The following is a 112,242-nucleotide window of genomic DNA, read 5'->3' on the forward strand; positions in this document are numbered from 1 at the left end:
CGCCGTTGAGCCAGTAGTTCGACCGGCAGTTGTCCGGCTCGACGATGGGGGTCAGACCGACCTGCGGCAGGAACTCGATGTAATGCGCGGCCAGCACGCGCTTTGCGGCGATGAAACCTTCCAGCTGCTCCAGCTGCGCACAGCCGAGGGCTGCGTTCAGGTTGGGCAGGCGATAGTTGTAGCCGACCTCGTCGTGGACGTATTCGTAAGGATGCGGCCGCTTGGCCGTCGTAGTCAAGTACTTGGCGCGCGTGCCGATACCTTCGTCCGCCAGGACCATGCCGCCGCCGCCGGTCGTGATCACCTTGTTGCCGTTGAAGCTCAGGGTGCCGATCAGGCCGAAGGTACCGGTGTGCCTACCCTTGTAGTAGCTGCCCAGCGACTCCGCGGCATCCTCGACTAGCGCAATACGCCAGCGCTGGCAGACATCCACCAGCCCATCCAAGTCAGCGGGGTGGCCGAAGGTGTGCATTGGCACGCAAGCGCGAATGACCTTAGCGTCAAGCGTGGTGCGGCACAAGCCATCGGAGTCGACACGCGCGTTATCAGCAAGCCAGGTTTCCAGGGCTTTTGCAGACAACCCCAGGGTCCGTTGTTCGACGTCAATGAACACAGGCTCTGCACCGCAGTAAGCGATAGCATTACAGGTAGCAACAAAGGTCAGCGCCTGCGTGATCACCAGATCGCCAGCCCTAACTCCTACTAGCTTCAGCGCAATGTGGAGCGCGGCCGTGCCGTTCATGGTCGCGACAGCGCTAGGGCTGCCAGTGTACGCACACATATCGCGTTCAAAACGGTCTACGAATTCACCCACGCTAGACACAAAGGTTGAGTCGATGGTCTGATTTACATACGCTCGCTCGTTGCCAGCGAATGTAGGAGCGTGTAGTGGAATGAATTCGTTGCTGCGATACTCATCGCGGACAAACTGAATCAATCGATTGAACATATTCGGTTCTTGGATCAAACGTTGTAGATGTCAGCCTTGTATTTCTTGAGATTGTCAGGATCTGTGAACCAGTCGATAGTAGCCTGCAGCCCTGCGCGAATATCGTAACTCGGCTTGAATCCTGTCAGGCCGTAGATTTTCGTGTTGTCACACCAGAGGCGAAAGACCTCAGATTTTTCAGGTCGAATACGCTGCTCATCGGTTAAGAACTCAACATCACTACCCATCAGTTCGCGGATTATCTCCAGCGTATCGCCAATAGATATTTCAAAGTTAGACCCAATGTTAACAATCTCACCGATCGCTTGATCACAACGGGCCAACTCGAGAAAACCACGGCAGGTGTCGAGCACGTAGTTAAAATCACGCGTCGGCGAGACATCGCCGAGCTTGATTTGCTTCTTGCCATTGGCGATTTGCGTGATGATGGTCGGTATTACTGCGCGCGCCGACTGACGCGGGCCATAAGTGTTGAACGGGCGCGCGATCGTCACCGGCAGGTCAAACGCGTTAAAGAAGCTCATCGCCATCGCATCGGCCCCGATCTTAGAGGCACTGTATGGTGACTGCGGCTGCAGCGGATGCTTCTCATCAATGGGGACATACTGGGCAGTTCCATAGACCTCGCTGGTAGAAGTATGGATCACGCGTTTGACACCATTATCCATCGACGCCTGACAGATATTGAGAGTACCTCGAATATTGGTTTCAACATAGCTATCGGGCGCAACATAGGAGTAAGGAATCGCAATCAGCGCACCGAGATGAAAAACCACATCCACATTTTTAGTGATTTGCTTGCAGTAATGAGGGTCGCGTATATCACCACTCACAACCTCAATGTCTTTCAGACACCCAACATCCTCCAACCAACCCCAGTAATTAAAAGAGTTATATTGAGTCAATGCCCTGACACTGCAACCATTCTCGACAAGATACTCCGTCAGATGTGAGCCAATAAAACCATCAGCACCAGTAACAAGAACATTCTTCATATCAAAGCCTATATTTCCTCAAAGTCAAGTATATCACAAAGTACATTGGGTAAAGGTAAAAATCCACATGATTGTAAAGACTCCCCCTCAAATGCGAGGTTATAGACAACAACATTAAGAATGACACCACCCACAAACCCAAATTAGATCTAAACCTTGCAAGGCCATAAATATACCCAACGATAAATGTATAAACAAAAATCAAAGGCAACCCAAAAATAAAATAAAAATTAAGGTATAAATCCGCTTCTACAGGCCATTGCTCTGTAGCTCTAATTTCCCATGCCCAAGGAAAATATTTATCCGTCAGCATATGATTCATATCATAATAAATATTTAAATCTTTAATGCCAATTGGACTCAAAAATTTATTGAACGGCAAAAAGAAAGTTTGCATAAAATTTGGATCAAAATCTTCCAAAAGAATCATTAGATTTCTTAATGCCGTAAAATAATTCAAAGCATATGGCAAAAATCCATCTACAGTCATCCAAGAAATATTTCTAAAATATAAGCCCAAAGCAAATATAGCCAATAAAATTACCGTATAAAAAATTGTTTTTATTTGAAAAAATTTCAAATCCCGAATCCAGGGAAGCACAGCCAATAGAAAAAAAATAGCAATCAATTGCTTACTTCCATGCACAGGTGAAGTTATTAACAGCCACAAAACAAAAATCAACAAAGATAGCTTAGACTTTTTCTTATACGCATAAAATCCAACTAACGCAGATAAAATAAATGTAAAAAAATGAGAAGCGACAACATACAGACCCGAACCTGCCCTATTCAGAAAAGCATCACCCGGAGCTTCCATCCAGTAAGATAATCCGCCGCTATTAAAAATAATAAGAAATACTGCGGAAGTTGATAATGCATAAAGAATATTTATTTTAATCCTCAAGCCAGCCAGAGAATCTCTCCCTTCTCCTGAATTCTGTAAATTTTTTAAGACACCCTCGCCCACGGACGCGCCAAAGACAGCTGTTACATGCGTCAAAAAAATCATCCCGTAAGCAATTTTATATTTGAAAGTCGAAAAATCATCTTGGGAATGAATATCAGCATACATTGGTGCAATGATGAAAAATATAAAATAATATCCATGAATTATGGAATTTGAAGAAATAAAATATTTAGGAGGAAATAATGCAAACACAAATAAAAACAAAACCGAATAAATAAATAGATAACTCCCCAATACCTCTCCAAGCAAGCCAATTAAGACCAGCCCCATCAATAATGCAACAATGTATTTAATAAAATACTCAAACATTTTTAAGCCGATTTATTATTTTTTCCGGAAAAGAAAATTTATAAATAATATATGCTACAAAATTCACAACAGCCATTGTTATGGCGATATACTCTAACGAAGAATTTTTTGCAGAATAAAAAACAAAAGCACACATCATCATGAAGTGCAGCCATGCACCGAATAGCAACGCAGAATCATTTTTATTTATATACATTTTCAATTTATATGGCTCTATAATAGCCATCCCTGCTCCAGCCAATATTAAATAAAATATTATTTTCAAACTCTGGAAATTTATTCTCTCACCATGGAAGAAAATAGCTAAAACGCAGAGAATTATCAACATTACTGAACTAATAGAAACTAGCAGAACCCAATAATATTTAAGTATCTTTCGCCACAATTTCTCGCATTCCTCATTATTTTCAATTGCAGCCAAGCGAATGCATTTCGGCCAGAGTGTCGCTCCTATTCCTAAACTAACAATTAGTCCCGGAATACTCGAAATTGTCAGATAAAAATAGAATTCTCCTATTTTTTCAAAATCAAAAAATCTTTCCAATATTAATTTATCAACAGCCGTCACCCCAGAAATACTTATGGCTACAAGAATGAATACTCGAGCCTTCACCAAAATATCTAAAAAATCAACAACAAGATTTTTAAAATCGATATTTTTAAATCCATCCCATATAATCCCAATTGAAGGCGATCCCATAAAAGAAGCAGCAAAAACAAAAAAACTCCAGAATATTAGTATGTTATATATATTTATACTAACAATACCAAGCTCTGCAAAAAAAATAAAAAAAATGACCCATCCCACATTTTTAACAAATAAAATCAATGATGCTTTAAAAGGTTCAAGGTTGATTATATAAAATCTATACAACTCAGTACTATAGTGCTCAAGAACTAATACAAGACAACCTAAGAACCAAAAATTCAACAGCAAATCATAATACAGCATCACCAACAATGGCAATATAAGAAAATATACCCCAATACTAGCAATACCATTAAGAAAATATAATTTAAACTTTTCTCTAAATGATAAGGAATGATATTTCCGCGCTATTACTTGATGTATTTCAAAACCGGCAATTTGTGTAAATAGTATTGCCAAAGTTGAAAATATAGCAAATTGACCCACAACTTCGGATTTATTCACATACCCCAAATATGCTACGAACAATATCTTTGCGGAAGCAGATCCTCCCCGCAGGAAGAAAGCCAATATTGTGGATCTATCCATAGTATGGAGTTTTCATCCAAATAAATTAAATTTTGGACAAATCTGCCACACAATTCATTACCCCGTGCAGAGTGGCCAATAAACTCAAACGATTACTCTTCAATCTCTCATCGTCCGCATTCACCATGACGTGTTCAAAGAACGCATCCACCTGGTCACGCAACGCGGCCAAGGTCTGCAGGCTGGCGGTGTAATCACCTGCGGCAAACTGTCGCTCGGCTTTCGGTGCCACCTGCTGCAGCGCGGCGTACAGATCTTTTTCAGCCTGCTCCACCAGCAGTGCGGCGTTCACCTGGGGTTGCACCGCTGCTTCCGCCTTCTTCAGGATGTTGCTCACGCGCTTGTTGGCCGCTGCCAATGCAGGCGCTTCGGGCAGCGCCGCAAACGCGCGCACGGCTTCCAGCCGCTTTTGCACATCGGACAGGCGCTGTGGGTGCAGCGCCAGCACGGCTTCGATTTCCTGGGCGCTGTAGCCTTGTTCGCGGAACATGTTTGCCAGGCGGTCGTAGACGAATTCGACCAGTTGGGGCGTAGCGTCGGTGATCTTGTCGCCAAAGGCCGGCAAGGTGCTGACCAGCAGCGTTTCCAGATCCAGCGCCAGGTCCTTTTCCACCAGCATGCGGATCACACCCAGCGCGTGGCGGCGCAGCGCAAAGGGATCGCGATCCCCCGTGGGCAGGTTGCCGATACCGAACATGCCCACCAGGGTTTCCAGCTTGTCGGCCAGCGCCACCACCACACCGACATCGCCGCGCGGCAGTTCATCGCCTGCAAAACGGGGCTTGTAGTGGTCTTCGATGGCATCGGCCACGGCCACATCCAGCTGATCGTTCAGGGCATAGTAGCGGCCCATGGTGCCTTGCAGCTCGGGAAACTCACCCACCATGTCGGTCACCAGATCGGTCTTGGCCAGCATGGCGGCCTGATCGGCCTGGCGGCCTAGTTCCGGGTTGCCCAGTTGCTGGGCAATGCTCTTGGCGATGGCACGCACGCGGGCGATACGTTCACCCTGGGTACCGAGCTTGTTGTGATAGACCACCTTGTCCAGCAGTTCGACACGGCTGGACAGGGTCTTCTTGCGGTCCTGGTCAAAGAAGAACTTGGCATCGGCCAGACGGGGGCGCACCACGCGCTCGTTGCCGCCGACGACGGCCGATGCATCCTGGGGCTGGATGTTGCTGACAATCAGGAACTGGTGGGTCAGCTTGCCGCTGGCATCCAGCAGCGGGAAGTACTTCTGGTTGGCCTTCATGGTCAAGATCAGGCATTCCTGGGGCACGGCCAGAAATTCCTTCTCGAATTCGCAGACCAGCACATTGGGGCGCTCGACCAAGGCCGTCACCTCGTCCAGCAGGGCTTCATCCTCAATGGGACGCACGCCACCCCCGATGCGCTCGGCTGCGGCCTGCAGTTGCCGGGCAATGTCTGCACGGCGCTCCGCAAAGCTGGCAATCACGGCGCCTTCTTCGCGCAGTTGCTCGGCATAGCTGTCGGCATTGCGGATCACCACCGGGTCCACGGCCGCTTCAAAACGGTGACCATGGGTGGCCGTACCGGCCGTCAGGCCCAGTGCCTTCACGCCGATTAGCACCTCGGTGCCATGCATCACCACCAGACCGTGGGCCGGGCGCACAAAGTGCACGCTGGTCCAGCCGTCCTGCAACTGGTAACGCATGACCTTGGGAATGGGCAGCTTGGCCAGCGCTTCGTCCAGCGCTTTCTGCACGCCATCGGTCAGCAGCACACCCTTGGCCGTGGATTCGTAGAACAGGGCTTCGGCCTTGCCTTCGCCCTGGCGCTTCAGACCAGCCACGGCGGAGTCGTCCGCGCCCAGCGCGCTCAGCTTCTTGAGCAGCGCGGGCGTGGGCTTGCCGTCAGCGTCCAGACCTACGGCCACAGGCATCAGCTTTTGCGAGACCGCCTTGTCGTCGGCCTGGGGCAGCACTTCGGTGATGTGGGCTGCCAACCGGCGGGGCGATGCATAGGCCGTCAGGCGCGATTCGGTCGACGCCAGCAGGCCCTGGGCCTTGAGCTGGTCAAACAGCACGGAGGCAAAAGCCTCCCCCAGCTTTTGCAGCGCCTTGGGCGGCAGCTCTTCGACAAACAGTTCAACCAGTAGATTCGATGCGTTCATGATGATTTGGATAGCCGATTCAGCGCACCAGATGGGCTTGATCGGCTGAAATTTCGTGTAAATGGACGGTCTGCGGTAGCGGCGGTTCAGGCGACCTTCTTGGCGGCCTGCTCTGCGGCCTTGGCCAGTTCGGCCAGCACTTCGTCGGCATGGGCCTTGGGCGCCATGGGGAAGCCCAGGCGCGCGCGGCTGTCCAGATAGCTCTTGCCCACCGCACGGGCCAGATTGCGGATACGGCCGATATAGGCGGCGCGCTCGGTCACGCTGATGGCGCCACGGGCGTCCAGCAGGTTGAAGGTGTGGGCCGCCTTGAGCACCTGCTCATAGGCAGGCAGCGCCAGTTGGGCGTCGATCAACTGGTTGGCTGTGCCTTCGTGCGCAGCAAAGGCGCTGAACAGAAACTCGGCATTCGAATGCTCGAAGTTGTAGGTGGATTGCTCCACTTCGTTCTGGTGGAACACGTCGCCATAACTCAGGCCATCGGTATAGACCAGGTCGTACACCGATTCCTTGCCCTGCAGGTACATGGCCAGACGTTCCAGACCGTAGGTGATCTCACCGGTGGCGGGCTTGCAGTCGATGCCGGCCACTTGCTGGAAGTAGGTGAACTGGGTCACTTCCATGCCATTGAGCCAGACTTCCCAGCCCAGCCCCCACGCGCCCAGGGTGGGGTTTTCCCAGTCGTCTTCGACAAAGCGGATGTCGTTCTTCTTCAAGTCAAAGCCCAGGGCTTCCAGCGAGCCCAGGTACAGCTCGAGGATGTTGTCGGGAGCGGGCTTGAGCACCACCTGAAACTGGTAGTAGTGCTGCAGACGGTTGGGATTCTCGCCATAGCGGCCATCCTTGGGCCGGCGGCTGGGCTGCACATAAGCGGCCTTCCAGGGCTCCGGACCGATGGCGCGCAAGAACGTGGCGGTGTGCGAGGTCCCGGCACCGACTTCCATGTCATAGGGCTGGAGCAATGCACAGCCATGGTCGGCCCAGTAGGACTGCAGTTTCAGAATGATTTGTTGGAAGGTCAGCATGACGGGCTATTCGGATCGGTGCAGACGACGGGCGACTACACCTTCTATCTATCGTTATGGAGGCAGGCGCCCCACCGCCGGGAACAAACCAGCGGCACGGCTACGCGCGCGAAAGGAGTGATTTTAGGCCTGCCACCCTGTATTTACGAAGCCAGGCCGGGCTACGGTGTTACACGGATGAGCGGCATGCACAAATTAGGAGCACACCATGCCCGTCCCTCTTGAATCTCCCAAATTAATCATTTTCAAAACCTTGTTACAGCCGCGCCAACAGCTACGCTTTTGATACTCGCAATCATCTCTGTCAACAGCCCGGGTTCTACAATGACCGTGCAATGGCTCACTTTCCCACCTGCCTGCGAGGTTTGGCATGAATCTGTTCAACATCATCAAAAACCAGCTGATTGAAATCATCGAGTGGACCGATGACTCGCGCGACACCCTGTCCTACCGCTGGCCGGATGAGGACAAGGAGATCAAGAACGGCGCCCAGTTGATCGTGCGCGAATCGCAGCAGGTGCAGTTTGTCTCTGCAGGCCAGTACGCCGACCTGTTCGGACCGGGCAAGCATGCCCTGACCACGCAGAACATCCCCATCCTCTCGACCATCCAGGGCTGGAAACATGGCTTCCAGTCGCCGTTCAAGTGCGATGTCTACTACCTCAACACACGCCTGTTCACCGGCAACAAATGGGGCACGTCCAACCCCGTCATGCTGCGTGACAAGGACTTTGGGGTGGTGCGCATCCGCGCCTTCGGCACGTATGACTTCCGCATCGTCCAGCCGGCCAAGTTCCTGAAAGAGGTGGCGGGCACGGACCAGAACTTCCGCCTGGACGAATTTGCCGACACCATGCGCTCGCGCATTGTCAGCATCTTCACCGAAGCCCTGGCCAAGGCCCAGGTGCCGGTACTCGACGTAGCCACCCGCTACAGCGACCTGGGCGATGCGCTGCTGCAGATCATCAACCCGGCCGTCACCGACAAGTACGGCTTGGAGATCACCAGCTTCATCCTGGAGAACGTGTCCGTGCCGCCCGAGGTGGAACAGGCCATCGACAAGCGCTCCAGCATGGGCGCCATCGGCAACTTGAATGACTATGTGAAATACCAGATGGGCCAGGCCATGGCCAGCGGCAGTGAAGGCACGGCGGCAGCCACCCTCCCCGCCACCATGGCCATGGGCTTCGGTATGGCGCAGGAGATGATGAAAAGCATGCAAGGCGGCACAGCGGGGGCGAACGGAGCTTCGGGGACAGGCGCTTCTTCTACAGACCCTTTCTCACCTGAAGCTGCACAGGCGGCGCGCACCCAGGCTGCACCCGCACCAGCGGCCATGCAGGTCTTCACCCCGGCCCAGGCTGCTCAGGTACTGGGGGTGGCAGAAGCCGATGTACTGGCCGAAATTCAGGCCGGTCACCTGAAAGCGCGCCAGATCGGCAGCCAGTGGCGCATCGGCCAGGCGGCGCTGGACGAGTTCCTGCGCGGGTAAGCAAAGCGCCTCCTGAGCGGTTTCGCCGCCCACCTCTCTGGCGCTTGCGCGCTCGAGAGAACAATGCCCTCGCTGCAGGGCAGCCCTTGCGCGGCGTCCTGGCGTGGGGGCATGCCAGCATCAAGGCCCATGTGCAATGCACTTGATATTTTTGAGCCGTGACCGAAAACGCAGCCCCCTCTTCTTCCAGCCATGCTCCCGCTGTGCCAGCAGTCCCGCCGTCCATGGTGCGCAAGCACCCCTGCCCGGAATGCGGTGGCAATCTGGAATGGAATGCCAAGGCCCAGGCACTCAAATGCCCATACTGCGGCACCACCGCGCCTTGGAGCGAAGCCACGCGCGAAGAGCTGGGCCGCTCCGTGGTGGAGCAGGACTTGGCCGAAGCCCTGCGCTACCCCGCCAGCGGCCGCGGCTGGGGCACCGATGAGCGCTATGAGGTGCAATGCCAGAACTGCCGTGCCATCTCGGTCTTCTTGAACAAGACCGCAGCCCAGCGCTGCGACTTCTGCGGCTCGCCGGCCATCGTGGCACACGAAGAGCGCAACGATGCCATCACGCCGCAGAGCATCCTGCCGTTCCAGATCAGCGACGGGCAGATCCGCGACCGCATCCGCCAGTGGTATGGCAGCCGCTGGTTCGCGCCCAGCACACTCAAAACCGCAGCGCTGACCGATACGCTGCACGGCATCTACCTGCCCTACTGGACCTTTGATGCCCATGCCGACGCCCAATGGCAGGCCGAGGCTGGTTACTACTATTACAGAACCGAAACCTACCGCGACACCGATGGCACGCAGCAAACCCGCGAGGTGCGCCATGTGCGCTGGGAATCGGCGTCCGGCCAGTTGCAGCATTTCTTCGACGACGCGCTGGTGCCCGGCACCGTCGGCGTGCAACCCGATTTGCTGCGCCAGGTGGAGCCGTTTCCGACCACCACCGACCTGAAGCCCTACACCCCGGAGTTTGTCCGCGGATGGACCGTGGAGCGCTACCAGGTCGACCTGTCCAAAGCCGCACAACTGAACGAACAGGACATGGATGCCCAGCTGCGCAGCCTGTGCGCCCGCCAGGTGCCGGGCGACACCATGCGCAATCTGCAGGTGCAGCGCCAATACACCGGCAGAACCTTCAAGCACACACTGGTGCCGGTATGGCTGGTGGGCTACACCTATGGCCGCACCACCTACCAGATCGTGGCCAATGGCTATACCGGCCAGATTGCCGGGGAGCGGCCTTACAGCTGGGTGAAGATCAGCTTCGCCGTGCTGTGCGCTGTACTGCTGTTGCTGATCGTGCTGGGCATGGCGCAGAACAGATGAATAAAAAAGAGCTGCCGTTGGCAGCTCTTTTTGGATAAAGCAATGGTGCTGTGCCTTATCCAAGGAAGGTATCCGCATCCTGCAGCAAAGGCTGCTTCAGGTCTTTTTCCGACAGCAGCCAATCCATCCCCAAATCCGGCCAGGCAATGCCAATCTGCGGGTCATTCCAGGCAATGCCCCGGTCCGACTCGGGCGCGTAGTAGTCCGTGGTCTTGTAGAGGAAGTCGGCCGATTCACTCAGCACCACAAAGCCATGGGCGAATCCGGGCGGAATCCAGAACTGCTTGTGGCTGTACTCCGTCAACTCCTCAGCCACCCATTTGCCAAAGGTCGCAGACCCCTGGCGAATGTCCACCGCCACATCCCACACAGAGCCACGCACCACACGCACCAGCTTGCCCTGGGCATGCGGAGGCAATTGGTAATGCAGGCCACGCAGCACCCCTTTGCGGCTACGGCTGTGGTTGTCCTGCACAAACTCGAAGCTGGTGCCAGTGGCGGCATTGAAAGCCTGCTGGTTGAAGCTTTCGTAGAAAAAACCGCGGGCATCCCCAAACACCTTGGGTTCGACCACCATCACATCCGGAATCGCGGTAGGCGTGGCTTTCATCGCACACCACCTTTGATGCATTGCATCAGATACTTACCATAGCCATTCTTGAGCAGCGGCTGCGCCAGCTTTTCCACCTGAGCGGCACCGATCCAGCCGGCACGGAAGGCAATCTCTTCGGGACAGGCCACTTTCAGCCCCTGTCGTTGCTCCAGGGTGGCAATGAACTGGCCGGCTTCGAGCAGGCTGTCGTGCGTGCCGGTATCCAGCCACGCATAGCCGCGGCCCATCAGTTGCACATTCAACTGAGCCTGCTCCAGATACAGGCGATTCAGGTCCGTGATTTCCAGCTCTCCGCGCGGTGAAGGCTGCAGCGACTTGGCCATTTCCACCACCTGGCTGTCATAGAAATACAGGCCGGTGACGGCATAGTTTGACTTTGGTCGGGCAGGCTTTTCCTCCAGCGACAGCACCTGGCCCTGGGGGTCAAATTCCGCCACGCCATAACGCTCCGGATCCTGCACATGGTAGGCAAACACCGTCGCCCCCGCCTGCTGGCTATCGGCATTTTTCAAGAGCCCCTGGAAATCATGGCCATAGAAAATGTTGTCTCCCAATACCAAGGCACTGGGAGCGCCGGCCAGGAATTCCTCACCAATCAGAAACGCCTGCGCCAGGCCATCGGGGGAAGGCTGCACCGCGTATTGCAATTGCAGGCCCCACTGGCTGCCATCACCCAGTAGCTGTTCAAAACGCGGCGTGTCCTGCGGCGTGCTGATGATCAGAATTTCACGAATACCAGCCAGCATCAGCGTACTGAGCGGGTAATAAATCATGGGCTTGTCGTAAATGGGCAGCAGCTGTTTGCTGATGGCCAGGGTGGCAGGGTGCAAACGGGTGCCGGAGCCACCCGCCAAAATAATGCCTTTGCGTGCAGATGTCATGGCGTTGAATAGCGGAATTACAAAATTTCATGCAGCATGCGCGTCACGCCCTGCTGCCAGGAGGGGAGCTGCAAGCCGAATGTGGCTTGCAGCTTGCGGGTGTCCAGCCTCGAGTTGTGCGGCCGCTGGGCAGGCGTCGGAAATGCGCTGCTGGGAACCGGGCGAACTTCCCTGGCCATGATCGACATCGCTGGCTGCACCTGCTGGGCTTGCTCAAGCACATAGCGGGCATAGGCATTCCAAGTGGTTTCGCCCTGCGCCACCAGATGGTACAGGCCCGCATCCTGCGGACAGCGCGCCACCTGCCGGATGGCATGGGCCGTCACATCGGCAATCAGGTCCGCTCCGGTGGGGGCTCCCCACTGGTCATCGATCACCGTCAGCGACTCCCGCTCCTGCGCCAGGCGCAGCATGGTCTTGACAAAATTGCCGCCACGCGCCGCATAGACCCAGCTGGTGCGAAAGATCAGGTGCCTGCCGCCGGAAGCCTGGATGCGCTGCTCGCCTTCCAGCTTGGTGTGGCCGTACACCGAGAGCGGCGCCACGGCATCGGTTTCCAGGCGTGGCTCGGTGCCACTGCCATCGAACACATAGTCGGTGCTGTAGTGCACCAGCAAAGCACCCAAGGCCTTTGCCTCCTGGGCCAGGACACCCGGCGCCAGGGCATTGAGCGTACGTGCCAGTTCGGGCTCGGACTCCGCCTTGTCCACCGCCGTGTGGGCAGCAGCATTGACGATCACATCGGGCCGCAGCTGGCGCACCGTCTGCACCAGGCCCTCCAGATGGCCCAGGTCGCCGCACAGCCCGTCCGCACCGAGCCGCCCCAGCGCCACCAGCTCCCCCAGCGGTGCCAGGCTGCGGTGCAGCTCCCAGCCCACCTGCCCCTCTTTGCCCAACAGCAAAATCTTCATGGTCACGCTACCGTGGCGGTGTACTGCTTTTGCACCCAGTCGCGGTAAGCGCCGGACTGCACATGGGCGACCCATTCCGGGTTGCTCAAATACCACTGCACCGTCTTGCGGATGCCGGTGTCGAAGGTTTCTGCCGGCTTCCAGCCCAACTCGCGCTCCAGCTTGCGGGCATCGATGGCGTAGCGGCGGTCATGTCCCGGGCGGTCGGTCACATAGGTGATCTGCTCGGCGTAGCCCTTGCCGTCGGCGCGCGGACGCAACTCGTCCAGCAGGGCGCATACGGTTTTGACAATGTCGATATTGGCCTGTTCGTTCCAGCCCCCCACGTTGTAGGTATCGCCCAGTTTGCCCGCCTCCAGCACGCGGCGGATGGCGCTGCAATGGTCGCGCACATACAGCCAGTCCCGCACCTGCATGCCGTCGCCGTAGACCGGCAGCGGCTTGCCGGCCAACGCATTGACGATCACCAGCGGAATCAACTTTTCGGGGAAATGCAGCGGGCCGTAGTTGTTGCTGCAGTTGGTGGTCAGCACCGGCAGGCCATAGGTGTGGTGCCAGGCACGCACCAGATGGTCGCTGGCGGCCTTGCTGGCCGAATACGGGCTGTTGGGCTCGTAATTGTGCTCTTCCGTGAAAGCGGGATCGGAGGGCGACAGCGTGCCGTAGACCTCGTCCGTCGACACATGCAGGAAGCGAAAATCCGATTTGGCGTTGCCCTGCAGCCCATTCCAGTACCCCCGCACGGCTTCCAGCAAGCGGAACGTGCCCACCACATTGGTCTGGATGAAGTCTTCCGGGCCATGGATGGAGCGGTCCACATGGCTTTCGGCTGCGAAGTTGATCACCGCACGCGGTTGGTGCTGGGCCAGCAACGCTTCCATGGCGGCGCTGTCCCCGATATCCGCCTGCACGAACACATGCCGTGCATCGTCTTGCACCGAGGCAAGGTTTTCCAAATTGCCGGCATAGGTCAACTTGTCCACATTGACCACCGGTTCCTGCTGGGTGACCAGCCAATCCAAAACAAAATTTGCGCCAATAAAGCCAGCGCCACCGGTGACAAGAATCATGGAAGGATTTTTTCTGAGAATGTGAGCCGATTATCCCACTGCACTCTCCGGCCCAGGTAAGCATCTTTTTCTGCCCCAAACTCCCTGGGAGGGGAATTTTCCCCTGCGGCGCATGAAGCCGCCGGCATTTCGCCCCGTCAGCCCCAGCGCCGTTGCGCCATCACCAGCAGGCCATCAAAAATCAGGTTGTCTAGCAGTTGGAAGGGGCGCGTCATGCTGGGGGCCATCTTCCAGCCGGCGCCCCCGGCCATGATGCAGGCAGGCTCCGCCCCGCAGTGCTGGGATAGATGCTGGTACATGCGCTCCACCGCCCCAGCAATGGCATAGGTCCCGCCGCTGGTCAGCGCATCGCTGGTGTTCTTGGGAAACAGCCTGACTTCGCCGGTCGGCACATGCAGACCCGCCGTCCCGCCTTCCAGCGCGCGCAGCATGATGCCGTGACCGGGGATGATCAAGCCACCCAGAAAGTTGCCTTCGGCATCCAGCGCATCCACTGTCACCGCCGTGCCCACCATCACCACAATCAGCGGCCTGGCCAGCCCTTGCTGCAGCATCTGGTGGCGCGCACCAATCATCGCCACCCACCGGTCGGCCCCCAGGCGCGAAGGATGGTCATAGCCATTGACCACGCCGGCTTCCTCCACCGATGGCACTACCCATTGCGGCTCCAGGGTCCAGCCCAGCATCAGCTCGATCTGGTCGTGCACGCGGCGCTTGGCGGTATCGCCTGCCACCACGCAGCCCAGCATGCGCGTGGGCGCTGGCAAGCCGGCCCAGCAGCCCTCGGCCAGGCGCTCGATATGTTCCAGAAACTCCGCGCCATGGGCCAGCAGCGCGGCCCCGGGGCGGTGATCGTCGTACATGGCCCACTTCAAGCGGGTGTTGCCGATGTCAATGGCCAGAAAAGTCATGCGGCGGATTATCTGTATTTTTGTTTCCCAACCGGACAACAACGTCTCATACAAGACACGCCACGCGGGCAATTGTCAACAAATGGAACAGCCGCCGGCCCCGTCTTGCCAAGAGCGGATTTGCCGCTACAGTGGGGCGGTTTTCTTCCCTGTCCACCACTTCAAGGAGTCAATCCATGGGACTTTTCAGTTTCATCAAGGAAGCCGGCGAAAAGCTGTTCGGCGGCAAGGATGCCAACGCAGCCACCCCAGCGGACGACCTGAATGCCAAGGCCGCGCAGGCCATTGCCACGTACATCAATGCCCAGAACCTGGGCGTGAGCAATCTGCAGGTCGCCTATGACGGCAGCCAGGGCAAGGTCACCGTGACCGGCGTGGCGCCCACCCAGGGGGCCAAGGAAAAAGTCACCCTGTGCTGCGGCAATGTTTCCAGTGTGACCACTGTGGACAACCAGATGTCCGTCACCAACCCCGAACCCGAAGCCCAGTACCACGACGTGGTGCGCGGCGACACGCTGTCGGCCATCGCCAAGAAATACTACGGCGATGCCAACAAGTACCCGGCGATTTTCGAAGCCAACAAGCCCATGCTGTCGCACCCCGACAAGATCTACCCCGGCCAGAAACTGCGCATTCCGGCCCTGTAAGCCCTGTGCCGCTGTCAAAAAGGCTCCCGCTAGGAGCCTTTTTTTTCATAGGTGCCTGGCGCTTCACTGGTGCCAGGGCAGGCCCTGCTTGCGCCAGCCGCTTTTCTGGCCACGCTGGTTGTGGGCGTCCAGATCACCTTCAAAGCCTTCGAGGATGTTGTAGGCCTCAATACCCAGCGCCGCCGCACGCTGTGCCGCTGCAACCGAGCGCACGCCGCTGCGGCACAGCAGCACGACCTTGCCACCGGGAGGTACCGCGGCGCGCAGCTGGGCATCAAAGTCGGGGTTGGGTTGCATGCCAGGCCATTGCTTGAGCGCCACGGGAATGGCTCCGGGCACCTGGCCCACCCAGGCGCGCTCGGCATCGGTGCGCACATCCACCAACACAGCCTGTCCGGTCTGTACCCATTGCCAGGCCAGAGGCGCAGGAATATCGCCGGCATAGCCCGCTGCGGGAGTGACCTGGAGATCGGTGGCGGAGGCTGTCATATGCGGTCCTGAAGCAAAAAATCCGTCAAATCATGCCAAGGCCATGTGCGGCCTGGCAGCGCTGGTGCGCATTGTGCGCGCTGCGGAGTTTGCTGCACAGCGCGCAGCACTGCCATCATGCGGGTTTCAGCCAGTTACCGGCCCAACCTGTGCAGAAAATGCGCGGCTGCCGTCCCCCGCTATTTGCCGGGGACTTCACTGTTCATCGACGCCACCCACTTGAAGGGGCGGCGCTTTCCAACCACCTGACGCCGCCGCTCAGGCCCACAACGGCGAAGCGTGCTCGCGCAGTTCGGCCCGCAGGGCCGCATAGTCGGGGGCGACCTCTGCCACTGTGGCCCAGAAGCGCGGACTGTGGTCCATCACCCGCAGGTGGGACAGCTCATGCACCACCACATAGTCCAGCACCGCCATGCGACAGTGCAGCAAGCGCCAGTTCAGCATGATGCTGCCGTCGCTCTTGGCGCTGCCCCAGCGCGTGCGCGCGTTGGACAGGCGCAGGCTGCGCCACTGCACCCCCAGTTGCGGGGCATAGTGGCGCAAGCGTTCGGTGAACAGGTTGCGCGCATGGCGCAACCACCAGGCGGCCACTGCAGCACGCACCTGGGCCGCGCTGGCGTCAGGTGCCATCGGCAGGTGCAGCGCCCAGGCACCTTCACTGACCGCCAGCAGGCTGCCGCCGCGCGGCGCGGCCAGGTGCAGGCGCAAGGTGATCTGGCCGCCCAGATAAGGCAGCACGGCGCCATCCGCCCAGGCGATGCGCTGGGCCTGCGCCTGTTCGGAACGTTCCCGCTGTTCCAGCAGCTTTTGCACAATCCAGTGCGCTTTCTCGTGGATGGCAGCGTCCAGCTGCTCCAGCGTAATCCAGCGCGGTGCGCGGATGGCCAAGCCTTCGGACCCCACCTGAAAACCAATGCTGCGGCGCGTAGCGCGCTCCAGCCGGTAGGCCACGCGGGTGCCGTCCCGCAACAGAATCTGGTGCGTGGCCGCAGGGTGCTGAAAGTCCTGCCCGCCCCACAGCAGCGCCTGGCCACCCGCCTGTGGCACCGGCGTGGCGACAGAAGCCAGTGCCTCTGGCGCCCGCTGGGCTTGCGTGAAAAAGCGGTGTGGCATGCGGCCTGCCGTGGACAGTGCGCGCGGCGGCTCAGTCCTGTGCGGATGCAGCAGGCATGGGCAGCGGGGCCGGAGCGGCCGGGTAGGCCTCCGGGTCCAGGCGGCGCATCTCGGCTTCAATCCAGGCCTGCACCTCGGCCATCAACTCTTCATGCTTGCGGCCGACCGTGGGAATGGGCTTGCCAATGGACACATCCACCACGCCCGGGGTCTTGACAAACGCCTTGCGCTGCCAGCATTTGGCCGACGTCACAGCCACTGGCACCACCGGCTTGCCGGCCATGATCGCCAGCCGTGTGGCTCCCGTCTTGTATTCCCCCACTTCGCCGCGCGCGATGCGGGTTCCCTCGGGGAACATAATGACCCACACGCCTTTTTCCAGCAGCCGCTTGCCTTGCTCCACCACCTTGTGGAAAGCGCGCGATCCATGCTTGCGGTCGATGTGGATCATGTCCAGGCTGCCGATGGACCAACCGAAGAACGGAATCTGCAGCAGTTCCTTCTTGAACACATAGGCCAGCGGCCGCGGCATGATGGCCGGCAACAGGAAAGTCTCGTAGGTTGACTGGTGCTTGGACAGCAGCACCACGCCTTCGGTGTCGCTGTCCGGTAGATGCTCCATGCCCTGCACGCGGTAGCGCACGCCGCAGAACCAGCCCGCCGCATCCACGCACAGTGCCAGCCAGGCACGGGCCACTTTCCAGCGCGCGTCGGGCGAGGCTCCGCACACCCGCAGCAGCAGGATGAGCAGGGTGTAGGGAATGACGGTGACGCACATGAACAACATGTGCAACAGGGAACGGAGAAAAGGCATGGATGTCAGAAACAATCGGTAGACACAGGCGTCAGACCCTAGAGGATAAGGCTTGCGCGGTTTTGCGTCAGACGGAAGGGGACGGTGCCGGCGCTTCGGTCGCCGCAGGGGCCAAAGCCTGGGCCAGTTCCGCCCAGCCAGCATAGTGCTGCACCGCCTGTGGCAGGGCCGGTGCCGGCATGGTGGCCACCCCACTGCCCTGCTCCACCCACACCAGGTGGGCGCCGATCGCCGCCCCGGCCTGCAAATGGGCATGGTCCTGACCAATCACCCAGATTTCATGCGGCTCGGCCCCATAGCGGACCGCAATCTGCTGCAGCAGACCCGGCGCGGGCTTGCGGCAGGCGCAGCCTTCATCCGGAGCATGGGGACAGAAGAACGCGGCCTCGACCCGTGCTCCGGCAGTGGCCAGCTCGCGCTGCATGCGCTGGTGCACGGCATTGAGTTCGTTCACATCGAAATTGCCCCGCCCCAACCCCGGCTGGTTGGTGGCGACCACCACATGCCAGCCAGCACGGTTGAGCTGGGCAATCGCGTCCAGCACTCCAGCCTGGGGCTGCCAATCCCGCGCGCCCACCACGGCGTCTTCCCCCTCGGGGTGAAGGGTGCCAATTCGGTCCAGGATCGCGAGCTTCATGGTGGATTCGGGCACAGCCCGCAGCGGTGGCAGACAAAACCGCCAGACCCGGCTTTGCGTGCAAAACCGGCCCGGCGCCTGCACGCATTCTAGGGCGCCATGCCCAGCGTGCAGACGCAACCGCCCGTGAGCACCCACCAATGATGCAGCGCAGCAACTATTCGCTCGCCGCAGCAGTGCCTCCCGCAGGGGAAGCGCCGCGTTTTGAGCAACATTCCAGCGCAACCTGCGCTTTTCCGGATTGCCAACGCCCGGGGTTTTGCGCTTGGCCCCGGCATTCGGTCGAATTTCAGGCCCCAGCCAGCGGCTTACCAACCGCTCCACACCTCTTCGGCCAGGCCAAACGCCGTGCTGGCCCCCGAACCGCTGGTCACCGCCACCACCCGCGTGGCGTCGTCAGGGGCCTTGACCAGGCAGGGCGCATCGAGCGACACCGGGTAGGTCCCCACCCAGCGCTCCACCACGTGGTCGCCTTCCAGGTGCAATGCTTCGCGCAGATGGCGCAGCATCAGCCTGTCCACCGCCTCGCTGGCAAAAGGCGACGGCGCCGGGCCGTAGTGGTGGGAGTCACCCACCACCAGTGAACCATCGGCGCTTTGCACGGCGATCAGGTGGATGCCATGCGCCAGGCTTTCGGCCTCGTCCCGCTCCAGCTCGGCACGCAGTGCCGCCGCTTCAGGCAGTGCGCTATAGCCTTCGTAGCGGACCAGGCTCAGGTCTCCCATGACCGAACCCTGCAGCGCAACACCGGCCTTCGGCTGCACCCTCAGCATCTGCAACTGGCACAGCTGCACCTGGTGCTCCGTCCAGGCGTCTGCAAACAAGCCTCCGGGATCGGCGTTGTTGCAAACCACCACACGCTCGGCGTGGTAGCTGCCGCGTGAGGTGGTGACGCGCGGCGTGGCCACTTGCGTCACGGTCTCGCTGAAGCGGAAATCCACCCCCAGCGCCTGCTGCAGCCACTGCGCCAGCATCGGAATGGCGGTGCGGGATTCCACACGCAGCTCGTGCGGACTGTAGAGCACCGATTGCAGTCCTTCGGTACGCAGCGCCGGGTGACGCTCGGCGGCCTGGGCCGGCGTGAGCAGCGCACAGTGCGTGGCCATGTCGGTGCGCATGAAGGCATCCAGCACGGCAGCGGCTGCCGGACGGCGTGCGGTCAGCCACAGGCCGGAGTGGACCACGTCGATCCCCGCCTTGGGCGCCACCTCGGCCCAGATGGCGCGTGAACGCAGCGCACGCTGCCAGTGGTCACCGGCACGCTGGCCGGTGATGGTGACAAAGCCGAAGTTGCGGATGGAGGCGCCCAGACAGGCACTGTCGCGCTCAATCACCAGCACGGACTTGCCGCGGACCGCCGCGGTATAGGCATGGGCCAGGCCGACGATACCGGCACCGACGACGATCAGATCGTAATTTTTCATAGCATGAACAGCCAAGAAAGGAAACAAAAGGCAAAGGAGCGCCCTGGCGCCACACCAGACGGCAGGGCACAGGGAAGTCCACGGGAGGAGAGAGGGAAATAGAAAGCGCGGTGCGGTCAGCGGTGGCGCCAGTGCTGGGTGCGTTGCTGTGTCCAGGCGTCCAGTGCGGCAATCAGCAGGCGCCCGACCGCCGCCGTGGCAAAGATCAGCGTGGCCATGGCGGCAGCGGGCGCAATGTCGCCGGCGTCGTCCATGGCCAGCACCGCCACCGAGGCCAGCGAGGTTTCGGGTGCATACAGAAAAACGACGGCCGATACCGTGGTCATGGCGTTCACAAAGAAGTAGCCTGCCACCTGCATCACGGCCGGCAGGCACACCGGCAGGTGCACGCGCCACAGCAAGGTCCAGAATGGCACCCCCATGGAATCGGCTACGCGCTCATATTCGGCATCCAGCTGCTGCAAGGCCGTGAGCTGGGTGATATGCGCCACCGAAAAGAAATGCGCCACCGAGCACAGCACCAGAATGCCGAGCGAGCCATACAGAAAGTGCAGCGGATTGCTGGCGGCATTGAAAAACAGGATGTAGCCCAGCCCCAGCGCCAGCCCTGGCACCGCCATCGGCAGCGTGGCCACGGCATGCAGCCACTGGCGCGCACGCGCCCACCCCGTGGGCTTGGCTACCAGATAGGCACTCAGAAAACTCAGGAGCGCCCCCACCACGGCGGTCGCCGCCGCCATCACCAGCGAATTGCCATAGCTGGCCCAGCCTCCGCCGTCCATCATGTCGAACTGGTAGTGCCTGAACCCCAGGCTCAGGTTGTAGGGCCAGAAGGTGACCAGCGAAGCCAGCACGGCCGTGCCCATCACCGCCAGCAGCCCCATGGCCACCAGGCTGCAGTACAGCAGCAACGCACGGTCCCGCAGCGCCGCAGGCTGAGGGACCAGCGGTGTGGCACGCACCGCCGTGGTGGCGGCCTGACGCGCGCGCAGGTGGCGTTCGGCAGCGAACGCCAGGCCGGCAGGCACCAGCAGCAGCATGGCAACCACCGCGCCCATGGACAGGTTGTGCTGGCCAATCACCTGCTTGTAGATGTCGGTGGCCAGCATGGGCGTGTTGCCCCCAATCACCTTGGGCACGCCAAAGTCCGTCACCACCAGCACAAACACCACGATCCAGGCAATCAGCATCCCGTAGCGGCTGGACGGCAGCGTGACCTGGCAGAAGCTGCGCCAGCGGCCCGCACCCAGCGTGGCGGCGGCCTCATACAGCCGCGCATCGCCTGACGCCAGCGTGGTGCACAGAATCATCAGTGCATGCGGAAACGTCCACAGCACCGAGCCCAGGATGATGCCGAAAGGCCCGTAGGCCGAGCCACCCAGCAACCAGCTTTTCAGCAGCCCCTGGGCGCCGAACAGGTAGATCAGACTGATGGCCATCAGCAGCGACGGCGCCAGCAGCGGCACCAGGGCGATGGCACGGAACAGCGCGGCCAGCGGCATGCAGCTGCGCACCACACCGTAGGCATAGCCATAGGCCAGCGCCACACACAGCGTGCTGCTGGTGGCCGAGATCCACAGGCTGTTGAACAGGGACTGCGCCACCCCCGGTGTTCGGGCATACGCCATGTACTGCGCCAGACCCGAGAACTGTCCGTCGGCCGACCAGAAACTGCGGCCCAGCAGCGCCCCCACCGGCAAGGCAATGGCGATCAGCAGCACGCCCAGCAGGCCCAGCACCAGCACCCCCAGCCAGAGCCTTTCCCCATGGAAGGTGCGGGATGGCCGCGGCGCGGCAGGACCTGCATCCTGGTGGCGCCGGGCAGTGTGCTGCACTGCAGAGGGGACCACCGGATCGGCGCCCAGCGGCAGGGCCGGTGTCGCGGCCACCATCATGCAGCCCTCCGCAAGGCCTCTGGCGCCGCCAGCACCTGCAGCGCTGCGGCGGGCAGTTCCACCAGCACCTCCCCCTGCAACCAGTCGGGCAGCCGGGCATCGTGGCGCAGCGGCCATTGCACATCGATCTGGCACTGCAGCGTGGGACTGAACACCCGCACCAGCACCATCGAACCCAGGAACGACGACTCCATCACCCGGGCGCGGAACAGATTGGCCAGTGCAATCGGCTGGGCCGGGTGCAGCACCACGCTTTCGGGCCTGACCCCCACCAGCAGTGCATCACCGGTTGCAAAACCCGCCGTGCTGCAATCCAGCCGCCCTTCCCCCACGCGCACCATGTGACCCGCCTCCGCCTCCGCGGGCAGCAGGTTCATGCGCCCCACAAAGCCGGCCGCAAAGTGACTGACCGGCTGGGCATAGAGCTGCTCGGGCGAGCCTTGCTGCTCGATGCGCCCCTGGTGCATCAGCACCACCCGGTCGGCCATGGACAGCGCTTCTTCCTGGTCGTGTGTGACCATGATGCAGGCGACCTCCAGCTGGCGCTGCAGCCGGCGGATCTCGCTGCGCAGCTCGGTGCGCACCTGGGCGTCCAATGCGGACAGGGGCTCATCCAGCAGCAGCAAACGGGGCCGGGGGGCCAGCGCACGGGCCAGTGCAACACGCTGCTGCTGCCCACCGGACAGCTGTGCCGGGTAACGCTGTGCCTGCGCGCCCAGGCCCACCAGGGCCAGCATTTCCTGCACACGGGCCTGGACCTGGTTCGCAGGCTGTCCCCGCAGACCGAACGCTACATTCTGCGCCGCCGTCAGATTGGGAAACAGTGCATAGCTTTGGAACACCACCCCGAATCCCCGGCGCGCCGCCGGCCAGCGCGTGATGTCCTCGCCCTGAAACAGGACACGGCCCTCGTCCGCCTGCTCAATGCCGCACAGAATGCGCAGCAGCGTGGTCTTGCCACAACCCGAAGGCCCCAGCAGGCTGACGAACTCGCCGCCATCGACCGCCAGGTCGATGCCGCGCAGCACCGGCGTGTCCTTGTACTGCTTGGCGATATGGTCAATGCGCAGCATGTATCTCTTTCAACGTGCAATAACAACAGACAGCCCACCCGCCCGGCCACGGCGCCGTGGCCAGGCCGTTCTGCCGAGCGAGTCCTCCTCGCACTCCATGCACCATGGGCCACAGAGAGAAGGCATCAGCGGTGGTTACTTCTTTTCCGCCTTGGCTTCATAGCGGCGCGCCCATTCGGTCAGGATGCGCTCGCGGTTGGCGGCAGACCAGTTGAAGTCGTTCTTGGCCAGGCGCTTTTCCAGGTCGGCCGGAATGAATTCATGCTTTTCCTGGGCCTCGGGCAAGGCCAGCACTGCAAAGTTGGCGGCATAGAGCTGGTTGGCCTCGGGCGTCACGGCCCAGTCGGCCAGGGCCTTCGCGGCCTCCTGCTTTTTGCTGGTCTTCATGATGGCCGTGGCTTCCACGTCCCAGCCCAGGCCTTCCCTGGGGAAGACGATGTCGATGGGCGCACCGTCCTTCTTGGTCTTGTTGGCCCGGTACTCGAAACTCAGACCCACGGGGAATTCGCCCGCGCCAGCCTGGCGGCAAGGTTTGGAGCCGCTGTGGGTGTAGACGCCGATGTTCTGGTGCAGCGCGTCCATATAGGCCCAGCCCTTGTCCTCACCCATCATCTGCAGCCATGCCGCCACCATCAGGTAGCCGGTACCGCTGGAAGCCGGGTGGGGCATGGTGATCGTGCCCTTGAACTCGGGTTTGGTCAGATCGGCCCAGCTGGTGATGGCAGGCAGCTTGCGCTTGGCGGCCTCGACGGTGTTGGCACACACGGCCGACGACCACAGATCCATGCCCACCCAGGTCGGGGTGGCTGCCGGGTCGCGCATGGTGGAGCGCACCTTGCCCAGGTTCTTGGGGGCGTAGGGAGCCAGCATGCCCTGTTTGTCCAGCAGCATCAGCGACGTGGCCGCCACCCCCCAGATCACGTCGGCCTGGGGGTTGGCCTTCTCGGCCAGCAGCCGGGCCGTGATGATGCCGGTGCTGTCGCGCACGAACTTCAGCTCGATCTCGGGGTGCACTTTTTCGAAGCCGACCTTGTAGGCCTTGATCTGGTCGGCCTCCAGGGCCGAATAGACCAGCAGCTCGGTCTTGGCGGCCAGCGCCTGACCGGTGGCACCCAGCAGCGCCCAGGCGGCAGCGGTCAGCAGGGCAAGGCGGCGGGGGTGGAAAACAAGGTCAAGGCGCATGGCAGATTCCTGAAAAATGGTGGGAATGGAAACCTTTGCGGAGCCGACCCACACGGCCAACTCCCTGCCCTGCACTCTAGAAATCGCATGTGAAATCTGCGTGTCACAGAACCGAAATCTGCCGAAGCGCCTATTGGCAAATTTGGGTCCCCATCACAGTGGGAGATGCTCCACGGTCCAGGCCGCCATGGTGAAATGCGGCAGCCGTCCCTGCCGGACGGCAGCACACACCATGTTCGTCACGCAACTGCAATCCTTTTTCTGGGTGGCCCGGCTGGGCAGCATCACGCTGGCAGCACGCCACCTGGGGCTGAGCCAGCCCACCGTCACCACGCAGATCCGCGCGCTGGAGGCGCATTACGGCGTGGAGCTGTTCCACCGCCAGGGCGGGCGGCTGACCGTGTCGGGGGAAGGCCTGCAGCTGCTGCCGCAGGTGGAGTCGCTGCTGCTGCGGGCCGTGGAGGTGGAGTCCGCGCTGCGCCATGCAGGCGATGGCAGCCAGGGCGGGCAGCTGCGGATCGGGGCCACGGCACCGTATTACGTGCTGGATATCGTGCAGCGCTTTGCCCAGCAGTACCCGCGTGTGCAGGTGTCGATGGTCAGCGGCAACTCGCAGCAGATGGGCCAGGCACTGGCGGCTTACCAGGTGGATCTGGCCACCTCATCCACCCCGGAAAGCGATCCGCGCCTGCTGCGGCTGGAACTGGGCCAGGACCCGCTGGCCCTGCTGGTGCACCGCAGCCACCGCCTGGCACACCGCTCGTCCGTGGATGTGGCGGATCTGGCCGGCGAGACCTTGATCCTGCGCGAGCCAGGCTCCGTGACCCGCCGGCTGACCGAACAGCTGCTGGCAGACGCTGGCGTGCCCCCGGGCCGCGTGCTGGAGATTGCCAGCCGCGAGGCCATACGCGAGGCCGTGATTCGCCAGATGGGCATCAGCGTGTTTGCCCGGCATGAGGCCTCGGCCCACCCCGACCTGGTGGTGCTGGCCTTTGCCGGCAGCGTGCCCCACCTGCCCGAATACCTGTACTGCCTGCACAGCCGCAGCCAGGCGCCGCTGATTGCGGCCTTCCTTGCCGCCAGCCGGGGACGCCCACATTGACCACGCCCTGTGCGTCGGCAGCACCTGTCATGGGCTGATGGGCCAACCGGCCACAAGAAAAAAGCCCTGTGTGTGCACACAGGGCTTTGTCATGGAGGCCACTCCGGTCCGCAACCGGTTGGGCTGCAATCGGCGGGGCCGCAGTCGGCTTACTGGCCGTCCCAGCGCTGGAGCAGCAGGGATGCGTTGGTGCCACCGAAGCCAAAGCTGTTGGACAGCACGGTCTTCAGCTGGGCATCGCGCGTGGTCGTGACCAGAGGCATATCGCCCAGCAGCGGATCGGGCGTTTCCACATTGGCCGAACCGGCGATAAAGCCCTTGTTCAGCATGATCAGGCAGTAGATCGCTTCCTGCACGCCCGTCGCACCCAGCGAGTGGCCGGTCAGTGACTTGGTAGACGAAAACGGAGGCACCTTGTCGCCGAACAGCTCGCGCATGGCACGCACTTCCTGCATATCGCCCACCGGGGTCGATGTGCCGTGCGTGTTGATGTAGTCCACGGGCGCGTCCACGTTTTCCATGGCCTGCTTCATGCAGGCAATGGCGCCGTCACCCGAAGGAGCCACCATGTCCTCACCGTCGCTGGTGGCACCGAAGCCCACCACTTCCGCCAGGATGTGGGCGCCGCGGGCCAGGGCGTGGTCCAGGCTTTCCAGCACCACCGCACCGCCGCCACCGGCAATCACAAAACCGTCGCGGTTGGCGTCATAGGCGCGCGAGGCTTTCTCGGGCGTCTCGTTGTACTTGCTGGACATGGCACCCATGCCGTCAAACAGCAGCGACATGCCCCAGGACAGCTCTTCACCGCCGCCGGCGAACATCACGTCCTGCATGCCCCAGGCGATCTGCTGGGCCGCCGCACCGATGCAGTGGGCCGAGGTCGAACAGGCCGAGGTGATGGAGTAGTTGATGCCCTTGACCTTGAAATTGGTCGCCAGGCATGCCGACACCGTGGAGCTCATGCAACGCGTGACCTGGTACGGGCCCACGCGGCGGATGCCCTTCTCGCGCAGCGTGTCTGCCGCCTCGATCTGGTTAGCCGGCGAGCCGCCGCCGGAGCCCATGATCAGGCCGGTGCGCGGATGGCTTACCTGCTCGGGCGTCAGCCCGGCCTGCTTGATGGCGTCTTCCAGCGCAATTTGCGAGTAGGCTGCGGCGTCGCCCATGAAGCGCAGCTGCTTGCGGTCAATGCGCGCTTCGATGTCGATTTCCGGCACACCGCCCACCTGGCTGCGCAAGCCCAGTTCGGTGAACTTGGCCACGGCCTTGATGCCCGAGCGGCTGGCACGCAGCGACGCTTCGACCGTCTCCAGGTCGTTGCCAATGCACGAGACAATGCCCGCGCCGGTGATGACTACCCGCTTCTTGCTCATGCTGCCGTTCCCTGACCGTCCCCTTCGCGCAGAAACAGACCCACGCGCAGGTCATTGGCCACGTAGATTTCCTTGCCATCGGCCAGCAGGCGTGCATCGCCGATGGCCATGTTCAGCTTGCGCTTGATCACCCGCTTGATATCAATCTCGTATGTCACCAGTTTGACGTCGGGACCGACTTCGCCGGTGAACTTGACCTCGCCCGCGCCCAGGGCGCGGCCGCGGCCGGGCAGGCGCAGCCAGGTCAGGTAAAAACCGATCAGCTGCCACATGGCGTCCAGACCCAGGCAGCCGGGCATGACCGGGTCGCCCTGGAAGTGGCACTTGAAGAACCACAGGTCGGGGTTCACATCGAGTTCGGCCACGATCTTGCCCAGGCCATGGGCACCGCCGTCTTCAGAGATATGGGTGATGCGGTCGAACATCAGCATGGGAGGCAGGGGCAGGCGGCCACTGTCGGCGCCAAACAGCTTGCCTTCACCGGAAGCGATCAATTGTTCGTAGGAAAAAGATTCGGCCATTGTCAAACTTACTCCAGCGCGGCGGATTGCCAGCGCGTTTTTATGTTGTGCTCGCCGCTGAGTGTACGGGCGCCGCAGGCGGGCATTATCGAAGCTCTTTGTTGTCCGTGCACCACAAACCCTGTGACCCAGGTCGAACTTTCTATTTGCTGCGGCGCAGCAGCCACCCCGCCAGCACCAGCACGGCGGCGCACAGCAGGCCCAGCGGCCACAGACCGGCCGCAGCCACCCAGCGGGCATACGGGGTCAAATGTTCCCTGCCCTGGGTGGTGGCCAGCAGCACGCCCCCCTCGAAAGCCGGCAGTTGGTGGGTGACCACCCCGCGGTGATCGATCGCCACTGTAGCGCCGGTGTTGGTGGCGCGCAGCATGGGGCGTTCGAATTCCAAGGAGCGCATGCGGCTAATGTGCAGATGCTGGTCGATGGCCGGGCTGTCACCAAACCAGCCAATATTGCTGATGTTCACGAAAACCGTGGGCGCCTGGGCCGGGTCGGCAAAGCGTGCGCCCAGCTCCTCGCCAAACAAATCTTCGTAGCAGATATTCGGCGCCAGGCGCTCGCCCTGCCACAGCATGGGAGGCTGGGCGACGGCGCCCCGGGCAAAATCGCCCAGGGGAATGTGCATCATGCGCACAAACCAGTGAAACAGCGGGGGAATGAACTCGCCAAACGGCACCAGATGGTGCTTGTCGTAGCGGTAGCTGCTCCCGGCACCGGGCTGCCAGCCCACCACCGCATTGGCATAGCCTTGCTCCTCGTCGCCCAGCGGCATGCCCACCAGCGCCGCATGGGCGCCGGTGCCGGCTTCCTGGTAACGGTAGGGCGCGGTGACGGCATCCAGATAGCCTTCGGGCAGTTGGCGTGGCAGCAGCGGAAGGGCGGTTTCGGGGGCCACCACCAGCGGCGCGGCCGGCTGCAGCAGTTGGCGGCCGTACCAGTTCAGCGACAGCGCAATGCCTTCGCCGGGCTCGAACTTCACATCCTGCGGAATATTGCCTTGCAGCAAGGCCACTTCCAGCACCGGGCGGCCTTCGGCCAGGGCCTGGGCATCGCCCTCGGCCAGGGCCTGCTGCTGCCAGACCCCGAACCCGGCGACAGCAGCGGCCGTCAGGACCAGCGGGACGGCCCAGCGCAGCGCACGCCGCGCCGGCGTGGCCAGCACCTGGGCCAGCAGCATGGCCAACCAGGCCGCGACGGCGCCCGTGCCGTAGACGCCCACCCAGCGTGGGAGGGCCGCCAGTGGCCCGTCCACATGCGCGTAGCCGGCAGCACCCCAGGGAAAACCGGTCCACAGCGTTCCCCGTGCCAGCTCCGCCAGCGTCCAGCAGGCGGCAAACACCAAGGCAGCCCAGGCAGGCTGCATGGGCCTCAGCCGCACAAAACCCCAGGCGGCAATCGCGTAGTACGCACCCAAAAAGGCCGCCAGCGCCAGCACCGCCAGCACCGCCAGCGGCGCCGGCAGGCCGCCATAGGTGTGCATGGAGATGAACAGCCACCAGAAGGTGCCTGCCAGCCACGCGGTGGCAAAGACAAAACCGCGCCAGGCCGCGCTGCGCGCCGTGGGCGCATGCAGCAGGCCGGTCGCCAGTGCCGCCAGGCTCAACAGTTGCAGCCACCAGACAGCCTGGCCCGAGCCCGGCCAGGCCAGGGACATGGCCTGCAGCTCTCCCGCCAGCAGCATGCCGGCGGTCCAACCCCAGCCCAGGAAACGGTGGGTGACTGCGGTGTGGGAAGAAGAGGCAAACACGGACGGCATGGGCGGATGAAGTCAGGAAACAGCAGGCACGGCGCCGCAGGCGCCTGGAAGCAGATCCCGGGTGTCGGGACACTCTGCCACCACAAGGGCTGCACCAAAGCGGCGCGGCCCCGCAGATTAGCAGTTAATCACCCGTGCCCAGCCGCGTGACCTTGAACCAGTGCACCGCTCCGCCCTTGGCGTGGAGCACTTCAAAGCGCAGACCCGCACTCTCCCAGTGCTCGCCGCGGCGCGGCATATGGCCCAGTTCATGGGCCACCAGGCCGCCGATGGTGTCAAAAACCTCTTCGGGGTCACGGGCCACCAGCGCCACGCCGAAGAACTCGGCCACGCGCTCCACCGGCGTGCGGCCCGCGACACGGTAGGTGGAGTCTGCCAGCGCAAAGATGTCGCCCTCCTCCTCTGGAATGTCGAATTCGTCCTCGATCTCGCCGACGATCTCTTCCAGCACATCCTCGATGGTCACCAGACCGGCCGTGGCGCCGAACTCGTCGATGACCATGGCCAGGTGGTTGCGGTTGCTGCGGAAGACGCGTAACAGATCATTGAGCGGCTTGCTCTCCGGCACAAAAATGGCCGGTCGCAGCAGCGCGCGCAGGTTCAGGCCCGGGGAGCGTTGCAGCTTGAGCAGGTCCTTGGCCAGCAACACGCCAATGATGTTGTCCCGCTCGCCCTCGTACACCGGAAAGCGCGAGTGCGCCGTGGTGATCACCTGGTGCAGCAGGGCTTCATAGGTTTCGTTGATGTCCAGAAAGTCGATGCGCGGTGCGGCCACCATCACATCACCGGCCGTCATGTCGGCCATGCGGATGACGCCTTCAAGCATCACGCGGGAGTCGGCGCCAATGACTTCGTTGTCTTCGGCATCCGCCAGGGTTTCGATGAGTTCCCCGGGACTGTCGGGACCGGGATTGATGAACTCGACGACTTTCTGCAGAAAGCTGCGCTTGTCTTCGCGGTCGGAAGGGCGCTGCGGGTGGGGGTCTGACACAGACAGTGGTGCAGGACGTGCGGTAGTGAAACAGGCTCCTAGGATAGCGGATTCCCCCGCACAGGCCCCATGCGCCCCCCAAGCCCATGCCCCTGGCACTGCTGCGGCATGGTCCACGCCTGCCCACCGCGGGCCGCCAGGGCAGGCATGCCCCGCCCATGAAAAAGGGCCGCCCAGCGCGGGCAGCCCTCAAGGATGGAGACAGAGGTTGCGGACGTTATTCGCCGGCCTGGTGGCGGCCTTCCTGCACACCTTTGCGAATTTCCTGCACATCAGCCAGGATCTCCCAGAACTGCTTCGCCTGCTTCTTGAACTGGTAGTCCACGGCGGCCACATGGGTCTCCACCATCTCCGCCATGCGCGAGTCGAAATCGCCCGGCGGCAGCTGCAGATAGGCTTCCGATTCGGTGCCGTCACGCTGCACCTTGGCGCCGGCGCTGCGGGCAATCTTCAGCATGGGCGTGTTTTCGGACAGGGCATGGATGAACATCATGTCCACGCCATGGTTGCGCGCATGCAGCGCCGCACGCTCGAACAGACGGCCACCCAGGCCCTTGCCCCGGGCGCTCTTGAGCACGGACACACCGAACTCGGCGCAGTTGCTGTGGTTGGCCAGGTCCACATACGCCAGGTGGGCCATGGCCACCAGCTCCAGGCGGCGGTTGAAGATGCCGAAGATGTCGTCACGCTCGAAATCGAGCTGCTCCACATAGCGCTTGACCTGTTCGTCATTGGCGGCATAGCCAAAGCGCAGATAGCGGTCACCGGTGTCCAGCTTCAGCAGGTGGGCCAGGATGCGGTCGCGGTGGCGCGGTGCCAGCTCGCGGATGGGCACCAGACTGGGCAGGCGGTTCGAGGCGAACCGGGGCAAAAAGATGCTCGATCCCGCTCTCAACGAGGCAGACAGCCATTCACTGCTCATGACACTTCCCCACTCTTTCCGTTTATGGCCCCTCGGGGCACGTTGACCAACCTGTGGCCGGAAAGTGCCGGCCTGCACGAATTGCTGCATTGCAACATAAATAAAGGCTTTGCGACGCCCGGTGGCAACATTGCCACAGGGTTTACCCGGGATCTACCCCTGCACCGCCCTTGTTTGCGCTGCCACAAGCAGCCCCTTCGGTCGGGGCCGCAGTTACAGCGGAATTGCCGTAGTGCCCTTGACACGGTCCAGCACAAAGCTGGTCTTGCAGTCCGACACGCTGGGGTGCTTGAGCAGCGTATCCATGATGAAGCGGCTGTAGTGCTGCATATCGGACACCACCACGCGCAGCAGATAGTCCATCTCTCCGGTCAGCGAAGCGCATTCCACCACTTCAGGCCAGGTCTGCACACTGGCCTTGAACAGGTCCATGGGGTTGCGCTTGTGCGTCTCGGTGTTCTTCTCCAGGCGCACGTTCAGATAGGCCGTCAGGCCCAGGCCCACGCTTTCGGGCGGCACCAGGGCCACATAGCGGTCGATGACACCGCACTCCTCCAGCCGCTTGACCCGGCGCAGCACGGCACTGGGCGACAGGCCCACCTGCTCGCCGATGACGTCATAGGTTTCGCGCCCGTTTTCCATCAACCGGCGCAGGATGGCGCGGTCAAGCTTGTCTATTGCGTGGAGAGAACTCATGGCGCAGGATTTTATACCAGGCAGATAAGTATTAACCCTAGATGCTTGGGAAATATGCAGCAAAACCACATTCGGCGCATTTTTCCTGCCACCTACCACCTGCCTTCCGCACAGGACGCAGCTTTCTTGATGCGCAGCAAATCTACATTGGCAAGCATCACTGCACCACAGCACACAGGAGACCGCCATGAACGCCCCCCTGCCCGCCGCCGCTTCCGACAGCACGTCCGCCTGGGACAATCCCATGGGCACAGACGGATTCGAGTTCATCGAATTTGCCGCCCCCGACCCCCAGGCCATGGGCAAGGTGTTCGAAAGCATGGGCTTTCGCGCCGTGGCCCGCCACCGCCACAAGAACGTGCTGCTGTACCGCCAGGGCGAGATCAACTTCATCATCAACGCCGAGCCCGACAGCTTTGCCCAGCGCTTTGCCCGCCTGCACGGCCCCAGCGTCTGCGCGATTGCCTTCCGCGTGCACGATGCCAAGGCCGCCTATGAGCGCGCCATCGCCCTGGGCGCCTGGGGCTATGCCGGTACGGCCACCCCGGGCGAGCTGAACATCCCTGCCATCAAGGGCGTGGGTGACAGCCTGATCTACCTGGTGGACCGCTGGCGCGGCAAAGGCGATGCACAACCCGGCGATATCGGCAACATCGGCTTCTTTGACGTGGACTTTGTGCCGCTGCCCGGCATCAGCAGCCAGGACATGCTGCACGTGCCCGGCCATGGCCTGACCTACATCGACCACCTGACCCACAACGTCCACCGCGGCCGCATGGTGGAGTGGGCCAGCTTCTACGAGCGCCTGTTCAACTTCCGCGAGATCAAGTACTTCGACATCGAAGGCCAGGTCACCGGCGTCAAGAGCAAGGCCATGACCAGCCCCTGCGGCAAGATCCGCATCCCCATCAACGAGGAAGGCAAGGAAAAAGCCGGCCAGATCCAGGAGTACCTGGACATGTACCAGGGCGAAGGCATCCAGCACATCGCCATGGGATCGGACGACCTGTACACCACCGTGGACCACCTGCGTGCCAGCGGCGTGCGCCTGCTCGACACCATCGACACCTACTACGAACTGATCGACAAGCGCCTGCCCGAGCATGGCGAGCCGCTGGCCGAGCTGAAGCGACGCAAGATCCTGATCGACGGCACGGGACAGAAGCTGCTGCTGCAGATCTTCAGCGAGAACCAGCTGGGCCCGATCTTCTTCGAATTCATCCAGCGCAAGGGGGACGATGGCTTTGGCAATGGCAACTTCAAGGCGCTGTTCGAGAGCATCGAACTCGACCAGATGCGCCGGGGCGTGCTCTGAACGGGGCACCCGAACTTCCAGCCACGTTGCGAGATCCAATCTGTCAGGAGAGCCACCATGGAAGTCCGACCTGTCGTCTACGGCCAGTCCAGCCGCCCGCCGCGCGGAGACTACAGCCGTGCGGCCAGCGACTACACCTGCACGCAGAACTATGCGGCCTACACTGAGGTGGAGCACGCCACCTGGCGCCAGCTGTATGCACGCCAGCGGGCGCTGCTGCCAGGGCGTGCCAGCAGCGACTTCATTGCCTGCCTGCCCCTGCTCGGGGCGTCCGAACGCATTCCGCACTTCGAGGACATCAACACCCGCCTGCAGGCCGCCACCGGCTGGCAGATCGTCGGCGTGCCCGGTCTGATTCCGGAAGTGGATTTCTTCCGCCTGCTCAGCCAGCGCCGCTTTCCGGTCACCGACTGGATCCGCACCCGGGATGAACTGGACTACATCGTCGAGCCGGACATCTTTCACGACCTGTTCGGCCATGTGCCACTGCTGTTTCATCCGGTGCTGGCCGACTACATGCAGGCCTATGGCGCAGGGGGACTCAAGGCCGCCGATCTTGGCGCCACCGAGCTGCTGGCGCGCCTGTACTGGTACACCATCGAATTCGGCCTGGTGCGCGAAGCCGACGGCATCAAAGCCTATGGTGCGGGCATCCTCAGCTCCGCCGGCGAGCTGGCCTACAGCGTGAGCAGCCCCATTCCCCAGCGCCTGCCACTGCAGCTGGAGCGCACCATGCGCACGCGCTACCGTATCGACGATTACCAGCACACCTATTTCGTCATCGACCACCTGCAACAGCTGCTGGACTTTGCCAGCACCGACTTTGCACCGCTGTATGACCGGCTGCGCCAGTTGCCGGAAATTGCCGCCGACGAACGGTTGCCGGGCGAAATCAGCATGCCTGTCTGACAGAGACAGGCCCTGGAGGCAGTATGTTTTTCATAGCAATTGCTGTGCGATCGTGCTTCATTTGGTGTGCATTTGCTTCAGAAACAGAGCGTACAACCCACCTGCAGCTCGCCTTTTGAAAGCAGCACGCCGGCGCTCCGCTCCTGCCGGTGCGCCGTACAAGGCCTGCCTCTGCTGACCTGGAGCCTGCAACAACGGCACCGCCCCGCCCAGGCGTCACACGCCGAAACCGCTATGCACGTACAGTGCCTATAGTCACGACCATCGGTTTTTATGCGCCGGCCGGCATGGCTGTGCCGCGCGCAGCGCCTGCGACCACCCACTGAATCCATCGTTTTTCACTGCTTTGACTGTGCCGACTTCCATCCTGTCCTTTTGCCACGCCCGCCTGCTGCGCTGGCTGCTGGTCCTGCACCTGGCCCTGCTGGGCTGCATGGTCCAGGCCCATGCCGCCGATGCGTTGCTTCCCCCCGAGCCCCAGGCCACGCCGCAGGCACAGATCCAGGCCGCCGCTGCCGCGCTCGACAAGGTGCGCAAATCGCTGGACGATGCCGAGACCTCGGACACGCTGCAGGTCCTGGCCGAGCAGGCGCTGAAATCCAAACGCGACGCCGATGCCGCCGTCACCGCCCTGGAGCCGCTGCTCAAGCAGTTGGACCAGCGGGTGGAACAGCTCGGCACCAAGGTCGAAGGAGCGGAGGAAAGCACCGAACTCACCCGCCAGCGCAAGGAACTGGCCCAGGAGCATGGCGATCTGGACTCCGCCATCAAACGCGGCAAGCTGCTGTCGGTGGAAGCCGCCCAGACGGCCGAATCCATTGAGAAGCTGCGCACCCAGCAGTTCAATGCCCAGATCGCCAGCAAGGCCTTGTCGCCCCTGTCGCCCGCACTGTGGAAACAGTTTTCCGAACAGCTTCCGCTGGACCTGCAGCGCATCAGCGCGCTCACCCGCCTGGGCCAGACCACCTTCCGCGCGGCGATTGCCGAACACGGCTGGGCCGTACCGCTGCGCGGCATCGTGCTGGCCTTGCTGCTGCTGTTCCCGCTGCGCATGGGACTGCGCCACCTGGGCTACCGCTATGCGGCGTCGGAACGCGCTCCGGATGGCCGCCTGCGCCGCACCGGCCTGGCCGTGTGGCTGCTGCTGGTGGGCACGGTGCTGCCCGGCCTGGCCAGCCTGGTGTTCATCGAACACCTGCGCGCCATCGATGCCGTCACGCCGCGCCTGCAAAGCGTGGCCGATGCCTGGATCCAGGCGGCCTTTGTGGCGGCCTTCTTCCTGTCCATCAGCGCCAGCACGCTGGTGCCCAAACGCCCCAGCTGGCGCCTGCTGGCCATCGACGACATTGCCGCCCCCACCCTCACCCGCTACGCCTGGGGCGCCGCCTTCCTGACCTGGTTCGCCATGATGCTCAATGCCGTGGACATTGCCGCACGCACCAGCACGGTGAGCACGGTGGCACTGGACGGACTGATCGCGCTGACCTATGTGGGCCTGATCCTGTCGGTGCTGGTCACCATCACCCAGCAGCGCCAGCGCCTGGCCGCGCCCGCCACCAAGGGCGAACACGGCGACGCTGGCCGTCCCGTGCAGCGCAGCAGCTGGCTGATGTTCGCCTGGCTGGGAGGGCATCTGACGGTGCTGGCCGCACTGGTGGCCGCCCTGCTGGGCTATCTGAACTTCTCGGTGTTCGTGGCCACGCAGATGGTGTGGATCACCGTGGTGGTGCTGGCCACGTCGCTGCTGATGAAGTTCGCCGATGACCTGTGCACCTGGTTCTTCTCGCCGGACAGCCGCACCGGCCGCGGCCTGGCCCAGGGCATGGGCCTGCGCCCCACCCGGGTGGAACAGGTAGGTGTGCTGCTGTCGGCCCTGCTGCGCGTCAGCCTGCTGCTGCTGGGCCTGGCCGCACTGACCGCGCCTTTTGGCAACGCCAGCAGCCTGCTGGGCTGGACGGCCAGCGCCGCCCAGGGCGGGCTGCCGATAGGGGACACCGTGCTCAAGCCCATGGCCATCGGCCGCGCACTGGTGGTGCTGGTGATCGGCCTGACCGTCTTCCGCGTGCTGCAGCACTGGCTGGTGGAAACCTATCTGCCCAAGACCGATCTGGACATCGGCGCGCGCAACTCCATCAGCACGGTGGCCCGCTATGTGGGCATCATCCTCTCGGGCCTGTGGACGCTGGCCGCACTGGGCATCGGCTTTGAAAAAGTGGCGCTGCTGGCCAGCGCGCTGTCCGTGGGTATCGGTTTCGGCCTGCAAGCCATCACGCAGAACTTTGTCTCCGGCCTGATCCTGCTGGCCGAGCGCCCGGTGAAGCTGGGTGACCGCGTGCGCATCGGCGACCAGGTGGGCGATATCCGCCGCATCAGCGTGCGGGCCACCGAAATCCAGACCGACGACAAGTCCACACTGATCGTTCCCAACTCCGAGCTGATCACCAAGTCCGTGCAGAACCTGACGATGGACGGCGCCTTGGGCCGCATTTCCATCGCTTTTGCGGTGCCGCTGAGCACCGATGTGGTCCGCCTCAAGGCACTGCTGCTGGGCATCTACCGCAGCCACGAAGCCGTGCTGGAGGCCCCGGCTCCGTCGATGTACGTGGATTCGCTCAGCGGCAGCGTGATCAACATCACCAGTTTCGGCCATGTCTCCAGCCCGCGCCAGGTCTACAGCACGCGCAGCGACCTGCTGTTCGAGCTGCTGCGCCAGACCGCCGAGCAAGGCATTGCGCTGTCCTCGGCCACGGACATCCACCTGGTGCGCGACCGGGCCGATGCGGCGCCGGTGCCCCCGACCACGCACGCTGCGCCTGAGCCCGCCAGCCATACGCCAACCGCCTGACCCCGCACCGCCTTGCGCACAGGCAGCGCCGGGTACAGCCTTCTACATGATGGACCGGTCCTCGGCCTGCGCAGTCCCGGTCTCCATCCCACCCATCGGGCGCCCCGCTGGCCGGGCCTGTGGCTCCTGCGCCACCAGTTGGCGCACCAGCGTCCACAGCGCCGGGGCCTGCAGCATCTCCACATGGGCCATGCCGTTGAGCCACAGCGGCGTGGCGCCTTCCAGCAAGGCCGTGGTGCCGGGGAAGACCATATTGTCCGCATCGGACAGCGCACAGTGCCACTGCACCCGGCTGGCCGTGCTGCCGGGCCGGGCCTCGTCCCGCTGCAGTTGCTGCAGCCAGGTGTTGCCGGGGCGCATCTGCGCCACATTCGGCCCCAGTGCCCAGCAAGCCATCCAGGTGCCGTGGTGGGGGCTGCCCGCCGTCACCACCTGCTGCGGGCGGTGGGGGGCATCGGCATCCGTCAGGCTGCGCAACCAGTCGCGCACCACCAGCCCCCCCATGCTGTGCGCCACCACCACCGGTGCCCGGCCCGTAGCCGCCTGCATGCGCCGAACGGCCCCATCCAGCACCGTCCGGCCCGTGCCCACACGGTGCAACAGCAACGGCATGCTGACCGCAATACAGGGCACCCCTGCGGCACGCAGCTGGTGCAGCGCATCGGCCCAGATGGCACGGTTGCAGAGCCAGCCATGCACCAGCACCACGCCTGCGCTGCCCACGGGCCGGCCCGGCGGACGGTCGGGCACATAGTCCGCCTGGGCGTGTTCGGCCCAGGGCATATCCCAGCCAAAGGCGCGCAGCGACACGCGGCATTCCGCATTCCAGGCCCGCAACAGCGTCGCCAGCGGCAGCGGCGGCTCGCCCCGGCTGCGCCGCACCAGGGCCAGGCAGACAAACTGCTGCCCCAGCCACCAGCGCCCCGCCAGCGCCCACAGCAACGCCCCACCCAGCGCCCATGGCACCGATTGCGGCCAGACCCAGGCCAGCCAGACCACCAGCACCGCCAGATTCAGCAACGTCATTCCCCGCAACCACCAGGCCACCATGGGTCAGTTCCTCCTGCCTGCATTGTGACCATGCAGGCCTGTGCCGCCCCGCGCCACCTTTGCGGACCTTCCCTAATCCCTAGGACAAGCCCGATGGCGCAGCCCCGGCAGCTACACAGAATGGACACACTTTTTGTCACCCATTTCCCCGCAACAGGAGAAAGCATGGATCGCATTTGGCTGCAGCACTACCCCGAAGGCGTGCCCTCTGACATAGACACCACCCAGTACCGCTCGGTGGCCGATTTGCTGGAGGAGTCCTTCAAGCGCCATGCCAGCCATCCGTTTTCGGTCTGCATGGATGTGTGGATGGACTATGCCGAGCTGGACCGGCTCTCCGCCCGCCTGGGCGCTTGGCTGCAAACCCTGGGGCTGGAGCCCGGTGCTCGCGTGGCCATCATGCTGCCCAATGTGCCGCAGTTCGCGGTGACCATGGCCGCCGTGCTGCGTGCCGGCTACACCTGCGTGAATGTGAACCCGCTCTACACCCCGCGCGAACTGGAACACCAGCTCAAGGATTCCGGCGCCACGGCCATCGTGATTCTGGAGAACTTTGCCCACACGCTGGCCCAGGTGCTGGAGCGCACCCAGGTCCGGCATGTCTGCCTGACCTCCATGGGAGATCTGCTGGGCCCGGTGTTCGGCCGCTGGATCACTTTTGCCGTGCGCCACCTGGCCAAGATGGTGCCGCCCTTCGATCTGCCGCTGCAAGGGCGCACGCTCACCCACTTCCGCGATGCGCTGTCCCAGGGCGCCAACCGCACGCTGCAGCCCAGCCAGGCCACGCACGACTCCATCGCCTTCCTGCAGTACACCGGCGGCACCACCGGCCTGTCCAAGGGCGCGGTGCTGACCCATCGCAACATCATCGCCGCCACGCTGCAGGCCGAAGCCTGGTTTGCCCCCGCGCTCAAGGGCCTGCCCGACCTGTCGAAAGTCCACAGCATCGCCGCACTGCCGCTGTACCACATCTTCGCGCTCACGCTGTGCCTGCTCGCCATTCGCCAGGGCTCCAGCCTGAGCCTGATTCCCAACCCGCGCGACATCCCCAAATTTGTCGATGTGCTGGCCAAGCGGCCATTCCACCTCCTGCCTGCAGTGAACACGCTGTTCAACGCCCTGCTGCAAAACCCCAAGTTCCGCACGCTGGACTTTTCACAGCTGCGCGCCTCGCAGGCCGGTGGCATGGCCGCCAGCGAAGGCACGGCCAAGCAGTGGCAGCAGGTGACGGGCTGCCCCATGATCGAAGGCTGGGGCATGAGCGAGACCTGCGCCATCGGCACCAACAACCCGGTGACCTCCCAGCATTTCACCGGCAGCATCGGCCTGCCGCTGCCGGGCATCGACATCACCATCAAGGACGACGCGGGCAACGACCGCCCGCTGGGCGAATCCGGCGAAATCTGCATCCGCGGCCCCAACGTGATGGCCGGCTACTACAACCAGCCTGAGGAAACCGCCAAGACCTTCACCGCCGACGGCTTCATGCGCACCGGCGACATCGGCGTCATGGACGAGCAAGGCTATACCCGCATCATCGACCGCAAGAAGGACATGATCCTGGTCAGTGGCTTCAACGTCTTCCCCAACGAGATCGAGAACGTCATCTCCCTGTGCCCCGGCGTGGTGGAATGTGCGGCCATCGGAGTGCCGGACGAACATTCGGGCGAAGCCGTGAAGGTGTTCGTGGTGCGCAATGACCCGTCGCTGACCGAAGAAGCGGTGATTCGCCACTGCCACGCCCACCTCACGGGCTACAAATGCCCGCGCTTCGTGGAGTTCCGCGACGAGCTGCCCAAGACCAATGTGGGCAAGATCCTGCGGCGCGAACTGCGCAGTCCGGCTGCGCCAGCGCCGCATTGATCCTGCCCGCTGTGCCTCCTCTATGCCCCGCACCCAGCTCCGGTGGCGCGGGGTTTGCTTTGCTGAGACTGCATGACTGCTGCCCCCCTGCTCTGGCCTGAAATCACTGTCCTCGAACGCGGCTGGCTGTCCGCCAACAACTACCTGTTCCAGGCGAGCGGGCCTGACAGCGCCGCCGCGCTGGTGGACACCGGCTACTGCCTCCATGCCGAGCAGACCGTGGCCCTGGTGCAGGACAGCCTGGGTGCCCAGCCACTGAAGCGTATCCTGAACACCCATCTGCACAGCGACCACTGTGGCGGCAATGCCGCGCTGCAGGCCGCCTACCCGGACGTGCAGACCTGGATCCCCCCCGGCGAAGCCGCCGCCATCCGCGCCTGGGACGAGGAACGGCTGAGCTACCGCCCCACCGGCCAGGACTGTCCGCGCTTTCGCGCGGATGGACTGTTGCAGCCCGGCACCGAGGTGCAACTGGGCGGCCACTCCTGGCAGGTGCATGCGGCACCGGGCCACGACCCGCACTCCGTCATCCTGTTCGAACCCGAGCGGCGGCTGCTGATCTCGGCCGATGCCCTGTGGGAACACGGCTTTGGTGTGGTCTTCCCCGAGATCGAAGGCATCCACGCTTTTGACGAAGTGGGCGCCACGCTGGACATCATCGAGGCACTGCAACCCGCCGTGGTGCTGCCGGGCCACGGCGCGCTGTTCACCGATGTGGCTGCAGCCCTGGCCGAAGCGCGGCGCAAGCTGGCAGGCTTTGTGGCCGATCCGCGCAAGCACGCACGCTACGCCGCCAAGGTGTTGCTCAAGTACAAGCTGCTGGAATGGCAGCAGATTGCCACCGCCGACGCCCTCCGGTGGATGCTGGCCACCCCCTACTTCCGCACGCTGCACACCCGCTACTTTGCCGCCGACACGCCCACCGCCTGGGCACAGAGCCTGGTGCACGAGCTGGAGCGCTCCGGTGCCGCCGCCGTGCGCGACGGGGTGCTGTACAACCGCTGACGGTTTTGCACCCCATGAAAAAAGCCGCCTTCCCCCGTCTCACGGCATGGAAAGCGGCTTGCGGTCCACCGCAGGCGCGCCTAGCTCAGGGCTGTCTGGCACGCCAGCCCAGCACCAGCGTCGCAGCCAGCGCCAGCAGCGTGCCGGTGGACACGAGGAGTCACGGCAGCTCGGCGTTGTCGGCCGGTGCCTCCACCGGCTTGGGCCCGACGGTGCCCAGGCGCGCGCGCAGGCTCTGGGGCTGGCCGGTGATCAATGCGGCGTAGTTGGTGGTGTTGGCCAGCACCTTCTTCACATAGTCACGTGTTTCGGTGAACGGCACGTTCTCGGCCCAGATGGCGCCGTCCAGCACCGGGCCGTTGCGCCAGTTGCGCGGGCGCCCGGGGCCGGCGTTGTAGCCGGCAGCGGCCATGGCCATGGAACCCTGGAAATCGTCCAGCGCCAGCTTCAGGTAGGCAGTGCCGATCTGGATGTTGACGTCGCGGTCATTGATCATGCCGGGCGTGAAGTCGCTCATGCCGATTTTGCGCGCCGTCCATTTGGCCGTGGCAGGCATCACCTGCATCAGGCCGGAGGCGCCCACACCGGAGCGCGCATCCATGATGAAGCGGCTCTCCTGGCGGATCAGGCCATAGACATAGGCCGGGTCCAGCCCGATGTTGCCGGCACGTGCCAGCACCGTCTCCTGGAAAGGCATGGGGTAGCGCTGCTTCCAGTCCATGAACCCGCGGGTGCGTTCGCTGGTGTTGATGCAGCGGTCCCACACCTGGGCGCGGCAGGCACGGTCGGCGGCGGCGTACAGCGCACGGTCGCCCATGCCGCCGCTGTCGTGCAGGTTGGTGGCGTAGTTCCATTCGCGCACGCCTTCGCTGCGCAGCCCCATGCGGATGGCGTACAGCGCGCGGGTCAGGCTGGGGTTTTTCTCGGCAGCGTCCTTTTCCGCCGGCGTCAGCGGCTGTGGGGCAGGCGGCACGGTCACGCGCTGGCCCAGCTCCTCCAGTGCCAGTTGTTCGTAAAAGCCGTCCACGCCGGCAATGCGCTCGAACAGGGCGCGCGATTCGTTCTTTTCGTGCTCGGTCACCACGCGGCCGGAGGCGATCGCCTTGGCCTTCCAGTAAACCCAGCTCGGGTCGGCCTGGGCAGTGCTGCTCATCCCGTCGATGGCCTTGCGGGCCAGGCTCCAGTTGCCGGCGCGCAGCGCGGCGCGGGTCTTCCAGGCCAGGGCGTCGTCATCCAGATCGCTGCTGCGCGTGACCTTGTCAAAGTAGGTCACGGCCGTGGGGTCCAGCTTGCGAGCGGCCATCTTGCCGATCACGCCCCAGGCCCAGTTGCGCTCCTCGGTGCGCAACTGGTTGGCCCAGCGCGCGTTCATCTGGTCGGCGGCCTGGGACGGGTCGTTGGCGGCCATGCGGATGATGGCCAGCAGGGCCAGTTCGCGCCGCACATTGCCGCGCGCGTTCTTGCTGGTACCGCTGAGGTATTTGATGGGCGAGGCAAACACATCGCCCACCTGGGATTGCATCTCCGGCGCGACGATGCCCACGGCACGGCTGGTCTGGCCCTGGCGGTTGAGCTCGGCGCCCAGGCGCGCACGCTGCCAGATGACCTCTTCCTTGAGCTGCTTGTTGGCGTACAGCGTGGCGGCCAGGTTCGCGCAACCATCGTCGTTGGCGCCCTGCGTGTGCCACAGCCGCACGGCCTCCTGTGCCACGTTCTGCGGTGCCTTGCCCTGCAGCAGATCCGCAGTCAGCGCATAGCAGCGCACTTCGCGGTCGTCCTGCATGCGGAAATCGGCGTGCTGCTGCGCAAACGTCGCCCAGTCGCGGTTCTTGCCCAACTGCAGCAGCCAGTCGTTGCGCAAGCGGTCTTCCTGGTAAGTGCCGCGCCAGCGCTGCAAAAAGGCCTGGACTTCCTGCGGTGTGGCGGAATCCAGACGGACACGCAGCTCCCAGTACGCGGCCCAGGGCTCCAGCGCATGGCCTTGGGCGGCCGGCAACAGCCGCGCCAGCGCGGCTTTGTCGCCCTTGCGGAAGGCTTGCTGCATTTGCAGTAGCACATCATCCCCCGTCGTCTGGGTAAAACCCAAAGAGGGGGCGACGGAAAGCAGGGAGGCCGCGCAAAGCGGTGTCAGAATCTTCAGCCAATGCATGGGGGAATTATGTGATGGACAAAACAGCCCTACGCCGCCGATTGGTGGAACAGCGCCGGAATATGGAAGACCGCCTACATCGCAGCGACTTGCTGCAGCAGGTGATGCGCATCTGGTTGGTGGACCGCCCGGACACCGTGATCGGTGCCTACTGGCCCATCAAGGGCGAATTCGATCCGCTGCCCATTCTGCACCGCTGGAAGGAGGACGGGGAATTGCTGGACAAACCCCTGCGCCGCCGCATCGGCCTGCCGGTGATCAACAAGGAGCACAAGACACTGACCTTCCACGTCTGGTACCCGGGCTGCCCCATGGAAGAAGACGCCTACGGCATTCCCAAGCCCAAGGACACCGAGGTGATCCAGCCCACGCTGCTGTTTGTGCCCTGCGTGGGCTACGGTACCGGCGGCTACCGCCTCGGCTATGGCGGCGGCTTCTACGACCGCACCCTGGCCACGCTGCGGCCCAAGCCCTTCACCGTGGGCCTGGGCTTTCGCGAAGCCTATGTGGACGACTTCGAACCCGAGGCCCACGACCAGCCGCTGGACGCCCTGCTGAACGACAACGGCGTGGTCTGGCCGCTGCCGGACCTGCCCACGCGCTGAGGCCCGCCATGACCAGCCCCACCCGCCCCGCTGCCAACGACGCCCGCGCCGCCAGCGGGCAGGGCATGGACGCCACGCGCGACCTGTTTGCCGAACTGGATGTGGAGCCTCCCGCACCGCCTGCCGCCGCCGCCCCTGTTGCGGAGTTTGCGCCCTCTGGCGCTGCACCCCAGGCCCCGGACCTCAGCAGCCCTGCGGAAGACAGCCCAGCCCTGGCATCCGGGCCGCGCATCACCTACGCCGAAGCACAGCGTCTGATGGCCATTGGCCGCAGCCAGGGCCCGCAGGCGCTGACACCGGACCAGCACCATGCCCTCTGGGACTGCCTGCGGGAGCTCCCCGAAAGCCAGGCCTGGCTGGCCGCCCAGCTCACCGCCTTGCAGGGCGAGCTGCAGGAACGGGGCCTGCGCCCCCGACAGGACCACCGCACGGGACGTTGATCCACACGTCCCAAACGTACTCTCGGGCACGGCGCAAGGTGGTGTCCACTCCGCTGGGGCTGCAGCCGTGGAAGAAACGCAGCACTGCGGCGCCCCATCGGCGGCGCGGCAGGCTTCAGGCCGCGGCCGCCGCCCGCCAGCGCTGCCAACCCTTGGCGCGCAGTTCGCAGGCCGGGCAGCTGCCGCAGCCGTAGCCCCAGTCGTGCAGCACATCGCGCGTGCCCTGGTAGCAGGTGTGGGTGTCGCGCACGACCAGCTCCACCAGCGCCTCTCCCCCCAGGTCCTGGGCCATCTGCCAGGTCTGGGCCTTGTCGATCCACATCAGCGGCGTCTCGATGCGCAGCCGCCGCTCCAGGCCCAGGTTCAGCGCCAGCTGCATGGCCTTCATGGTGTCGTCGCGGCAGTCGGGGTAGCCGGAAAAATCGGTCTCGCACACGCCGGTGACGATGACCTGCAGCCCGCGCCGGTAGGCCAGTGCACCGGCCAAGGTCAGAAACAGCAGATTGCGCCCGGGCACAAAGGTGTTGGGCAGACCATCGGCCTGCATGGCAAAGGCCACGTCCTCGGTCAGCGACGAGCCGCCGATCTGCTGCAGCACATCCAGCGTCAGCACATGGTCTTCGCCCAGCCGGGACGCCCACTGCGGGAACTGAACGCGCAGCCGGTCGCGCACGGTGTGGCGCGCCTGCAACTCCACGCGGTGGCGTTGGCCGTAGTCGAAACCCAGGGTTTCGACGCGGTCGTACTTGGAAAGGGCGTGGGCCAGGCAGGTGGTGGAGTCCTGACCGCCCGAAAACATGACAAGGGCCGAGGTATGCATAGCGCCCGATTACACACCGCAAATGTAGCGCTGCGGCTACAGTAGGACATCATGCGCACCCCCGCCCCCTGCACGCATTCTCGGCACAGAAAGGTCGGCCCATGCTTCAGCTGTACATAGGAAACAAGAACTACTCATCTTGGTCGCTGCGGCCCTGGCTGGTACTGCACCAGCTGGGCATTCCGTTTGAAGAGATGAAGGTGCGCTTCGACAGCTTTGCCCCGGATTCGCACTTCAAGCAGACGATGCTGGGGCTGGCCCCCACCGGCAAGGTGCCGCTGCTGGTGGACGACGGGCTGGCCATCTGGGACACCCTGGCCATCACCGAATACCTGGCCGAGCGCTTTCCGCAGGCGGGCATCTGGCCCACCCCGGTGGCCGACCGGGCCCGGGCCCGCAGCCTGTGCGCCGAAATGCACAGCGGCTTCACCGCGCTGCGCAGCCACTGCCCCATGAATGTGGAAGCCCATCTGCCCGAAGTGGGCGCCCGGATCTGGGCCGAGCAGGCCGGGGTCCGCGACGATGTCTACCGCCTGATCGACATGTGGGGCCAGCAGCTGTCCACCCACGGCGGCCCCCTGCTGTTTGGCAACTTCTGCGCGGCCGATGCCTTCTTCGCCCCGGTCTGTCTGCGGCTGGACCGCTACGCCCTGCCGCTGCCCCAGCACATCCAGCCCTATGTGCAGCGCGTACTGGCCCTGCCGTCCGTGCGCGAGTGGACCCGTGCCGCGCTGGAGGAAAAAGACTTCCGCGAGTTCGAGGAGCCTTACCGCACCGCCAGCGGGATGCTGGCCGAACGGAGCCTGCCCCAGCCCTGACGCACTGCGCGGCGCCCCAGCGGGCTGCGCCGGGGTCCAGCAGCGGTGCCCCGTCTACACTTCGGCCATGAAGATCTATATGGTTGGCGGCGCAGTGCGCGACCGCCTGTTGGGGCGGCCTTTGCACGACACCGACTGGGTGGTGGTGGGCGCCACGCCCGAGGACATGGTGGCCCGGGGCTACACCCCGGTGGGGCGCGACTTTCCGGTGTTTCTGCACCCCGACACACACGAGGAATATGCGCTGGCCCGCACCGAGCGCAAAAACGGCCACGGCTACCGCGGCTTTGTGGTGCACACCGCCCCCGATGTGACGCTGGAGGAAGACCTGGCGCGGCGCGATCTGACGATCAATGCCATCGCCGCGCCAGCGGACTGGGAGAACACAGACGCCTTGTGCGACCCCTATGGCGGCCAGGCCGATCTGGCGGCCCGGGTGCTGCGCCATGTGACCGACGCCTTCCGCGAAGACCCGGTGCGCATCCTGCGCGTGGCACGCTTTGCGGCGCGTTTCAGCGATTTCACGCTGGCCCCCGAAACCCTGCAGCTGATGCGCGAGATGGTGGACGCCGGCGAGGCCGACCACCTGGTGCCCGAACGCATCTGGCAGGAGATCAGCCGCGGGCTGATGGAAGCACAGCCCTCGCGCATGTTCGGCCTGCTGCGCGACTGCGGCGCCCTGCAGCGCGTGCTGCCGGAGCTGGACCGCCTGTGGGGCGTGCCCCAGCGCGCCGAATACCACCCCGAGGTGGACACGGGCGTGCACGCCATGCTGGTGCTGGACATGGCGGCCCGTCTTGACACCCCGCTGACGGTGCGCTTTGCCTGCCTGTGCCACGATTTCGGCAAGGGCACCACGCCGGCCGATGTGCTGCCACGCCACATCGGCCACGAGCAGCGCAGCGCCCGGCTGCTGCAGGGCGTGTGCGAGCGCTGGCGCGTGCCCAATGACTGCCGGGAGCTGGCCGATGTGGTGGCGCGCGAGCACGGCAACATCCACCGCAGCAGCGAGCTGAATGCCGCCGCCGTGCTGCGCCTGCTGGAACGCTGCGATGCCATCCGCAAGCCGGCGCGCTTTGCCGAGGTCCTGCTGGCCTGTGAATGTGATGCGCGCGGGCGCACCGGCTTTGACAACGCGGCCTACCCCCAGCGCCCGCGTCTGCAGGCCGCGCTGGATGCCGCTCTGGCCGTGGAGACCGCGCCCGTAGCCCTGGCGGCAGCCCAGCGGGGGCTGAAAGGCAAGGCCGTTGGCGACGCCGTGGCCCAGGCCCGCGAACAGGCGGTAGCGGCCGCGCTGCGCGCCCCGCAGCCGGCGGACTGAACCCGCGCCAGGCGGAAGCCAGGCCTGTGCAAACTGCCAGAGATGTGTGCTGCGCTGCGGGAACACCCGCAAGGGAAAACCGCCTCTCCCGGCGGCAGGGCGACGGAGGAATATGGAGGGGTTGGGTCCCACAGCCTCGTGGGAGCACACCCACGCCCATCCACCCCCTGTGTCCCTTTGTTGCTGGAGATTTGCCATGGCCTATGCCCTTCCCGGTCAGTCCGGTGCGCTGCACAAATACCAAGACCGCTACGACAACTACATCGGCGGCCAGTGGGTGCCTCCCGGCAATGGCGAGTATTTCGACGTGGTCACGCCCATCAACGGCAGGGTCTACACCAAGGTGGCGCGGGGCACGGCCGCCGACATCGACAAGGCGCTGGACGCCGCCCATGCGGCAGCCGATGCCTGGGGCAAGACCTCGGCCACCGAGCGCAGCAACATCCTGCTGCAGATTGCCGACCGCATCGATGCCAACCGCGAGCTGCTGGCCTATGTGGAAACCATCGACAACGGCAAGGCCATCCGCGAGACGCTGAATGCCGACATCCCGCTGTCGGCCGACCATTTCCGCTACTTTGCAGGGGCCATCCGCACCCAGGAAGGCGGTATCAGCCAGATCGACAACGACACCGTGGCCTACCACTTCCACGAGCCGCTGGGCGTGGTCGGGCAGATCATTCCCTGGAACTTCCCCATTCTGATGGCCGCCTGGAAACTGGCTCCCGCACTGGCCGCCGGCAACTGCGTGGTGCTGAAGCCCGCGGAATCCACCCCCATCTCCATCCTGGTGTTGGTCAGCCTGATCGGCGACCTGCTGCCACCGGGCGTGCTGAACATCGTCAACGGCTTTGGCCGCGAAGCCGGCATGCCGCTGGCCACCAGCAAGCGCATTGCCAAGATCGCCTTCACCGGCTCCACCAGCACCGGTCGGGTGATTGCCCAGGCAGCGGCCAACAGCCTGATTCCGGCCACCCTGGAGCTGGGCGGCAAGTCGCCCAACATCTTCTTTGCCGATGTGATGGACCAGGACGACAGCTTTCTGGACAAGGCCATCGAAGGCCTGGTGCTGTTTGCCTTCAACCAGGGCGAGGTCTGCACCTGCCCCAGCCGTGCGCTGATCCAGGAGTCCATCTATGAAAAGTTCATGGAACGGGTGCTGAAACGCGTGGCAGCCATCCAGCATGGCGACCCGCTGAACCCCAGCTCCATGATGGGCGCGCAGGCCAGCAAGGAGCAACTGACCAAGATCCTGTCCTACCTGGACCTGGGCAAGCAGGAAGGCGCCGAGGTGCTGATCGGCGGCGCCCAGGCCCAGCTGGGCCCGGAGCTGGAAGGCGGCTACTACGTGCAGCCCACCATCTTCAAGGGCCACAACAAGATGCGGATCTTCCAGGAGGAAATCTTCGGCCCCGTGCTGGCCGTGACCACCTTCAAAACCGAGGAAGAAGCCCTGGCCCTGGCCAATGACACCCTCTACGGCCTGGGTGCGGGCGTGTGGAGCCGCAACGGCAATGTGGCGTACCGCATGGGCCGCGCCATCAAGGCCGGCCGCGTGTGGACCAACTGCTACCACCACTACCCGGCACACGCTGCGTTCGGCGGCTACAAGGAATCAGGTGTGGGACGGGAGAACCACAAGATGATGCTGTCCCACTATCAGCAGACCAAGAACCTGCTGGTTTCCTACTCCGAGCAGAAACTCGGCTTCTTCTGAAGCCCTGTTTCCTGCTGCAGGTCAGACAAGGCCTGCAGCAGGCACCCTCCCCAGTCTCCCCGCACTTGACACCCATGCCGATGGTGCGCAAGCTGCACCACGGCAACCTACCTTTTGTCGGTTTCCACGATGGATGCCGCACCGGGCAGCCTGGCCCAGGTGCCCTATGCCCTGCCATCTCAGCAGACACAGACCTGGAATGTGCAGGCTCTTGCCCTGGGCGTATCCGGCCTCATGGCGGCTGCGCCCCTTGCTTCAAGGAGATGTTCGGATGACGCTTCCCCAGACCATGCAAGCTGCCGTGGTGCGCGCTTTTGGCAAACCGCTGACCATCGAAGAAATGCCGGTCCCCCGCCCGGCCGACGACCAGATCCTGGTGAAGATCGCCGCCTCGGGGGTCTGCCACACCGATCTGCACGCTGCCGAAGGCGACTGGCCGGTCAAACCCCATCCGCCCTTCATTCCCGGCCACGAAGGCGTGGGCTATGTGGCAGCGGTGGGAAAGAACGTCAAGCACGTCAAGGAAGGCGACCGCGTGGGCGTGCCCTGGCTGCACAGTGCCTGCGGCTTCTGCCGGCATTGCATCGGCGGCTGGGAAACGCTGTGCGAATCGCAGACCAACACCGGCTACTCGGTCAACGGCGGCTTTGCCGACTATGCGCTGGCCGACCCCAACTATGTGGGCCACCTGCCAGCGAATGTGGGGTTTGTCGAGATTGCGCCCGTGCTGTGCGCCGGCGTCACGGTCTACAAGGGCCTGAAGATGACGGAAGCCAAACCCGGCGACTGGGTGGTGATCTCCGGCGTGGGCGGGCTGGGCCATATGGCCGTGCAATACGCCAAGGCCATGGGCTTCAATGTGGCGGCCGTGGACATCGACGATACCAAGCTGCATCTGGCCCGGCAGCTGGGCGCCACGGTGACGGTGAACGCCAAGACAACCGACCCGGCGGCCTACCTGCAAAAGGAAATCGAGGGGGCGCACGGCGTGCTGGTCACGGCCGTGTCACCCAAGGCCTTCGAGCAGGCGCTGGGCATGGTGCGCCGCGGCGGCACCATTGCGCTCAATGGCCTGCCTCCGGGCGACTTCCCGCTGCCCATCTTCAGCATGGTGCTCAAGGGCATCACGGTGCGCGGCTCCATTGTCGGCACCCGGCTGGACCTGCAGGAGTCGCTGGACTTTGCCGCCCAGGGCAAGGTGAAAGCCACAGTCTCGACCGACAAGCTGGAAAACATCAACGACATCTTTGCCCGCATGCACCAGGGCCAGATCGAAGGCCGGGTGGTGCTGGACATCGCCACCTGAGCCCCGGCTGCAGCGCCTGCACCGCCAGCAGCTTCCGCTGGTGGCGGTGCATTCACAGGAGACAACCATGGTCGAGCGTGTCATTGCCACCCCGGCGACGCTGGAGCTGATCGAACTGCTCCGGACCAAGCACGGGCCGCACCTGTTCTTTCACCAGTCCGGCGGCTGCTGCGACAACAGCGCAGCCAACTGCTATATCGAAGGGGAACTGACCATCGGCCCCGGAGACATACAGCTGGGCACGATTGGCGGCCTGCCGTTCTACATGAGCGTCTCGCAGTTCGCCTACTGGAAGCACACCCAGCTCATCATCGACGTGATCGAGACCCACGGCGGCGGCACCTTCTCGCTGGAAGGGCCGGAGGGCAAGGCCTTTCTCACCCGGTCGCGCGTGTTCACCGACGCGGAACTGGCCACGTTGCGGACGTCCGAACCCGGCTGACGCCTGCGCCATGCCCCTGTCCCGCGCGCACCATGGAGGGTCTCCTTCCACCTGCGCACCACCATGCCCTCCCTGCACGCTGTGATCCTTGGCATTGCGCTGAGCCTGGGCCTCGGCGGCAGCCATGCGGCCAGCCTGGCGGCGGAAGACACGCGCCTGCAACTGCTGTACCGCCCGGAATCCGCCCCTGCCACCCAGCCCTTGCGACCCGTGGCGCTGTCGCCCAACCTCAACCTCACCCCTGAACAGCTGGCCATCGCGGCACGTCGAAGCCAGCTGTCCTTTGCGGCCAAGCTGGAATGCAGCGCCCTGGATACCCGCCTGCCGATGCTGGAGCGCGCCGCCAGACGCGCCAAACCCGACCTCAAGGCCGAAGCCGAGCACACCCTGTCCCTGGCCCGCCTGCGCTACACGGTGCTGCGCTGCTGAACGCCCCGGGCAAGCCCCCACTTCCGCTCCCGCATTCATCCAATATTCATCTGGGCGCCGCACGATACACGCAATCTTGGCAGTAGCGCCCCCGTTTTGGAGATGTGCTGCCCCCGCAATCACGCCCGCGGTCCATCGCGACGGGCAGGAGAAAACGATGTATCCCGTAGGCTTTCCGCTGTGGCGCTGGTGCGGCCGCCAAGGTGCAGTCCTGCTGCTGCGTGTGCAGGTCCAGCGGAATTCCGCTACCGGCTGTTACAGCGCCACCAGCAGCAGCCTGCCCGGCCTGCTGGTGCGCGCCCGTACCCGGGAAGGCCTGATCTCCCGCGTCTATGCCTGCGCCGAACTGCTGCTGACCGACGAACTGGGCCAGCCGCCGCGCCAGCAAGCGCTGATTGCCTGGGATGGGGTATTCCAGCACGGCATACCGGCGCCGGCAGCCTGGCAGCAACTGGGCTCCGGCCGCTCCTGGAGCTGAGCTCCGCAAGCCAGACCCCGCAGGGGGCCATCCGGCCGTCCGGGGCGGCGATGCGCACCCTGCCCAGAAAACACGGTCAGCGCCCGACGTTGGGACCGGCCGAGCACCGCCACGCGGTAGCATGGAGGCACACCCTGCCACCCGGGCAGGCCTGCCCCCCGACTCCATGCACTACCTGAACCAAGCCGCCGGCGGTCTGATGCCGGATAGCGTGCTCCACGCCGTCTCCCACTACATGCAGCGCGAGCAGGCGCTGGGCGCCTACATCGCCTCCCAGCAGGTGCAGCCCCAGCTCCAGCAGCTCTATGCCCGGCTGGCCGAACTGCTGCACTGCCAGCCTGCCGATATCGCACTGACCACAGGCAACACCCACGGCTGGTGCGCCGTCGTAGGTGCGCTGCCGCTGGAGGCCGGTGACCGCGTGCTGGTCACGCCTGGGGAGTGGGGCGGCAACTACGCCATGCTGCGCCAGTTGCAGGCACGCACCGGTTGCGTGGTCGAGGAAATGCCCTGCACGCCCGGCGGCGCACTGGACATGGCGGCGCTGCAGGCCTCGCTGGATGCGCGCGTCAAGCTGGTCGCCCTCACCTGGGTTCCGGCCAACGGCTGCACGGTGTATGACGCCACCGCCCTGGGCCAGCTCTGTGCCCGCCACGGCATTCCCTACATCGTGGACGCGGCCCAGGCGCTGGGCCACATCCCCGTGGACGTCCAGGCGCTGCAGTGCGATGCGCTGACGGCCCCCGGCCGCAAATGGCTGTGCGGCCCGCGCGGCACCGGGCTGGTGTACCTGAAACCCGGTTTTGTTGCCCGGCTGCAGCCCATGACGGTGGACCATGTGTCCTGCCCCATCACGCCCACCGGGCCAGCGATGCGCCAGGACGCGCGGGTGCTGGAGCAGTCGGAAGCCTCCATGGCCCTGCGGCTCGGCCTGCTGGCCGCCCTGGACACTGCACAGACCCAGGGCTGGCCGCAGCGCTTTGCCGCCATTGCCCAGGGCGCCACCCAGTTGCGTGCCGCCCTGGCGCAGGTGCCGGGACTGCGCTTGCACAGCCTGCCGGATGCGCCTGCGGGCTGCGGCATCGTGCCCTTCACACTGGAGGGTTACACCCCCGCCCAGGTCCAGCAGGCACTGCTGGCCCAGGACATCCAGGTGGCCGCCAGCGGCATGGGCTACACCCCGCTGGACATGCAGGCCCGGGGCCTGACCGCCGTGGTGCGCGCCTCGGTGGCCTGGCACACCAGCGACGCGGACATCACCGCGCTGGTGTCGGCCTTGCAGCGACTGGCTGCTTCGCAGACCGCACCGGTCTGAGCAGCGGCGTGGCCTGGCGCCCGCCGGCCTTCCATTCCTGGACTGCCCGCCTGGGGCCTACACCACCGACTGCACCCAGCGCACGATCTCGCCGGGCGGCATGGCACCGGAGACGCGGGCGGCTTCCTGGCCGCCCTTGAAGACGATCATGGTGGGAATGCTGCGCACGTTGAACGGTGCGGCCACATGGGGGAAGGCCTCCGTGTCCAGCTTGGCAAAGCGCACGGCCGGCTCCATCTGCCGGGCGGCCTGGGCGTAGCCCGGGGCCATCATGCGGCAGGGGCCGCACCAGGGGGCCCAGAAGTCCACCACCACCGGAATCTGGTTGCGCCCCACCTGCCGGGCAAAGCTGTCGGCATCCAGTTCGACCGGAGCACCGGTGAACAGCGGCTGGTGGCAGCTGCCGCAACCGGGCGCGCTGGCCAGTTGCCCGGTGGCCACCCGGTTGGTCTTGTGGCAATGGGGGCAAACGATGTGCAGGGTCTCGGGCGTGGTCATGCGGTTCCTTGTTCCGTGGTCGAAAGCAATGTCTGCAGGTGACGCCGGATGCCGGTTTTGCAAGCCGGTGCAAGCCCCAAGCTGCCCGGGATCGGCTCACATCAGCCAGGCCACCAGCTTGACCAGGCTGAACAGCCCCACCGTCAGCAGCACCGAACTGGCGCAGGGCAGAAAAATCTCACGTCCCAGCAGGCGCAGGGTGACATCCCCCGGCAGCCGGCCCAGGCCGATCTTGCGCACCCAGCCCGTGGCGCTGTTGACCAGCACCAGCACCATGAACATCAGCAGCATCCAGCGGATCATGGGTGAGAGGCCTTTCTCGCCGTCACAGACGGTGGGTGCGGTCACCCTGGGAAAAACCGCGGGCCTCCCAGGCCTCCACGCCCTTGACCAGGCCGATCACCTTGAACAGCTCGCCCATTTCGTGCTCCAGCATCAATTTGAGCGCAGGAGCGCGCTGCGCCAGCGTGAGCTGCTCCAGTTTCTGCTGCAGACCGCAGTTGATGAGGAAATGCGCCTGGGTGGTGTAGCCCAGCACGTCAAAGCCGATGTCCTGGGCCGCCACGGCGGTGCCGGTGAAGTTGACGTGGGCGGTGATGTCCTTCAGGCCCACCTTGTCCAGCGGATCGCTGTCCACCTGGTGCAGGTGGTGGCAAACCAAGGTGCCCATGTGGCGCTGCGGGTGGTAGTACTCGCTCTCGCCGAAGCCGTAGTCGATGAAAAAGGCCGCACCGCGCTGCAGCCGCTCGCCCAGCGTGCGGACAAAGGCATCGCCCTGGAGATGGATCTCGGTCAGGTAGTCGTGCTCGCCGTCGATCTCCAGCGGCGGGCGCAGCTCGGTCAGCCGGTCCTGCCAGGCAAAGCCGGCACCGTCCGCCACCACGCCGCGCTCATGCCAGCGCCCCTGGGTGCGCTGCAGCAATTGCACCGGCATCGCGTCCAGCACCTCGTTGCCCAGCACCACACCGCTGAACTGTTCCGGCAATGCATCCGCCCAGTGCACCAGACCGGCAAACTCGGCCAGCGTCTCCTGCTGGCGCGCCCGCAGCGTGCCGGACAGATCGACAATGGTGTAGCGGCGCACGGGCACGCCCAGCGCCTGCAAGGCCTGCAGCACCTGCAGCGCCAGCGCGCCGGTGCCGGCACCGAATTCCCACAGCTCGTCGGTACCGGTGCGGGCCAGCGCCTCGGCAAGCTGCACGGCCAGCAACTGGCCGAAAATGGGGGACAGTTCGGGCGCGGTCACAAAATCGCTGCCCGACTGGGGCATCTGGCCGAACTTGGCGCGGTCGTTGGCGTAGTAGCCCAGACCCGGCTGGTACAGCGCCAGCGCCATGAACCGGTCGAACGGCAGCCAGCCGCCCTGCTGGGCCATGGTGTTTTGGATGTGTGACGCCAAGGCGCCCGGTAAACTTTCGGAGCTTTCCATCATGCAGGTCTCTTCCCGACGGAAGACCTGGGCCTTCCACCTTCAATGTGTGCCTTGTGAGCGACGCTGCCTCTACCAACCAACTGGGTCTTTCGAGTGAATTGCTGCGCTGGCTGCGCCTGCTGGTGCTGCCGTTGTGGGCGCGCGTCGTCATCTTCGGGTTGATGATTGTCGTCGTTGTCGGCGGCCTGACCATGTTGGCCTACGGGCTTTGGGCACAAAAAGACGATATGGCCTCGCGCGCCATGCAGCTCATCGCCCTGTCACTGCCGGTGCTGGTGGTGGTACTGGCCCTGGTTTTCGGCCAGAACAGCGACGCCAAGCTGCTGGGCCTGACCCACCAGCTGCTGGGCAAGGATTTTCCCCGTACCCTGGGCCAGCAGTTGCACGAGCGCGTGCAGCTGGGCGACCCTGTCCTGGGCCCGCTGTCCCACACCCTGCAGGGCGCCGAAGCCGAGGGCTACCTGCTCAACCCCAGCCCCGGCAAGCTGCAGTGCGCCGACGGCAGCGACTGCCAGGCGCTGATCCTCTACCGCAGCCTGCCCAAGGATTTCCTGCTGGAGCCGGCACAGCGCCTGTATTTCATCCAGGATCTGTCCTTCTTCATGGCCGGCGTCTGGCACGCGCTGCACACGAAAGCCCCCCGCACATGACACCCTGGGTTCTGATCACCGGCGGCGGCCTGCGCCTGGGCCGCGAATTCTGTCTGGCCTTTGCCCGCGCCGGCTGGAACGTGGCCTGCCACTATCTGCGCAGCAGCGAGGCGGCCGAGGCCACCTGCACCGAGCTGCGCGCCCTGGGCGTGCAGGCCGTGACCCTGCAGGCGGATCTGGCCGACCGCGCCGCCCTGCCCGCCCTGCTGGATGCCTTCACCGCTGCCACCGGCACCCTGCCCACGGCGCTGGTCAACAGTGCCTCCACCTTCGAGCCCGACAGCGCCCAGGACTTCCACCTCGACTGGGGCCGGGTCGACCGCCAGCTGCACACCAACACGCTGGCACCGCTGTCCCTGGCCGGCGAATGGGCGGTGCGCCTGGGCCAGACACCGCTGGCCGGCCCCCACAGCCCGGTCGCCATCCATGTGCTGGACCAGAAGGTGCACAACCTCAACCCCGACTACTTCTCCTACACTCTGAGCAAGCTGGCGCTGGAGCGGGCCGTGGTGCTGCAGGCCCAGGCGCTGGCGCCCGCCGTGCGGGTGGTGGGCCTGTCACCGGGACTGATGTACCCCAGCGGCCCGCAGAGCGAAGCCAATTACCAGCGCGCTGCCCGCGTCAACCTGCTGCGCCGCCCGCTGGCGGCAGCCGATGTGGCGCGCACGGCGGTATTCCTGGCCGAAAACCCGGCCATCACGGGCGTATCCCTCAGCGTGGACAATGGCCAGCATCTGGTGCCGCTGGAGCGCGACGTGATGTTCATGGTCCAGAGCGACGCTTGAACACCGGCAAAGCGCACGAGAAGCCCACTTTTTCACCACTTCCCCATGACCTCGCCATTTCCCAGCCCGCACGCTGTTTCCGCCTTGCTGGCACAATGCCGCCGGCTGTTTCTGCGCGGCCTGCAGGTGCAGGCGTCCATCGGCATCCACGGTTTCGAACGCGAAGCGCCCCAGCGCATGCGCTTTGACATCGATCTGTACGTGCCGCTGCACACCAGCACGCCGCAGCGCGATGCCATCGAGGAAGTGGTGGATTACGACTTTGTGCGCCAGGTGGTGCACCAGGCCGTGGGCCAAGGGCATATCGGGCTGCAGGAAACCCTGGGCGATGCCATCCTGGACGCGCTGCTGGCCCACCCCGGTGTGGTGGCCGCCCGCGTGGCCACCAGCAAACCCGATGTATACCCCGACTGCGAGGCCGTGGGCGTGGAGACCTTCCGTCTGCGCCCGGGCGCCGCAGCGCTTTTAACCGAAGCACAACCATGACCCACGCTGCAACAGGCAGCCAGACGCTGACCCTCACCGGCCTGCGTTTCAACGCCAATCTGGGCATTCTGGCCCATGAAAAAACCGCGCCCCAGCCGATTCAGGTGGACGCGGAGCTGAACCTGGGCCCCCAGCCGCTGCGCCCGCACGACGATGACATCACCCATGTGCTGGACTACCGCAAGGTGCGCCAGATCATCATCGACGAGTGCACCGCCGAGCATGTGAACCTGCTCGAGAGCCTGATCGGCAAGCTGGCCCAGCGCCTGATGCTGCTGCCCGGTGTATACGGCGTGCGCGTGAAGATTGCGAAACTGGAAATTTTTGACGACTGCGAAGTGGCCATTCGCATCGAAACCGGACAATGGTGAACCCCATGAATGCTGTGACTGACAACCCCTGGATTGCCGAAGAACCCGCGGCAGACGAAACCACCGCCGTCGACGCCAAGCCCGGCAAAATCAAGATCGAACGCGAACAGATCAAGCTGGAAAAGCGCCTGTGCCGCGAAGTGGGCAAGGCCATCACCGACTTCAACATGATTGAAGAAGGCGACAAGATCATGGTGTGCATGTCCGGCGGCAAGGACAGCTACACGCTGCTGGACATCCTGCGCAAGCTGCAAAAGCGCGCGCCGGTGAAGTTCGACCTGGTGGCCGTGAACCTGGACCAGAAGCAGCCCGGCTTCCCCGACCACATCCTGCCCGAGTACTTCAAGTCCATCGGCGTGGACTACCACATCGAAACCCAGGACACCTACAGCGTGGTCAAGCGCGTGGTGCCCGAGGGCAAGACCACCTGCGGCCTGTGCTCGCGCCTGCGCCGCGCCATCCTGTACAAGGTGGCCGACGAACTGGGCTGCACCAAGGTGGCGCTGGGCCACCACCGCGACGACATCGTGCAGACGCTGATGCTGAACATGTTCTACGGCGGCCGCATGAAGGGCATGCCCCCGAAGCTGGTCAGCGACGACGGCAAGCATGTGGTGATTCGCCCCATGGCCTATGTGCCCGAGAAGGACACCACCCGCTGGGCGCAGTACCAGAACTTCCCCATCATTCCCTGCAACCTCTGCGGCAGCCAGGACGGCCTGCAGCGCGTGGCCATCGGCGAAATGCTGCGCGAGTGGGACAAGAAGTTCCCTGGCCGCATCGAGAGCATGTTCCGCGCCATGGGCAACGTCGTGACCACGCACATGATGGACCCGCAGCTGCACAACTTCAAGGACGCCAAGGCCACCGGCATTGCCGACCCGAATGGCGACATGGCTTTCGACCACGAAGAGCTGCCAACCGCCTCCGCCCTGCCCGGAGGCCTGCAGGTGGTGCAACTGGGCTGACCGCCCTGTGCCCTCTGGGCATGGCCCCGCCTGCCCCGGCATCCAGCCCCGCCCTGCGGGGCTTTTTTGTGCCCGCTGACCTGTACCTGTGCAGCGGTCCGGAACTTGCCGGGCCGCAAACGGGTCACAATCTGCATGAAGGCGGCTTGCACGGCCGCCGCACCGACCGGGAGCTTTCTATGTCGCACCACCTTTTGACATCCCGCCGCCTGGCACTGGCCGCCGTCGCAGCCGCCACACTGGCACTGGCCGGCTGCGCCTCCGGCCCGCGCGAGATCACCAGCAGCGTCAGCAGCTACTCCACATTGGCCCAGTTGCCCGTGCCCCCCACCTACCGCATGGAGCTGCTGCCTTCCATGGCCCAGCAGCAAAGCTTTGCGCTGATCGAGCGCCAGGCGGAACAGTCACTGCAGCGCGTCGGCCTGACCCGCGACGAAACCCCGGGCAAGGCCAAGTTGGTGGTCCAGGTGATGGCCGCGGCCAGCTACGGCCGGGCCAACAACTGGCCGTACTACGGCCCGCCCGGCCCGATGTTTGGCTGGGGCCTGGGCTATGGCGGCCGCTGGGGCGGCGGCATGGGCATGAGCTGGATGATGGACGCGCCCCCCATGGTGTACTACCGCTCCGTCAAGCTGGTGATGCGCGACCAGCAGACCCAGAAAATCGTCTACGAGACCTCGGCAGCCTATGACGAGGTCTGGACCGACGACCGCGTGATCTACAGCGTGCTGTTCGACGCCGCGCTGACCGGCTTCCCCCATCCGCCCCAGGGCGATCGCGCGGTGCGCTCCACCATCCAGCAGCTGCCGGCCAACCAGGCCCCGGGCGCCACCGGGACACCCGCCACGGCGGCGCCTGCCGCCACACCGGCAGGTGCCATGCCCGCCACCGCGCCGCGTAGCACGCAGTGAACGCCCTCGGTGCACAGCGGGCGGCCGATGAGGCCCCGGACGCCCCGACCGACGCCGCCACCGTCGCCTGTTCCGAAGCATTCGCGGGCTACCGCCTGCCCGGTCAGCTGCGCCCTGCCGGGGCGGCAGCCGACTGTCCGCTGCTGGCCCTGCACGGTGCACGCTCCAATCTGCAGCGCCTGAATGGCCTGCTCGCGCCGCTGCAGCAGCTGGGCGTGGGCAGCCTGGCCCCCAGCCTGTCGGGCCACGGGCCGGATTCGCCCATGCCGGTGGAGCAGACATCGCTGACACACAACCTGCAGGAAGCACTGCGCTTTGCCGCACGCCTGGGACCGCAGCTGCGCATGGTCTACGGCGCCAGCATGGGCGGCGCACTGGCCATGCGCGTGGCCGAGCACCATGCCGACCAGGTGCAGGTGCTGGCCCTGTGCGGCCCGGCGCTGTACCCGGAAGCTGCCTGGATCGCCACGCACTTTGGCGCCCCGTTCCGGGAGGCGATCTCGACCCCGTTCGGCTTTTTGCAATCGCGTTCGCTGGACTTTGTGCGCCGCTTTGCCGGCCGGCTGCTGCTGATCCAGGGTGAATGGGACGGCCTGCAGGCTACGGCCCATGGCGCCCCGGCCGGCCGCGCCGCCGGAGAAACCACGCTGCAACGGGCCGATGGCAGCCACCACACCGTTTGGAGCCCCATCCCCGCCGAAGTCTTCAGCGCCCTGGCCGATGCTGCCGGCCCCCGCCTGCAGCACATCGTGCTGGAAGGTGCCGACCACCGCGTGGCCGCCCACCTGCAGCAGCACCCGGCCGTGGCCCGCACCCTGGCGGGTCTGATGCAACAGGCGATGCACGCCCCGCAGCCGGCCCCGCGCAGGCTGCGCATCGACCTGCACGGCCAGTTGGGGCCCGCGTGATCGCTGGCGGCGGCTTCGGCAGGAGGCGCCGCCAGCCGCAGGGTTGCGCGGTGCACACCACGCACTCGGCTACCATCCACCGCCATGCCTCTGGACACCGCCGACTTTCCCCCCGATCTGCTGGCCCTGCTGCGCCAGCCCCTGTCCTGCGCCGATGCACAGGAAACCATCGCCACCTTCTTCGCCCGGCCCGCGCTGGCCACGCTCTACCAGCGGGCCCGTGATCCCCTGCACACCGCGTCCATCCTGCAAGGCTGCGCCGCCCTGCTGCCCGAGCTGCCGCCCCAGCGTGCGGCCATGCTGGCCTTGATGTGCGGCACCCTGGTGGAAGACGACGCCGACCCGCGCGTGCTGTTCCCGGTGGCCCTGGACCTGCTGCACCGCTGGCTGCAGCAGCTGCAGCCCTACTGCGCCGAAGCGGTGGAAGAGGACGACACGGAGCCCCCCGATCCCGCGGCGCTGCAGGCCTGGGAGGATGCCCAGGCGCAGATGGCCGCCGTCCCCCGCGACCAGCGCTGGGAAGTGGAGCTGTTGCACCAGGCGACCGACCTGCTGGTGCTGCCGCTGATGACCATGGTGCTGCGCGAACGCCGCAACCACGCCGATTTTCTGGCCCACAGCGCACTGCAAGCACTGCTGGCCACCCTGCACCGCAGCGACAGCCTGCCGTTCGAGCAGCTGTACTACCTGGTGTTGGCCGCCGACATCAGCTACGAGGACGCCCTGGCCGTGGTGCTGCCGGCATCGGGCACGGGCTTCATCGCCCGCGTGCACGCCGCCAACAACGGCTTTCATGCGTTTTCGATGCTGCAGCGGCTGATCCGCCGCCACGGCCAGGCACTGCGCGTACGCCCGGAGATCTGGGACGCCGCAGACGCTGTGTCCGATGCATCCGATGGCGCCCCGGATGCCGATATGGACGGCGAGGTGGACGACGACGCCGACAGCGCCGATTCGGACACCGCGGCCTTCCAGTGGCTGCAGGCCACGGCCTATGCCGGGGGCCAATTGGTCAATCCCATGGCCTGGGCCTGGGGCGAGGCACCGTTGCGCAGCTTTGCTTCCCGCCAGGGCCTGCGCGTGCTGATCGCGCTGGACGGCGAAGGCGGCTGCAGCCGCCGCTGGTCCGGTTTCACCAGCGCCTGCCACGCCGCGCAGGATCCGCATGTGGAGTTCCAGCGCTACCTCACCCCCCAGGAAGTGGCAGCCCTGCTCGACTGAGCTGCGGCCGTCCGGGACCAAGCATCGCTACGCCCGAGCACCCGCGCGCGCAGAGACTCACAAACTGTGACAACGGCGTTGCAATCTTCCACATTTGCGGCATGCCGTCGCCGTGGCAGCGTGCTACCTTGCAGTCCTTGCCCGCGCCGAGCCTCCGCTCCCACCACCTTGCCGGGCGCTGCTGCAAAGGACACACCATGAAAACCGCATTTGCCACCGCCTTGCTGACCGCCGCCCTAGCCGCCACCTTGCCCGCCCAGGCCTCCGGCTGGGGCGATGCACTGCGCGACGGCGCCTCCAAGCTGGGCAGTGGTTCGGGCAGCGCCGCCAGCGAAGGCAGCAGCTCCGGTCTGGGCGGACTGCTGGGCAGCAACAGCGGCAGCACCGGGAGTGCTGCCGGACTGTCGGCCCTGGGTCTGGGCGGCCTGACCGGCTCGGGAACGGCCAGCAATGCCGCCGGCGTGATCACCTACTGCATGAAGAACAACTACCTGAACGCCGACAAGGCCAGCCAGGTGAAAGACCAGTTGCTGGGCAAGCTGGGCCTGGGCCAGAAGGAAGAGCCCAAGGACCAGGGCTACCAGAACGGTCTGATGGGCATGGTCACCGGTTCGGACGGCAAGAGCTTCAGCCTAGACAAGGTCAAGAGCAATGTGAAGGAAAAAGCCTGCGACTTTGTGCTGAACAACGCCCAGTCGCTGCTCTGAATCTCAACGCGTTGGCGCAGACCGCTGCGCCAGCGCTGCCGGGTGGCGCCAGAGGAACCCAAGGCTTGCCTGCGGCAAGCCTTTTTTCATGGCCGCCTACCGCCCAGGGGCTCAGCCCGGGTAGCGCCCCAGCACCAGCGAGGCATTGACACCGCCAAAACCAAAGCCGTTGAGCAACGCATGCGCCATGGCCACCGGCCGTGCCTGGCCACGCACCAGGTCCATGCCCTCGGCCCAGGCATCGGGCTGTGTCAGATTCAGCAGCGGCGGCACGGCCTGGTCGCGCAGCGCGAGCACGGTGAACACACTGGCCACGCCCCCGGCCGCCCCCAGCAAATGCCCGATGGCGGATTTGGTGGCGGTGATGGCCGGCCCCTGGCCTTGCGCCATGGCAGCGCAGAACAGGGTCCGGATGGCCGCCAGCTCGCCCCGGTCCCCCACCGGGGTGGATGTGGCATGGGCGTTCAGGTGCTGGATCTGCTCAGGCTGCAGACCGGCCTGGGCCAGCGCCGCCTGCATGGCCCGCAACGCACCTTCCCCGCTCTCGGGGCCGGCGGTGATATGGTAGGCGTCGGCAGAGGTGCCGTAGCCCAGCACTTCGGCCAGCGGCTGGGCACCACGGGCCAGTGCATGCTCCAGTGATTCCAGCACCAGCATGCCGGCGCCCTCGCCCATCACAAAGCCGTCCCGCGCCGCATCGAAGGGGCGCGACGCCTTGTCGGGCTGGTCGTTGAAGCCACTGGACAGCGCCTTGGCCGCCGCAAAGCCGCCCAGGCTGACCCGGTCGATACAGGCTTCGCTGCCGCCACACAGGGCCACATCGGCCTCGCCCGCCCGGATCAGCCGCGCCGCATCGCCCACGGCCTGGATGCTGGCCGCACAGGCGGTGACGGGCGCGCCAATCGGTCCCTTGAAACCATGGCGTATCGACACCTGACCTGCCGCCAGGTTCACCAGGAACGACGGCACTGTGAAGGGCGACAACCGCCCCGGTCCCCGGGTGTCGGTGGTGCGCACGGCGTCGGCAATCGCCCCGAAGCCGCCAATGCCGGATGCAATCACCGTGGCCGTGCGCTGCCGCGCGGGCTCGTCCTGCGGATGCCATCCGGCCTGGGCCAGCGCCTGGTCCGCCGCCCCGAGGGCGAAAGTGATGAAGCGGTCCATGCGCCGCTGGTCCTTGGCCGACACCACGGCATCGGCGTTCCAGCCCCCTTCGGGGTCTTCTTCCAGACCCGGGACGCGCCCGCCGATGCGGGTGTCGATGCCGTCGCACACGGCCGCATCCAGCGCCCGGATGCCGGACTGCCCGGCCTGCAGACGCTGCCAGGCCAGCTCCACCCCACAGCCCAGGGGCGAGACCAGCCCCAGGCCGGTGATCACGACGCGGCGGCTCATGCCCGGCCTCCGGCCAGCATCGGCGCCACAAGCGGCAGGGCTATGGAGAGGGAAAACTGCTTCATGGTAGGCAGCCGGGTGGTCCGGCACTTATGATGAGAGGCATCATCATAATTGTTTTGATGACCAGCATCATCTAAAACCATGAAAGTATCCAAGGCACAAGCTGCAGAGAACCGCGCCGGCATCGTCGATGCCGCCGCCCGCCTGTACCGGGAGCACGGCCTGGCCGGCGTTGGCGTGGCCGACATCACCCGCGACGCCGGCCTGACCCACGGCGGGCTGTACCGCCATTTCGAATCCAAGGATGCCTTGGCGCGCGAGGCCTGCCTGCGGGCCTTCGACTGGACCATCACGCCGCTGGAGGCGCTGGATGCACCGCGCGCTGACGCCGGGCCCGAGCAGCTGCTGCAATCCCTGGTGGACAGCTACCTGTCCACCACCCACCGCGACCACCCTGGCAACGGCTGCCCTGCCGCGGCGCTGGCCGTGGATGCGGCCCGCGCCGGGCCGGAGATGTCAGCGGTGTTTGCCCAGGGGGTGGAGCAGAACATCCAGCGCTTTACCCGCGCCCTGATGCCTGCCAGCGCACGCGACCAACGCCCTGCCACGCCCGAGGAACGTGCACGCACCATCGCCATGCTGTCCAGCATGGTGGGTGCGCTGGTGCTGGCGCGCGCCACGGCGGCCGGCAACCCGGCGCTGTCCGAAGAAATCCTGACCACGCTGCGCGCGCAGCTCGTCAACCCCGGAGCCGCCGCACAGGACTGACCCGCGCGGCGCAGCAGCCGCAGGCAGGCGGCCCGTTGGAGGGTGCTGGCAGCGGTGCCCGTCCACGACGGGCACCGGGTTCAGACATGCACGTGGGCAATGTCCGGAATCGCCGCCATCAGCTCGCGGGTGTAGGCATGCTGCGGGGCGTCGAGCACGGCCGCAGCCTCACCGGCTTCCACCAGCTTGCCGCGTTGCATCACGCCGATGTCGTCGCACATGTGGCGGATCACCGCCAGGTTGTGGCTGATGAGCAGATAGGTCAGGCCGAACTCGTCCTGCAGATCGCGCATCAGGTTCAGCACCTGGGCCTGCACCGACACGTCCAGCGCGGACGTGGGCTCGTCGCAGATGATGAATTCCGGCTGGCTGGCCAGAGCGCGGGCCACGGCGATGCGCTGGCGTTGCCCGCCGGAGAACTGGTGCGGGTACTTCTTGGCGTCGTCCGGCTTCATGCGCACGCGGCGCAGCGCCTCCTGCACCCGCGCTGCCGTCTCTTCCTTGGTGCGGGTGATGCCGAGCACCTGCAGCGGCTCGGCAATCAGCTCCTCCACCGTCCAGCGCGGGTTCAGGCTGGCATACGGGTCCTGAAAGATCATCTGGAAGCGTCGGCGCATGGCCACCGTCTGGGCCGCAGGGCTCCATTTGTCCACGCCGTCGAACAGGATGGTGCCGCGCGTGGGCGGTGTCAGCCCCGCCACCATGCGTGCCACGGTGGACTTGCCCGAGCCGGACTCGCCCACCAAGCCAAACGTCGTGCCCTTGCGGATGCCGAAGGACACACCGTCCACGGCCTTGAGGATTTTCTTCTCCTCGCGCGCCAGCAGCCGGGCCAGCCAACCGCTGGACAGGTCGTAGTCCTTGCCCAGGTTCTGCACCTCCAGCAACGGCTTCGCACCGGCACCCTGGGCATCCGCAGCACTCGCCTTGGGTGTCCACGGCACGGCGGCCGGCACGGGTCCGCCGCCCACTTCGGGCACCGGCAGGCGCAGCACACGCTGGTGCACACTGGGGATGGCCGCCATCAGCACCTGGGTGTAGGGCTCGTGCGGCGCATCCAGCACCTGGCGCACCGGGCCGGTTTCCAGCACACGGCCCTGGTACATCACCATCACGCGGTCGGCTGTCTCGGCGATCACGCCCATGTCGTGGGTGATCAGCATGGCTGCGGCGCCACGCTCCTTGCAGACCTTGCGCAGCAGCGCAATGATCTGTGCCTGCACGGACACGTCGAGTGCCGTGGTGGGCTCGTCGGCAATGATCAGTTCGGGCTCGGCGCACAGCGCCAGCGCAATCGCCACCCGCTGGCGCATGCCGCCGGAGAACTGGTGCGGATACTGCGCCAGCCGCTCCTTGGCATGGGGAATTTCCACTTCCTCCAGCAGCGCCAGCGCACGGGCCTCGGCCTCTTTCTCGCTGACGGGTAAATGGGTACGGATGGTTTCCACCAGGTGCCGGCCCACGGTGTAGACCGGGTTCAGGCTGGTCAGCGGGTCCTGAAAGATGGTGCCGATGCGCTTGCCGCGGATGCGCCGCAGGTCTTCGCCGGTGAGCTGGTCGATGCGCTGGCCGAACAGCTCGACCGTGCCGCCGGAAATGCGCCCCGGCGGTTCGATCAAGCCGGTGACGGCCGAGCCGGTCATGGACTTGCCCGCGCCCGATTCGCCCACCACGCCCAGGATTTCGCCGCGCGCAATGTCGAAGGACACGTCGTGCAGCACATGCACCGGGCCCTTGTAGGTATCGAAGGTGACGCTGAGGTGGCGCACCCGCAGCACGGGCACACCACCGTCAGGCACGGTAGGGATGGTGTCAGTGGTCATGGTCATTGCAGCTTGGGGTTCAGGGCGTCACGCAGCCAGTCGCCGACCAGGTTGACGGACAGCGCCAGTGCCAGCAGCACCAGCGAGGGGAACAACAGGATCCACCACTCTCCCGAGAACAGAAAGCCCTGGCCGATGCGGATCAAGGTCCCCAGCGAAGGCGAAGTGGGTGGCAGGCCCACGCCCAGATAGGACAGCGTGGATTCGGCCACGATGGCGTGGGCAAAGCTGATGGTCGCGATCACCAGGATCGGCGCCAGCAGGTTGGGCAGGATGTGCTTGGTCAGGATGGCGGTCTGCGAACGACCGATCAGCTGGGCGGCCAGCACATAGTCCTTCTGCTTTTCCACCATCACCGCACCGCGCACGGTCCGGGCGTACTGCACCCAGTCGGACAGGCCGATGGCCACGATGATCACGAACACCGCCATGTCGTCGCGGTAGCCCTCGGGCAGCAGGCCGCGGGCAATACCGAAGATCAGCAGGGCCACCAGAATCACCGGGAAGGTGAGCTGGATGTCGGCGATGCGCATCAGCAGCGTGTCGAACCAGCCGCCGGCATAGCCAGCGATCAGCCCCAGCGGCACGCCGATGATCAGCGACAGCGCCACGGCGGACACGCCCACAAAGACCGACATGCGCAGGCCATACAGGATGGCGCTGAACACATCGCGGCCCTGGTCGTCCGCCCCCAGTGGGTAGAAGGCCTCGCCCATGCCCTGGCTCCAGGGGGCGGTGAAGGCATCCATCAAATCCAGGTTGGCCGGATCGAACGGGTTCTGCCAGGCCAGCAAAGGCGCAAAGATGGTGGCCAGCACGATCAGCAGCAGCGTGCCGCAGGCCACCTGCACCAGGCGCGACTTGGCAAAGGCGCGCTTGACCGGCGAATCGCTGGCCTTCCAGCCGCGCGGCAGCGGCTGCGCCACTTCTTGTTTCACGGTGTCAGTCATGCTGCCCCCTTATTTCTTTCGCAGGCGGGGGTCCACCAGCACGTACAAAAAGTCCACCAGCAGATTGATCACCACGTACAGCAGCGCAATGAACATCAGGTAGGCGGCGATCAAGGGCACATCCACGCCCTGGATGGAGGAAATGAACAGCAGACCCACGCCCGGCCACTGGAACACCGTTTCAGTGACGATGGCAAAGGCGATCAGCGAGCCGATCTGCAGACCAGCAATGGTGATGACGGGAATCAGCGTGTTGCGCAGCGCATGGCCGAAGTACAGGTCCCGCTCCTTCAGGCCGCGGGCACGGCCGAAGCGGATGTAGTCGGAGCGCAGCACTTCCAGCATCTCGGCCCGCACCAGCCGCATGATCAAGGTCATGTTGTAGAAGCCCAGCGTGATGGCGGGCATGATGATCGCCGCCAGGCCGGACGCGGTCAGCAGGCCGGTTTCCCAGCCGCCGATTTTCACCGTCTCGCCCCGCCCGAACGAGGGCAGCCAGCGCAGCTCCACCGCAAACAGGTAGATCAGGCCGATGCCGATCAGGAAGGTAGGCAGTGACACCCCCACCAGCGACACCGTCATGATGGCGCGGCTGAAGAAGCCTTCGCGCCGCAGCGCGGTGTACACCCCCAGCACCACGCCAATGAGCAGCGCAAAGACCGCAGCGGTCAGCGCCAGCTCCAGCGTGGCGGGCAGGCGCTCGGCAATGATGTCGGCCACCGGCCGCTTGAGCCGGTAGGAAATGCCCAGATCACCCTGCAGCACCTTGCCCACATAGTGCAGGTATTGCAGGGGAACAGACTTGTTGAAACCCAGCTCTTCGGTGAGCGCTTCGCGCTCTTCGAGCGTTGCGTCCTCGCCCAGCAGGCTGATGGTGGGATCGCCGATGTGGCGGAACACCATGAAGGAAATAAAGGAGACGGCCAGCAGTACCAAGACTGACTGGCCCAGCCTGCGCAGCAGATGGACCAGCATAGACTTTTACTTCACGAACTTGACGTCTTTGAAGTGCAGCACGTTGTCAGGGTGCACCGGCACGTTGATCTTCTTGACCGACGCGAAGTGGATCACCTGGTCATGCAGCGGAATATAGAAACGCTCCTTCTGCACCACGTCCCAGATCTGCTTGATCGTGGCATCGCGCTTGGCCTTGTCGCTTTCGGACGAGAGCGAAATGATCTTGTTGTCCAGCTCGGCGTTGCTGTAGTGCGTGGCATTCTGGGCGCCACGGCCTTCCTTGCCGCGGGTGGCGACCAGGAAGTCGAAGATATAGGCCGAGTCATAGGTGGGAACGCCCCAGCCGTACAGGTAGAAGTCGCTTTCCGCCTTCACAATGCCCACGCTGTGCATGGCAATGGGACGGGCCGAGACTTCGGTCTTGATGCCGACGCGGCCCAGGAAACCGGCCACGGCCGTGCTGATGGCTTCGTCGTTCACATAGCGGTCGTTGGGGGTGTGCAGCGTGACGGTAAAGCCGTTGGGGTAGCCGGCTTCGGCCAGCAGGGCCTTGGCCTTGGCCACATCGGCCTTGGGATAGGCGGCCATGGCCTTTTCATAGCCATTCACGAACGACGGCGCCATCACGCCCGAAGGGATGGACAGGCCGCGCATCACCGAGCGCTTGATCGCATCGCGGTCGATGGCCAGCTCCACCGCCTGGCGCACCTTGGGGTCGGCAAACGGATTCTTGCCCTTCACATTGCTGCTCTTGAGCTCGGGCGTACCCACGTTCAGGCCCAGAAAGATGGAACGGTTTTCCGGACCTTCGTTGATGCGCAGCTTGCTGTCCTGCTTCAGGCGTGCCACGTCCTGCGCGGGAATGTCCTGGGCAAAATCGACTTCACCCGACAGCAGTGCAGCCACTCGGGTAGCGGGCGACTTGATGGGCAGGTAGACCAGTTCGGTCACCTGCAGCGGGGCCTTGCCTTTGCCCCAGTAGTTGGGGTTGAGCTTCATCACCGTCTTGGAATCGACTTCGCGGCTGGCCAGCACATAGGGGCCGGTGCCGTTGACGGCGCGCGTGGCACCGTTTTCGGTCTTGCTGGTGGCATCCTGCGTATCGACAGCGCCGTTGTCCTTGGACCACTTCTCGCTCATGATGAACAGATTGGTCAGATTGTTCGGGAAGATCAGGTTCGGGCCCTTGGTCTTCACGTGCACCGTCAGGTCGTCCACGGCCTTGATGTCTTCGACCGAAGCCAGCAGCGACTTCACCTGTGCATTCGGACCCCGGGCACGGTTCAGCGAGAACACCACATCCTTGGCGGTGAACGGCGTGCCGTCATGGAACTTCACGTTCGGGCGCAGCTTGAACTCCCACACGCTGGGATCGCTGGTCATCTTCCACGACAGGGCCAGCGTGGGCTCCAGCTTGCCGTCGGCGCTGCGGTTCACCAGGGTTTCGTACATCTGGTGCATCAGCACGAAGTTGGTGCCGGTGTTGAACACATGGGGGTCCAGCGTGGTCACGTCGGCCGAACGGGCCCAGCGCACGGTGTCCGCTTGGGCCAGGCCCACCGAAGTCAACAGGCCAGCGGCCAGCAGGGCAGAGCCCAGGGTCTTCAAGGTCATGGAAGTCTCCGAGAAAGGTCAGTGCCCGCAACGGGCAGTCGAGAGGGAATGCAGCCGGCAGCAAGATGCGTACCCGGCCAGCGCAACATATAACCAGAATGATGTTATATCTTGTTTTTTATTCGAATTAGTAGTTAGCTTTTGGGAGTTTCCCTAGGCCGCTGCACGCTTTTTTATTTGTAGCAGGCTTGGCTGCCGCGCCGTCCGTGCAAGCTGACCACCGGCTGACAGCATCGCAGGCCACGAAGGCTGACAGCGCAGCCACAGATGTCAGACAAGGCTAGCGGAAAGGTGCACATACGGGCTATTTCCCTACACGGCGATCGCTCATGCAGTGCAGCAAAACCGCGACCGCAGCCCCCCTGGCGCTTTTGCGTGACAATGGTTTGACAGGCCCCATGGGCCAAACGCCGGGCCACCCTTGCGGGTGCGCACCGATCCTTGGTTTTCCCGCCTCGGCGCAGCCTGCTGTGTGCCAGGGCTTTTCCGCATGCAAGCCACCCGCATCATTGCCATCCGCCACGGCGAAACCGCCTGGAACGTGGACGCCCGCATCCAGGGTCACCTGGACATTCCGCTCAACGACATCGGCCTGTGGCAGGCGGCACGCGCCGGCGAGGCACTGGCGGGCGAACGGCTGGACGCCATCTACAGCAGCGACCTGACCCGCGCCCAGACCACCGCCCAGGCCGTGGCCGGCACCACCGGTGCTCCCCTGGTGCTGGACAGCGGTCTGCGCGAACGCTGCTTCGGCAGCTTCGAAGGCCGCACCTTCAAGGAAATCGAGGCCGAGCAACCCGAGCAGGCGCTGCGCTGGCGCAAGCGCGACCCGGACTTTGTGCCCGATGGCGGGGGCGAATCGCTGGCCATGCTGAAAAGCCGCATCCAGCACACGGTGGAACGGCTGGCCGCTCAGCACACCGGTGGCCAGATTGCCCTGGTGGCGCACGGCGGCGTGATGGACGTGCTCTACCGTCTGGCCACCCACCAGGACCTGCAGGCCCCGCGCACCTGGGAGCTCGGCAACGCTGCCATCAACCGCCTGCTGTGGACACCAGGCGGCCTGAACCTGGTGGGCTGGGGCGATGTCTCCCACCTGGCCGACAGCGCCCGCGACGAAGTCTTCAGCTGAACGCGAGCGCCCGCCACCCGGTGTGCGCCACGCTCCCGCAGCCTGATCTCCCCACCCCAAAAAACAGCCGGACTGGATCCACCAGCCCGGCTGTCTGCCATGGGCCGCCCGGTGCAGGGCGGCTGAACCGATCCCTTACGCCGGACGGGCGTAGGTCGAGGTGAACGACGCCTTGCCGATGGTGGTGGCATTGACCATGAAACCGGTTAGTGCGGCCGTGGCGTCGTCCGGGATGTCCAGCCTGGGCACCGACAGCGCATGCACCGTAAAGATGTAGCGGTGCGGTTTGTCACCGGGCGGGGGGCACATGCCGCCCCAGGCAAAGGCACCATAGTCGTTGCGCATCTGGCGCGCGCCAGCGGGCAAGGTCCGGCTGCCCTTGGCGCCGGCATTGGCCGACAGTTCGCTGGTGCCTGCCGGCAGGTCCACCACCAGCCAGTGCCACCAGCCGCTGCCGGTGGGTGCGTCCGGGTCGTACACGGTCACGGCAAAGCTCTGGGCGTCGGCCGGGGCACCGGTCCACTGCAGCACGGGCGATTCGTTGCGACCGCCGCAGCCGAACACATCGGCCTCGAAGTGGGCGGGCACGCTGCCGCCAGCGGGAATATCGGGGCTGCTCAGGGTGAAAGTGGTCATGGTTGGGAACTCCTCATCACAAGCGCCTGAGTATGCCCGCCCGGGCCGCGGCGTCCAACCGTCTGGGCGACCGGTCTGGGCAGCGCCGCCATCGCTGGCATGGCTGCTGGCGCACACGGCATGCCAAGGTGCAAAGGCGTGACGCCACGTTGCAGCCCCTTGTGCAGCGCCATCGCCGGACCACCATTATTGCGAATGAATATCAACTACACTCCAGCGGATGTACGGCATCTGCCGCCGTGCGCCCGTATTTCGCTCTTGCCGTGATCGCTTTCCATGTCTGAACTGCCTGCCTCCAGCCCGTATACCCCTTCCCGCCGTGACTGGCTCACCGGCGCCCTCGCCGCCCCGGCCCTGGCATTGGCGGGCTGTGCCACCCAGGCGGAATCGACAGCATCCATGGCTCCTTCGTCCAACGCGCAGCACTGGCAACCCTGGTCCATGCCGGGGGTGCGCAGCTTCGATCTGCCGGCTGCCCCGCTGCCGGGCAGCAATGCGGCACGCCTGCACCGCGTGCTGGTGTATGTCCCGCAAGGCACCGCACCGGCTGGTGGCTGGCCGGTGATCTATGTGCTGGACGGAAATCTGATGTTCCCCTTCATCGCCCAGCTGGTGCACAACCGCAGCGCGCGCGGACCGGAGATGCGCAGCGGTAGCGCCATCGTCGTGGGCCTGGGCCACGCACTGCCGGACCACAGCGGCGAGGTGCACGACCGCACCGCCCGCACCTACGACTACACCCTGCCGTACAACGGCGTCGGCCCCGACAGCCAGGGCCGCGCCCAGGGCGGGGCCGATGTGTTCCTGGACTTCATCGCCCAGCAGCTGCAACCGCTGCTGCGCGGCGCCCTGCCCCTCCATCCCCAGCGGCAGACCCTGGTCGGCCATTCCTATGGCGGACTGTGCACGCTGCACGCCCTGTTCACGCGCCCCGGCATGTTCCAGCGCCACGTGGCGGCCAGCCCCTCGCTGTGGTGGGGCGATGGGGTGGTGGTGCAGGAATGCCAGCGCTTCATTGCGCGCTACGGCCAGCAGGGCCAGGCGCTGCCCGGTGCCCTCAGCCTGCACCTGAGCCAGGGCAGCGAAGAGCTGGCCGGCCGCCGCCCTGCCAACCGCCCGGCCAATCCCGAGCGCGAAGCCGCCGCCCAGGCGGCACGTGCGCTGGGCCTGGGCAACACGGCCGATCTGCCTGCAGCCCTGGCAGCCGTGCGCGGTCTGGACTGCAGCTACCAGGTCTGGCCCGGCGCCAACCATGGCGGCACCCAGCTCTACGCCTGCATGCAGGCCGCGCAGGTGGGCACCGCCTGGGACACCGCCCAGGGATGACCTTGCGCCGGCAGCGCACCCTGCCGCTGCCGATAATGCACAGCGGTGGCCGCGCTCTGTGGCCGCCTTTGCCCTTCCGACCCAACTGAATACGCCATGCGACTGCTTTTGGCCCTGCTGCTGCCTTTCTCCGTGTTCTTCACCATCGGCCGTCCGTTTTCCGGCCTGCTGTGCCTGATCCTGCAGATCACGGTGATCGGCTGGATTCCTGCTGCCATCTGGGCCGTCTACGCGCTGAGCCAGTACAAGACCGACCAGAAGATCAAGGACGCGCTGGGCCAGCGCTGACCCTGGCGCTGCGCGCACGCGCAACTGCGGAGCATCCTGCGACGGAGCTGGTGGCGGCTGGAGCACCAGGCCACCGCCCGGTATGCGGCCTTCCTGCGACTGCAAAGTTTTTTTCAATCCCCGCATACCGCGTGGCGCTGTTCGCATCGCCCCAGGGATGGCGCGCCGCCCGGTTGAAAAGATTTTTTCAACCCATTTCCGGCAACCAGCTCCAGTAACCACCTCCGCACCGCCACGGCATGGGCCGCTGCGGCCTGGGTGCATGCGTCGGACCGCACCTTGCAGCCCATGTTTCGAGAGCGCCGCTGTGGACAGATTGTCCACGCCCACACCAAGCACCAATGCAGCCCGGTAAAATTGCGGCACATCAAACAACGCGCAGTTTTTTGGTGCCGCCGTGCCGTGGATGGCGCGGCTTTGCCGTGTCCGGGTTGCCACCACCTTCGTCCCAGAAGGTGCGGCCGTGGCGGGGTTGCCCCCAGCACACAGCCTGTCGGGCCCACGCCATGATGGGTGCATGCCACCTTTCTCTGCGACACCCAACCCGGCCCTCACCGGCCACCCTGGACCGCTGGCCGGCCAGGGCGAATTTCGTGCTGCAGGTCTGAACCACCTGCGGTTGTAGCTATCAGGCAAGGAGCATTGATGACCGAGCAGGCACTCTACGATCTGGCACCCGTGCTGGAGTTGATGCTGCTCGGCGCCCTCATCGCCCTGGTGCCGCTGCTGTGGGTCTGGCGCCGCAACCGGCACGCCGGTGCCCAGCGCCGCTGGCAGGCGCTGGCGGTGCTTACGCTGTTCCTCACGTTCGATCTGGTGCTGTTCGGCGCCTTCACCCGGCTGACCGACTCCGGCCTGGGCTGCCCCGACTGGCCCGGCTGCTACGGCAATGCCAGCCCGCTGGGCGCACACGCGGAAATCACCGCCGCCCAGACCGCCATGCCCACCGGCCCGGTCACCCATGGCAAGGCCTGGGTGGAAATGATCCACCGCTACCTGGCCACCGGCGTGGGTGTGCTGATCATTGCCCTCACCGTGCTGGCTTGGCGCCAGCACCTGCGCAGCCCGCTGCGCGGGGCCATGCACCCGGCCTGGGCCTCGTTCACGCTGTTCTGGGTCTGCCTGCAGGGCGCATTCGGCGCGCTGACGGTGACCATGAAGCTTTTTCCCGCCATCGTCACCCTGCACCTGCTGGGCGGCACGGTCTTGCTGATGCTGCTGTGCGTGCAGGCCGTGGCCCACCAGCAGTTCGGCAATGCCACCCCAGCCGCCCCGCTGCCGGCCGCCCTGCGCCACGGTGCCATGGCCTGCCTGGCCCTGGTGTTTCTGCAGGCGGCCCTGGGTGGCTGGGTAAGCACCAACTACGCCGTGCTGGCTTGCACCACCTTCCCGCAGTGCCAGGGCAGCTGGTGGCCGGCCATGGACTTCAGCCAGGCGTTCGAGCTGTGGCGCCCGCTGGGCCTGCAGGCCAATGGCAATCCCATCCACTTCGAGGCGCTGACCGCCATCCACTACGTCCACCGCCTGCTGGCCTACGCCGTGGTGGTGGCCCTGCTGACCTTCGCCTGGAAGCTGCGCCAGCAGCCGGCGCTGGCCGTGCAGCGCAAATGGCTGCTCGGCCTGCTGGCCCTGCAGGTGGCCACCGGCCTTTCGAACGTGGTGCTGGACTGGCCCCTGGTAGCCGCCGTGCTGCACACCGGCGGCGCCGCTGCCCTGGTGCTGGTGCTGACCTGGTCGCTGGCCGCCACCCGCACCGCCCCTTCTGTTTCTGTTTTGCATGCGCCCCAAGGCGCCCGGAGAGCTCGCGCATGAATGCCGAAGTCCTTACCTCCCCGTCGCGGTGGACCCAGTTCTACGCCCTGACCAAGCCCCGCGTGGTGCAGCTGATCGTGTTCTGCGCCTTCATCGGCATGGTGCTGGCCGTCCCCGGCCTGCCCACCGCCGCCCAGTGGGTGCACATGGCCGTGGCCTGCATCGGCATCTGGCTCGTGGCCGGCGCGGCCGCCGCCTTCAACTGCCTGGTGGAACGCCATATCGATGCGCGGATGAAGCGCACCAGCTGGCGCCCCACGGCCAAGGGTGAGCTCTCGCCGCAGCAGGCGCTGGCCTTCTCGGCCCTGCTGTGCACCGTGGGGGCAGCCATCCTGCTGGCCTTCACCAACACGCTGACCATGTGGCTGACATTGGCCACCTTCATTGGCTACGCGGTGATCTACACCGTGGTGCTCAAGCCCGCCACCCCCCAGAACATCGTGATCGGTGGCGCCTCCGGTGCCATGCCCCCGGTGCTGGGCTGGGCCGCCATGACCGGCGATGTGGGCCCCGAGGCGCTGATCCTGTTCCTGATCATCTTCCTGTGGACCCCGCCCCACTTCTGGGCCCTGGCGCTGTACCGCGTGGAAGACTACAAAAAGTCCGGCCTGCCCATGCTGCCCGTGACCCATGGCCCGCGCTACACCCAGCTGCAGATCCTGCTGTACACGCTGGTGCTGTTTGCCGGCTGCCTGCTGCCGGTGATCTTCGGCATGAGCGGTTGGCTCTACCTGGCCGTGGCCAGCGTGCTGTGCCTGGGCTTCAGCTGGTATGCGCTGCGCCTGTGGATGAACTATTCCGACGCGCTGGCACGCAAGACCTTCCGCTTCTCGCTGATCCACCTCAGCGGCGTGTTTGCCGCCCTGCTGATCGACCACTATCTGGTGGGCACGGTGTACTGACACACCGGATAAAGGATGGCGGCGGGCGCATGCGCACAGCGCGAAAGCCGCCGACCGACAGACACCCCAGCCCGCTGCATCCGCAGCGGGCTTTTTTGTGGGTCGCCAGCTTCAGTCTAGGTACCGGGGTGGTCAACGCGCAGGCAGGACGCTGTGCGGCAGATCGCCAACGCCTCCCGGCGCAGGCCGATCCACCGGGGCAGACCGGCATCGCCCCGGCGACGACCTGTGCACTGCGCAGCGCAGGCCCGCGGTCTCAGCTCACCCTGCGTTTTTCCAGCTTGCGTGCCAGGGTGCGACGGTGCATGCCCAGCCGGCGTGCGGCTTCGGAGATGTTGAAGTCCACCTCGGCCAGGGTCTCGTGGATATGCTCCCACTCCAGTGTCTTGATGCTGGTGGCACGCGCCGTCAGCTCCACCTCGGCATCGCCTTCCAGGCGGCCGAACGCGGCTTCGATGTCGTCGGTGTTGGACGGCTTGGCCAGGTAGTGGCAGGCACCCAGCTTCACGGCCTCGACGGCGGTGGCAATGCTGGCAAAGCCCGTCAGCACCACGATCAGCGCCTCGGGGTTGTGCTGGTGCAGCATCTGCACGCAGCTCAGGCCCGAGGCATTGCCCGCCAGCTTCAGGTCCATCACCGCATACTGCGGGCGGTGCACCTGCAGCAGCTCGGCCACCTCTTCCGCGCTGGAGGCCTGGATCACCTGGTAGCCACGCCGCTCGAACGAGCGCGCCAGCGTACGGGCGAAGGCAGCATCGTCTTCAACCAGCAGCAATTGGCGTGGGGTGTCCATGGTCGTTCTCCAGAGTGATGGATGCCAGCGGCAGGCGGATGCGCACCTCGGCGCCGCCGTGCATGCGGTTGCCGGCCTGCACGCTGCCGCCCAGGGAGCGCACCACGTTCACCACCAGGAACAGCCCCACGCCCCGGCCCGGACGGCCTTGCTTGGTGGACTGGTAGGGCTTGCCCAGGTTGGCCAGAATGGCCTCGGTGAAGCCGGGGCCCAGGTCGCGCACCACCAGTTCCAGCTGGTCGTCGCTGCGTTCCAGGTGCAGGTGCACCTCCTGCGGCGATGCCTCGAAAGCATTGTCCAGCACATTGCAAATCACCTGCTCCAGCGCGGTATCCGAGAGGATGGGCACATCGCGTTCGAGCTGGTGGGTGAAGAAGAATTTCTCGGGCTCGTGGTGCTGGCGCCAGCGCCCCACCAACTGCTCCAGGAACTGCAGCAGCGTGGTCGATTCCAGCCCGGCCGCCCGCGTCTCGCCCGCCGACAGCAGGACGCCATTGACGATGGCCTTGCAGCGCAGCAACTGTTCCTGCATCTCGGCCAGATCGGCCATCATGTCGGCGTCCTCGCGCACCTGGCGCATGTGCTGCCAGTCTCCCAGGATCACCGACATCGTGGCCAGCGGCGTCCCCAGCTCATGGGCTGCGCCGGTGGCCAGCAGGCCCATGCGCACGATGTGCTCTTCCTCGCTGGCGCGCTGGCGCATGTCGGCCAGGCGGCTGTCGCGCTGGCGCAGGTTGGACACCACCTGGGTGATGAACACCACCATCAGGATGGTGGTCAGTGCAAAACAGATCAGCAGACCCAGGGTGTACAGATTGGGCAAACCGCCCCCCAGCACCACCGGCAGCGGCTGGTAGCAGAACGCCAGCGCCACCACACAGACCGCCGTGATGCCCACCATGGCCCAGGCGTACTGCGGGCGCAGCAGCACCGTGCCCAGAATGACCTGCAGCAGGAACAGATAGACGAAGGGGTTGTTCACCCCCCCGCTCAGGTACAGCTGCAGCGCCAGGGCCACCACATCAGCCAGCAAGGCCCCGAACAGCACCCGGGGGGTAACGGTGGCCGGGCGCCACTGCAGCCACAGCATATAGCCCAGGTTGGTCAATGCCAGGGCCGAAACCACGGCCATCATGGGCAGCAGCGGCAGGGCAATGCCCATGCCCGAATGCACCAGCGAGATGGTGATGACCTGCCCCACCACGGCCAGCCAGCGCAGCTGGATCAGCAGGCGCAGGTTTTTGCGTTCCGTGTTGCGTTCAACGCGGGAGGAGGAAGGTTCGGCAGCAAACAGCACCAGGAGATTGTGCCCAGGAGCGCCGTGGCCCGTTGTCCCTGTGCCGGGAGGGGGCGCTGCGCATACGGCTATTGCGCCAGCACTTCAAAAAGAAGAGCTGCCTGGAGCCTTGTCACAAGCGCCGCCGATGGGAAGCCCTCCCGGCAGGGCCGCACAAGGCCACAGGCAGCCCACTTTTTTACACCGCGGCTTCCTCGCGCGCACGGCGCTCATGGCGCACCACCAGCCAGGCGGCCAGCAGCACCATCAGTGCCAGGCCGTACCAGGTCAGCGCGTACACCGCGTGGGTGTTGCTGAACTGGATCACCGTCATGCCGGGGCGGGGCCACTGGTTCTCGGCCACGGGCTGGCCGGGCAGGCCCTGGTCGATGAAGAACGGCGCGGCCTGCGCCAGGTCCTTGGCGGCGGCAATGGCCGCCACATCGCGCGAATGCCAGCGGTCTTCGGCCGCAGCGTTCTCGCGCATGAAGCCGCCCTTGGGCTCGCTCAGGCGCAGCAGTCCGGTCACCGCCACTGTCTCGGCGCTGGCGTCCGGTGCGGCGACGGCAATGCGGTCGGCAAACGCCTTGCGCTCTGCGGTCGGCACAAAACCGCGGTTCACCAGGATCTGGGAGCCATCGGCCTGCTGCAGCGGCGTCAGCAGCCAGAAGCCGGCGCCCAGCTCGCTCACAGCCTGGGTCAGCACGCTGCGCCCTTCCAGCCACTGACCTTGTGCGGACACCGGCAGGTATTCGTGGCTTTCCTTGCTGATCCGGGGCCAGTCGGCCGGCGCCGGCACGGCCACCGGCTGGGCATGCACGCGCTGGTCGATGCGCTCGATGAGATCGAGCTTCCATGCGCGCCGCTGCACCTGCCAGGTCCCCAGACTGAGGAAGGAAATAAAAAGGGCGATGCCCGCTAACGCGAGCACCGCCTTCGTGAAGGTGGAACGGGTGCGCTTGCGCGCCCCCGAAGTTTCAACCGTCATCAGTTGCTGCCATGGGCACCATGGGCAGGCTGCTCGGCAGGTGCCGGTGCAGCCGCTTCGCTTGCGGCAGGCGCTTGCACGGCAGGAGCAGCCGTTTCCGCTGCAGCGGGCTGGCTGACCGCCGGCGCGCTTTCATGCGTCGGCATCATGTGGGAGTTCATCTGGTACATCACCCACAGGGTACCGGCCACGGCGATGGCCAGGAAGACCGCGGTGAATACGGTGGACAGCATGGTCCAGCCACCCTGGATCTTGCCGTTCATGTGCAGGAAGTACACCATGTGCACCACCACCTGAACGATGGCAAAGGCACCCAGCACCACCAGACCGGTGGCGCGATCTTCGATGGCGCCGCTCATCACCAGATAGAACGGAATCACCGTCAGGATCACCGCCAGGATGAAGCCCTTGACGTAGTCACCCATGGTGACGTGCAGATCATCGTGGTCATGATGGTCGCCATGACCGGCGTGAAGGTCGTGTGCGCTCATTTACAGCACCCCCATCAGATACACAAAGGTGAACACACCGATCCAGACCACGTCCAAGAAGTGCCAGAACATCGACAGGCAGTTGATGCGACGCACATTGGCTTCGATCAGGCCGTGCTTGCTGATTTGCACCATCAGCGTGACCAGCCAGATCAGGCCGAAGGTCACGTGCAGACCGTGGGTGCCCACCAGCGTGAAGAACGACGACAGGAAGGCGCTGCGCTGGGGCGTGGCACCTTGGTGGATCAGGTGGTGGAACTCATAGAGTTCCACGCCCAGGAAGCACAGACCCAGCACGCCGGTGATGGCCAGCCAGGTCAGCGTGCCGCTGACGTTCTTCTTCTGCTTTTGCAGCATGGCAAAGCCGAAGGTGATGGACGACAGCAGCAGGAAGGCCGTGTTGATGGCCACCAGCGACAGGTCGAACAGTTCCTTGCCCGTGGGGCCGGCTGCATAGTTGCGGCCCAGCACGCCGAAGGTGGCGAACAGGGCGGCGAAGATGAGACAGTCGCTCATCAGGTAGAGCCAGAAGCCCAGCGAGGTGCCGTTCTCTGGATGGGGCTCGTGCGCGAGGTGGTATTCCCGCGGAGCCAGGGCGCCTGCGGCGCCTGCGTTATGACGGATATCAGACATGGCGAGCGAGCTGCAGAGTGCGGGCTTCTTCCGTGGCGACCACTTCGGCGGCAGGGATGTAGAAGTCACGCTTGTAGTTGAAGGTATGGATGATCGAAGCCACGATCACGGCTGCGAACGACACGCCTGCCAGCCACCAGATGTGCCAGATCAGCGCAAAGCCCAATACCAGCGACAGGCCCGAGATCACCACGCCGGCGCCGGTGTTGGCGGGCATGTGGATGGGCTGGAAGCCCGTCAGCGGACGTTGGTAGCTGTGCTTCTTCATGTCCCACCAGGCATCGATGTCATGCACCACGGGGGTGAAGGCAAAGTTGTACTGGGGAGGGGGCGAGGAAGTGGCCCATTCCAGCGTACGGCCACCCCATGGGTCACCGGACTCGTCACGCAGCTGGTCGCGCTTGAAGAAGCTGACGACGATCTGGATCAGGAAGCAGCCGATACCGGCGGCAATCATGGCAGCGCCCAGCGCAGCGATGACGAACCAGATCTGCAGCGAAGGATCTTCAAAGTGGTTGGCGCGGCGAGTCACACCCATCAGGCCCAGGATGTACAGGGGCGTGAAGGCGACCCAGAAGCCCACCAGCCACAGCCAGAACGAGCACTTGCCCCAGAACACGTCCAGCTTGTAGCCGAAGGCCTTGGGATACCAGTAGTTGATGGCGGCGAACACGGCAAACACCACGCCGCCGATGATCACATTGTGGAAGTGAGCGATCAGGAACAGCGAGTTGTGCAGCACGAAGTCGGCCGGAGGCACTGCCAGCAGCACGCCGGTCATACCACCGATGGCGAAGGTGCACATGAAGGCCACGGTCCACATCATGGGCAGATCGAACTTGATGCGGCCCTTGTACATGGTGAACAGCCAGTTGAAGATCTTGGCGCCCGTCGGGATCGAGATGATCATCGTCGTGATGCCGAAGAACGTGTTCACGCTGGCGCCCGAACCCATGGTGAAGAAGTGGTGCAGCCACACCAGGTAGGACAGGATGGTGATACACACCGTCGCATACACCATGGAGGTGTAGCCGAACAGACGCTTCTTGCTGAAGGTGGCCACGATTTCCGAGAACACGCCGAAAGCCGGCAGCACCAGGATGTACACCTCAGGGTGACCCCAGATCCAGATCAGATTCACGTACAACATGGCGTTGCCACCGAAGTCGTTCGAGAAGAAATGGGTACCCAGGTAACGGTCCAGCGACATCAGCACCAGAGCGGCGGTCAGCATGGGGAAGGACGCCACGATCAGGGCGTTGGTGCACAGCGAGGTCCAGACGAAGACGGGCATCTTCATCAGGTTCATGCCGGGGGCGCGCATCTTGATGATGGTGACGATCAGGTTGATACCCGACAGCGTCGTACCCACCCCCGCAATCTGCAGTGCCCAGATGTAGTAATCCAGCCCGGTGCTTCCGCTCTGGTTGCCCAGATTGGACAGTGCCAGCCAGCCCGAGGTGGAGAACTCGCCCAGGAACAGGGAGATCATCACCAGCACGGCGCCGGCGGTGGTCATCCAGAAGCTGAAGTTGTTCAGGAACGGGAAGGACACGTCACGCGCACCGATTTGCAGCGGCACCAGATAGTTCATCAGGCCGGTCACAAAAGGCATGGCCACGAAGAAGATCATGATCACGCCGTGGGCGGTGAAGATCTGGTCGTAGTGGTGCGGAGGCAGGTAGCCCAGGTTGTCACCGAAGGCCATGGCCTGCTGCAGACGCATCATGGCCGCGTCGGCAAAGCCGCGCAGGAACATGACCAGACCCAGGATCATGTACATGATGCCGATCTTCTTGTGGTCGATCGAGCAGATCCAGTCGCGCCACAGAGGGCCCCAGAGGCGGAACTTGGTCAGTGCCGCCATCATCACCAGGCCGCCCAGGACCACGGCGATGAAAGTCCATAACACGATGGGCTCATGCGCCATCGGTACGGCGTCCCAGCTGATCCGCCCGATGAGCGGATCGTTGGGCAAGGTTGTATTTCCAGACATATCGAGTCTCTTGCTAAGTGGCGGCCCCGCTCGCAGGCGCAGGCCAGACCGCCGTCAATGCTTACTGCTGTGCCACAGCACCCGGTTGATCGCGTTGGTCCAGGAGGGCCACCACGCGGTCAGCGTTCTGGACCGTGCACACGTCCTGGGGCAGGTTCAGACCTGCGGCCTTCATGTAGGCTTCGCCGCCGGCAGCGTCGATGGCCATCATGTGGTGCATGCACATCTTTCCGTCTTCCACGCAACGGTTCAGCACCTTGCTGTAGAGGCCGTCTTCCACGCTGGAGAAGCGCTTCACGGGATCGCGCTCGCTGGGCTTGGCCAGGTCGAGGTAGGCGTCACGCGTCAGGGGCTGGCCTTCGGCCTTGGCCTTGGCCACCCAGGCGTCGAAGCCTTCGTTGCTCAGACCGTGGAACTTGAAGGTCATGCCGGCAAAACCGGCGCCGCTGTAGTGCGATGCCAGGCCGTGGAACACGCCTTCCTTGTTGATCACGGCGTTCAGCTGGGTTTCCATGCCGGGCATGGCATAGATCATGCCGGCCAGGTCAGGCACATAGAACGCATTCATGGTGGAGGTGGCGGTCAGCTTGAAGCGGATCGGGCGATCCACCGGCGCAGCCAGCTCGTTCACCGTGGCGATGCCTTGCTCGGGCAGGAAGAACAGCCACTTCCAGTCCATGGCCACCACTTCCACTTCCAGGGGCTTGATTTCGGGCGCCAAGGCCTTAGTTTCAGACACACGGTCCAGTGGACGGTAGGGGTCGAGCTTGTGGGTGCTGATCCAGGTCAGCGCGCCCAGGGCGATGATGATGATGAGGGGAACGCTCCAGATCACCAGCTCCAGGGCCGTGGAATGGTGCCATTCGGGATCGTATTCGGCTTCGGTGTTCGACTGGCGATACTTCCAGGCGAACAACAGCGTCAACAGGATCACCGGCACGATGATGATCAACATCAGCAGGGTGGCAGTCACCACCAGCTGGCCCTGCTGGGCTGCGATGTCACCTGCGGGATTGAGTACGACGGCCTTGCTGCAACCAGTCAGACTGGCTATCAAGGCGGCCGCCGCGAGCCACGCGGGCCCACGGATTTCCTTGGATTGAAACATGCTATAGACGCAAAAAGACACGCACAGACGGATGTCGGCGCGGATTACAAGACGTTGCGAATTTACTTCGATCAAGGTTTTTTGCGATTGGACATTTTGTCCACCGCACCCCTGCGCTGGGTCATTGCAAGGCCGGAGCACATCAGTTAGGCGTTTTATGCCCTCCGTCGCAAAAAGTCCTTAACTCTTTGTTTCTATGGAATTTTCCGGTGCTTCGGCGGCACGGGTTAACGCTTACACACTAACCCCAGGACTCTCCCTACTCCCCGCACGGGCAGCGCACTTTGGCCACTAACCCTGTTGTCAGATGGGTCTTGACCACCCTCCAGCGACCGCCGGTCGCCACTTGATGGCCGTCAAGATCGGGAACTTCCCCTAAAAAGCCGTTTATCCGATTGCGAGCCCCAGCCCAAGGGCGTAGAAGGGAGGCACACCAACCTCATAGGAGTGTGTTTCATGAGTGGCCTCGCTTATCCGAACATCGCACCTGCTGGCGGTTTCCATGGCTCGGAAGACCTGTCCGACGCCGACACGCACGAAGAGGCTTCTCCCGGCGAAATCGCTGCTGGCGTCATCATCGGCCGGTCGTCCGAGTATTTCGACTTCTTCGTCTTCGGCATTGCCTGCGTGCTGGTGTTCCCGCACGTGTTCTTCCCCCACTACACCCTGCTCAACGGCATGCTGGCGTCGTTTGCGGTGTTCTCGCTGGCCTTCATCGCCCGCCCCATCGGCACCGCCATCTCCATGGTCATCCAGCAGCGCTGGGGCCGCGCCACCAAGCTGACCATCTCGCTGTTCCTGCTGGGGACCGCCACGGTGGGTATGGCCCTGCTGCCCGGTTATGTCGACCTGGGCCGCTACGCCATCGCCTTGCTGGTGCTGTTCCGCATCCTGCAGGGCCTGGCCCTGGGAGGCTCCTGGGATGGCCTGCCTTCGCTGCTGGCCCTGAGCGCCCCGCCCGAAAAACGCGGCTGGTATTCCATGATCGGCCAGTTGGGCGCTCCGCTGGGCTTTGTGGTGGCAGCCGCGCTGTTTGCCTACCTCTACAAGGCGCTGAGCCACGAGGAATTTGTGGAATGGGGCTGGCGCTACCCTTTCTGCGTGGCCTTCGCGATCAATGTGGTCGCCCTGTTCGCACGCCTGCGGCTGGTGGTGGGCCAGTCCTATACCCGCCTGCTGGAAAAGCTGGAACTGGAACCCGTACCCACCTTCGAGTTGACGCGCAGCGGTGAAGGCCGCAACGTGCTGATCGGCGCCCTGGCAGCCCTGGCCAGCTTTGCCCTGTTCCACCTGGTCACCGTGTTCCCGCTGTCGTGGATGACCATGTTTGGCGAAGACAGCGTCACCAGCATTCTCTGGACCCAGGTGCTGGGCGGCGTGCTGGCCGGCCTGGGGATTCTGGTGTCGGGCAAGCTGGCCGACCGCTTTGGCCGCCGCAATACCCTGGGCACCATGGCGGTGCTGATCGGCCTGTTCAGCTTCGCCGCCCCTTTCCTGCTGGATGGTGGCAGCGCCGGGCAGAACACCTTCATCCTGGTGGGCTTTGTGCTGCTGGGCCTGTCTTACGGCCAGTCCTCCGGCACCGTGACGGCCAATTTCTCCCGCCGCCTGCGCTATGTGGGCGCAGCCTACTCGTCCGATCTGGCCTGGCTGTTGGGCGCGGCCTTTGCCCCGCTGGTGGCGCTGGGCCTGTCCTCGCGCTTCGGCCCGGTGGCGGTAGGCCTGTACCTGCTGTCCGGCGCCATCTGCACGCTGGCGGCCCTGGGCATCAACCGCGCCATCGAAGCGCGGGGCAGCGACAACTGAAGACGGCTGCGCCGCGCCACACAGGCTGCTTCGGCAGCCTTTTTCATGCCTGCTCACATCGAGCACCGGCCACCGGCAAACGTTGCGGCGGCGCACCACGGGGAAAGCACCCCGTGCCGCCCCCGCCCCGGCACGGCACACTGCGGCCATTGCCACTTGCTTTGTCCACCATGCGCACCTTCTTCATGCCCCAAGGCCGCATCCATGTCTGGCAATGGGCGCTGCTGGCCTTGGGGGCTGCCGCCATGCTGACGGCCCAGGCCGGCTGGTTGGAGCTGCACCGGGTGTTCAAGCCGCTGGTCATGGTGGCGGCGCTGCTGGCGGTGTGCGCCCCGCGTTTTGCCCCGCGCAGCGCCCGGCGAGTGCGGGCACGCCACTGGCTGCTGGCGGCACTGGCCTGCAGCCTGGCGGGAGACGTCTGTCTGATGCTGGACGGGCTGTTCATCCCCGGTCTGGTGGCGTTCCTGTGCGCCCATGTCTGCTACATCCGGCTGTTTGCGCTGGATGCCCCCTGGCTGCCGCGGCGCACCCCGCTGCTGGCCTGCCTGCTGCTGGGCGCCGGGGTCTACAGCGTTCTGTGGGGCCATCTGCCGGTGGAGCTGCGCCTGCCCGTGGCGACCTATGTGCTGGTGATTGCGCTGATGGCCGCGCAGGCCTTGGGCCGTGCCCAGGTGCGTGCCAGCCGCGCGGCGCGCTGTGTGGCCTATGGGGCGCTGCTGTTCATGCTCAGCGACACGCTGCTGGCCTTCGACCGCTTCGTGCAGCCGCTGGCCTGGGCGGGGCTGGGCGTGCTGGGCACCTACTACGCCGCCCAGTGGCTGATCGTGCACGGCATGCTCCAAACCAGCCAGCAGGCCTGAGGCACCGGCCGACACCGCCGCCAAGGGCGCCAGGGGCGGCGCCCACCAGCGCCCGCCAGCGCCCGCCAGGACTCAGTCGCCGAACAGACCGCCCGCCACCGACGGCGGCTGCACCAAGCCCAGATGGGCGTAGGCCGCCTTGGTGGCAATGCGCCCGCGCGGCGTGCGCTGCAGATAGCCTTGCTGGATCAGATAGGGCTCGATCACGTCTTCGATGGTGCCCGCATCCTCGCCGATGCTGGCGGCAATGTTGTCCACCCCCACCGGGCCACCGTCAAAGCGGTGCACCACCGCTTCCAGCAGCTTGCGGTCCATCACGTCAAAGCCGCGCGGGTCCACATCCAGCATGGACAGCGCCTTGCGCGCCATATCCTGGGTGATGCTGCCGTCGCCCTTGACCTCGGCATAGTCGCGCACGCGGCGCAGCAGGCGGTTGGCGATACGCGGCGTGCCGCGCGAACGGTTGGCAATCTCCTGCGCCCCCGGCACATCAATGGGCGCGCCCAGCAGACCGGCGCTGCGGGTGACAATGCGCGCCAGCTCCTCCGGCGTATAGAACTCCAGCCGCGCCACGATGCCGAAGCGGTCCCGCAGCGGGTTGGTCAGCATGCCGGCCCGCGTGGTCGCGCCCACCAGCGTGAAAGGCTGCAGGTCCAGCTTGATGCTGCGCGCCGCCGGACCTTCACCGATCATGATGTCGATCTGGTAGTCCTCCAGCGCAGGGTAGAGAATTTCTTCCACCACGGGGCTGAGCCGGTGGATTTCGTCGATGAACAGCACATCGTTGGCTTCGAGGTTGGTCAGCAGGGCCGCCAGGTCCTTGGGCTTTTCCAGCACAGGACCGCTGGTCTGGCGCAGGTTCACCCCCAGCTCCGCGGCAATGATGTGGGACAGCGTGGTCTTGCCCAGGCCGGGCGGACCGAACAACAGCACGTGGTCCAGTGCCTCGCCGCGCTTGCGCGCCGCGCCGATGAAGATTTCCAGCTGCTCGCGCGCCTTTTGCTGGCCCACGTACTCCTCGAGCATCTTGGGGCGCAGGGCGCGCTCCAGCTGTTCCTCGCTCTTGGAAACAGGTCCCGCCGACACCATGCGCGGCGCGGGCTCCGATGCCGGGCCCAGATCTTCAACAACTATGGTCATGGCAGGGATTGTGCCGTGTCTGTAACGCCCTGCGCCGCCGTGGCGGGATTGGCGGCTGCATCGCCCTGCGGCCCTGCGGGGCGCGCGGTCTGCGCTATGCCAGTGTGGCCGGCCGTGGCATGCTGGCAACCCCTTTGCACCCTTTTTCAGGAACTGCCATGACCTTCCCCCGCGTGCTGAAAACGGCGGCCGCACTGGCCTTGCTGTGTGCCACCCAGGCCCAGGCAGCCCTCCAGGTGGGCGACGCCGCGCCGGCGTTCACCACCCCCGCAGCCGTGGCAGGCAAGCCTTTCACCTTCGACCTGGCCGCCACGCTGAAGAAAGGCCCGGTGGTGCTGTACTTCTTCCCCAAGGCCTTTACCCAGGGCTGCACGATGGAGGCCCATGCCTTTGCCGAGGCCACGCCCCGGTTCGCCGCGCTGGGCGCCACCGTGGTGGGCATGTCGCACGACGACATCGCCACGCTGCAGCGCTTTTCCACCGAAGCCTGCCGCGACCAGTTTGCCGTGGCGTCCGATCCCCAGGCCCAGACCATCCGGGCTTACGACGCCGCAGCCGCCGCCAACCCGGCACGCGCCGACCGCATCTCCTACGTGATCGGCCAGGACGGCAAGGTGAAGTTCGTGCACATCGGCTCGGACCCCGAGGCCCATGTGGCACAGACCCGGGCGGCAGTCGAAAAACTGCAGGCCGCGGCCCGCAAGTAAATCCGGCCTCCCGCCCATCGGCAGCCATGCCACGGCATGGCGTTCCAGGAAGGCCCTCCGCCTACTTGGTCAAGCCCTTGAGCGCCAGCTTGATGCCTTCGGAGACCCCGACATCGGCCGGCAGCGCCTTGAGGCTGGCGGTGGCCTCCTTGTCGGAATAGCCCAGCGCAACCAGGGCCTGCAGGATGTCTCCCTGGGCATCGCTCTTGACCTGGGCCGCCGTGCCGCTGCCACCGATCGCATCGCCCAGCTTGCCCTTGAGCTCCAGCAGCAGGCGCTCTGCCGTCTTCTTGCCAATACCGGGCACCTTGACCAGCCGCCCGGCTTCCTGCAGCGTCACGGCCTGGGCCAGATCGTCGGCGCCCATGCCCGAAAGCACCGACAGCGCGGTGCGCGGCCCCACGCCGCTGACCTTGATCAGCTCGCGGAAAGTCTGACGCTCCTGCGGGGTGGCAAACCCATACAGCAGCTGCGCATCCTCGCGCACGATAAAGTGCGTGAGCAGGCTGACTTTCTCGCCCAGCCCGGGCAGGTTGTAGAACGTGCTCATGGGCACCTGCACCTCGTAACCCACGCCATGCACGTCCAGCAGGACTTCGGGAGGGTTCTTCTCGATCAGGTTGCCCGTCAGTTTGCCTATCATTGGTTTCCTTAAGCCGCTGCTTTTACCGCTACTTTCGCCGCTGTGGTAGCGGCACTTTGGATGGAATTATCCGCGTGATACTGCGCCACACCTTCACACCCCATAACAACCTGCGCCTGGCCAATCTGTGCGGCCCGGCCGACGCCCACCTGCGCACCATCGAAGTGGGCCACCAGGTCAAGATCGCCCACCGCCATGAGCAGTTCAAGGTGGACGGACCCAAGGCCAAGGCCCAGCAGGCCATGGAGCTGCTGCAGTCCCTGTATGAAATGGCCGATGCCCCCATCTCCGAGGACACGCTGCAGCTGATGCTGGCCGGCGACGCCGAGATGCTGGAGCCCGACGCCACGGCCGTGCAGCTGACCACCCGCCGCGCCGACCTGCGCGCACGCACGCCCAACCAGGCCATGTACCTGGAAAACATCGGCAAGCACGACATCACCTTCGGCATTGGCCCGGCCGGCACCGGAAAGACCTACCTGGCCGTGGCCTGCGCCGTGGACGCGCTGGAGCGCAGCGCCGTGCAGCGCATTGTGCTGACCCGCCCGGCCGTGGAAGCCGGCGAACGCCTGGGCTTTCTGCCCGGTGACCTGACACAGAAGGTCGACCCCTATCTGCGCCCGCTGTACGACGCGCTGTACGACCTGATGGGCTATGACAAGGTACAGAAGGCCTTCGAGCGCAATGCGCTGGAGATCGCGCCGCTGGCCTTCATGCGCGGGCGCACGCTGAACAACGCCTTTGTGATCCTGGACGAGGCGCAGAACACCACGCCCGAGCAGATGAAGATGTTCCTCACCCGCATCGGCTTTGGCGCCAAGGCCGTGGTGACGGGCGACGTGAGCCAGATCGACCTGCCCAAGGGGGCGATGAGCGGCCTGATCGACGCCGAACGCGTGCTCAAGCGGGTCAAGGGCATCTCCATCAACCGCTTCACCAGCGCCGACGTGGTGCGCCACCCGCTGGTCGCGCGCATTGTGGATGCCTACGACGCCAACGGGACCGGCCGCGCACGCTGAGGTCCTGAGCCGCTTCGCGTCTTCTCCTCCAAGGAGCGGCGGCCTCGGCAGCGGTGCGGCCCTGCCGGGCGTCTGCCGCATGGGCAGCGCCAGGCTCGGCTGTGCACGCACACTGGATAACTGATATGGCTTTAAACCAACTAGAACTCTCCTTGCAGTTTGGCAAGTTCGACAACCTGGCCGCCCACCGCGCCCTGCTGACCCGCAGCCTGGTCGCGAAATGGATCCGCCACGCACTGGCCGTGGACGCCGAAATGACCGTGCGCATCGTCGGCACCGAAGAAGGCCAGCAGCTCAACCGCGAGTACCGCCACAAGGACTACGCCACCAATGTGCTGACCTTCGACTACCAACAGGAACCCACGGTGATGGCCGACCTGGTGATCTGCGGCCCGGTGGTGGAACGCGAAGCGCAGGAACAGAACAAGACCCTGGAAGAGCATTACGCCCACCTGCTGGTGCACGGCACGCTGCACGCCCAGGGCTGGGACCACGAAACCAGCGAGGCCGATGCCGACGAGATGGAGGCCTACGAGACCGACATCATGGCCGAGCTGGGCTACGCCGACCCGTACGCCAAATAAGCACACCGCTGCGCACGCAACACGACCGGCGGCTCTCCGGGCCGACCTTGGCCCCCGTGGCGCCGGAGGCGTCTCCTGACCACGGGCGCGGCGCAGCCGCTCACTCCAGCTTCAAGCCGATCGCCTGCACCAGCTGTGCGTAGCGCACATAGTCGCCCTGCACCTGCCGGGCAAATGCCTGCTGCGTCTCGCCGGTGGTCTGGATGCCTTGCTGGGCCAACTGGCTGCGCAGCTGGGGGTCGGCCAGGGTCTGGCCGGCATCGCGCGCCAGTTGCTGCAGCACCGGCTGGGGCGTGCCCTTGGGGGCGAACAGGCCGAACCAGGTGGCCGACTGGTAGCCCGCATAGGTCTCGCCCACGGTGGGCACCTGGGGCAGCAGCGGATTGCGTTGCGCACCCGACACCGCCAGCGCCACCAGCTTGCCGCTCTGGATGTGCGCCAGCGCCGGCGCCACGGCGATGAACATGGCATCCACCTGCCCGGCCAGCACATCCTGCAAGCCCTGCGGACCGCCCCGGTAGGGAATGTGGGTCGCAAAAAATCCCGCACGCTGCTTGAGCAGCTCCATCGACAGGTGCAGGGCGCTGCCCGTACCGGCCGAGGCGTAGTTCAATCCGCCCGGTCTGGCTTTCGCAGCCTTCACCAGGTCCTGGACCGTCTTGAAACCATGGCGCGGGTGGGCCACCAGCACAAAATCGACCTGGCCCAGCTTGATGACGGGCACCAGATCCTGCTTGACGTCATACGGCAGGTGCTGCTGCAGGTGGGGCATGATGGTGATGGCACCGTCTCCGCCCACCAGCAAGGTGTGGCCGTCCGGCGCGGACTTGACCACGGCATCGACCGCCGAGACACCGCCGGCCGAGCCCTTGTTCTCCACCAGCACCGGCTGACCCCAGCCTTTGGTCAGTTGCTGCCCCACCTGGCGCGCCAGGATGTCCGGGGCACTGCCTGGCCCATTCGCCACCAGCAGCTTCACGGCACGGGCAGGGTAGTCCGGACCCTGCGCCAGGGCAGTCAGCGGCACGGCCACCAAGGCCAGAGCAGCCCAGGCAGTGTGGAAAAGATGGCGGTGCAGGTTCACGGAAACTCCTTGGAAGGCAGGAGCCGCATTCTGCGAAGTCTTTCTTATTCCGCAAAAGAATATTTAACAACTTCTTTATTTCCAAATCAGCTTTGGAGTGGTTTGCGCAAAACTGCTTTGCCGCAGCCGGGCCAAACCGCGCCGCACCACCGCCTAATATCGCCTCACGGGGCCGTGGCTGCAGACCACCCCGGACCCGCAACCACACAACAACACCCACAGGGAGACAACTGCATGGAAGCTCTGGGCCTGGGCCCTGCGAGCCATATCGCACTTTTGCTGGCCGCCGCATTTGTGGCCGGTGCGCTGAACGCCGTGGCTGGCGGCGGCAGCTTTCTGACCTTGCCTGCCCTGGTCTTCACCGGCGTGCCGCCCGTGGTGGCCAATGCCACCGGCACCGTGGCCCTGTTGCCCGGCTACGCCGCCGGGGCCTGGGGCTTCAAGGACGACATGGCACCGCCACCCGGTCTGTCCATGCAGCAGGTGGTGGCACTGTCGCTGGTCGGCGGGTCGGCCGGGGCCGCGCTGCTGCTGTTCACGCCCGATGCCACCTTCCGCAAGGTGGTGCCCTGGCTGCTGCTGGCGGCCACCGCACTGTTCGCTTTCGGGCCGCGGCTGCGCGCCTGGGCCGCCGGCAAAAATGCTGGGCACGCCGCCCCGTCCGCTGGCAAAGCCGCCCTGGGCATGCTGGCCGTGGCCATCTACGGCGGGTACTTCAACGGCGGCCTGGGCATCTTGCTGCTGGCCCTGTTCGGCCTGCTGGGCCAGACCCAGCTGAACGCCATGAACGGCATGAAGAACGTGGTCTCCGCCCTGCTGACCGCCATTGCCGTTGCCATCTACGCCGTCGGCGGCATTGTGGAATGGCCGCAGGCCCTGCTGATGATGGTGGCGGCCACCGCCGGCGGCTATGGCGGCGCCCGCGTGGCGCGCCGTATCCCTGCACCCATGCTGCGCTGGGGCATTGTGGCCACCGGCCTGGTGATGGCCGGCCTGTTCTTCGCCAAAGGCTGACCCGGCCGCATCCGTGCCCCCCGGGACCACGGCGGCGCGGCGGGTATGGACGGCCCCACCGGCGCCGGAGTATCCCGGCGGATGCCACAATCCGCGCCATGAACTGGAAGCGCCCATGGCTTGGATGGCTGCTGGCCTGGGCACTCGCCGCAGGCGGCGGCGCCGCGTGGCTGGCCCAGCAACGCCTGCAGGAACTGCACGAAACCTTCACCACCAATGCCCGCGTGGCCCACCGGCTGCTGAGCCAGCAGTTGGCGCAGCACGATGCCATTCTGGCGACGCTGTCGCTGCTGCAGCCGGTCCTGTCCGGCGATGCCGCGGCCAATGCCGGCAGCAGCGGGCTCTCCACGCTGTACCCCCAGGTGCTGGGCGTGGCCCAGCGCCGCGACGACCAGCCCTGGCCGGCCCATTGGCCGGCGGACCTGCAGGCGCTGGAGCAGCAATCCGCCGCCAGCGGCCATGCGCAGATGGACGCCAGCCGCCTGTCCCAGGGCAAGCTGTTTGTGGTCCAGGCCGGCCAGCCCGCCAGCTATGCGCTGAAACTGGATTTGCACGCCACCGTGCCCGCCGATGAATGGCCCTACCCCGCCAGCCACAGCCCGGTGCGCATCTGGCTGGCGCAAGGCGCGCAAAGCCTGGTGCTGCAGCACGGCGCAGACGATGCCCAGGCTCCCGGCTGGGCCCTGTCCGTCAGCAAGATCCTGTCCTCCCCCAGCCAGGTGCTGGAGCTGCACGAACGCTACAAGCTGCATCCGCGCCTGCTGCCGTGGCCCAGCATGCTGGTCTGGGCCCTGGCCTGGGCACTGGCAGTGGCGGCCTTGCGCGCCGCCTGGCAGCAACGCGCCGCCCGCCAGCGGGCCGAACAGCTGCTGCAATATGGCCAGATTGCGCGCCTCAACACCCTGGGCGAACTGGCCGCCGGCATGGCCCATGAGCTGAACCAGCCGCTGACCGCCATCCTCTCCAACAGCCAGGCCGCACGCCGCCTGCTGGATGACGCCGAGCCGGATGTGGACGCCGCGCGCCAGGCCATGCAGCAGGCCGCCGAGCAGGCCAAGCGGGCCTCGGCCGTGATCGGTCGCCTGCGCCGTCTGGTGGAGCGGCCCGATACCGCCACCCAGCCCCAGGCCGTGCCGCTGCCACAGGCCGTGGCCGATGCCCTGCACCTGCTGGAGCCCGAACTGCGCCAGCGCCAGGTGCAGTGCCAGGCGCCGGTGCCCACGCCACCCCTGCCACCCGCCCAGGCCGACCCGATTGCCCTGCAGCAAATCCTGCACAACCTGCTGCTGAACGCACTGCAGGCCATGGAGCAGGTGCCCGCGGCAGAGCGGCAGCTGCTGATTCAACACCGCCCGCAAGGTCGGCACCTGCTGCTGACGGTGCAGGACAACGGCCCCGGCATTGCCCCGGAGCTGCGCGAGCGCCTGTTCACCCCTTTTGCCACCACGCGCGCCCAGGGTCTGGGCCTGGGTCTGACGCTGAGCCAGGGTCTGGCCGAATCCATGGGCGGCCAGCTGCGGCTGGCGGACGGCGGCCCGTTGCGCGGCGCCTGCTTCGAGCTGCAGCTGCCTGCCATGCCCACCCACGCTGCGGATACCCCTTGATGTCTTCCATGCCTGAATCCGGTGACCACCAACACTCCCCGCTGATCCACCTGGTGGACGACGACCAGGCCGTGCGCGACAGCCTGGCACTGCTGATCAGCACCGTGGGCCTGCGGGTGCAAAGCTGGGCCGACCCGGTGCTGTTTGCCGCGCAGTTCGACCGCCAGTCCATCGGCGCCATCGTGCTGGATGTGCGCATGCCCGGCGTCAGCGGCCTGGCCCTGCTGGCGCAGCTGATGGAACAGGGTGTGGACCAACCCGTCATCCTGCTCACCGGCCACGGCACGGTGGATATGTGCCGGCGGGCCTTCAAGGGCGGTGCGGCCGAATTCCTGGAAAAGCCCGTCGATGACGAAGTGCTGCTGGAAGCCCTGCAGACGGCGGTGCGCCAGCACGTGCGCCTGCGCGCCCGGACGCAGGCCGACCGGGCAGCCCAGGAGCACTACGCCCAGCTGTCGCCCCGGGAACGCGAGGTGCTGGCTTTGATCGTGCAAGGGCTGACCAACAAGGAAATCGGCCGTGCGCTGGATGTGTCGCCCCGCACCGTGGAAACCCACCGGGCCAATCTGTTTGCCAAGCTGCAGGCGCCCTCTCTGGCCTGGCTGATTCGCCGCTATGCCCCGCTGACGGAGCTATAACGCGCACGGCCTGCAGCCCCGAAGCCGCCCGCTCCGTAGTTCTACGCAGGCCCGGGCGTAGCCGCACGAATGGCGCCTGGCTGCTGCAATTTTTACAGTGACACCCGAGCGCTGCACTGTCTGCGCGCCACTTTTCACTGAGGAAAAACTGCTATGCGCCGCACCTTCTCTTCCGCACTCGTTCTGGGCCTGGGCCTGATCGCCAGCGCCTCCCATGCACAGGCTGTGCGCGTGGAAAAAAACATGTCGCTGGAACTGGCCAACCAGATCGCGGCCCAGAGCGTGGCCGCCTGCGTGGCCGATGGCTATGCCGTCACCGCCACCGTGGTCGACCGCGCCGGCACCGTGCGTGCCGTGCAACGTGCCGACAACGCCGGCCCCCACACGCTGGAAGGCAGCCGCCTCAAGGCCTTCACCTCGGCATCCGCCAAGAACAACACCCTGGCGATGATGGAAGGCGCGCAAAAGAACCCCGGCGCCGCCAATCTGGTGCATATCCCGGGCTACCTGCTGCTGGGCGGCGGCCTGCCCGTCAAGGCCGGTGACGAAGTCATCGGCGCCGTGGGCATTGCCGGCGCCCCCGGCGGCCACCTGGACGACAAGTGCGGCCAGGCCGCACTGGCCAAGGTGCAAGGCCTGCTGAAATAAGCGACCCGGCAGCACCTGCCGCTTCCCCCAGGCCTGGCCGTACTGCCAGGCCTTTTTTATGTCCGGCCTGCGCGGGCAACGCAGCCCATGGCGGGCCTGGGAATCAGAGCAGGCGCGCCTTCACCGTCTTGCCCTTGACCTTGCCCGCATTGAGCCTGGCACAGGCCGCCGAGGCGATGTGGCGGTCCACCGCCACATAGGTGGAAAAGTCGTTCACGCTGATCTTGCCGATCTGCTCGCGGGTGTAACCGAAGTCGGCGCACATGGCGCCCATCACGTCGCCGGCGCGGATCTTCTCCTTGCGCCCGCCGATGATCTGAATGGTCACCATCGGTGGCAGCAGCTCGCCACCGGCGGCCGGCGTGAGCTCCTCCACCGGGAAGAATTCCGAAGCGCGGCTTTGCAGCTGCTCGATCTTGCCGACGCTGCCCATCTCGTCCATGGATACCAGATTCAACGCCAGGCCTTCCGCGTCACCCCGGCCGGTGCGGCCGATGCGGTGGATGTGCACTTCGGGATCCGGGGTCACGTCCACATTGATGACGGCAGACAGATCGGCAATGTCCAGGCCCCGTGCCGCCACGTCGGTCGCGACCAACACGCTGCAGCTCTTGTTGGCGAACTGCACCAGCACCTCGTCCCGCTCGCGCTGCTCCAGCTCCCCGAACAGGGCCAGTGCGCTGAAGCCCTGGGCCTGCAGCTCGGCCACCACCTCGCGGCATTGCTGCTTGGTGTTGCAAAAGGCAATGCTCGACTCGGGGCGGAAATGCGCCAGCAGCTTGGGCACGGTGTAGATCTTGTCGTTGGCATCCACCTCGTACCAGCGCTGGACGATCTTGTTGGCACTGTGCTGGGTGGCGACCTTCACGGTCTGCGGATCCCGCATGAAGCGGCTGGCCAGGCTGGCAATGCCCTCCGGGTAGGTGGCAGAGAACAGCAGGGTCTGGCGATCGGCAGGGCACTGGCGCACCACGGTCTCGATATCGGCGAGGAACCCCATGTCCAGCATGCGGTCGGCCTCGTCCAGCACCAGGGTCTTGAGGTTGCTGATGTCGAGCTTGCCGCGCTCCATCAGGTCCATCACCCGGCCGGGCGTGCCGACGACGATGTGGGCCCCGTTTTCCAGCGAAGCGATCTGGTTGCGCGACGGCACGCCTCCATAGACAGTGACGATCTTGATGTTGTCCTGCGCACGGGCCAGGCGGCGCACTTCCGTGGCCACCTGGTCGGCCAGCTCGCGCGTGGGGCACAGCACCAGCGCCTGCACGGCAAACCAGCGCGGATTGAGGCGGTCCACCATGGGCAGGCCGAAGGCGGCGGTCTTGCCGCTGCCGGTGCTGGCCTGGGCGATCAGGTCCTTGCCCTGCAAGGTCAGCGGCAGGCTGGCCGCCTGGATGGGCGTCATCTGCGCATAGCCCAGCTGCTGCAGATTGGCGAGCATCTCGGGGGACAGGGGCAGCGCCGAGAAAGCGGTGGGAGCGGTGGCCTGGGCGGCGCTGGTGGAAGTGTTCATACCCGCGATTATCCCGGGCACCCGGGCTTTGTGCAGGGCCGCCATGCAGTGAACCGGCACCCCGCCCGGGTACGCCACCGCCAGCAGCGGTCCGGCTCAGTGGCCGGTTGCGGCCACCGCCGGCGCAATGCGCAGCGGAATGGTCACCGGCCCGTCGTTGACCAGGTGCACCTGCATGTCGGCGGCAAAAATGCCGGTCTGGACCACCGGGTGGCTGCCTTGCGCCTGTGCCACAAAATAGTCATACAGGCGCTGGCCCTCGGCCGGAGCGGCAGCGCCGGTGAAGCTGGGGCGGTTGCCGCCCCTGGTGTCGGCCGCCAGTGTGAACTGGCTGACCACCAGCAGGCCGCCTCCCACATCCTGCAGGCTTTTGTTCATCTTGCCGGCATCGTCCTGGAAGATGCGCAGCTTGAGCATCTTGGCCAGCAGCTTGTCGGCCTCGGCCTCGGTATCGCCCTGTTCGGCGCACACCAGGGCCAGCAGGCCTTGCTCAATCTGGCCGGTGATCCGGCCATCCACTTCCACCCGCGCCGTCTTGACGCGCTGTACAACGCTCAGCATTTCCGTGTCTTCCTTGCTCCATCCGGCCTGCACCCGTCCCCTGACCGGCCATGGCCTGGCCTGCGTGCGCAGGTTGGCGGCTGCATTGTGCCGCGCCGCCTACCCTGCCGTGGACCATGGCGAACAGCTGAGACGGCCGTTGTCGGCACGCACCGCTGCGCCAGCCCAGCCACGCAGCTGTCACACGAATGTCGCACAATAAGGTATGCCCTATCCTGCCCCAGACACTTCTTCTGCGGCGCGCATGCGCCGTTTTGACGACCCGCTCGCTGCACTGGCCTGCGTCCAGGCGCTCTACCAGGAGCAGGTCGATACCCTGCGCGATGCCATGCGCCGCTTTGTCGCGGGAGAGCAGCTCTCCGCGCCGGTGCATGCCTACTACCCGCTGGTGCGCATCGAAACCCATACCGTGGCGCGCGCCGACACCAAGCTGGCCTACGGTTTTGTCGAAGGCCCGGGCCGCTACGACGCCACCATCACCCGTCCCGATCTGTTTGCGCGCTACCTGCAGGAGCAGTTCCGCCTGCTGCGCAAGAACCACGGGGTGGACATCCAGGTGGGACTGAGCCAGCAGCCCATTCCCATCCATTTCTCGTTCGCCGACAACGACCATGTGGAAGGCAGCCTGTCCCCCGAACGCCGCATCCTGATGCGCGATGTGTTCGACCTGCCCGATCTGGAAGCCATGGACGACGGCATCGCCAACGGCACCTGGCGCTCCCAGCCGGGCCAGGCGTTCCCGCTGTCGCTGTTCACCGCGCCGCGCGTGGACTATTCGCTGCACCGCCTGCGCCACTACACCGGCACCGCGCCGGAGTGGTTCCAGAACTTTGTGCTGTTCACCAACTACCAGTTCTACATCGACGAATTCATCCGCCTGGGCCATGCCGAAATGGCCAAGGAAGACAGCGAATACATCGCCTTCATCGAGCCCGGCAACGTGGTCACCCGCCGCACGGGTCTGCCGACCCAGCCCGTCGATGAACTGGGTGCTGCGCCACCCCGCCTGCCGCAGATGCCGGCCTACCACCTGGTGCGCGAGGACTACAGCGGCATCACCATGGTCAACATTGGGGTCGGCCCGGCCAATGCCAAGACCATCACCGACCACATTGCCGTGCTGCGCCCCCATGCCTGGATGATGCTGGGCCACTGTGCCGGCCTGCGCAACAGCCAGGAGCTGGGCGACTATGTGCTGGCCCACGCCTATGTGCGCGAGGACCATGTGCTGGACGAAGAACTGCCGCTGTGGGTGCCGATTCCGGCCCTGGCCGAGATCCAGCAGGCGCTGCAGCAGGCCGTGGCCGATGTGACGGCCATGGAAGGGCCTGACCTCAAGCGCATCATGCGCACCGGCACCGTGGCCAGCACCGACAACCGCAACTGGGAACTGCTGCCCGACAACCTGCCCCAGCGCCGCTTCAGCCAGAGCCGCGCCGTGGCGCTGGACATGGAAAGCGCCACCATCGCCGCCAACGGATTCCGCTTCCGCGTGCCCTATGGCACCTTGCTGTGTGTCAGCGACAAGCCGCTGCACGGCGAGATCAAGCTGCCCGGCATGGCCAACCACTTCTACCGCGAGCGTGTGGACCAGCATCTGCGCATCGGCATGCGGGCCGTGGAACTGCTGCGCCAGGGCGGCTCGCAACGCCTGCACAGCCGCAAGCTGCGCAGCTTCGACGAAGTGGCGTTCCAGTAAGCAAGAACCCGCCGGACCGCACGCCTGGCGTCCAGGCCGTCAGACCTCCCCGTCAGGCGGCGCAGCGGGTGCTGTGCTGCGCCATCCGGCCGCACGCTGACGCGCATGGGGCACCCGCTGCCCCACCGCGCGGTGGGGCATGCCGCTTCAGGCCACGGAAGCCGGTGCCAGCGACGGCGTCGTGGCTTGGCCGCCTGCCTTCAGCGCCTGCAGCAGCTGCGCCGCTTCGCGCGCGGCCACACGGCCTTCATCGGTGGGGATGACCCAGATTTCCACGCGGCTGTCGGGCGCATGGATGGCGTAGGCCGCCTTGCCATCGGCATTGCGGTTGCGTTCTTCGTCGATGCGCAGCCCCGTCCAGGCCAGGCGGTTGCAGACCTGCTCGCGCAGCACGGCATCGTTCTCGCCGATGCCGCCGCTGAAGGCCAGCACATCCAGACCGCCCAGGCAGGCCATCAGCGCACCGCTTTCGCGGATCACGCGGTGGGTGAACTGCAGGATGGCACGCTCCGCATCCGGGCTGTCGCTGGCGCGCAGCGTGCGCATATCGGCCGAGATGCCGGACACCCCGAGCAGGCCGCTTTGCTTGTAGAGCAGCTTTTCCATCTGCGCATGGGTCCAGCCCTGCTCCATCAGGTACAGCAGCACCCCGGCATCCAGCGAACCGCTGCGCGTCCCCATCATCAGGCCGTCCAGGGCCGAAAAGCCCATGGTGGTGGCCACGCTGGAGCCGGCCAGCGCCGCGCACAGGCTGGCCCCGTTGCCCAGGTGGGCCATCACCACGCGGCCCCGGCCGCGCAGGGTGTGCTCCAGGAGCATGCCCATGATGTACTGGTAGGACAGGCCGTGAAAGCCATAGCGGCGCACGCCTTCTTCCTGCAGCGCCTTGGGCAGGGCAAAGGCGTAGTCCACCTCGGGCATGGTGGCATGGAAGGCGGTGTCAAAACAGGCGATCTGCGGCAGCTGGGGGAAGGCGGCCTGAAAGCGGCGTATGCCTTCCAGATTGTGTGGCTGGTGCAGCGGCGCCAGCGAATTGAAGCAGGCCAAGCGTTCCAGCACCTCCTCGGTGACCCTCACGCTTTCGGTGAACACGCCGCCGCCATGCACCACGCGGTGGGCCACCGCTTCGATGTCGGGCGCGGCTTCGAGCTTCTGCACCAGGGCGCGCAGGCTCTCCAGCGCGGCGACAAAAGGGGCGGTGCCAGCGGGCACCGCCAGTGCTTCCTGGTGCTTTTTGCCCAGATAGGTCCACCCCATGGCCGGCGCACCACCGGGCTCCAGCCCCTGGATGTTGCCCGAGAGCACATGGGGCTGCACCTGTCCGCCCTGCAGCGGGTGCAGCGAGAACTTCAGCGAGGACGATCCAGCATTGACGGCAAGAATGGCCATTGTTTTCTCCTTGGATGGCGATCGGGCGGCGGCTCAGCGGCCGCTTGGCCACATCGGTCAGCGGTTCAGCGTCCGCTCTTCCACGCGTCGGCTTCCTGCTTCTTGCGGGTGTCGTGCGCGGCCAGCACCGCCAGCACGGCAGACGCCACGCGGGCCGTGGGACCATCGGCACGGCTGGTCAGCGCAATGGGCACGCGCGCGCCCAGCACCAGGCCCGAGCCGGAAGCGCCAGCCAGGTATTCCAGCTGCTTGGCGACCATGTTGCCGCTTTCCAGGTCCGGCACGGCCAGGATGTCGGCCTGACCAGCCACGGCCGAGTCAATGCCCTTGATGCGCACGGCCTCGGGCGAAATGGCGTTATCGAAGGCCAGCGGGCCGTCCAGCAGCCCGCCCTGGATCTGGCCCCGGTCGGCCATCTTGCACAGCGCCGCCGCGTCGATGGTGGACGGAATGCTCGGCGTGACGGTTTCCACGGCCGACAGCACCGCCACCTTGGGTGCTTCCGTGCCCATGATGCGGGCAAAGTCGATGGCATTCTGGATGATGTCCGCCTTCTCCGGCAGCGTGGGGCGGATGTTGATCGCCGCGTCGGTGATCAGCAGCGGCTTGGCATACAGCGGCACATCGAAGCGGAAGACATGCGACAGGCGGCGTCCGGTCCGCAGTGCCGGCTGGCCCAGCACGGCCTTGAGCAGCTCGTCGGTGTGCAGACTGCCCTTCATCAGCACTTCCACGTCCTTGTTGGCGGCCATTTCGGCCGCCAGTTGGGCCGCAGCATGGCTGTGCTCCACATGCAGGATCTCCACCCCCTCCAGGCTCAGGCCGGCTTCCTCGGCCACGCGGCGGATACGGCCTTCGGGGCCGATCAGCACCGGCACGATCAGGCCATGCTGTGCCGCGTCCAATGCCCCGCTGAGCGAGCCTTCGTCACAGGGATGGACCACGGCGCAGCGCACGGCGTCCAGCCCCTCGGTACGGGCCAGCAGCGCCTTCTGGCGTGCTTCAGGGTCGAACAGCTGGATCTGGGGCGCGTTGACCCGGGGCACACGCACCTTCTGCGTGGGCGGCATCAGGCGGGCCACGCCCTTGAGCACCACCTCGCCCTTCTGGTTGCTGACCTGGCAGTCCACGGCGATGCGCTTTTTCTCGTCGTCCTTTTCCGTCACCGTGGCCAGCACGGTCAGCGTATCACCAATGCGCACCGGCTTGGTGAACTTCAGCTCCTGGCCCAGGTAGATGGTGCCGGGGCCGGGGAACTGCGTGCCAAACAGGGCCGAGATCAGCGCCGCACCCAGCATGCCATGGGCGATGACACCGTGGAACATGGTGGCATCGGCGTATTCGGCGTTCAGGTGGGCGGGGTTGATGTCACCCGAGACGGCAGCGAAGGCCTGGATGTCCTCCACCGTCACCGTGCGCACCAGTCGGGCGCTCTGGCCCACGCTCAGCTCGTCATAAGTGACGTTTTCCATCCATTCGTCGATGTGCGGGTTCTGCATGTTCATGGGATACCTCGGTCAAACTGTACGAAAAAGGCTGCAAAGGCTGCGTGGGGCCCGCGCTGCAGACGGTGAGGGGTGCGCTCAGTCCATGGCGTGGACGCCGGCGTCCACGTAGATGGTCTGGCCGGTCATGCCCGACGCAGCGTCGGTGCACAGAAAGGCCGACAGACTGGCGATTTCCTCCAGCGTCACCAGGCGCTGCAGCGGCGCCTTGTCGATGGCGGTCTGCATCAGCTTGTCGAACTCGGCAATGCCCGAGGCCGCACGGGTCAGGATCGGACCGGGCGACACCGCATGCACACGGATGTTCCGGGGGCCCAGCTCCATGGCCATGTAGCGCACCATCGATTCCAGCGCCGCCTTCACCGGCCCCATCAGGCCGTAGTTGGGCACGGCTTCGCCGGAGCCCAGGTAGGTCATGGACAACATGCTGCCTCCGCTGGGCATGTGCGGCGCACACAGCTTGGCCACTTCGGCGAACGAGTGGCAGGACACGCTGACGGCGCGGGCAAAGCCTTCGCGCGAGCTGTCCACCACATCGCCGTGCAGGTCCTCCATGGGCGCCCAGGCGATGGAATGGATGACGAAGTCGATCTGCCCCATGGTCTTGACCGCATGGTCCACCAGGGCCTGCAGCTCGCCTTCGGTTTCCACATTGCAGTTGACCAGATCGATCCCCAGCGGCTGGGTCAGCGGCTCCACATACTTGCGGGCCTTGTCGTTCAGGCAGGATGCCACCACCTGGGCGCCCTGCTGTACGGCCATCTTGGCGCACCCCCAGGCGATGCTGTGGTCGTTGGCAATGCCCAGAATCAGGCCTTTTTTGCCTTGCAGACTGAAGGAGGAAGACGCTTGTGTCATGGTCAGAGGATCTTTCGGGGTAAAGCCAGGCCGCAGCGCCCTCTGGCGCTTTGGTGATTTTTCGCCTTGCACGCCGCTTGAGTGCGCGCAGGCCGCTATCAAAAAGGGGGAATCAGGCCGCTTCTGCTTCGAGCGCGCGCAGATCAATGCCGTCGGCGCCGGGGCGGAAGCCCTCGCGCAACAGCTTTTCTTCGGCACAGATGAAGAGGTCGCGCGTCACTTCCGCGCCCAGCTTCTGGGTGTAGCGCGTGGTCACGCGGTAGCGCAGCACCAGCAGGCCGCGCAGCTCTTCCCGCATGCGGTGCTGGCGGGCGTCGCCGGGCGCATTGGTGTCGCGCTGCAGCACCCGCTCCACTTCGCTGTCCTTGTCCAGCGACACATCCAGCGCAGTGGCCAGACGCGCGATGCGGGCGTTCAGCCGCTCGATGGAAGCGCTCAGGCGCTCCACATGTTCCTGCAGGGCCAGTTCGGTTGTCGTGTTTTCAGTCTGCATAGCGCACCATCACATAGTCTCCGGGTGCATCACACACCACGTTTTCCGCCGCAATGGCGGGAGGTTGGATTGCCGCGCCGGAGCGGGCACTGATCCAGGCGTGCATGGCTTCCCACCAGGACCCCTGGATCACCGGCGCCTGGGCCACCCAGTCGTCGGGATCGATCCAGCCCTGGCCGTCTTCCACGCTGGCGATCTGGTAGCTGCGGCGCGGGCGGCCGGGCTCCGACACAATGCCCGCGTTGTGGCCGCCGGCGGCCAGCACAAAGGTCACGTGCGTATCGGTCTGCAGGTGGATCTTGTAGACCGACTTCCAGGGCGAAACATGGTCGCGCGTGGTTCCCACCACCATCATCGGCGCGCTGATGTCCATCAGCGCCACGGTGGCCCCGGCAAAGCGGTACTGGCCATTGGCCAGCGCGTTGTTCAGGAACAGCGAGGTCAGATACTCCGTGTGCATGCGCGCCGGCAGACGGGTCTGGTCGGCATTCCAGCTCATCAGATCGAAGCTGCTGTCTTCCTCGCCCAGCAGGTAGCGGCTGGTGTTGCGGGACCAGACCAGATCCTTGGAAGCCAGGAACTGGAACGATCCGCCCATCTGCCGGCCCGACAGATAGCCTTTTTCCGCCATGGAGCGGCGCAGCCCCTCGAGCTGGTCGTCGTCGATGAACACCCCCAGCTCACCGGGTTCGGAGAAGTCGGTCTGCGCCGCCAGCAGCATGACGGAGGCCAGCTCCGGCAGATCGGCAGGCACCAGGGCTTTTTCCTTGGCACTCCAGGCGCCGGGCTTCTTGCGCGCCAGGCGACCCAGGGTGGCCGCCACAATGGCCAGGAAGGTGCCGCCGAGGCAATAGCCCATGGTGTGCACGCGCGCCGCGCCGGTGCTGGCCTTGGTGGCCTCCAGGGCTGCCAGCACACCGCTGGAGAGGTAGTCCTGCATCTTCAGGTCGCGGTCCGAGGCATCGGGGTTGCGCCAGGAGACGATGAGCACCGTGTGCCCCTGGTCCACCAGGTACTTGACCATGGAGTTGCCAGGCGACAGATCCAGGATGTAGTACTTCATGATGCACGACGGCACGATGAGCACCGGCTCAGCCTGCACCTTGGCCGTGGTGGGCAGGTACTGGATCAGCTCGATCAGGTGGTTGCGGAACACCACCTTGCCGGGCGTGCAGGCCACATCCTTGCCCACGGCGAATTCCAGCGGCTCCAGCGCTTCGGCCGGCGTATCGGCCTTGGCCTTGCGCAGGGCCTTCAGGTCCTGGGTGAAATGCTGGAAGCCCTTGCGCAGGCTTTCGCCCTGCGTTTCACGGGCCTTGGCCAGCACCTCCGGATTGGTCGCCGCCCAATTGGAGGGCGACATCGCGTCCAGGCCCTGGCGGGCAAAGAAATCCACCATGTGGCGGTGGTGGCGGGTCATGCCATCGACCTTGGTGGCTTCGCGCCACCAGGCATCGCTGGCCTTGAAACCTTCCTTCAACGCACTGTAGGGCCACTGCGCCCAGGCAGGGTCTTTGAAACGGGTGTCTTTTTCCGGGGTCTCGGGATTGGCCGACGTCAGGCTGCGCTGCACCGCCTGGCGCGACAGCTCCACCGCCTTGTGTGCCAGCGCCATCTGCTTGCCGGGTGACGCCGCCAGGTGCATGGCCCAGTCGGCCGCCGCCAGCCCCAGCGCTATGGGCGACAAGCCCATGCACAGACGGCTCAGTTGCGCCTGCACCTGGTCATCAAGCTGTTTGCTGGGATCGATCGCCGGCACGGCGAAGGGGGTGTTCTCCATGAAATGGCCTCAGTGTCTCGGGTTTACAAATGGATGCACAAGCACCAATTCTCGGCAATAAGCCCCGGAAAACCAAAAGCAACTCCGCCCAGCTTGACGCAAGTCAAAACGGCGCAAAACGGCTATGACGCTTTATACCCCGATAAATTATTGCGCTGCAACATTGCAGAACAACCCGGCAACCGCCTCGCAGAAAGCTGGCACTCACACCCCGGCATCACGCTGCGGCTGGATTGCGCAATAGCGCAGCGGCACGCTCGGCAATCATTACCGTCGGTGCCTGGGTGTTGCCGCTGGTGATGCGCGGCATCACCGAGGCGTCGACCACCCGCAGCCCCTGCACGCCATGCACGCGCAGCTGGCTGTCCACCACGTCCTGCGGCCCCACCCCCATGCGGCAGGTGCCCACCGGATGGTAGATGGTATCGGCCCGCTTGCGAACCCAGTCTGCGATGGCACGCTCGTCCTGCACCGCGTCCAGCTCCGCCATCTCCCGTCCGCCCAGCTGCGCCAGCGCCGGCTGGCGCAGTATCTCCCGCACCCGCTGCACCCCGCGCACCAGGCGCGCCATGTCTTCGGGATGGGACAGGAACTGCGGGTCGATCAACGGCGCCGCCACCGGGTCCGGGCTGGCCAGCCGCAGCTGGCCCCGGCTGGCGGGTTGCAGCACACAGACATGGCAGCTGAAACCGTGCCCCCAGGTGTGGCCCCGGCCATGGTCGGCCTGCTTGCCGGGCAGGAAATGCAGCTGCAGGTCCACTTCCGGCTCTGCAGGCCGGCTGCGGATGAAGCCGCCCGCTTCCGCCAGATTGCTGGTCAGCATGCCGGTGCGGTGTTGGCGCCATTCCCATGCGCCCCGGGCAATGCGCTGCAGGCCGGGCAGCGACACCCCCACGCCCAGCGCCGTGCCCGGCAGGCTGTGCACCACCGTCACATCCGGGTGGTCGTGCAGGTGCGCCCCCACGCCGGGCAGGTCTACCTGCACCGGCACGCCCATGGCGTGCAGGTGCGCCCCCGGCCCCACACCGGAGAGCATCAGCAGCTGCGGCGACTGCAGCGCGCCCGCGCACAGCAGCACCTCGCGCCGGCAGTGCAGGGTTTCGCGCCGGCCGCCGCACAGCACCTCCACCCCGCAGGCGCGGCGGTCTTCGTCCAGCAGGATGCGCAGCACCTGGGCGCCGGTACGCACTTCCAGATTGGGGCGGCTGCGGTGCGGCGCCAGATAGGCCTGGTAGGCACTGCAGCGTGCGCCCTGGCGCTGGAACACCTGGTAAAGGCCCACGCCCTCCATGCTGTGGCCGTTGAAGTCGGTGTTGCGCGGGTAGCCCGCCTGCATGCCGGCCTGCACAAACGCCAGGCTCAGCGCATCGGGCGACTGCAGATCGCTCACCTGCAGCGGCCCCTCTGCGCCGTGCCAGCAGTCCGCGCCCCGGCTGTTGCCTTCGGCCTGCAGAAAATACGGCAGCACATCGTGCCAGCCCCAGCCCGGGTTGCCTGCGGACTCCCAGAAGTCGAAATCGGACGGCAGCCCCCGGATATAGATCATGGCGTTGATCGCGCTGGAGCCGCCCAGCACCTTGCCCCGGGGCTGGTAGCCGCGCCGCCCGTTCAGACCGGGCTGCGGGGTGGTGGCGAACCCCCAGTTGTACTGCCCCGTCTTGGGCAGCAGCGCCAGGCCCGCCGGGCAGTGCAGCAGCGGGCTGGCGTCTTCGGGCCCCGCTTCCAGCAGGCAGACCTGGGTGCCAGGCTCCTCGCTCAGCCGCGCGGCCAGCACCGAGCCTGCAGCCCCTCCCCCGATCACGATGTAGTCTCGCATTGGATATGTCCCATCCGTGCCTTGTCGAGCGGCACAGTGGGCTACACATTAACGGGGATGCCACGGAATTTGGATACCATCTCGCCCGAGCTTTTTTTCTTTCTCAGGAGACTTTTCATATGGCAATCCAGACAGTGGGCATCGTGGGTGCAGGCACCATGGGCAACGGCATCGCACAGGCATGCGCCGTGTCGGGCATCAACGTGGTGATGGTGGACATTTCCGAAGCCGCCGTGCAAAAAGGCGTGGCCACCGTGTCCGGCAGCCTGGACCGCCTGATCAAGAAGGAAAAGATCACCGCCGCCGACAAGGAGAAGGCCCTGTCGCTGATCAAGACCTCCACCAGCTATGACGACCTCAAGGGCGCCCAGCTGGTGATCGAAGCCGCGACCGAAAACTACGAGCTGAAGGTCAAGATCCTCAAGCAGCTGGACGCGCTGCTGGATGCCGACGTGCTGGTGGCCACCAACACCTCGTCGATCTCCATCACCAAGCTGGGTGCCGTCACCCAGCGCGCCGACAAGTTCATCGGCATGCACTTCTTCAACCCCGTGCCCATGATGGCGCTGGTGGAAATCATCCGCGGCCTGCAGACCAGCGACGCCACGCACGACGCCGTCAAGGCCCTGTCGGAAAAGCTGGGCAAGTCGCCCATCACCGTCAAGAACGCCCCCGGCTTTGTGGTCAACCGCATCCTGGTGCCCATGATCAACGAAGCCTTCCAGGTGCTGAGCGAAGGCACGGCCTCCGCCGAAGACATCGACGCCGGCATGAAGCTGGGCTGTAACCAGCCCATCGGCCCGCTGGCCCTGGCCGACATGATCGGCCTGGACGTGTGCCTGGCCGTGATGGAGGTCTACCTGGAAGAGTTCGGCGACAGCAAGTACCGCCCCAGCTACCTGCTGCGCGAAATGGTGGCCGCCGGCCGCCTGGGCCGCAAGACCGGCCAGGGTGTGTACACCTACTAAAGCGGCCCCGGCCGGTGCGCGCTGACGCAGCGCCACCTCCGGTTTTCGCTGCCAAGCCCGCGACACCTGCGAGACAGGTCGCGGGCTTTTCGTCTTCTGGGCGACTGCGCCCGGCCGCGGGGCCCCCTAAGGTGCGGCGCAGGAGACCTGTCATGCCCCTTGCCATCGAAACCCCGACGCCCCCACCCGAGGGCAGCATCCACTGCGAAGTGCGCAGCCATGTGCTGCTGATCGGCATCAACCGCCCGGCCAAACGCAATGGCTGGACGCCCGCCATGTTCCAGCAGCTGGCCGAGGCCTACACCCGGCTGGACGACGAGCCGGCGCTGCGCGTGGGCGTGCTGCACGCCTTTGGCGAGCACTTCACCGCCGGTCTGGACCTGCCCATCATGTCGGCCTATCTGAAGGGCGGCAAGAAAGCCATCCCGCCCGGGCTGGTGGAGCCGCATGACTACGGCCTGGTGGGCTACCGCCGCCGCGCCAAGCCCATGGTGGCCGCCGTCAAGGGCATCTGCTTTACGGTGGGCATCGAGCTGATGCTGGGCGCCGACATCGTGGTGGCGGCCGACAACTGCCGCTTTGCCCAGCTGGAAGTGCAGCGCTGCATCATGCCCACGGGCGGTGCCACCTTGCGCATGGCCGAGCGCGCCGGCGTAGGCAACGCCATGCTGCACCTACTGACCGGCGACGAATTCGACAGCGCCGAAGCGCTGCGCTGCAACTTTGTACAGAAAGTGCTGCCCGCCGGCCAGGAACTGGCCGAAGCCCTGCGCATTGCCGAACGCATTGCCCAGCAGGCCCCGCAGGCCGTGGTGGCCACGCGCCAGAACGTGCTCAAGGCCATCGAGCTGGGCCAGGCTGCGGCCGTGGCGGACTTCATCCCCGTGCAGCAGCGCCTGGCCCACAGCGACGACGCAGCCGAAGGCGTGCGCTCCTTCATCGAGAAGCGCCCGGCACGGTTCACCGGAACCTAGCCGCAGCCACGTCGGCCACGACATGGCCGGCATTCCGCCCTGCTGGCAGCATGGGCACCCCAATTAAATTGCGCACAATTTAATTGTGAACAATAATCCAACCCATGCGTTCCGACTCCGACCTCCTCCCCGACAGTGCCCGACTGCTGCAGCTGGACAACCAGGTCTGCTTTGCGCTGTACTCGGCATCGCTGGCCATGACCAAGCTCTACAAGCCCTTGCTGGAAGACATCGGCCTGACCTACCCGCAGTACCTCGTCATGCTGGTGCTCTGGGAAGGCGACCAGCTCATGGTGTCGGAACTGGGCGAACGCCTGTACCTGGACTCCGGCACGCTGACTCCGCTGCTCAAGCGGCTGGAGTCGGCGGGCCTGCTGACACGCCTGCGCGATGCGCAGGACGAGCGCCGCGTGCGCATCGCGCTGACCGAAGCCGGCCGCGCGCTGCGCAGTGCGGCAGAGAAAATCCCCGCCTGCGTGCTGCAGAGCACGCAGTGCACCTTGCCCGAATTGCAGGCGCTCACCGGCCAGCTCCACGCCCTGCGTGCGCAGCTGGTGCCGCGCCGGTAATGAAGAGAGACGATTTCCTCCACCCGTCCGCATTGCCGGACACTCTTGCATAGGAAGACACCATGGCACAGCTCGACAAAGTTCTCTACACCGCCCACGCCCACACCACGGGCGGACGTGATGGCGCTTCGCGCACCGACGATGGCCGCCTGGACATTGCCCTGTCCTCCCCCGGCGGTGCCGGCCAAGGCACCAACCCCGAGCAGCTGTTTGCCGCCGGCTATTCCGCCTGCTTCATCGGCGCGATGAAGGCCGTGGCGGCACGCCAGAAACTGGCGCTGCCCCAGGACCTGGCAGTGGACGCCGAAGTGGACCTGGGCCCGGTGGGCCAGGCCTATGGCATTGCCGTGCGCATGACCATCCACCTGCCGGGCATGGACCCAGCCCAGGCCCAGCAACTGGTGGACACGGCCCACCAGGTCTGCCCCTACTCCAACGCCACGCGCGGCAACATCGACGTGGCGCTGAAGATCGCCTGAAGATCGTCTGCAGCCGCCCCTCTGTGGTCCTGCGCCGCAGAGGCTGTGCGCAGCAAAGGGCGCGGAGTTTCTGCCACTCCACAACCCGACCGGGCCTGGCGCCCGGTTTTTTCATGGCGGCTTCAGCCGGTGGTGCCCCACAGTGCACCGGGCTGCGGCAGGTAGCGCTGCTGCTGCAGATCCCACAACCCCTCCAGTACCAGCGGACCGGCAATGTCATGGCTGGCATAGCGCACCAGCGCCAGTTGCTGCACCTCCAGTGGCAGCAAAGGCTGGCCCACGCCCACGGCGTGCAATTGATCGACGGCCCACAGCAATGGCAGTGACCGTGCGTAGTGTCCCAGCGTCACATGCGGCACGTAGTGCCAGCCCGGCGCCGGCGGCCAGGGCACCAGCGCATCGTGCAAGCGCGCCAGGGTGTCCGCCCCCTGCCCCACGCCCAGGTAGGGCACGGTGGTGAAACTGCCCACGCCCTGCAGCTGCACGGCAAACGGCGGCTGGGCCAGGGCCTGCAAGGCCGCCAGATCGGCCTGCAGCTGGGCAGGGCCGAATTCGGCCGCCACATGGGCCATTTCGTCGCACAGCCCACGATAGGCCACGGTCAGGTGCGGCTGGCGGGCGTAGCGCGACAGCAACGCATCGCCCAGCGCGTGGCGGGCCGCCTGGATGGTGGCATCCACGGCATCGGAGGCAATCCACACCACCCACACGGCGCACCAGGGGCAGTTCTGGTGCCAGTCCGCAAAGTCGCGGTCTTCGCAGGGCTGAGACAAAGGGAAAGCGTCGGACATGCCCGCAGTGTGCCAGTGCTGGCCGGGCCACACACAGGAGCCCCGGTATACGTTGCGTTCCATGCTCCCAGCGGGGCATGGCATGCCCGCAGCAGGCATGGGCCCCCATGCACACCCACCGCTCACCTTTTTGCGCCCCTTCCCCCGCACCCTAGGTCAAACCCGTAGACTGCTTGCAAGCCCGCCGCCAGCTTGGGCGCCCAAGATGGGCGGCATGAAGCTCGCACTGATCTCCGATGTCCATGCCAACCGCCAGGCCCTGGCGGCCTGCCTCGCGCATGCGCGCGCCCAGGGCGCCACACGGGTCGCCTTTCTGGGCGATCTGGTGGGCTATGGCGGCGAACCCGCAGCCGTGCTGGAGCAGGTGATGCAGGAGGTGGCGCAAGGTGCCTGGGCCGTGCAGGGCAACCACGATGCGATTGCCGTGGCCCCCCCCGCACAGATCTCCCATGTGGGCACCCAGGGCGCGCAGTGGACCCACGACCAGCTCAGCCCCGCACAGCGCCAGTTTCTGGAGGACCTGCCGCTGACCTTCCAGGCCGGCCAGGTGCTGCTGGTGCATGCCAGTGCCGATGGTCCGCAGCGCTGGCATTACGTGGACAACAGCGCAGCGGCCGAGCGCAGCATGAGTGCCGCCACCCGGCTGGATCCCAATATCCGCTATGTCTTCAGCGGCCATGTGCACGAGCAAGCGCTGTACTTTCTGACCCCGACGGCCAAGCTGATGCGCTTCACGCCCCAGCCTGGCGTGCCCGTGCCGGTGCCGCCCTACCGCCAGTGGCTGGCCATCGTCGGCTCCTGCGGACAGCCCCGCGATGGGGACACCCGTGCCATGTATGCGCTGTTTGACGAAATGGCCTTCACCCTGACGTTCCACCGCGTGGCCTACGACCACGAGGCCGCCGCCCGCGCGGTGCGTGCCACCCCCCTGCCCGAAGCATTTGCCCAGCGCCTGCAGGAGGGACGATGAAAAAGCTCGCACCCGGCACCGAAGTCGACGGCTTCCGCATCCTCGACTGCATCCACGCAGGCGGCATGGCCCACATCTATGCCGTGGAATACGCCAGTGCGCGCCAGGCCGCCAGCGGCCCCGGCTTTCCGCTGGTGATGAAGATCCCGCGCATGACGGCGGGGGACGGGGCCGAGAACATCGTCAGCTTCGAGGTCGAGCTGCAGATCCACCCGGTGCTGACCGGCCCGCACGTGCCCCGTTTTGTGGCCGCCGGCGATCTGCTGCGCCTGCCCTACATCGTGATGGAGAAGGTGCACGGCCACACGTTGCAGCACTGGCTGGACCAGGCCGAGCGCCCTAGCCTGCACCAGGTGGCCCAGTTGGGGACATCCATGGCCCAGGCCGCCCACAGCCTGCACCAGCAGAACTGCTGCCACCTGGACCTGAAACCCGGTAACGTGCTGATCAAGGAAGACGGATCTGCCGTGCTGCTGGACTTTGGCCTGTCCTGCCACGCCCACTACCCCGACCTGCTGGCCGAGGAGCTGCGCAAGGCCGTGGGTTCGCCCGCCTGGATGGCCCCCGAGCAGATCGTGGGTGTGCGCGGGGATCTGCGCAGTGACATCTTTGCTATCGGCGTGATGCTGTACGAACTGGTCACCGGCGAGCTGCCCTTTGGCAACCCGGCCACCAACGGCGGCCTGCGCCAGCGCATGTGGATGGCGCCGGAGCCACCGCGCGCGCTGCGCCCCGATCTGCCGGAATGGATGCAGGAAATCATCCTGCGCTGCCTGGAGCCCGAAGCCGCCCAGCGCTACCCCACGGCCGCCCAGCTGGCCTTTGACCTGCAGCACCCCGAGCAGGTGCCACTGACCGAACGCAGCCAGCGGCTGCACGGCCTGTCCCTGGCCGCCAAGCTGCGGCGCTGGGTGCGCGCAGCGGGCATGGAATACCGGCCCAGCCCCTTGCCCAGCGAGCAGATCGGCGAACGCCCCATCCTGATGGTGGCCGTCCCCCACCAGGACGTGACGGACGCCACGCTGTATTCGCTGCGCCAGGCCGTGGCCCGCTCCCTGGGCATACGCCCCGGCGCCCGGCTGGCCGTGGTGACGGTGATTTCCCCCTCGGCCAGCAGCAGCACCGATGCCCAGCGCAGCGAAACCACGCTGCACCGGCAGCACCGCTCACGCCTCAAGCAGTGGGCACAGCCACTGGACCTGCACGGCCATGGTGTCAGCTACCACGTGCTGGAAGCCACCGACGTGGCCCAGGCCCTGGTGCGCTATGCCGAAGGCAACAACGTGGGGCTGATGATCCTGGGGGCCGCCACGCACGGCCTGCAGATGCAGCGCCTGGTGGCCACCGTGCCGATGCGCGTGGCCCGCGATGCCCCGTGCACCGTCATCCTGGTGAAACAACATCTGCCATTTGCGGCACTGAACGCACACGACAATGTGGTCGCATGAGCACCTCCGAATCCCTCCATCCGTACGCGCACTTGACACCCGATTGCGTGCTGGACGCCCTGTCCAGCACCGGGTTGTGGCCCGACGGCCGCCTGCAGGCCCTGGGCTCCTACGAAAACCGCGTCTACCAGGCCTGTCTGGACGATGGCAGCAAAGTGGTGGCCAAGTTCTACCGCCCCGGCCGCTGGAGTGCCGCGCAGATCGCCGAGGAGCATGACTTCTCGCGCCAGCTGGTGCAGGCGGAAGTCCCCGTGGTCGCCCCGCTGGAACTGCAGGGCAGCACCGTGCACCAGCATGCGGGCTTTGCCTTCAGCGTCAGCCCCTGGCGCGGGGGGCGCACGCCGGAGCTGGACGACTGGGACACGCTGGAATGGATTGGCCGCTTTCTGGCCCGCCTGCACAGCGTCGGGGCGCAGCAGGACTTTGTCCACCGCCCGACGCTGGATGCCCAGCAGATGGGCTCCGCCCCGCTGCAATGGCTGCTGGCCCATGGCGACATCCCGCCCCATGTGCGCCCGCGCTGGCAGGCGGCCTGCGAGGCGGCCCTGGCCATGGCCCGCGACGCGCTGGCGCAGACCC

107 protein-coding genes (2 of these 107 only partly in view) are annotated in these 112,242 nt (G+C 65.1%); 51 read left to right on the top strand and 56 right to left on the bottom strand.

Annotated elements, in window-relative coordinates:
- The 6 genes from B3349_RS13300 to glyQ all read right to left on the bottom strand — a co-directional run.
- Positions 1 to 967, bottom strand: the 5' portion of a protein-coding gene (locus B3349_RS13300; protein ID WP_291589341.1) for a LegC family aminotransferase. It extends 206 nt beyond the left edge of the window; the window shows 967 of its 1,173 coding nt (coding positions 1–967); it begins with the start codon at positions 965 to 967; the stop codon falls past the left edge of the window.
- The gene (locus tag B3349_RS13305) at positions 964 to 1,944 is read right to left on the bottom strand and encodes an NAD-dependent 4,6-dehydratase LegB (protein ID WP_291589343.1); all 981 of its coding nucleotides are present in this window, start codon (positions 1,942 to 1,944) and stop codon (positions 964 to 966) included. Before B3349_RS13305 ends, B3349_RS13300 begins: the two co-directional genes overlap by 4 nt.
- Position 1,945: 1 nt before the next feature.
- A complete protein-coding gene (locus tag B3349_RS13310) occupies positions 1,946 to 3,220 on the bottom strand; it encodes an O-antigen polymerase (RefSeq protein WP_291589345.1) in 1,275 nt (424 codons plus the stop codon).
- Positions 3,213 to 4,373, bottom strand: coding sequence for a polysaccharide biosynthesis protein (locus B3349_RS13315; RefSeq protein WP_291589347.1), 1,161 nt, complete (start codon positions 4,371 to 4,373; stop codon positions 3,213 to 3,215). Before B3349_RS13315 ends, B3349_RS13310 begins: the two co-directional genes overlap by 8 nt.
- A 109-nt stretch (positions 4,374 to 4,482) precedes the next feature.
- The gene (gene glyS / locus B3349_RS13320; protein ID WP_291589349.1) at positions 4,483 to 6,591 is read right to left on the bottom strand and encodes a glycine--tRNA ligase subunit beta; all 2,109 of its coding nucleotides are present in this window, start codon (positions 6,589 to 6,591) and stop codon (positions 4,483 to 4,485) included.
- A gap of 86 nt (positions 6,592 to 6,677) precedes the next feature.
- Positions 6,678 to 7,616, bottom strand: coding sequence for a glycine--tRNA ligase subunit alpha (gene glyQ, locus B3349_RS13325; protein ID WP_291589351.1), 939 nt, complete (start codon positions 7,614 to 7,616; stop codon positions 6,678 to 6,680).
- A gap of 370 nt (positions 7,617 to 7,986) precedes the next feature.
- Here glyQ and B3349_RS13330 point away from each other — a divergent pair, with 370 nt between their 5' ends.
- Positions 7,987 to 9,108, top strand: coding sequence for an SPFH and helix-turn-helix domain-containing protein (locus tag B3349_RS13330; protein ID WP_291589353.1), 1,122 nt, complete (start codon positions 7,987 to 7,989; stop codon positions 9,106 to 9,108).
- A gap of 224 nt (positions 9,109 to 9,332) precedes the next feature.
- Positions 9,333 to 10,427, top strand: coding sequence for a TFIIB-type zinc ribbon-containing protein (locus tag B3349_RS13335; RefSeq protein ID WP_414646908.1), 1,095 nt, complete (start codon positions 9,333 to 9,335; stop codon positions 10,425 to 10,427).
- Positions 10,428 to 10,482: 55 nt separating this feature from the next.
- Here B3349_RS13335 and rfbC read toward each other — a convergent pair whose 3' ends face one another.
- The 5 genes from rfbC to B3349_RS13360 form a co-directional block, all read right to left on the bottom strand.
- On the bottom strand, positions 10,483 to 11,037 hold the full coding sequence (gene rfbC, locus B3349_RS13340) for a dTDP-4-dehydrorhamnose 3,5-epimerase (protein WP_291589356.1): 555 nt from the start codon (positions 11,035 to 11,037) through the stop codon (positions 10,483 to 10,485).
- The gene (gene rfbA / locus B3349_RS13345) at positions 11,034 to 11,921 is read right to left on the bottom strand and encodes a glucose-1-phosphate thymidylyltransferase RfbA (protein ID WP_291589358.1); all 888 of its coding nucleotides are present in this window, start codon (positions 11,919 to 11,921) and stop codon (positions 11,034 to 11,036) included. The genes rfbC and rfbA overlap by 4 nt, the downstream gene beginning before the upstream one ends.
- A gap of 17 nt (positions 11,922 to 11,938) precedes the next feature.
- On the bottom strand, positions 11,939 to 12,832 hold the full coding sequence (gene rfbD, locus B3349_RS13350) for a dTDP-4-dehydrorhamnose reductase (RefSeq protein WP_291589360.1): 894 nt from the start codon (positions 12,830 to 12,832) through the stop codon (positions 11,939 to 11,941).
- Positions 12,833 to 12,834: 2 nt separating this feature from the next.
- Complete coding sequence (gene rfbB / locus B3349_RS13355) at positions 12,835 to 13,902, bottom strand: dTDP-glucose 4,6-dehydratase (RefSeq protein ID WP_291589362.1); 1,068 nt, start codon at positions 13,900 to 13,902, stop codon at positions 12,835 to 12,837.
- 137 nt (positions 13,903 to 14,039) lie between these two features.
- Positions 14,040 to 14,813 carry a type III pantothenate kinase gene (locus B3349_RS13360; RefSeq protein WP_291589363.1) on the bottom strand — a complete coding sequence of 258 codons (774 nt, stop codon included), beginning with the start codon at positions 14,811 to 14,813 and terminating at the stop codon, positions 14,040 to 14,042.
- Positions 14,814 to 14,989: 176 nt separating this feature from the next.
- On the opposite strand from B3349_RS13360, the gene lysM reads away from it, so the two are divergent.
- Positions 14,990 to 15,460, top strand: coding sequence for a peptidoglycan-binding protein LysM (lysM, locus tag B3349_RS13365; protein WP_291589365.1), 471 nt, complete (start codon positions 14,990 to 14,992; stop codon positions 15,458 to 15,460).
- A gap of 63 nt (positions 15,461 to 15,523) precedes the next feature.
- On the opposite strand, the gene B3349_RS13370 is transcribed toward lysM, so the two are convergent.
- The 8 genes from B3349_RS13370 to B3349_RS13405 form a co-directional block, all read right to left on the bottom strand.
- The gene (locus B3349_RS13370) at positions 15,524 to 15,949 is read right to left on the bottom strand and encodes a rhodanese-like domain-containing protein (RefSeq protein WP_291589367.1); all 426 of its coding nucleotides are present in this window, start codon (positions 15,947 to 15,949) and stop codon (positions 15,524 to 15,526) included.
- Between the two features lie 258 nt (positions 15,950 to 16,207).
- Positions 16,208 to 17,062, bottom strand: coding sequence for a M48 family metallopeptidase (locus B3349_RS13375; protein WP_291589368.1), 855 nt, complete (start codon positions 17,060 to 17,062; stop codon positions 16,208 to 16,210).
- Between the two features lie 31 nt (positions 17,063 to 17,093).
- On the bottom strand, positions 17,094 to 17,876 hold the full coding sequence (locus B3349_RS13380) for a lysophospholipid acyltransferase family protein (protein ID WP_291589370.1): 783 nt from the start codon (positions 17,874 to 17,876) through the stop codon (positions 17,094 to 17,096).
- A gap of 67 nt (positions 17,877 to 17,943) precedes the next feature.
- Positions 17,944 to 18,513: a D-glycero-alpha-D-manno-heptose-1,7-bisphosphate 7-phosphatase gene (locus B3349_RS13385; RefSeq protein WP_291589372.1), complete on the bottom strand. Its 570-nt coding sequence runs from the start codon at positions 18,511 to 18,513 to the stop codon at positions 17,944 to 17,946.
- Positions 18,514 to 18,821: 308 nt separating this feature from the next.
- The gene (locus B3349_RS13390; protein WP_291589375.1) at positions 18,822 to 19,937 is read right to left on the bottom strand and encodes a TIGR03364 family FAD-dependent oxidoreductase; all 1,116 of its coding nucleotides are present in this window, start codon (positions 19,935 to 19,937) and stop codon (positions 18,822 to 18,824) included.
- 116 nt (positions 19,938 to 20,053) lie between these two features.
- Entirely contained in the window at positions 20,054 to 21,829 is a 1,776-nt protein-coding gene (locus B3349_RS13395; protein WP_291589855.1) for a putative 2-aminoethylphosphonate ABC transporter permease subunit, read from the bottom strand.
- Entirely contained in the window at positions 21,829 to 22,905 is a 1,077-nt protein-coding gene (locus tag B3349_RS13400; protein ID WP_291589377.1) for an ABC transporter ATP-binding protein, read from the bottom strand. The genes B3349_RS13395 and B3349_RS13400 overlap by 1 nt, the downstream gene beginning before the upstream one ends.
- Before the next feature lie 135 nt (positions 22,906 to 23,040).
- Complete coding sequence (locus B3349_RS13405; protein WP_291589379.1) at positions 23,041 to 24,087, bottom strand: putative 2-aminoethylphosphonate ABC transporter substrate-binding protein; 1,047 nt, start codon at positions 24,085 to 24,087, stop codon at positions 23,041 to 23,043.
- A 232-nt stretch (positions 24,088 to 24,319) separates the two neighbouring features.
- On the opposite strand from B3349_RS13405, the gene B3349_RS13410 reads away from it, so the two are divergent.
- Positions 24,320 to 25,189, top strand: a complete 870-nt coding sequence (locus tag B3349_RS13410) for a LysR substrate-binding domain-containing protein (RefSeq protein ID WP_291589381.1) — start codon at positions 24,320 to 24,322, stop codon at positions 25,187 to 25,189.
- 149 nt (positions 25,190 to 25,338) lie between these two features.
- On the opposite strand, the gene fabB is transcribed toward B3349_RS13410, so the two are convergent.
- The 6 genes from fabB to B3349_RS13440 all read right to left on the bottom strand — a co-directional run bounded on the left by fabB (position 25,339) and on the right by B3349_RS13440 (position 31,448).
- Positions 25,339 to 26,562, bottom strand: a complete 1,224-nt coding sequence (gene fabB / locus B3349_RS13415) for a beta-ketoacyl-ACP synthase I (RefSeq protein ID WP_066540994.1) — start codon at positions 26,560 to 26,562, stop codon at positions 25,339 to 25,341.
- A complete protein-coding gene (fabA, locus tag B3349_RS13420) occupies positions 26,559 to 27,083 on the bottom strand; it encodes a bifunctional 3-hydroxydecanoyl-ACP dehydratase/trans-2-decenoyl-ACP isomerase (protein ID WP_066540995.1) in 525 nt (174 codons plus the stop codon). The genes fabB and fabA overlap by 4 nt, the downstream gene beginning before the upstream one ends.
- A 142-nt stretch (positions 27,084 to 27,225) precedes the next feature.
- A complete protein-coding gene (lnt, locus tag B3349_RS13425; RefSeq protein ID WP_291589856.1) occupies positions 27,226 to 28,764 on the bottom strand; it encodes an apolipoprotein N-acyltransferase in 1,539 nt (512 codons plus the stop codon).
- Positions 28,765 to 28,963: 199 nt separating this feature from the next.
- Positions 28,964 to 29,830, bottom strand: a complete 867-nt coding sequence (locus B3349_RS13430) for a CorC family transporter (protein ID WP_291589385.1) — start codon at positions 29,828 to 29,830, stop codon at positions 28,964 to 28,966.
- Between the two features lie 217 nt (positions 29,831 to 30,047).
- Positions 30,048 to 30,752 carry a GNAT family N-acetyltransferase gene (locus tag B3349_RS13435; RefSeq protein ID WP_066541003.1) on the bottom strand — a complete coding sequence of 235 codons (705 nt, stop codon included), beginning with the start codon at positions 30,750 to 30,752 and terminating at the stop codon, positions 30,048 to 30,050.
- A 213-nt stretch (positions 30,753 to 30,965) separates the two neighbouring features.
- Complete coding sequence (locus B3349_RS13440) at positions 30,966 to 31,448, bottom strand: Lrp/AsnC family transcriptional regulator (RefSeq protein ID WP_066541005.1); 483 nt, start codon at positions 31,446 to 31,448, stop codon at positions 30,966 to 30,968.
- Between the two features lie 187 nt (positions 31,449 to 31,635).
- Between B3349_RS13440 and hppD the strand changes: the two genes are divergently transcribed.
- From hppD to B3349_RS13455, 3 genes are all read left to right on the top strand, one after another.
- On the top strand, positions 31,636 to 32,763 hold the full coding sequence (gene hppD / locus B3349_RS13445) for a 4-hydroxyphenylpyruvate dioxygenase (RefSeq protein WP_291589388.1): 1,128 nt from the start codon (positions 31,636 to 31,638) through the stop codon (positions 32,761 to 32,763).
- Positions 32,764 to 32,820: 57 nt separating this feature from the next.
- Complete coding sequence (phhA, locus tag B3349_RS13450) at positions 32,821 to 33,672, top strand: phenylalanine 4-monooxygenase (RefSeq protein WP_291589389.1); 852 nt, start codon at positions 32,821 to 32,823, stop codon at positions 33,670 to 33,672.
- Between the two features lie 352 nt (positions 33,673 to 34,024).
- Positions 34,025 to 36,517 (top strand): DUF3772 domain-containing protein, encoded by a 2,493-nt coding sequence (locus B3349_RS13455; protein ID WP_291589390.1) that lies wholly within the window; start codon positions 34,025 to 34,027, stop codon positions 36,515 to 36,517.
- A 42-nt stretch (positions 36,518 to 36,559) separates the two neighbouring features.
- Here the strand turns inward: B3349_RS13455 and B3349_RS13460 are convergent, their stop codons facing one another.
- Positions 36,560 to 37,543 (bottom strand): esterase/lipase family protein, encoded by a 984-nt coding sequence (locus B3349_RS13460; protein WP_291589391.1) that lies wholly within the window; start codon positions 37,541 to 37,543, stop codon positions 36,560 to 36,562.
- Between the two features lie 189 nt (positions 37,544 to 37,732).
- Here B3349_RS13460 and B3349_RS13465 point away from each other — a divergent pair, with 189 nt between their 5' ends.
- Both B3349_RS13465 and B3349_RS13470 read left to right on the top strand, forming a co-directional pair.
- Positions 37,733 to 39,430, top strand: a complete 1,698-nt coding sequence (locus B3349_RS13465; RefSeq protein ID WP_291589392.1) for an AMP-binding protein — start codon at positions 37,733 to 37,735, stop codon at positions 39,428 to 39,430.
- 72 nt (positions 39,431 to 39,502) lie between these two features.
- Entirely contained in the window at positions 39,503 to 40,435 is a 933-nt protein-coding gene (locus B3349_RS13470) for an MBL fold metallo-hydrolase (protein ID WP_291589393.1), read from the top strand.
- A gap of 160 nt (positions 40,436 to 40,595) precedes the next feature.
- Here B3349_RS13470 and B3349_RS13475 read toward each other — a convergent pair whose 3' ends face one another.
- On the bottom strand, positions 40,596 to 42,584 hold the full coding sequence (locus tag B3349_RS13475) for a lytic transglycosylase domain-containing protein (RefSeq protein WP_291589394.1): 1,989 nt from the start codon (positions 42,582 to 42,584) through the stop codon (positions 40,596 to 40,598).
- A gap of 14 nt (positions 42,585 to 42,598) precedes the next feature.
- On the opposite strand from B3349_RS13475, the gene B3349_RS13480 reads away from it, so the two are divergent.
- Positions 42,599 to 43,189, top strand: coding sequence for a 5-formyltetrahydrofolate cyclo-ligase (locus B3349_RS13480; protein ID WP_066541015.1), 591 nt, complete (start codon positions 42,599 to 42,601; stop codon positions 43,187 to 43,189).
- An 8-nt stretch (positions 43,190 to 43,197) separates the two neighbouring features.
- Positions 43,198 to 43,629 (top strand): hypothetical protein, encoded by a 432-nt coding sequence (locus B3349_RS13485; protein WP_291589395.1) that lies wholly within the window; start codon positions 43,198 to 43,200, stop codon positions 43,627 to 43,629.
- Between the two features lie 115 nt (positions 43,630 to 43,744).
- On the opposite strand, the gene queC is transcribed toward B3349_RS13485, so the two are convergent.
- Positions 43,745 to 44,449 carry a 7-cyano-7-deazaguanine synthase QueC gene (gene queC / locus B3349_RS13490; protein ID WP_291589396.1) on the bottom strand — a complete coding sequence of 235 codons (705 nt, stop codon included), beginning with the start codon at positions 44,447 to 44,449 and terminating at the stop codon, positions 43,745 to 43,747.
- Positions 44,450 to 44,550: 101 nt separating this feature from the next.
- On the opposite strand from queC, the gene B3349_RS13495 reads away from it, so the two are divergent.
- From B3349_RS13495 to B3349_RS13530, 8 genes are all read left to right on the top strand, one after another.
- Positions 44,551 to 45,267, top strand: coding sequence for a glutathione S-transferase family protein (locus B3349_RS13495; RefSeq protein WP_291589397.1), 717 nt, complete (start codon positions 44,551 to 44,553; stop codon positions 45,265 to 45,267).
- Between the two features lie 67 nt (positions 45,268 to 45,334).
- On the top strand, positions 45,335 to 46,588 hold the full coding sequence (locus B3349_RS13500) for a multifunctional CCA addition/repair protein (RefSeq protein ID WP_291589398.1): 1,254 nt from the start codon (positions 45,335 to 45,337) through the stop codon (positions 46,586 to 46,588).
- Between the two features lie 196 nt (positions 46,589 to 46,784).
- Entirely contained in the window at positions 46,785 to 48,305 is a 1,521-nt protein-coding gene (gene exaC, locus B3349_RS13505; RefSeq protein WP_280011175.1) for an acetaldehyde dehydrogenase ExaC, read from the top strand.
- 271 nt (positions 48,306 to 48,576) lie between these two features.
- Positions 48,577 to 49,611 carry an alcohol dehydrogenase AdhP gene (adhP, locus tag B3349_RS13510; RefSeq protein WP_291589399.1) on the top strand — a complete coding sequence of 345 codons (1,035 nt, stop codon included), beginning with the start codon at positions 48,577 to 48,579 and terminating at the stop codon, positions 49,609 to 49,611.
- A gap of 67 nt (positions 49,612 to 49,678) precedes the next feature.
- Positions 49,679 to 50,053, top strand: coding sequence for a DUF779 domain-containing protein (locus tag B3349_RS13515; protein ID WP_291589400.1), 375 nt, complete (start codon positions 49,679 to 49,681; stop codon positions 50,051 to 50,053).
- A 63-nt stretch (positions 50,054 to 50,116) separates the two neighbouring features.
- Positions 50,117 to 50,482, top strand: coding sequence for a hypothetical protein (locus B3349_RS13520; RefSeq protein WP_291589401.1), 366 nt, complete (start codon positions 50,117 to 50,119; stop codon positions 50,480 to 50,482).
- Between the two features lie 157 nt (positions 50,483 to 50,639).
- A complete protein-coding gene (locus tag B3349_RS13525) occupies positions 50,640 to 50,960 on the top strand; it encodes a hypothetical protein (protein ID WP_291589402.1) in 321 nt (106 codons plus the stop codon).
- 121 nt (positions 50,961 to 51,081) lie between these two features.
- Positions 51,082 to 52,275: an aminotransferase class V-fold PLP-dependent enzyme gene (locus B3349_RS13530; protein ID WP_291589403.1), complete on the top strand. Its 1,194-nt coding sequence runs from the start codon at positions 51,082 to 51,084 to the stop codon at positions 52,273 to 52,275.
- Positions 52,276 to 52,332: 57 nt separating this feature from the next.
- Here the strand turns inward: B3349_RS13530 and trxC are convergent, their stop codons facing one another.
- The 3 genes from trxC to B3349_RS13545 form a co-directional block, all read right to left on the bottom strand.
- Positions 52,333 to 52,773: a thioredoxin TrxC gene (gene trxC, locus B3349_RS13535; RefSeq protein ID WP_291589404.1), complete on the bottom strand. Its 441-nt coding sequence runs from the start codon at positions 52,771 to 52,773 to the stop codon at positions 52,333 to 52,335.
- A gap of 96 nt (positions 52,774 to 52,869) precedes the next feature.
- Positions 52,870 to 53,076 carry a DUF2905 domain-containing protein gene (locus tag B3349_RS13540; RefSeq protein WP_066541035.1) on the bottom strand — a complete coding sequence of 69 codons (207 nt, stop codon included), beginning with the start codon at positions 53,074 to 53,076 and terminating at the stop codon, positions 52,870 to 52,872.
- Positions 53,077 to 53,098: 22 nt separating this feature from the next.
- Positions 53,099 to 54,148 carry a class I SAM-dependent methyltransferase gene (locus tag B3349_RS13545; RefSeq protein ID WP_291589405.1) on the bottom strand — a complete coding sequence of 350 codons (1,050 nt, stop codon included), beginning with the start codon at positions 54,146 to 54,148 and terminating at the stop codon, positions 53,099 to 53,101.
- Positions 54,149 to 54,258: 110 nt separating this feature from the next.
- On the opposite strand from B3349_RS13545, the gene B3349_RS13550 reads away from it, so the two are divergent.
- The 9 genes from B3349_RS13550 to B3349_RS13590 all read left to right on the top strand — a co-directional run bounded on the left by B3349_RS13550 (position 54,259) and on the right by B3349_RS13590 (position 61,212).
- On the top strand, positions 54,259 to 54,855 hold the full coding sequence (locus B3349_RS13550; RefSeq protein ID WP_291589406.1) for a hypothetical protein: 597 nt from the start codon (positions 54,259 to 54,261) through the stop codon (positions 54,853 to 54,855).
- Positions 54,852 to 55,640: an SDR family oxidoreductase gene (locus B3349_RS13555; RefSeq protein ID WP_291589407.1), complete on the top strand. Its 789-nt coding sequence runs from the start codon at positions 54,852 to 54,854 to the stop codon at positions 55,638 to 55,640. Before B3349_RS13550 ends, B3349_RS13555 begins: the two co-directional genes overlap by 4 nt.
- Before the next feature lie 45 nt (positions 55,641 to 55,685).
- Positions 55,686 to 56,126: a dihydroneopterin aldolase gene (locus B3349_RS13560; protein ID WP_291589408.1), complete on the top strand. Its 441-nt coding sequence runs from the start codon at positions 55,686 to 55,688 to the stop codon at positions 56,124 to 56,126.
- Positions 56,123 to 56,497: a dihydroneopterin aldolase gene (locus B3349_RS13565; RefSeq protein ID WP_291589410.1), complete on the top strand. Its 375-nt coding sequence runs from the start codon at positions 56,123 to 56,125 to the stop codon at positions 56,495 to 56,497. The genes B3349_RS13560 and B3349_RS13565 overlap by 4 nt, the downstream gene beginning before the upstream one ends.
- Positions 56,491 to 57,465 carry a tRNA 2-thiocytidine(32) synthetase TtcA gene (gene ttcA / locus B3349_RS13570; protein WP_291589412.1) on the top strand — a complete coding sequence of 325 codons (975 nt, stop codon included), beginning with the start codon at positions 56,491 to 56,493 and terminating at the stop codon, positions 57,463 to 57,465. The genes B3349_RS13565 and ttcA overlap by 7 nt, the downstream gene beginning before the upstream one ends.
- 179 nt (positions 57,466 to 57,644) lie before the next feature.
- The gene (locus B3349_RS13575) at positions 57,645 to 58,376 is read left to right on the top strand and encodes a DUF4136 domain-containing protein (RefSeq protein ID WP_291589414.1); all 732 of its coding nucleotides are present in this window, start codon (positions 57,645 to 57,647) and stop codon (positions 58,374 to 58,376) included.
- Positions 58,373 to 59,284, top strand: a complete 912-nt coding sequence (locus B3349_RS13580) for an alpha/beta hydrolase (RefSeq protein WP_291589416.1) — start codon at positions 58,373 to 58,375, stop codon at positions 59,282 to 59,284. Before B3349_RS13575 ends, B3349_RS13580 begins: the two co-directional genes overlap by 4 nt.
- An 84-nt stretch (positions 59,285 to 59,368) precedes the next feature.
- A complete protein-coding gene (locus tag B3349_RS13585; RefSeq protein WP_291589417.1) occupies positions 59,369 to 60,505 on the top strand; it encodes a hypothetical protein in 1,137 nt (378 codons plus the stop codon).
- A 197-nt stretch (positions 60,506 to 60,702) separates the two neighbouring features.
- Positions 60,703 to 61,212 carry a YjjA family protein gene (locus B3349_RS13590; RefSeq protein WP_291589418.1) on the top strand — a complete coding sequence of 170 codons (510 nt, stop codon included), beginning with the start codon at positions 60,703 to 60,705 and terminating at the stop codon, positions 61,210 to 61,212.
- Between the two features lie 111 nt (positions 61,213 to 61,323).
- Here B3349_RS13590 and fabF read toward each other — a convergent pair whose 3' ends face one another.
- A complete protein-coding gene (gene fabF, locus B3349_RS13595) occupies positions 61,324 to 62,607 on the bottom strand; it encodes a beta-ketoacyl-ACP synthase II (RefSeq protein ID WP_291589419.1) in 1,284 nt (427 codons plus the stop codon).
- A gap of 144 nt (positions 62,608 to 62,751) precedes the next feature.
- Here fabF and B3349_RS13600 point away from each other — a divergent pair, with 144 nt between their 5' ends.
- Positions 62,752 to 63,378, top strand: coding sequence for a TetR/AcrR family transcriptional regulator (locus tag B3349_RS13600; protein ID WP_291589421.1), 627 nt, complete (start codon positions 62,752 to 62,754; stop codon positions 63,376 to 63,378).
- Between the two features lie 80 nt (positions 63,379 to 63,458).
- Here the strand turns inward: B3349_RS13600 and B3349_RS13605 are convergent, their stop codons facing one another.
- From B3349_RS13605 to B3349_RS13620, 4 genes are read right to left on the bottom strand one after another with little or no spacing between them, the layout of a single operon-like run.
- Positions 63,459 to 65,201 (bottom strand): ABC transporter ATP-binding protein, encoded by a 1,743-nt coding sequence (locus B3349_RS13605; RefSeq protein WP_291589423.1) that lies wholly within the window; start codon positions 65,199 to 65,201, stop codon positions 63,459 to 63,461.
- Between the two features lie 2 nt (positions 65,202 to 65,203).
- Complete coding sequence (locus B3349_RS13610; protein WP_066541067.1) at positions 65,204 to 66,151, bottom strand: ABC transporter permease; 948 nt, start codon at positions 66,149 to 66,151, stop codon at positions 65,204 to 65,206.
- 9 nt (positions 66,152 to 66,160) lie between these two features.
- Positions 66,161 to 67,126, bottom strand: coding sequence for an ABC transporter permease (locus B3349_RS13615; RefSeq protein ID WP_218334188.1), 966 nt, complete (start codon positions 67,124 to 67,126; stop codon positions 66,161 to 66,163).
- A 6-nt stretch (positions 67,127 to 67,132) separates the two neighbouring features.
- Positions 67,133 to 68,722 carry an ABC transporter substrate-binding protein gene (locus tag B3349_RS13620; RefSeq protein WP_291589425.1) on the bottom strand — a complete coding sequence of 530 codons (1,590 nt, stop codon included), beginning with the start codon at positions 68,720 to 68,722 and terminating at the stop codon, positions 67,133 to 67,135.
- Positions 68,723 to 69,212: 490 nt separating this feature from the next.
- Here B3349_RS13620 and B3349_RS13625 point away from each other — a divergent pair, with 490 nt between their 5' ends.
- Positions 69,213 to 69,854, top strand: a complete 642-nt coding sequence (locus B3349_RS13625) for a histidine phosphatase family protein (protein WP_291589426.1) — start codon at positions 69,213 to 69,215, stop codon at positions 69,852 to 69,854.
- 135 nt (positions 69,855 to 69,989) lie between these two features.
- Here the strand turns inward: B3349_RS13625 and B3349_RS13630 are convergent, their stop codons facing one another.
- Entirely contained in the window at positions 69,990 to 70,490 is a 501-nt protein-coding gene (locus tag B3349_RS13630; protein ID WP_291589427.1) for a YbhB/YbcL family Raf kinase inhibitor-like protein, read from the bottom strand.
- Between the two features lie 276 nt (positions 70,491 to 70,766).
- Between B3349_RS13630 and B3349_RS13635 the strand changes: the two genes are divergently transcribed.
- The 4 genes from B3349_RS13635 to cyoE all read left to right on the top strand — a co-directional run bounded on the left by B3349_RS13635 (position 70,767) and on the right by cyoE (position 74,818).
- Positions 70,767 to 71,816, top strand: a complete 1,050-nt coding sequence (locus tag B3349_RS13635; RefSeq protein ID WP_291589428.1) for an alpha/beta hydrolase — start codon at positions 70,767 to 70,769, stop codon at positions 71,814 to 71,816.
- Between the two features lie 96 nt (positions 71,817 to 71,912).
- Entirely contained in the window at positions 71,913 to 72,104 is a 192-nt protein-coding gene (locus tag B3349_RS13640) for a YqaE/Pmp3 family membrane protein (protein ID WP_272970964.1), read from the top strand.
- 645 nt (positions 72,105 to 72,749) lie between these two features.
- Positions 72,750 to 73,916, top strand: coding sequence for a COX15/CtaA family protein (locus B3349_RS13645; protein ID WP_291589429.1), 1,167 nt, complete (start codon positions 72,750 to 72,752; stop codon positions 73,914 to 73,916).
- On the top strand, positions 73,913 to 74,818 hold the full coding sequence (gene cyoE, locus B3349_RS13650) for a heme o synthase (protein WP_066541085.1): 906 nt from the start codon (positions 73,913 to 73,915) through the stop codon (positions 74,816 to 74,818). The genes B3349_RS13645 and cyoE overlap by 4 nt, the downstream gene beginning before the upstream one ends.
- 256 nt (positions 74,819 to 75,074) lie before the next feature.
- On the opposite strand, the gene B3349_RS13655 is transcribed toward cyoE, so the two are convergent.
- The 7 genes from B3349_RS13655 to cyoA all read right to left on the bottom strand — a co-directional run bounded on the left by B3349_RS13655 (position 75,075) and on the right by cyoA (position 82,103).
- The gene (locus tag B3349_RS13655) at positions 75,075 to 75,611 is read right to left on the bottom strand and encodes a response regulator transcription factor (RefSeq protein ID WP_218334183.1); all 537 of its coding nucleotides are present in this window, start codon (positions 75,609 to 75,611) and stop codon (positions 75,075 to 75,077) included.
- Complete coding sequence (locus B3349_RS13660; RefSeq protein WP_291589432.1) at positions 75,580 to 76,908, bottom strand: ATP-binding protein; 1,329 nt, start codon at positions 76,906 to 76,908, stop codon at positions 75,580 to 75,582. The genes B3349_RS13655 and B3349_RS13660 overlap by 32 nt, the downstream gene beginning before the upstream one ends.
- A gap of 178 nt (positions 76,909 to 77,086) precedes the next feature.
- Positions 77,087 to 77,875, bottom strand: a complete 789-nt coding sequence (locus B3349_RS13665) for an SURF1 family protein (protein ID WP_291589434.1) — start codon at positions 77,873 to 77,875, stop codon at positions 77,087 to 77,089.
- Positions 77,875 to 78,366 (bottom strand): cytochrome o ubiquinol oxidase subunit IV, encoded by a 492-nt coding sequence (gene cyoD, locus B3349_RS13670; protein ID WP_291589436.1) that lies wholly within the window; start codon positions 78,364 to 78,366, stop codon positions 77,875 to 77,877. Before cyoD ends, B3349_RS13665 begins: the two co-directional genes overlap by 1 nt.
- Positions 78,367 to 78,999: a cytochrome o ubiquinol oxidase subunit III gene (gene cyoC / locus B3349_RS13675; protein WP_280012466.1), complete on the bottom strand. Its 633-nt coding sequence runs from the start codon at positions 78,997 to 78,999 to the stop codon at positions 78,367 to 78,369. It abuts the gene before it with no gap.
- Positions 78,992 to 80,995, bottom strand: coding sequence for a cytochrome o ubiquinol oxidase subunit I (gene cyoB, locus B3349_RS13680; RefSeq protein WP_291589438.1), 2,004 nt, complete (start codon positions 80,993 to 80,995; stop codon positions 78,992 to 78,994). The genes cyoC and cyoB overlap by 8 nt, the downstream gene beginning before the upstream one ends.
- Positions 80,996 to 81,056: 61 nt before the next feature.
- The gene (gene cyoA / locus B3349_RS13685) at positions 81,057 to 82,103 is read right to left on the bottom strand and encodes a ubiquinol oxidase subunit II (protein ID WP_066541099.1); all 1,047 of its coding nucleotides are present in this window, start codon (positions 82,101 to 82,103) and stop codon (positions 81,057 to 81,059) included.
- Positions 82,104 to 82,559: 456 nt separating this feature from the next.
- On the opposite strand from cyoA, the gene B3349_RS13690 reads away from it, so the two are divergent.
- Together B3349_RS13690 and B3349_RS13695 are read left to right on the top strand one after the other, a co-directional pair.
- Entirely contained in the window at positions 82,560 to 83,909 is a 1,350-nt protein-coding gene (locus B3349_RS13690; protein WP_291589441.1) for an MFS transporter, read from the top strand.
- 170 nt (positions 83,910 to 84,079) lie between these two features.
- Positions 84,080 to 84,769: a lysoplasmalogenase gene (locus B3349_RS13695; protein ID WP_291589443.1), complete on the top strand. Its 690-nt coding sequence runs from the start codon at positions 84,080 to 84,082 to the stop codon at positions 84,767 to 84,769.
- 72 nt (positions 84,770 to 84,841) lie between these two features.
- Here B3349_RS13695 and ruvB read toward each other — a convergent pair whose 3' ends face one another.
- Complete coding sequence (gene ruvB / locus B3349_RS13700; protein ID WP_291589445.1) at positions 84,842 to 85,909, bottom strand: Holliday junction branch migration DNA helicase RuvB; 1,068 nt, start codon at positions 85,907 to 85,909, stop codon at positions 84,842 to 84,844.
- A 158-nt stretch (positions 85,910 to 86,067) separates the two neighbouring features.
- On the opposite strand from ruvB, the gene B3349_RS13705 reads away from it, so the two are divergent.
- On the top strand, positions 86,068 to 86,616 hold the full coding sequence (locus B3349_RS13705) for a peroxiredoxin (protein ID WP_291589447.1): 549 nt from the start codon (positions 86,068 to 86,070) through the stop codon (positions 86,614 to 86,616).
- Between the two features lie 61 nt (positions 86,617 to 86,677).
- Here the strand turns inward: B3349_RS13705 and ruvA are convergent, their stop codons facing one another.
- On the bottom strand, positions 86,678 to 87,259 hold the full coding sequence (gene ruvA / locus B3349_RS13710) for a Holliday junction branch migration protein RuvA (protein ID WP_291589449.1): 582 nt from the start codon (positions 87,257 to 87,259) through the stop codon (positions 86,678 to 86,680).
- Positions 87,260 to 87,333: 74 nt separating this feature from the next.
- Between ruvA and B3349_RS13715 the strand changes: the two genes are divergently transcribed.
- Together B3349_RS13715 and ybeY are read left to right on the top strand one after the other, a co-directional pair.
- Positions 87,334 to 88,278: a PhoH family protein gene (locus tag B3349_RS13715; RefSeq protein WP_291589450.1), complete on the top strand. Its 945-nt coding sequence runs from the start codon at positions 87,334 to 87,336 to the stop codon at positions 88,276 to 88,278.
- A gap of 125 nt (positions 88,279 to 88,403) precedes the next feature.
- Positions 88,404 to 88,862, top strand: a complete 459-nt coding sequence (ybeY, locus tag B3349_RS13720; protein WP_272970968.1) for an rRNA maturation RNase YbeY — start codon at positions 88,404 to 88,406, stop codon at positions 88,860 to 88,862.
- 100 nt (positions 88,863 to 88,962) lie between these two features.
- Here the strand turns inward: ybeY and B3349_RS13725 are convergent, their stop codons facing one another.
- The gene (locus B3349_RS13725) at positions 88,963 to 89,946 is read right to left on the bottom strand and encodes a Bug family tripartite tricarboxylate transporter substrate binding protein (RefSeq protein WP_291589453.1); all 984 of its coding nucleotides are present in this window, start codon (positions 89,944 to 89,946) and stop codon (positions 88,963 to 88,965) included.
- A 234-nt stretch (positions 89,947 to 90,180) separates the two neighbouring features.
- Here B3349_RS13725 and B3349_RS13730 point away from each other — a divergent pair, with 234 nt between their 5' ends.
- The 4 genes from B3349_RS13730 (at position 90,181) to B3349_RS13745 (ending at position 93,850) form a co-directional block, all read left to right on the top strand.
- A complete protein-coding gene (locus B3349_RS13730) occupies positions 90,181 to 90,960 on the top strand; it encodes a sulfite exporter TauE/SafE family protein (RefSeq protein ID WP_291589455.1) in 780 nt (259 codons plus the stop codon).
- A gap of 98 nt (positions 90,961 to 91,058) precedes the next feature.
- Entirely contained in the window at positions 91,059 to 92,564 is a 1,506-nt protein-coding gene (locus B3349_RS13735; protein ID WP_291589457.1) for a sensor histidine kinase, read from the top strand.
- A gap of 8 nt (positions 92,565 to 92,572) precedes the next feature.
- Complete coding sequence (locus tag B3349_RS13740; protein WP_066541544.1) at positions 92,573 to 93,202, top strand: response regulator transcription factor; 630 nt, start codon at positions 92,573 to 92,575, stop codon at positions 93,200 to 93,202.
- 153 nt (positions 93,203 to 93,355) lie between these two features.
- On the top strand, positions 93,356 to 93,850 hold the full coding sequence (locus B3349_RS13745; RefSeq protein WP_291589459.1) for a GlcG/HbpS family heme-binding protein: 495 nt from the start codon (positions 93,356 to 93,358) through the stop codon (positions 93,848 to 93,850).
- 103 nt (positions 93,851 to 93,953) lie between these two features.
- On the opposite strand, the gene dbpA is transcribed toward B3349_RS13745, so the two are convergent.
- Together dbpA and dtd are read right to left on the bottom strand one after the other, a co-directional pair.
- Positions 93,954 to 95,363, bottom strand: a complete 1,410-nt coding sequence (dbpA, locus tag B3349_RS13750; protein WP_291589460.1) for an ATP-dependent RNA helicase DbpA — start codon at positions 95,361 to 95,363, stop codon at positions 93,954 to 93,956.
- Positions 95,364 to 95,459: 96 nt separating this feature from the next.
- A complete protein-coding gene (dtd, locus tag B3349_RS13755; protein WP_280012476.1) occupies positions 95,460 to 95,924 on the bottom strand; it encodes a D-aminoacyl-tRNA deacylase in 465 nt (154 codons plus the stop codon).
- Positions 95,925 to 96,168: 244 nt separating this feature from the next.
- On the opposite strand from dtd, the gene B3349_RS13760 reads away from it, so the two are divergent.
- Positions 96,169 to 97,623 (top strand): AMP nucleosidase, encoded by a 1,455-nt coding sequence (locus B3349_RS13760; RefSeq protein WP_291589463.1) that lies wholly within the window; start codon positions 96,169 to 96,171, stop codon positions 97,621 to 97,623.
- A gap of 147 nt (positions 97,624 to 97,770) precedes the next feature.
- On the opposite strand, the gene B3349_RS13765 is transcribed toward B3349_RS13760, so the two are convergent.
- The 6 genes from B3349_RS13765 to B3349_RS13790 form a co-directional block, all read right to left on the bottom strand.
- On the bottom strand, positions 97,771 to 99,012 hold the full coding sequence (locus B3349_RS13765) for an acetate/propionate family kinase (protein ID WP_291589465.1): 1,242 nt from the start codon (positions 99,010 to 99,012) through the stop codon (positions 97,771 to 97,773).
- 65 nt (positions 99,013 to 99,077) lie between these two features.
- The gene (locus B3349_RS13770) at positions 99,078 to 100,517 is read right to left on the bottom strand and encodes a bifunctional enoyl-CoA hydratase/phosphate acetyltransferase (RefSeq protein ID WP_291589467.1); all 1,440 of its coding nucleotides are present in this window, start codon (positions 100,515 to 100,517) and stop codon (positions 99,078 to 99,080) included.
- A gap of 78 nt (positions 100,518 to 100,595) precedes the next feature.
- Positions 100,596 to 101,375: an enoyl-ACP reductase FabI gene (gene fabI / locus B3349_RS13775; RefSeq protein ID WP_291589469.1), complete on the bottom strand. Its 780-nt coding sequence runs from the start codon at positions 101,373 to 101,375 to the stop codon at positions 100,596 to 100,598.
- A 112-nt stretch (positions 101,376 to 101,487) separates the two neighbouring features.
- Positions 101,488 to 101,868 carry a hypothetical protein gene (locus tag B3349_RS13780; RefSeq protein ID WP_291589471.1) on the bottom strand — a complete coding sequence of 127 codons (381 nt, stop codon included), beginning with the start codon at positions 101,866 to 101,868 and terminating at the stop codon, positions 101,488 to 101,490.
- Positions 101,858 to 103,648 (bottom strand): PHA/PHB synthase family protein, encoded by a 1,791-nt coding sequence (locus B3349_RS13785; RefSeq protein ID WP_291589473.1) that lies wholly within the window; start codon positions 103,646 to 103,648, stop codon positions 101,858 to 101,860. Before B3349_RS13785 ends, B3349_RS13780 begins: the two co-directional genes overlap by 11 nt.
- 217 nt (positions 103,649 to 103,865) lie before the next feature.
- Positions 103,866 to 105,464 (bottom strand): GMC family oxidoreductase, encoded by a 1,599-nt coding sequence (locus B3349_RS13790; protein ID WP_291589475.1) that lies wholly within the window; start codon positions 105,462 to 105,464, stop codon positions 103,866 to 103,868.
- Between the two features lie 119 nt (positions 105,465 to 105,583).
- On the opposite strand from B3349_RS13790, the gene B3349_RS13795 reads away from it, so the two are divergent.
- The 4 genes from B3349_RS13795 (at position 105,584) to B3349_RS13810 (ending at position 108,454) form a co-directional block, all read left to right on the top strand.
- Positions 105,584 to 106,432 (top strand): 3-hydroxybutyryl-CoA dehydrogenase, encoded by an 849-nt coding sequence (locus tag B3349_RS13795; protein ID WP_066541139.1) that lies wholly within the window; start codon positions 105,584 to 105,586, stop codon positions 106,430 to 106,432.
- Positions 106,433 to 106,584: 152 nt separating this feature from the next.
- Positions 106,585 to 107,406: a crotonase/enoyl-CoA hydratase family protein gene (locus tag B3349_RS13800; protein ID WP_291589477.1), complete on the top strand. Its 822-nt coding sequence runs from the start codon at positions 106,585 to 106,587 to the stop codon at positions 107,404 to 107,406.
- A gap of 104 nt (positions 107,407 to 107,510) precedes the next feature.
- Positions 107,511 to 107,975, top strand: coding sequence for a MarR family winged helix-turn-helix transcriptional regulator (locus B3349_RS13805; protein WP_291589479.1), 465 nt, complete (start codon positions 107,511 to 107,513; stop codon positions 107,973 to 107,975).
- Positions 107,976 to 108,037: 62 nt separating this feature from the next.
- Positions 108,038 to 108,454, top strand: a complete 417-nt coding sequence (locus B3349_RS13810) for an organic hydroperoxide resistance protein (RefSeq protein ID WP_291589481.1) — start codon at positions 108,038 to 108,040, stop codon at positions 108,452 to 108,454.
- 122 nt (positions 108,455 to 108,576) lie between these two features.
- On the opposite strand, the gene B3349_RS13815 is transcribed toward B3349_RS13810, so the two are convergent.
- The gene (locus B3349_RS13815; RefSeq protein ID WP_066541549.1) at positions 108,577 to 109,245 is read right to left on the bottom strand and encodes a 2'-5' RNA ligase family protein; all 669 of its coding nucleotides are present in this window, start codon (positions 109,243 to 109,245) and stop codon (positions 108,577 to 108,579) included.
- 214 nt (positions 109,246 to 109,459) lie between these two features.
- Between B3349_RS13815 and B3349_RS13820 the strand changes: the two genes are divergently transcribed.
- The 3 genes in view from B3349_RS13820 to B3349_RS13830 are tightly spaced (each overlapping or abutting the next) and all read left to right on the top strand, a layout consistent with a single transcriptional unit that may run on beyond the window.
- Positions 109,460 to 110,215 (top strand): metallophosphoesterase family protein, encoded by a 756-nt coding sequence (locus B3349_RS13820; protein ID WP_291589483.1) that lies wholly within the window; start codon positions 109,460 to 109,462, stop codon positions 110,213 to 110,215.
- Positions 110,212 to 111,663, top strand: a complete 1,452-nt coding sequence (locus B3349_RS13825; RefSeq protein WP_291589485.1) for a serine/threonine protein kinase — start codon at positions 110,212 to 110,214, stop codon at positions 111,661 to 111,663. The genes B3349_RS13820 and B3349_RS13825 overlap by 4 nt, the downstream gene beginning before the upstream one ends.
- On the top strand, positions 111,660 to 112,242 hold the 5' portion of the coding sequence (locus tag B3349_RS13830; RefSeq protein WP_291589487.1) for a serine/threonine protein kinase. Its footprint extends 422 nt past the window's final position; 583 of the gene's 1,005 nt are visible here — the first part of the coding sequence; it begins with the start codon at positions 111,660 to 111,662; its stop codon lies beyond the right edge, outside the window. The genes B3349_RS13825 and B3349_RS13830 overlap by 4 nt, the downstream gene beginning before the upstream one ends.

The sequence above is a fragment of the Comamonas sp. UBA7528 genome (assembly GCF_002479375.1).
Classification (GTDB): domain Bacteria; phylum Pseudomonadota; class Gammaproteobacteria; order Burkholderiales; family Burkholderiaceae_C; genus Comamonas.

Excerpts from the sequence above, each read along its gene's own strand:
- B3349_RS13305 (WP_291589343.1), bottom strand. The coding sequence starts at position 1,944 with ATGAAGAATGTTCTTGTTACTGGTGCTGATGGTTTTATTGGCTCACAT.
- B3349_RS13310 (WP_291589345.1), bottom strand. The coding sequence starts at position 3,220 with ATGTTTGAGTATTTTATTAAATACATTGTTGCATTATTGATGGGGCTG.
- glyS (WP_291589349.1), bottom strand. The coding sequence starts at position 6,591 with ATGAACGCATCGAATCTACTGGTTGAACTGTTTGTCGAAGAGCTGCCG.
- glyQ (WP_291589351.1), bottom strand. The coding sequence starts at position 7,616 with ATGCTGACCTTCCAACAAATCATTCTGAAACTGCAGTCCTACTGGGCC.
- B3349_RS13330 (WP_291589353.1), top strand. The coding sequence starts at position 7,987 with ATGAATCTGTTCAACATCATCAAAAACCAGCTGATTGAAATCATCGAG.
- B3349_RS13335 (WP_414646908.1), top strand. The coding sequence starts at position 9,333 with ATGGTGCGCAAGCACCCCTGCCCGGAATGCGGTGGCAATCTGGAATGG.
- rfbC (WP_291589356.1), bottom strand. The coding sequence starts at position 11,037 with ATGAAAGCCACGCCTACCGCGATTCCGGATGTGATGGTGGTCGAACCC.
- rfbA (WP_291589358.1), bottom strand. The coding sequence starts at position 11,921 with ATGACATCTGCACGCAAAGGCATTATTTTGGCGGGTGGCTCCGGCACC.
- rfbD (WP_291589360.1), bottom strand. The coding sequence starts at position 12,832 with ATGAAGATTTTGCTGTTGGGCAAAGAGGGGCAGGTGGGCTGGGAGCTG.
- rfbB (WP_291589362.1), bottom strand. The coding sequence starts at position 13,902 with ATGATTCTTGTCACCGGTGGCGCTGGCTTTATTGGCGCAAATTTTGTT.
- B3349_RS13360 (WP_291589363.1), bottom strand. The coding sequence starts at position 14,813 with ATGACTTTTCTGGCCATTGACATCGGCAACACCCGCTTGAAGTGGGCC.
- lysM (WP_291589365.1), top strand. The coding sequence starts at position 14,990 with ATGGGACTTTTCAGTTTCATCAAGGAAGCCGGCGAAAAGCTGTTCGGC.
- B3349_RS13370 (WP_291589367.1), bottom strand. The coding sequence starts at position 15,949 with ATGACAGCCTCCGCCACCGATCTCCAGGTCACTCCCGCAGCGGGCTAT.
- B3349_RS13375 (WP_291589368.1), bottom strand. The coding sequence starts at position 17,062 with ATGCCACACCGCTTTTTCACGCAAGCCCAGCGGGCGCCAGAGGCACTG.
- B3349_RS13380 (WP_291589370.1), bottom strand. The coding sequence starts at position 17,876 with ATGCCTTTTCTCCGTTCCCTGTTGCACATGTTGTTCATGTGCGTCACC.
- B3349_RS13385 (WP_291589372.1), bottom strand. The coding sequence starts at position 18,513 with ATGAAGCTCGCGATCCTGGACCGAATTGGCACCCTTCACCCCGAGGGG.
- B3349_RS13390 (WP_291589375.1), bottom strand. The coding sequence starts at position 19,937 with ATGAAAAATTACGATCTGATCGTCGTCGGTGCCGGTATCGTCGGCCTG.
- B3349_RS13395 (WP_291589855.1), bottom strand. The coding sequence starts at position 21,829 with ATGGTGGCCGCGACACCGGCCCTGCCGCTGGGCGCCGATCCGGTGGTC.
- B3349_RS13400 (WP_291589377.1), bottom strand. The coding sequence starts at position 22,905 with ATGCTGCGCATTGACCATATCGCCAAGCAGTACAAGGACACGCCGGTG.
- B3349_RS13405 (WP_291589379.1), bottom strand. The coding sequence starts at position 24,087 with ATGCGCCTTGACCTTGTTTTCCACCCCCGCCGCCTTGCCCTGCTGACC.
- B3349_RS13410 (WP_291589381.1), top strand. The coding sequence starts at position 24,320 with ATGTTCGTCACGCAACTGCAATCCTTTTTCTGGGTGGCCCGGCTGGGC.
- fabB (WP_066540994.1), bottom strand. The coding sequence starts at position 26,562 with ATGAGCAAGAAGCGGGTAGTCATCACCGGCGCGGGCATTGTCTCGTGC.
- fabA (WP_066540995.1), bottom strand. The coding sequence starts at position 27,083 with ATGGCCGAATCTTTTTCCTACGAACAATTGATCGCTTCCGGTGAAGGC.
- lnt (WP_291589856.1), bottom strand. The coding sequence starts at position 28,764 with ATGCTGCTGGCGGGAGAGCTGCAGGCCATGTCCCTGGCCTGGCCGGGC.
- B3349_RS13435 (WP_066541003.1), bottom strand. The coding sequence starts at position 30,752 with ATGAGCAGTGAATGGCTGTCTGCCTCGTTGAGAGCGGGATCGAGCATC.
- B3349_RS13440 (WP_066541005.1), bottom strand. The coding sequence starts at position 31,448 with ATGAGTTCTCTCCACGCAATAGACAAGCTTGACCGCGCCATCCTGCGC.
- hppD (WP_291589388.1), top strand. The coding sequence starts at position 31,636 with ATGAACGCCCCCCTGCCCGCCGCCGCTTCCGACAGCACGTCCGCCTGG.
- phhA (WP_291589389.1), top strand. The coding sequence starts at position 32,821 with ATGGAAGTCCGACCTGTCGTCTACGGCCAGTCCAGCCGCCCGCCGCGC.
- B3349_RS13460 (WP_291589391.1), bottom strand. The coding sequence starts at position 37,543 with ATGACGTTGCTGAATCTGGCGGTGCTGGTGGTCTGGCTGGCCTGGGTC.
- B3349_RS13465 (WP_291589392.1), top strand. The coding sequence starts at position 37,733 with ATGGATCGCATTTGGCTGCAGCACTACCCCGAAGGCGTGCCCTCTGAC.
- B3349_RS13470 (WP_291589393.1), top strand. The coding sequence starts at position 39,503 with ATGACTGCTGCCCCCCTGCTCTGGCCTGAAATCACTGTCCTCGAACGC.
- B3349_RS13475 (WP_291589394.1), bottom strand. The coding sequence starts at position 42,584 with ATGCATTGGCTGAAGATTCTGACACCGCTTTGCGCGGCCTCCCTGCTT.
- B3349_RS13480 (WP_066541015.1), top strand. The coding sequence starts at position 42,599 with ATGGACAAAACAGCCCTACGCCGCCGATTGGTGGAACAGCGCCGGAAT.
- B3349_RS13485 (WP_291589395.1), top strand. The coding sequence starts at position 43,198 with ATGACCAGCCCCACCCGCCCCGCTGCCAACGACGCCCGCGCCGCCAGC.
- queC (WP_291589396.1), bottom strand. The coding sequence starts at position 44,449 with ATGCATACCTCGGCCCTTGTCATGTTTTCGGGCGGTCAGGACTCCACC.
- B3349_RS13495 (WP_291589397.1), top strand. The coding sequence starts at position 44,551 with ATGCTTCAGCTGTACATAGGAAACAAGAACTACTCATCTTGGTCGCTG.
- B3349_RS13500 (WP_291589398.1), top strand. The coding sequence starts at position 45,335 with ATGAAGATCTATATGGTTGGCGGCGCAGTGCGCGACCGCCTGTTGGGG.
- exaC (WP_280011175.1), top strand. The coding sequence starts at position 46,785 with ATGGCCTATGCCCTTCCCGGTCAGTCCGGTGCGCTGCACAAATACCAA.
- adhP (WP_291589399.1), top strand. The coding sequence starts at position 48,577 with ATGACGCTTCCCCAGACCATGCAAGCTGCCGTGGTGCGCGCTTTTGGC.
- B3349_RS13515 (WP_291589400.1), top strand. The coding sequence starts at position 49,679 with ATGGTCGAGCGTGTCATTGCCACCCCGGCGACGCTGGAGCTGATCGAA.
- B3349_RS13520 (WP_291589401.1), top strand. The coding sequence starts at position 50,117 with ATGCCCTCCCTGCACGCTGTGATCCTTGGCATTGCGCTGAGCCTGGGC.
- B3349_RS13525 (WP_291589402.1), top strand. The coding sequence starts at position 50,640 with ATGTATCCCGTAGGCTTTCCGCTGTGGCGCTGGTGCGGCCGCCAAGGT.
- B3349_RS13530 (WP_291589403.1), top strand. The coding sequence starts at position 51,082 with ATGGAGGCACACCCTGCCACCCGGGCAGGCCTGCCCCCCGACTCCATG.
- trxC (WP_291589404.1), bottom strand. The coding sequence starts at position 52,773 with ATGACCACGCCCGAGACCCTGCACATCGTTTGCCCCCATTGCCACAAG.
- B3349_RS13540 (WP_066541035.1), bottom strand. The coding sequence starts at position 53,076 with ATGATCCGCTGGATGCTGCTGATGTTCATGGTGCTGGTGCTGGTCAAC.
- B3349_RS13545 (WP_291589405.1), bottom strand. The coding sequence starts at position 54,148 with ATGGCCCAGCAGGGCGGCTGGCTGCCGTTCGACCGGTTCATGGCGCTG.
- B3349_RS13555 (WP_291589407.1), top strand. The coding sequence starts at position 54,852 with ATGACACCCTGGGTTCTGATCACCGGCGGCGGCCTGCGCCTGGGCCGC.
- B3349_RS13560 (WP_291589408.1), top strand. The coding sequence starts at position 55,686 with ATGACCTCGCCATTTCCCAGCCCGCACGCTGTTTCCGCCTTGCTGGCA.
- B3349_RS13565 (WP_291589410.1), top strand. The coding sequence starts at position 56,123 with ATGACCCACGCTGCAACAGGCAGCCAGACGCTGACCCTCACCGGCCTG.
- ttcA (WP_291589412.1), top strand. The coding sequence starts at position 56,491 with ATGGTGAACCCCATGAATGCTGTGACTGACAACCCCTGGATTGCCGAA.
- B3349_RS13575 (WP_291589414.1), top strand. The coding sequence starts at position 57,645 with ATGTCGCACCACCTTTTGACATCCCGCCGCCTGGCACTGGCCGCCGTC.
- B3349_RS13585 (WP_291589417.1), top strand. The coding sequence starts at position 59,369 with ATGCCTCTGGACACCGCCGACTTTCCCCCCGATCTGCTGGCCCTGCTG.
- B3349_RS13590 (WP_291589418.1), top strand. The coding sequence starts at position 60,703 with ATGAAAACCGCATTTGCCACCGCCTTGCTGACCGCCGCCCTAGCCGCC.
- fabF (WP_291589419.1), bottom strand. The coding sequence starts at position 62,607 with ATGAGCCGCCGCGTCGTGATCACCGGCCTGGGGCTGGTCTCGCCCCTG.
- B3349_RS13600 (WP_291589421.1), top strand. The coding sequence starts at position 62,752 with ATGAAAGTATCCAAGGCACAAGCTGCAGAGAACCGCGCCGGCATCGTC.
- B3349_RS13605 (WP_291589423.1), bottom strand. The coding sequence starts at position 65,201 with ATGACCACTGACACCATCCCTACCGTGCCTGACGGTGGTGTGCCCGTG.
- B3349_RS13610 (WP_066541067.1), bottom strand. The coding sequence starts at position 66,151 with ATGACTGACACCGTGAAACAAGAAGTGGCGCAGCCGCTGCCGCGCGGC.
- B3349_RS13615 (WP_218334188.1), bottom strand. The coding sequence starts at position 67,126 with ATGCTGGTCCATCTGCTGCGCAGGCTGGGCCAGTCAGTCTTGGTACTG.
- B3349_RS13620 (WP_291589425.1), bottom strand. The coding sequence starts at position 68,722 with ATGACCTTGAAGACCCTGGGCTCTGCCCTGCTGGCCGCTGGCCTGTTG.
- B3349_RS13625 (WP_291589426.1), top strand. The coding sequence starts at position 69,213 with ATGCAAGCCACCCGCATCATTGCCATCCGCCACGGCGAAACCGCCTGG.
- B3349_RS13630 (WP_291589427.1), bottom strand. The coding sequence starts at position 70,490 with ATGACCACTTTCACCCTGAGCAGCCCCGATATTCCCGCTGGCGGCAGC.
- B3349_RS13635 (WP_291589428.1), top strand. The coding sequence starts at position 70,767 with ATGTCTGAACTGCCTGCCTCCAGCCCGTATACCCCTTCCCGCCGTGAC.
- B3349_RS13640 (WP_272970964.1), top strand. The coding sequence starts at position 71,913 with ATGCGACTGCTTTTGGCCCTGCTGCTGCCTTTCTCCGTGTTCTTCACC.
- B3349_RS13645 (WP_291589429.1), top strand. The coding sequence starts at position 72,750 with ATGACCGAGCAGGCACTCTACGATCTGGCACCCGTGCTGGAGTTGATG.
- cyoE (WP_066541085.1), top strand. The coding sequence starts at position 73,913 with ATGAATGCCGAAGTCCTTACCTCCCCGTCGCGGTGGACCCAGTTCTAC.
- B3349_RS13655 (WP_218334183.1), bottom strand. The coding sequence starts at position 75,611 with ATGGACACCCCACGCCAATTGCTGCTGGTTGAAGACGATGCTGCCTTC.
- B3349_RS13665 (WP_291589434.1), bottom strand. The coding sequence starts at position 77,875 with ATGACGGTTGAAACTTCGGGGGCGCGCAAGCGCACCCGTTCCACCTTC.
- cyoD (WP_291589436.1), bottom strand. The coding sequence starts at position 78,366 with ATGAGCGCACACGACCTTCACGCCGGTCATGGCGACCATCATGACCAC.
- cyoC (WP_280012466.1), bottom strand. The coding sequence starts at position 78,999 with ATGTCTGATATCCGTCATAACGCAGGCGCCGCAGGCGCCCTGGCTCCG.
- cyoB (WP_291589438.1), bottom strand. The coding sequence starts at position 80,995 with ATGTCTGGAAATACAACCTTGCCCAACGATCCGCTCATCGGGCGGATC.
- cyoA (WP_066541099.1), bottom strand. The coding sequence starts at position 82,103 with ATGTTTCAATCCAAGGAAATCCGTGGGCCCGCGTGGCTCGCGGCGGCC.
- B3349_RS13690 (WP_291589441.1), top strand. The coding sequence starts at position 82,560 with ATGAGTGGCCTCGCTTATCCGAACATCGCACCTGCTGGCGGTTTCCAT.
- B3349_RS13695 (WP_291589443.1), top strand. The coding sequence starts at position 84,080 with ATGCGCACCTTCTTCATGCCCCAAGGCCGCATCCATGTCTGGCAATGG.
- ruvB (WP_291589445.1), bottom strand. The coding sequence starts at position 85,909 with ATGACCATAGTTGTTGAAGATCTGGGCCCGGCATCGGAGCCCGCGCCG.
- B3349_RS13705 (WP_291589447.1), top strand. The coding sequence starts at position 86,068 with ATGACCTTCCCCCGCGTGCTGAAAACGGCGGCCGCACTGGCCTTGCTG.
- ruvA (WP_291589449.1), bottom strand. The coding sequence starts at position 87,259 with ATGATAGGCAAACTGACGGGCAACCTGATCGAGAAGAACCCTCCCGAA.
- ybeY (WP_272970968.1), top strand. The coding sequence starts at position 88,404 with ATGGCTTTAAACCAACTAGAACTCTCCTTGCAGTTTGGCAAGTTCGAC.
- B3349_RS13730 (WP_291589455.1), top strand. The coding sequence starts at position 90,181 with ATGGAAGCTCTGGGCCTGGGCCCTGCGAGCCATATCGCACTTTTGCTG.
- B3349_RS13735 (WP_291589457.1), top strand. The coding sequence starts at position 91,059 with ATGAACTGGAAGCGCCCATGGCTTGGATGGCTGCTGGCCTGGGCACTC.
- B3349_RS13740 (WP_066541544.1), top strand. The coding sequence starts at position 92,573 with ATGCCTGAATCCGGTGACCACCAACACTCCCCGCTGATCCACCTGGTG.
- B3349_RS13745 (WP_291589459.1), top strand. The coding sequence starts at position 93,356 with ATGCGCCGCACCTTCTCTTCCGCACTCGTTCTGGGCCTGGGCCTGATC.
- dbpA (WP_291589460.1), bottom strand. The coding sequence starts at position 95,363 with ATGAACACTTCCACCAGCGCCGCCCAGGCCACCGCTCCCACCGCTTTC.
- dtd (WP_280012476.1), bottom strand. The coding sequence starts at position 95,924 with ATGCTGAGCGTTGTACAGCGCGTCAAGACGGCGCGGGTGGAAGTGGAT.
- B3349_RS13760 (WP_291589463.1), top strand. The coding sequence starts at position 96,169 with ATGCGCCGTTTTGACGACCCGCTCGCTGCACTGGCCTGCGTCCAGGCG.
- B3349_RS13765 (WP_291589465.1), bottom strand. The coding sequence starts at position 99,012 with ATGGCCATTCTTGCCGTCAATGCTGGATCGTCCTCGCTGAAGTTCTCG.
- B3349_RS13770 (WP_291589467.1), bottom strand. The coding sequence starts at position 100,517 with ATGAACATGCAGAACCCGCACATCGACGAATGGATGGAAAACGTCACT.
- fabI (WP_291589469.1), bottom strand. The coding sequence starts at position 101,375 with ATGACACAAGCGTCTTCCTCCTTCAGTCTGCAAGGCAAAAAAGGCCTG.
- B3349_RS13780 (WP_291589471.1), bottom strand. The coding sequence starts at position 101,868 with ATGCAGACTGAAAACACGACAACCGAACTGGCCCTGCAGGAACATGTG.
- B3349_RS13785 (WP_291589473.1), bottom strand. The coding sequence starts at position 103,648 with ATGGAGAACACCCCCTTCGCCGTGCCGGCGATCGATCCCAGCAAACAG.
- B3349_RS13790 (WP_291589475.1), bottom strand. The coding sequence starts at position 105,464 with ATGCGAGACTACATCGTGATCGGGGGAGGGGCTGCAGGCTCGGTGCTG.
- B3349_RS13795 (WP_066541139.1), top strand. The coding sequence starts at position 105,584 with ATGGCAATCCAGACAGTGGGCATCGTGGGTGCAGGCACCATGGGCAAC.
- B3349_RS13800 (WP_291589477.1), top strand. The coding sequence starts at position 106,585 with ATGCCCCTTGCCATCGAAACCCCGACGCCCCCACCCGAGGGCAGCATC.
- B3349_RS13805 (WP_291589479.1), top strand. The coding sequence starts at position 107,511 with ATGCGTTCCGACTCCGACCTCCTCCCCGACAGTGCCCGACTGCTGCAG.
- B3349_RS13810 (WP_291589481.1), top strand. The coding sequence starts at position 108,038 with ATGGCACAGCTCGACAAAGTTCTCTACACCGCCCACGCCCACACCACG.
- B3349_RS13815 (WP_066541549.1), bottom strand. The coding sequence starts at position 109,245 with ATGTCCGACGCTTTCCCTTTGTCTCAGCCCTGCGAAGACCGCGACTTT.
- B3349_RS13820 (WP_291589483.1), top strand. The coding sequence starts at position 109,460 with ATGAAGCTCGCACTGATCTCCGATGTCCATGCCAACCGCCAGGCCCTG.
- B3349_RS13825 (WP_291589485.1), top strand. The coding sequence starts at position 110,212 with ATGAAAAAGCTCGCACCCGGCACCGAAGTCGACGGCTTCCGCATCCTC.